The organism is Gordonibacter sp. RACS_AR68 (assembly GCF_030418485.1).
Classification (GTDB): domain Bacteria; phylum Actinomycetota; class Coriobacteriia; order Coriobacteriales; family Eggerthellaceae; genus Gordonibacter; species Gordonibacter urolithinfaciens.
Genome location: NZ_JAIPUP010000001.1, coordinates 519,045 through 634,387 on the forward strand (window position 1 = coordinate 519,045; position 115,343 = coordinate 634,387).

Consider the following 115,343-nt stretch of genomic DNA (forward strand, 5'->3'; position numbering starts at 1 on the left):
CCGGCATCCTCGTGTCGACGTACGCTGCCGACGGGCTCATCGACGGGCGCTTCGCAGAGAGCGCCGTCCTGTTCGCCGTGGCCGCGGTTATCGCGGTGCTGGGCATCGTGTTCCAGAAGCGCATCATGAAATTCCTGGAGAAGCGGTCGCACCGCGACAAGTAGGCGCAGCGCGCACCAGCCACGTCGTACGGCGCGACGGGTGCGCGCTTTCGGAACTTTCGGCAACGGAAACCTTAACGATGGTATACAGAGGGCAACGACACGGTGACGGTTTACCGTCAGAGCCGTACGGCCGGATACCATGGCGCTATCACCTTGGAACCTCACGATAAGAGAGGCATGTTATGAACCTCAACGAACAGAACGGCAGCGCATCGGACGAGGTCGCCGCTGCTGAAGCCGAGCTTCGCGCTGCACAGGAAACGCTCGAGGCGGCACGCGCGCGCCTTGCCGAGCTCAAGGGCGAGCACCCCGCCGTCAAGCCGGGTGCCGCTCCGTCCGATGCCGCCGGCGACGGGGAGCCCGCCGAGGCCTTCGGCGTGGCCGCTGTCGTCGTGGACGAGGATACCGCCGAGATCGAGGCCGTCATCTTCGAGGCAGAGGCGGTGGCCGCGGCTGACGATGACGTGCAGGGCGATTCCGTGGCGGACGGAGATACGCCTGCCGAGGCTGCTTCGGATGATGCTGGCGATGCGCCTGCGTGCGCGGTGGACGAGGCGGATACGCCTGCGGCTGGCGACGCTCCGGATTATTCCGGCTTCGATGAGCCTGCAAGCGGCGAGCCTTCCTCGAACGATGCGCCCGAGCCGGCGCCGGCCTCCCCGGCCGACACGGCCGCCATTCCGGTGCAAGGCGAGCCGACGCCCGAATGGGTTCCCTACACGACGGCTCCCGCAGCGGATCCGTCGCTCGGTTCGCAGCCGACGCCCCCGTCGGGTGCATCCTATGATGCGCCGTACGTTCCGCCCACCGGCTCGACGGTGCCCGGTCCCGTGCCTCCTGCACCTGGCCAAGGCTCCTACCAGAATCCCCAGCAACCGCCGCAGCCCCAGCAACCCTACGGCGGTTATGCCGCACCCTACGGCCAGACGCCCCATGCGGGTCCTGGAGCCGTGCCTCCGCAGCAGCCGTATTACGGCTACCAGCAACCCTATTACCAGCAGCCGTACCAGCAGCCTGTCATCGCGACGAAGGATCATGTGGCCGCCGGCCTGCTCGCCATCTTCCTGGGCGCGTTGGGCATCCACAAGTTCTACCTGGGCTACAATACGGCCGGCTTCATCATGCTTGCCGTCACCATTCTGGGCAGCTTGTTCACGTTCGGCCTGGCGGGCGGCGTCATGTGGGTCATCGGCATCATCGAGGGCATACTCTACCTGACGAAGTCCCAGTCCGAGTTCGAGCAGATGTACGTGGTAAACAAGCGCGAGTGGTTCTAAGGTTCCGACGGCCTCCCGACAGCCGAAAGGCCTCGGAGCGCCCCTGCACGAAGCGCTTTGCCGGGCGTCTGCCATCGTCCAACTGCCAAACGCCCGCTCGCCTGATAGTTCCCCGGTTTTTCGGTGGAGCAACGCGGGCGGTTCCGTCCATTGGCTAGAATAACTTCATCGATTAAGGCAGCGTTGCCTTGCGACTGAGATCCTATAAGGAGGAAATCATGCCCCAAATTACTCGTGACCAGGTGAGGGTGCCGGCCGACGTCATGCCGGAGTCCCGCGACGAGTACATCGCGAACTACCTGAAGGCCACCCGCGGAACGGGCCGCCTCATGCTGTTCGCCTGCGATCAGAAGATCGAGCACCTCAACAAGGACTTCTACGGCGAGGGCATCGACATTGCCGACGCCGAGCCGCAGCACCTCTTTGAGATCGGCCGCCAGGGCGTGTGCGGCGTGCTCGCCGGCCAGCGCGGTCTCATCGCGCAGTACGCGGCCGACTATCCCGAGATCAACTACCTCGTTAAGATGAACTCGAAGACGAACCTCGTGGGCACGAAGCAGGACGACCCCTACTCGCCGCAGCTCTACGACCTGGACGCTGTGCTTGCCATGCGCGAGGCCGGCGTGAACGTGGTGGGCATCGGCTACACCATCTACCTGGGCAGCGAGTACGAGTGCACCATGATGGCCGAAGCCGGCGAGCTCATCGCCCAGGCCCATGCCAACGGCCTGCTGGTCGTGCTGTGGATCTACCCGCGCGGCAAGGCCGTCACGGCCGAGAAGGACCCGGCGCTCATCGCCGGTGCGGCGGGCGTGGCCCTGTGCCTCGGCGCCGACTTCGTGAAGGTGAACCCGCCGAAGCCCGAGGACGGCACGGCTCCGGCCGAGGCCCTCAAGGTGGCCACGATGGCGTCCGGCCGCACGGGCCTCGTGTGCGCCGGCGGATCGACGGTAGACGCCGAGACGTTCCTCACCCAGCTCTACGACCAGATTCACACGGGCGGCGCCGTGGGCAACGCCACCGGTCGCAACATCCACCAGCGCTCGCTGGACGAGGCTGTCCGCCTGACGAAGGCCATCAGCGCCATCACCTTGGCCGACTACTCCGTCGCCGACGCCCTTGCCGTGTTCAACGGCGAGAAGGATTTCGCTCTGTAGGGTTTCGGGCTCCCATCGCGAACAGGGAAACGGGCGCTTCGGCGTCCGTTTCCTTTTTATACGCCTACCGCGGTCCGAGAGAAGGGGAGCGCCCTTGGCCCCACCTTCGAGACCCACCTGCAGCGAATCATGGACGATCTCAGGGAAACGTACTCTGATATCCCTGCTCATCACGCTGTTTCACATGAAACACCCCATCCCGACTAGCCTCCCCCTAGCTCGTCTCGTCCCGGCTCGCCCCTTCCTTCCACGGCTCATTCCCCGCCTTTTCGCTCCTCTCCTTGTCTCTCCACCTCTAACATTTGCGATTTATTTCGAAATTCAAAAATCAATTCGCTTGATGAAACTGTGATCTAATTGAGAATTATTATCAATAATATGGTGAAGTGAGCTCCTCGGGTGCTATGATCGCGGCAACCGATAGATGTGAACGATGCCCATCGGGGCATCCGCCAGGAAGGGGTCATACCATGGCCAGCGAATCCGACACCACGCGCCTCACGAACGAGGTAGGCAATCCCGTCGCCGACAACAACCACACGCTCACGGCGGGCGAGCGCGGCCCCATGATGCTCCAGGACAACTGGATGATCGAGAAGCTCGCGCACTTCGACCGCGAGGTCATCCCCGAGCGCCGCATGCACGCGAAGGGCTCGGGCGCGTACGGCACCTTCAAGGTGACGGGCGATATCAGCCAGTACACGAAGGCCAAGGTGTTCCAGCCGGGCGCCGAGACCGAGGTGTTCGTCCGCTTCTCCACGGTTGCCGGCGAGCGCGGCGCGGCCGACGCCGAGCGCGACATCCGCGGCTTCGCCATGAAGTTCTACACGCCCGAGGGCAACTGGGACCTCGTGGGCAACAACACGCCGGTGTTCTTCCTGCGCGATCCGAAGAAGTTCATCGACCTCAACCACGTGGTGAAGCGCGACCCGAAAACCAACATGCACTCGGCCCAGAGCAACTGGGACTTCTGGTCGAGCCTGCCCGAGGCGCTGCACCAGGTGACCATCGTCATGTCCGACCGCGGCATCCCGGCCAGCTACCGCCACATGCACGGCTTCGGCAGCCACACCTACAGCCTGATCAACGAGCAGAACGAACGCGTGTGGGTGAAGTTCCACCTCAAGACCAACCAGGGCATCAAGAACCTCACCGACGACGAGGCCGCCCAGATCATCGCGGGCGACCGCGAGAGCCATCAGCGCGACTTGTTCGGTGCCATCGAGCGCGGCGAGTTCCCCAGCTGGCGCTTCTGCATCCAGGTGATGGACGAGGCCACCGCGAAGAACCACAAGGAGAACCCGTTCGACATCACGAAGACGTGGAGCCAGAAGGAGTTCCCCCTCATCGAGGTGGGCACGCTGGAGCTGAACCGCAATCCCGAGAACTACTTCGCCGAGGTGGAGCAGGCCGCGTTCGCTCCGACGCACCTCGTGCCGGGCATCGGCCTGTCGCCCGACAAGCTGCTGCAGGGCCGCCTGTTCGCATACGGCGACGCGCAGCGCTACCGCCTGGGCGTCAACCACAACCACATCCCGGTGAACCGTCCGCGCTGCCCCTACGCCGAGTTCCATCGCGACGGGGCCATGCGCACCGACGGCAACTTCGGCGGAACCATCGGCTACGAGCCCAACAGCTACGGGCAGTGGCAGCAGCAGGCCGACGCGGCCGAGCCGCCGCTGGACCTGTTCGGTCCGATGGACGCGTGGGACCCGGCGGACGACCCGACCGATGACACGTTCTATCAGCCGGGCGACCTGTATCGCCTGATGGAGGAGCCGCAGCGCGCTGCGCTCATCGGCAACACCGCGCGCAACATGGAGGGCGTGACCGAGAACATCCGCCTGCGCCACGCCGCCCACTGCTACAAGGCCGACCCCGAATACGGCGACCGCCTGGCCGAGGCGCTGGGCGTGGACGAGAACCGCGTGCACGAGCTGGCGCAGATGACCCACGAGGAGCGCATGGCCGCCACCGGCCAGCAGGTCCCCGCCCGGAAGATCGGCGGCGAGGTGCGCGCGTAAATCATCCGAAGAGGGCAGCCTTTCATCAAGCCATCGAAAATGGGCTCGTCGAATTCGACGAGCCCATTTCGCATGTCGTCACTGAAAATATCAGTGACGACATGCAGTGACAAGTGAGAAATTGTAGTGAGAATTGATAGAGACGTATCCTTCAAGCGGTAGTCGGGTTGAGATCGGGTTCGACACGGTTGGGGGATGCGCGTGGCACGGTGGACGGCTTGGCGTATGCTGGCTCTTTCATCAAGCGAAAGGAGCCGCCATGCGCGAGATATCGGGTTTGGCCAAGTTCGGGTACTTCTGCGTGGGATTGTTCGGCGGGTTGTTCGGCGTGCTGGCCGCGTGGTTCATGGGCAAGGACGGCTGGGGCTGGAGCGAAGGCGGCAAGCTGTTCGCTTGGTTCGGTTGCCTGTTTTGGCTCATCGTGTGGGTGATCATGGTGGTGACCGGCGGCATCGCGACGTTCCTCGCCTTCCTGTTCTAGCTTTTCCCGACAATCGGGCGCGTTGGATCGTGTTACCCTGCGAAGGAACGAACGCGACCGGCGCGCTGCGCTTTGGGGAGGCGGGGAGCATGCGGAGGAAAAGAGACACGCAGATAAAGCCGAGCGTGCGTGCGGTGCGCGCGCAGTCGGAGGCAAGCCTGCATGAGGCAAGATCGCACGCGCAGGCGAAGGCGAGGCCCCTGCGGAAGGCCGTGCTTGCGGCGGTGCTCGCGCTGGCGGCCGCCTTCGCGCTGGCCGCCTGCGCCCAGGCAGGCGATGTACCGCAGCCTTCGGGATCGGTCTCCTACGAGGGCGTGACCACCGTTGCGCTCGCAGAGCTCCCCGCGAAGCCGGCGGCCGACGACTACGAAGCGCAAGACGAGCTCTTGGGCGCGAATGCGCTGGACGGGTCGTTCGTAGACGGCCTCTCGGCGTTCTCCTACCGCAGCGCATCCGCGGTGCTCGGCGATGAGCCGCAGGCCAACGGTAACTTCTCGCCGGCCAGCCTGTACCTGGCGCTCGCTATGACGCAGATGGGCGCCGCCGGCGAGACACGCGACGAGATCGCGGCGGCGCTGAGCTCCTCCGACGCTGCGGCCACGGCGGAGCAGTGCGGCAACCTGATGCGCCTGCTGGCCACCGACCACCTTTCTGACGTCAGGCTGGCGAACTCCGTGTGGATGCGTCCCGACGCGCAGTTCAAGCAGCCGTTCGTCGACGCCATGCGCGACCAGTTCTACGCCTCGTTGTTCCTGGCCGATTTCGGCACCGGTGCAGCCGACAAGGCCATGGCGCAGTGGATTGCCGACAACACCGAGGGCACGCTGAACCCCGCGTTCAAAAGCCAGGAGGGCCAGCTGCTCTCGTTGATCGATACCGTGTACTTCAAGGGCGAGTGGGCTAAGGCCTTCGACGCGGAGGCCACTGTGCCCGGCGCGTTCGCGGCCGAGCGCGGCGACGTGCAGGCGGCCTTCATGGTGCAGCGGCTCGACCGTCCGCAGGAGATCCGCCAGACCGAAGCCTACACGCGCGCGAGCCTCGGGTTCGTGGACGGCAGCGAGATGACGTTCGTGCTGCCCGCCGAGGGCAGGGGCGTGCAGGACCTGCTGGCCGACGGGGCCCTGCTCGAAGAGGCGTTCGCGGGCGAGTCCACCGGCGAGGCATTCGTCACCTACCGTGTGCCGAAGTTCGCCTTCGACAGCTCCTATGGCTTGATCCCCGCTCTTGAGCGGCTGGGCGTCGTCGCAGCGTTCGGCGACCAGGCCGACTTCTCCAATCTTTCCGACACTCCCGCCTACGTGTCGAGCGTGTCGCAGGAAAGCCGCATCGGCCTTGACGAGAACGGCGTGGAGGCGAGCGCCTACACGAAGGTGGACATCATGGAGATGTCGGCATTGCCCGACCCGTCGGTGATCGAGGAGCTGGAGTTCAATTTGGATCGGCCGTTCCTGTACGAGATCCGCACGCGTCAGGGCATCCCGCTGTTCGCCGGCCTCTGCGCCCAGCCCGACGCGGTGGCGTGAGGGCGTCATGGCGCAAGGCGCGCCGCTGCTCGTTGTCATCCTGGGTTGCATGCTTCCGCTCAAGATGCAGGTGACGAGACGAATACCCCGCCCGTCTCTCCGCGTTTTCGCTCCCCAATGCAAAAACGATCCCTTGACGGGATCGTTCTCGGATATGCGAAGTGGTGCCCGAGGCGGGATTTGAACCCGCACGTCTAGGACAACGGTTTTTGAGACCGCCGCGTCTGCCATTCCGCCACTCGGGCGCACCGTGAAAGTATACCGGATGCCCCGTAGGCCGTCGAGGGCAAACTGGTGCGAATTGTGCGCGCGAATCGCAAGAAGGCTCTTCGCGCTGCGCACTCGCCGCTACCTTGTGGCGCCCGCTCGGCAAACGGTCAACATATACATGACGGTCTGGCGCGCCGTTGCCGCTTGGCGCATAATGGTGGCAACGTCGCCGGACGGCGCTAGCGCCGCTGCGGCCTGCAAACGCATCTTCGGAACGAGAGGCGGACACGCAATGAACCAAACCGAACTGACGAATAAGATCGACGCATACCTCGAGAAGAACTGGGACGCCATGGTGGACGACATCGCCACGCTCGTGCGCATTCCCAGCTTCCAGGAAGACGACAAGAAGGCCGACGGCGCCCCGTTCGGCCCCGGCCCCAAGAAGGCGCTCGAAGCGGCGCTCGAGCTGGCGGGCGGCATGGGTTTCAAGACCCATGATGCCGAGGGCTATATCGGCTTCGCCGACTTCCCCGGCGCCTCCGACACGCAGCTGGGCATCATCGGCCACATGGACGTGGTGCCGGCCGGCCCCGGCTGGACCTTCGAGCCCTACGAGGTCACGCGCAAGGACGGCTACCTTGTGGGCCGCGGCACGCTGGACGACAAGGGCCCCAGCGTCATGGCCCTGCACGCTATGAAGTTCTGGAAGGACCTGCAGGACGAGGGCGAGGCGCCGCAGTTCCCCTATACCGTGCGCTTCCTGTTCGGCGCGAACGAGGAATCCGGCATGGCCGACGTGGCCTACTACCACCTGCACTACGACGACCCGGCCTTCCTGTTCACGCCCGATGCGGAGTTCCCCGTGTGCTACGGCGAGAAGGGCGGCTACGACGGCATGCTCATGAGCAAGCCCATCGAGCCGTGCGCGCGCGTCGTCGTGGAGTTCGAGGGCGGCGCGGCCACGAACGCGGTGCCGGGCCTGGCCCACGCCATTGTGAACGCCGATGCCCACGAGCTGAAGAACACCGACCGCATCGTCGTGACCGAGGCCGGCCCCGGCCGGGCGCGGCTCGAGGCCACCGGCAAGGGCGCGCACGCCTCAATGCCCGACGATGGCGTCAACGCCATCGGCCTCATCGTGGACTACCTGCTGGAGAACGGTCTGTGCGGCGCCGACGAGCGCGCGTTCCTGGAGTTGGACCAGAAGCTGCTCAACCACACGGATGGAAGCGGCGTGGGCATCAAGAGCTCCGATGAGTACTTCGGCCCCCTCACCGTTATCGGCGGCACCATCGCCCTCAAGGACGACCGCTTCGTGCAGACGGTGGACAGCCGCTTCCCCACGTCCATCACGGCGGACGAGATTACCGAGCGCCTGCGCCAGCTGGCCGAGGAGATCGGCGGTTCGTTCGAGAACACCCTGCTCATGGAGCCGTTCCTGGTGAAGCCGGACAGCCCCGTGATCCAGGCGCTGCTGAACGCCTACAACGAGGCCACGGGAGAGGACGCCAAGCCGTTCACCATGGGCGGCGGCACCTACGCGCGCGAGTTCAAGAGCGGGGCGAGCTTCGGTCCCGAGAAGCCGTGGGAGAAGAATCCGGACTGGGTCGGCACGATGCACGGTCCCGACGAGGGCGTGAGCGAGGAACTGCTCAAGCAGTCCTTCAAGATCTACGCGCTCACGTTGGACAAGCTCATGCAGCTCGACCTGAAGTAGAAGCCTGCGCGAGCGCCCCGCCGCCGGATAAGCGCGCGGGGCGCTTCCGTCTTTGGAAGGAGCACTGCCATGGTCGACACCGTGCCCGACGATTTCTCCCCCTCGCTCGGCATAGCCGATGCCGAAGGGCTCGAGAAGGTATCCGACGGCCATATCGAGCTGGAGGGGCTGCCGAACACGCGCGATATCGGCGGCATCCCCGCGGCCGACGGTCGCTACGTCAAACACGCGCGCCTGCTGCGCTCGGGCGCGCTCGCCGGTGCGACAGAGCGCGACCTGGAGGTGCTGCTCGACGACTTCGGCGTGCGCACGGTCATCGACCTGCGCACCGAGGAGGAGCGCCGCGAGAAACCCGACCCCGAGGACGGCATGGAAGGCGTGCGCTTCGAGGACGCTCCGGTGCTGAATACGGCCACCCTCGGCGTGACGCGCGAGGGCGGCATCAAGGGTGCGCTGAAGATGCTGCGCGCCGTGCAGGACGACCCAGCCCAGATCATGAGGGATATCTACGAGCGCATGGTGCTGGACGAGGCCAGCCAGCGCGGCTTCGCCTCCTTCTTCGACGACGTGCTGGACACCCAGGAGGGCGCCGTGCTGTGGCACTGCACCATCGGCAAAGACCGCGCAGGGCTGGCCGCCATGCTGCTGCTGCACGTGCTGGGCGCCTCGCACGACGACATCATGCGGGACTACGAGGCCACGAACCGCTACGTGGCGTCGCGCACCGAGGACATCATGGACGCGCTGGCAACCTACCATCTGGCCGGAAAGCTGGACAAGAGCATCCAGGTCATCAATTCGGCCGACCCGCGTTTCCTGCAGGCGGCGCTCGACGCCATCGACCGGGAGTTCGGCGGGTTGGACGCCTACGTGGAGAAAGCCGTGGGCATCACCGACGAGAAGCGCGACACCTTGCGCGCCCGCTACCTGACGGACGACCCGAGAGGCTAGGCGAAGGCAGGAGGGGGCGCCTTGGGGCCCGCGGGAGCCGACGCGCGCGCTGCCGCCGTGTTTTCGCTGCGGCCCCGCGCCGCCTCGCGTCGAGCCGCCTCCCGTTCTGCATGACGTTCGCCGCTTGAAACCGTCGAGTTAATTCGTATATTCGGGCTTCTCCGCAGTTTCCGCCTGCCTTGATTTATAATGATGCCGAAAGAGGCGAAAAGTATGTCGGGGTTCGGAAGCTAGGAGGTTCACGTGTTGAAGGCCATGATCGTCGATGATGAGGCTCCTGCGCGCTCTGAACTGAAGTTCCTGCTGGACGAGTTGGGGCAGACCGAGGTGGTCGCTGAGGCTGCCAGTGTGCGCGAGGCTATCGAGAAGCTCAAGGAATACCCGGTCGACGTCATGTTCCTGGACGTGAACATGCCCGAGGCCACGGGCCTGCAGCTGGCCGAGGCCCTGCAGCACCTGAAGTTCCCGCCCGCCGTGGTGTTCGTGACGGCGTACAGCGAGTTCGCGCTCGAGGCGTTCAAGGTCAGCGCCATCGACTACCTGGTGAAGCCGGTGGAGACGGAGCGCCTGTCGCAGGCCATCTCCCGCGTGCGCGAGCACGTGTCGCTGCACGTGGCCGCCCAGAAGTCCGAGCGCATCCCCGTCGAGAAGGGCGGGAAGAAGATACTCATCGGCATCGACAAGATCCGCTTCGTCATGGCGCGCGACGACTATGCCTACCTGCAGACCGACACGGACCGCTACTTCTCCACGGTGAGCCTGGCCCAGCTGGAGAAGCGCCTGGACGGCCACGGGTTCTTCCGCGTGCACCGCGGCTACCTGGTGAACCTGTCGATGGTGGAGGAGATAGAGTCGGTGTCCGGCGGCACCCTTCTGCTCACGCTGAACGCCGTGGACGAGAAGATCCCCGTGTCCCGCCGCCGCGTGTCCGCGCTTAAGAAGGCCTTGGGGCTGTAGGGCGGGAAACGGAATCGGCTGGGACAGGCCGGGTTGCTCGCCGGGACGGGCTGGGCTGCCGTCCACGTTCCATGCTCATCCTTCTCCAAAGAAACTAAAAAACGATCAGCCTGGTTTGACCGGGCTGATCGTTTTTTAGTTTCTTTGGAGTGCGTCTTTTCCGACCCTTTCCGCTCTTTATCCGAATGTTTCACGTGAAATATTCGTTCGCGTAAGGGAAGGCCCGGGCACGCCAAGGGTGCATCCGGGCCTTTGAGGGAGAGACCCCGTTAAGGGCAGGTCGAAAGCCTAGTATTCCTTGAAAGAAGCCTTGGGTGCCAGGCAGATGGGGCAGGCGGTGAAGTTCTCGCCCTTGTGGATGTAGCCGCAGATGGGGCAGAGGTAGTATTTGTCATCCGTGGGCGTGTCGATGGTGTTGTACGCGTCCAGGTAGCGCTCGGCGTGGTACGCCTCGGCCAGCTTGGCGCGGGTGAACACCTGCACGGCCTCGTTGTTCTGCTCCTCCTGCGCCACTTTGATGAACGCGGGGTACATGTCCGACGTCTCGTAGATCTCGCCGTTCGTGCCGGCAATGAGGTTGAGGTCCACGGTGTGCTCGGGAACCTCGGGCGGCTCGGGCTTCTCATAGCCCGGCTCCAGTTTCTGTGCCAGTTTGTACTCCAGCTCGATGTGGATCTTCTCGGCATCCGACGTGCAGTTGAACAGGCGTGCGATGTGGTCGTAGCCCGCCTTCTCGGCGACCTTTGCCCATGCGGCGTACTTCGTGGTGGCGCCCGTCTCGCCCTCGATGGCCGTTTTCAGGTTGTCGAGCGTCGTGCCCACGGTGGTGGCGCTTTCCTCAACCACGTTGAAGTTGCTGGCCGTGGCCGCGTCGGGCATGGTTTGCGGGTCGAGCACGTTCGCCGTAGCGCCGTCGGCGGGAGCGTCGGCGTTCGCCTGAGGCGCGGGCTCTTCCTGCTTGGGCGCGCAGCCGGCCAGCAGGCCGAGCGTACCGACGGTTGCGGCTCCAATAGCCGCGTTCCTCATGAAGCTTCGCCGGGAGATATCGGACATGGAAACCCCTCCTGTTCCAGCGGCGGTGCTTTCTGCGCCGCCCGATCCGCGTGAGCGCTGCTCTCGTCTGCGCTCATCTAATGATTGATACTTTATATCAATAAGTAATAAAAATCAATAAGAAATATAATCGAATTAGTGGACTTTCAGGAAGGAGCCGCTGGGCGGTCTCACGTACACAACTCCGTCACAAGCCGAGGTGGGCACGGGCACTTCTCGCCGCCGTTTGCTAGAATGGGCGAAACTCCGCTGAAAGAAGGTTTCATGATTTCGGGTGATATGGAAAAGCTGTATCCCTCCGCGAAGACGCTCGTGAAGGAATGCGTTGCCAGCCGCGTCCACGCGAAGGACGCGACCCTCTATGATTTCTCCGAACAGGCCCAGGCCTGCGCCGAACGGTACATGGGATGGACGGACCTCGCCAGCAACCCGCCGTACCCGCTCGCCGACATCCAGGCGTTCGCCGATTCCGTCATCGAGCAGGGACTCAAGACGGTCGTGCTCATCGGTCAGGGCGGCTCCACGCAGGCGCCCATGACCATCACGAAATACAACAAGCCTGACTCGTCGCGCATCGTGTTCAAGACGCTCGACTCCGACTCGCCCGTGCGCGTGCGCGCTATCCTGGCCGAGGCGCGGCCCGAGACAACGCTGTTCGTTATCTCCTCGAAGAGCGGCGGCACCATCGAGCCGCGCCTCGCCCTGCGCGCCGTGCGCGACGCGGTGGGCGATGCCCTGGCCGAGGAGGAGCTGGTGCAGCACCTGGTGGCCATCACCGACCCCGGCTCTGACTTGGAGCGTCAAGCGCGCGAGGAAGGCTGGGCTGCCGTGCTGCCCGGCGAGCCGTCCGTGGGCGGCCGCTTCTCGGCGCTGTCCGTGTTCGGCCTGCTGCCCGCCGCACTCGTGGGCATCGACCTGGAGGAGCTGCTGGAGCACGCCGTGGAGGCCGAGAAGCGCTGCAGCGAGGACGCCATCGACAACCCGGCCATCGGGCTGGCGGCGTTTCTGTACGACAACTACCTGCAGGGGCGCAACAAGTTCTCGTTCCTCACGCCGAAGCGCGGTCGCGTGCTGGGCCTGTGGATAGAGCAGCTGGTGGCCGAGAGCCTGGGCAAGGACGGCCAGGGCATCCTGCCGAACATCGAGATAGACTCGCTGCTGCTCACGAACGACCCCGGCGACCGCAGCGTCATCATGTACCAGACGAAGACCGACCTGTGGGACGAGCGCAAGAACTTCGAGATGAGCCTGTCCTACATCGATCCCACCATCCCGCGCGCGAACTTCAAGATCGACTCGGTGGAGGAGCTGGCCGAGCACTTCGTCATGTGGGAGTACGCCGTGGCCATGTGCGGCTACCTCATGCGCGTGTGCCCGTTCGACCAGCCCGACGTGGCCTCCGCGAAGGCCGTGGTGCTGGACATCCTGAAGGAGGGCCAGCCGGCGCCCGACTTCGTGCAGGACTACATCGGCGACGTGCACATGGGCGAGGTGGAGGTCCGCCTGGCGCCGTGCTTCAAGGACTGCACCGACGTGCAGGGCGCCCTCCGCGCGCTTCTGACCAGCATCCAACCGGGAGATTACTTCGCGCTCAACGCGTTTTTGCCGTTCACGGGCGAGGGACGGCGCGAGGCGCTCGAGCTCATACGCCACGGCGTGGCGGCCAGCCGCCATACGGTGTCGTGCCTGGAAGTGGGGCCGCGCTACCTGCACTCCACGGGCCAGCTGCAGAAGGGCGGCCAGAACAACGGCGTGTTCCTCATCCTGTCGGCCGACGAGCTGAAGGACATCCCGCTGTCGGAAGAGGCCGAGAGCTTGGGAACGCTGGCGAAGGCGCAGGCTTCCGGAGACCTGCTGACGCTCGCTGACCGGGGTCGCCGCTGCGTGCATCTGCACCTCCCCGACAACTCCGGCGTGACGCTGCGCGCCCTGTCCGAGGTTATCACGGGGATACTCGCAACGTTGAACTAGGTAGGTTCCGCTCGCAAACCTATCGGGAAGGCGCACCATGATCGAAGCGCTCGACATACAGGTGAAGGGTATCGTGCAAGGGGTGGGATTCCGCCCCTTCGTCTATCGAATGGCGAAGAAGTACCTGATAAACGGTTGGGTGCTCAACGCTACCGACGGCGTGTTCATCCATGCCGAGGGCGAGGCGAAGCTGCTCGACGAGTTCGTCATCGAGCTGTCCGAGAACCCGCCGGCCGCCTCGCGCGTCGAAGAAGTGACGCTCAAGGAGGTTCCGTTGGAGGACTTCGACTCCTTCGAGATCCGCTTCTCGGACGCCGGCGCGGTGGAGAAGACCACGCTCGTGTCGCCCGACCTGGCCACGTGCGACGACTGCGTGCGCGAGCTGTTCAACCCCAACGACCGGCGCTACCGCTACCCGTTCATCAACTGCACGAGCTGCGGGCCGCGCTTCACCATCATCGAGAAGCTGCCCTACGACCGCAAGAGCACGTCTATGAAGGACTTCCCCATGTGCGAGCGTTGCGCCCGCGAGTACGGCGACCCGCTCGACCGCCGCTTCCACGCGCAGCCCGACGCGTGCTTCGAGTGCGGGCCGCACCTGAGCTGGCGCGAGCACGAGGGCCTGCCCTGCGCGCTGGCCAGCGTAGACGCCTCCGTGCCGGCCGTAGGCCTCGAAGAGCGCACGAATGCTGCAGGTGAAGCATGTGACGCCCCCGACGCCATCGCTTCGCCACTTGGCCCGGTGATCTGGGGGAAAACGCGTGCAGAGAGCGATGCCATCCTCGCGCGCGCCGTGGAGCTGCTGCGTGCGGGGAAGATTTTGGCCGTGAAGGGCCTCGGCGGTTTCCACCTGGTGTGCGACGCGAACAACGCCGACGCCGTGGCGCTCCTGCGCGCCCGCAAGCGCCGCGAGGGCAAGGCGTTCGCGGTGATGGCTGCCTCGACGGCCGACGTTCGCCGCGTCTGCGAGGTGAACGACTCCGAGGCTGCCGCGCTCGAGGGCTCGCAGCGCCCCATCGTGCTGCTGAAGAAGCGCGCGGGCGCCGCCTTCGCCCCCGGTCTGGCCGACCGCCTGCCCGAGCTGGGCGTCATGCTGCCCTACACCCCCCTCCAGCACCTCCTGCTCCACGACTTCGCCGATGAGACAAAGGGACGGGGATATTGTCTCATTCCCCTGCTCGTCATGACGTCCGGCAACATCCACGACGAGCCCATCGTCATCGACGACGAGGATGCTTACGCGAAGCTGTTCTCCGTGGCTGACGCGTTCATCGGCCACGACCGCGCCATCCGCGCCCGCTACGACGACTCGGTGGTGCGCGTCATCGATGCCGGCAGCGCGGGCGAGGCCCTCCAGTTCCTCCGCCGCGCCCGTGGCTTCGCGCCCCTTCCGATCCCGTTGGCCAGCCAGCCAGCGGAACGAGCCGACGCTGCGGCCTCCCGTGGCACCCGATCTGCGCCCGCTGACGAGAGCTTGCGTACCGAAGCACGCGGCGCCTCCGCCAGCGAACGCATCCCGGGCACCGGGGAAGTCCTTGCTGACCCCGATGGGCCCGAGGGTTCTCACGATGCTTCACGTGAGGCATCCGTTCGTTCGCAGGCGATACTCGCCGTGGGCCCCGAGCAGAAGAACACGTTCACGCTCACGCGCGATGCCGAGGCGTTCGTGTCGCAGCATATCGGCGACATGGAGAACGCCGAGACCTACGACGCGTGGCTCCAGGCGAAGGACCGCTACGAGACGCTGTTCGAGATCACGCCGACGCGCCTGGCTTGCGACCTGCACCCCGAGTACCTCACGTCGAAGTGGGCGCACGACGAGAGCCGCGCGCGCAATCTGCCCCTCACCGAGGTGCAGCACCACCACGCGCACATCGTGTCGGTTATGGGCGAGCACGGGCTGCCCGGCCCCGTGTGCGGCATCGCGTTCGACGGCACGGGCTACGGTGTGGACGGCGCCATCTGGGGCGGCGAGGTGCTCCTGTGCAACCAGCGCGCGTTCGAGCGGTTCGCGAACTTCGCCTACGTGCCCATGCCGGGCGGCGCGGCGGCGGTGAGGCATCCGTTGCGCATGGCCTACGGTGCCCTGTGGGTGTTCGACCTGCTGGAGCATCCGGGCGCGGCCGACGCGCTCGCCGCCCTGGGCGATCAGGCGGCCCTGTGCGAGCAGATGATCGACCGCGGCCTGAACACGCCTATGACCTCGTCTGTCGGCCGCCTGTTCGACGCCGCCAGCGCGCTTCTGGGCATCTGCACGGAACCGAAGTACGAGGGCGAGCCGGCCATCTTGCTAGAAGCGGCGATGGACGAAAACCAGACAAATGTTTCACATGAAACATCGGAAGCCGTCCAGCGGGAGGCCGCGCATGCCGCGGCCGATGCTGCAGCTGCCCTTCCGACCGTCCTCCCGAACGCCGAGGATGATGCCGCTGCGGCCGACCGCTACGCCATCGAGGTCGTCAAGAACACCGCCACCGCGGAGAGCACGGCGCAGGACACCTCGGTCGTGCTGTTCGACGCGGCCCCTGCGTTCCGTGCGCTTCTGGACGATAAGGCTGCCGACGTGCCCGTGGCCGTCATCGCGCGACGCTTCCACGACGCGTTCGTGCAGGCTGTTGCCACGGCGGCCGAGCTGGCGCGCAGCGTGTACGGCATCGAGACGGTGGCGCTGTCGGGCGGCGTGTTCATGAACCGCTACCTGGTGGAGCATGCGCTGGCGGCGCTCGAGCGCGTCGGGTTCACGGTGGCCGTCAACCGCGATCTGCCGCCCAACGACGGCTGCATCTCGTTCGGCCAAGCTGTGGTAGCATGGGCCTCGAACGAAGAGGGCGCCGCCGAGCGCGGTGCGTAAGGCGCGATCCGCCGCGGAGCCGCGCCGCAACCTGAAAGAAGGCATGAACTTATGTGCTTGGCCATACCTGCTAAGATCACCGAGCTCAAAGACGGCAACCTGGCGACGGTCGATATCCTGGGCGTCACCCGCGACATTGCCGTCGACCTCACGCCGCAGGCCGGCGTGGGCGACTTCGTGCTCGTGCACGCCGGCTTCGCCATCGAGGTGGTGGACCCCGACTACGCCCAGGAGACCATCGACCTCATCAAGCAGTTCCCTGAGCTGGCCGGCGAGGACATTCCCGACGTCGAAGAGGCGTCCCGATGAGCGGCCCGACGAGCGCCGCTCCAGCGAACCAAAAAATTGGAACGGATATTTCACGTGAAACATCCGCCGCGCCGGTCGAAACGCCCGCGCACGAAAAGCCTGCAGTCGATGGCGCCGCCATGGAGGCCGAGCTCGCGGCGTTCAAGGATCCCGAGCTCGCGCGCGGTCTCATAGACTCCATCCAGAAGCTCGCGCCCGCGGGCGGCGCCACGCTCATGGAGGTGTGCGGCACGCACACGGTGGCCATCGCGCGCAACGGCATCCGCAACCTCATGCCCGAGGGCATCCGCCTGGCGTCCGGCCCCGGTTGCCCGGTGTGCGTGACGTCGAATCACGACATCGACACCGTCATCGCGCTCGCGCGCACCGACAACGTCACCATCGCCACGTTCGGCGACATGACGCGCGTGCCCGGCTCCACGTCGAGCCTCCTGAAAGAGCAGGCGGCGGGCCGCAGCGTGCAGATCGTGTACTCGCCGCTCGACGCGCTGGCGCTCGCCCAGCAGAACCCCGATCGCGAGATCGTGTTCGTGGGCGTGGGCTTCGAGACCACCACGCCGCTCGTGGCCATGGCCATCAAGCGCGCGGCTGCGGCCGGCCTCGAGAACTTCACCGTGTTCGGCGCCCACAAGAACATGCCCGGTGCGCTGGAGGCCATCATCAACGACCCGAAGCTCAAGCTGGATGCGCTCATCCTGCCGGGCCACGTGAGCACCATCATCGGCGCGGAGCCGTACCGGTTCCTGGCCGAGAAGTACGGCATTCCCGGCGTCATCACGGGCTTCGAGCCGGTTGACGTGCTGCAGGGCATCGCCATGATCATGCGCCAGCTGCACGAGGGCCGCGCCGAGATCGAGATCGCCTACGCGCGCGGCGTCATGCCCCAGGGCAACCCCGTGGCGATGGCCGCCATCGACGAGGTGTTCGAGACGTGCACCGCGCTCTGGCGCGGCCTGGGCGAGATCCCCGGCTCGGGCTACCGCATCCGCGAGGAGTTCGCGCAGTTCGACGCCGTGCGCCGCTTCCAGCCGAACATCGAGCCCACGCAGGACCCGAAGGGCTGCCGCTGCGGCGACGTGCTGCGCGGCATCATGGCCCCCAACGAGTGCCCCCTGTTCCGCCGCGTGTGCACGCCCGAGAACCCGGTAGGCCCCTGCATGGTGTCCAGCGAGGGCAGCTGCGCCGCGTACTACCGGTACTATTGAGGTTGGGGGCGGTGCGCGTCGATCGGGCAAAAGGCTGATGCGGCAACGTGGGCGCGTGTCCTTGCGGTGCGACGCGCGTTACCGCTACTAGTAAGGTCGGCAAGGGGTCGGCAGGGCTAAGCGCAGAAAGGCCGTGGAGGTGTGAAAAGGGGAAAGCGGATCGGGGACCTCATACCGTTGCCCGTGGTCGCGTTCATCCTCGGCGCGCTGGTGGTGGGTGCCGTGACGGCGTACGTCGCAGGGGACGACGTGCGCGCCGAGCGGAACGAGGCGCTGCGCACCGACCAGGTATACAGCTCGCGAATCACCTCGCTTTTGGACGGCCTGTTCCACAAGACCGACATCATGGAGGCCATGATCATCGCAGGCAACGGCGAGCTGTCGGAGAAGACCTTCGTCGACCTGGCACGCTCGCTCTCCGATGGGGCCGGCATACGCGCCATCCAGTACCTCCCCGATGGCGTCGTTCGCTATGTGTACCCCCTCGAAGGCAACGAGCCCACCGTTGGAAGCGACATTTTCGAGAACCCGGAGCGTCGAGAGGACGCCCTGCTTGCGCTCGAGACGAGGCAGATCACCCTCTCGGGTCCCTACGTGCTGAACCAGGGAGGTTTCGGCCTGGTTGCGCGCAACCCCATCTTCCTCACCGACGGAGACGGCCGGGAAACCTTCTGGGGCTTCACGGTGATCGTGCTCGACCTTCCGGCCGCCCTCGATCCGGTCATGTTCTCCGACCTCGAGGACAAGGGCTACCGCTTCGAGCTGTACACGGAGGGGGAGGGCGGCGAGCACCTGACGATAGCGTCTTCCGATACGCTTCCGGAGGACGACCCCGTCAGCTACACGGTGTCGGTTCCCAACCATGATTGGACGCTCGGCATCGCGCCGGAATCCGGATGGGTGAATGGGGGGAAGGTGCTCGCCACGGTTGCGGCGGGACTGGTCATCAGCGCCCTGCTGGCCGTGGTAATAGGGCAGATGCAGGTGAAGCGACGTTTTCTGCACGACCTTGCCAACACCGACGAGCTGACCGGCCTGCACAACCGGCGCTGGTTTGCCGAGGAGATCGGGCGCTGGTGTGACGGGCCGCGCGAGGTTCCCTTCAGCCTGTTCTACCTTGATCTGGATGGGTTCAAGGCCGTCAACGACACCCTGGGCCACAAGCTGGGCGACGAGCTGCTGGTGCAGGTGGCCGACCGCTTCCGCACCGTGTGCGGCGATGCGGGCGTCTTGGCGCGCGTCGGCGGCGACGAATTCGTTGTGGCGGTGAGCGGGATTTCCGGCGATTCCGCCCAGGAGTTCGCCGACCGGTTGCAGCAGGCCCTCGAAGAACCTGTCGTCCTCGAGGGACGGGCTTGGACGATCGGCGTCAGCGTGGGCGTTGCCGCGTACCCTGATGACGGATGCGACTACGATTCCCTCATCCGCGCCGCCGACGACAGCATGTACGCCGAAAAACGCGCCGCGAAGGGGAGTTCCCAAGCGGAGTAGCCGCTGCCCGGCCCCTCCCGCTTCGCACCCCGCATGGCCCTGCACTATAATGAGCCTTATAGTCAACGATTTTATGTCGAAACGCATGCGGCCGCCGTGCGCGGCCCTACAATCGGCAGGAGGGGGCACGCAACTGCTGGGAGCCGAAAAATGATCGGAGCCGGCATAGTATTTTCGTGTAAATGGTGCTAATATAGTATCAATTAGAAGCGCGTCGCTCCTTGCGGGCGGCGCACAAGGCAAGGCGAGACATAAAGGGGGTGTGCCATGGATATCTTTTCCGATCCCGTGTTGCTGGCGCGTGTGCAGTTCGCCCTGACGGCGGCCTACCACTTCTTCTTCGTGCCGTTGACCATAGGTTTGGGATTGATCCTAGCCATCAACGAAACCAGGTACTACCGCTCGCGCAACGAGAAAGACGCGGCGGCCTCGAGGTTCTGGGTGAAGATCTTCACCGCGACGTTCGTGATAGGCGTGGCCACGGGCATCACGATGGAGTTCTCCTTCGGAACTAACTGGGCGGACTACTCCCGCTTCGTCGGGGACATCTTCGGGGCGCCGCTCGCGGCCGAGGCCCTGCTGGCCTTCTTCCTGGAGTCGGTGTTCCTGGGCATCCTGCTGTTCGGACGCAAGACCGTGTCGCCGAAGTTCTACCTGGTGAGCGCCTGGCTCGTGTGGTTCGGCTCGTGCCTCTCCGCCCTGTGGATCCTCATTGCGAACTCGTGGATGCAGACGCCGGCCGGCGCGGAGCTTGCGGCCGACGGGTCGAAGGCCGTCATCACGGACTTCCTGGGCGCCGCGCTCAACCCGTCGCTCATGGCCCGCTATAGCCACGTGGTGGTTGCGCTGCTCATCATGGGCGCGTTCGCCGCCATGGCCGTGAGCGCGTGGTACCTGATCAAGGGCAGGCACGCCGACTTCGCCATGAAGACCATGCGCATCGGCGCCGTGGTGGGCATCGTCACCAGCTGCGTCATGATCTTCACGGCGCACGCGTCGGCCGTGGTCGTGGCCGAGGAGCAGCCCACGAAGCTGGCCATGATGGAGGGCATGTACGACGACGAGGTCCCGCCGCTGTACCTGTTCGGCTGGGTGGACGAGGAGAGTCAGCAGGTCATCACCCCGTTCGCCATCCCCGGCGGCACCAGCTTCCTGGCTACGGGCACCTGGGACACCGAGTACCAGGGTCTGAACTCGCTGGCCGAGACGGAGCAGTACGGCGCTCTCGATCCCGAGACGGCGCCCGTGAACTTCGTGTTCCAGACGTACCATATCATGGTTGCCATGTACGGCCTGATCATGATCACGGCCATCCTGGCCATCGTGTTCTCGTACCGCAAGGGTGGCCGCATCAAGAACATGAGGTGGCTGCAGCGCCTCGTGCTGATCTCGCCCGTGTTCCCGGTCATCGCCATCCAAACCGGCTGGTTCACCGCCGAGCTCGGCCGCCAGCCGTGGGTCGTGTACCCTTCGGCCACCGGCCCCGAGGGCGTGGCGCTTGCCACCGGCGATGCGGCTTCGGCCTCGGTGTCGGCTCCCGAGCTGCTGGTCACCATGGTGCTGTTCTTCCTGGTGTACGTGTTCCTTATCTTCGCGTGGGCGCGCGTCATGGGCCGCTTCATCAAGGAGGGCCCGGTGGCGAAGCCGGCCGAAGCCGACAATGCCGCATCCGACGACGCCAAGCGCAAGGACGTCGTGCCCGGCTTCGCGCCGGTGGGCGATCCGGTGGTCGCTGCGAAAGGCGGTGAGTAGCCATGGAGATGACCTTCTTCAACGTGCTGTGGTTCTTCCTGATCTTTGTGCTCATCGGCGGGTACTTCGTGCTCGACGGGTTCGACTTGGGCGCAGGCGTGCTGTACCCGTTCGTGGCGAAGGACGATCACGACAAGGCCGTCGTGCGCCGCAGCATCGGGCCGGTATGGGACGGCAACGAGGTGTGGCTGCTCACGGCCGGCGGCGCGCTGTTCGCGGCGTTCGCCCCCGCGTACGCCACCACGTTCAGCGGGTTCTACCTGGCGGTCATGCTGGTGCTGTTCGGGCTTATCGTGCGTGCGGTGTCGCTTGAGTACCGCGGGCACGACAAGAAGTACGGCAAGGTCTGGGACGGCTGCTTCTTCGTGGGATCGCTCTTGCCGGCGCTGCTTCTGGGCGTGGCCGTGGGCAACATCTATGCGGGCATTCCCATGGATATGAACGGCGATTACGTGGGCGTTCCGTTGCTGGGCCTCATCACGCCGTTCACGCTGCTGTGCGGCCTGCTTGGCCTGGCCATGTTCTTGGCGGCGGGCGCTGCGTGGATCGCGCTCAAGGCCCCGAAGCCGTCCGCCCTTCAGGCGCGTGCGGCCGGCCTGCGGCTGCCGCTGCAGATCGCGGCGCTCGTGCTGTTCCTGGCGGTGTCGGTGTACGGGCACTTCGTCATCCAGCCGGCCATGGACCCGGCGCTCGGCATCGTGCGTTGGCTCTTTGCCATCCTGGCGGCGGGCGGCATCGTGGCGTCCATCGTGCTGGCGCGCAGCAAGGGAAGCGACAAGGGCGCCTTCCTCGCGCAGTCGGTTTCGGCATTTTGCCTGGTGGGACTTCTGGCGGCCTCGATGTTCCCGAACCTCGTGGTGGCGTCGGCCGGCAGCGCGGGCCCGTCCATCACGCTCATGAGCGCTGCGTCGTCCGAGCTCTCGCTCATGTGGATGACCATCATCACGTGCGTGGGCCTGCCGCTGGTATTGGTGTACCACGTGATCATCTACCGCACGTTCCGCGGGCGCATCGAGGACGACGACCTGGCGCACTACTAACGCGAAAGCTGCGGAACCCTCAACGAAAAGCGGAATCGAAGGCCGGCCCGATTTGCGGGCCGGCCTTACTTTACTCTAGTATTGTGATAGAGTATTGTGCAATAACGAGCCTGATCAGAAAGGAACGACTATGGCAGACGATCAAGATCGGACGGTTCCCTTGCCCGAGAACTCCGAGCCGCAGCAGCCGGGGGGCGAGGTGACGCCCGCTGCCGAGCCTGCTCCCGGATCCGCTCCCGAGCCGACGCCCACCGCGCCGTCCGCTGCATCGCCCACCCCGCCTCCCCCGCCCGCTCCGGGGCAGGACCAGCCTGCGCAGCCGTACCAGCCAGCCGCGCCTTACGGCCAGCCGCAGCAGCCTGTAGCTCCCGGCCAGCCCTTTAACCCGTACGGCCAGCCCGCTCCCGGCTACTACCAGCAGCCCGCCAAGAGCGGCAAGGCCACGGGCGCGCTCGTGTGCGGCATCTTTGCCATCCTGCTGGCGTGGGCGCCGCTTTTCGGCATTATCCTGGGCATCGTCGCCATCGTGCTTGCGGTGAAGGCCGTGAAGGAGGCCGGCAAGGACGGCAAGGCAACCGGCGGCAAGGTATGCGGCATCATCGGCATCGTGCTCTCCGTGCTGTCGTTCATTCTGTATCTGGTCATCGGCTTCGGCGCCATGGCCTACATCGCGGCGAATCCCGGTTCGGTGACGGTGGTGGACAACGCGCCCTATTCGGATTCGAACTCCGGGCTCGCTGCCACCGAGGGCGAGAAGCAGGCCGAGGCCGTGGCCCAAGCGGAGCTCGACAAGCTGAAGAACCAGGACCCGGCATTCGTGCAACAGCTTGCGGCCCAGCTCGATGCCGAGTTTGCCGACAGCGCCGGCTACAGCCTTGCCGAGCTGGGCGTAGATCCGGTTGCGTTCGTCCAGTGGCTGCTGGCCGACTTTGACTACCAGCTTGACGGCACCTACACGAGCAGCGATGGCACCGGTACCACGTATGCCGACGTGACCATGCGCGACGTGTACGCGTTCGCCGGCGCCTTCATGACGGACGCCACGGCGTTCTCGCGCTCCACGGAGGCGGGCTCGATGGACGAGGCGGCCGTTAAGGCCAAGCTCGGCGAGCTGTTCAATGCCGCCATGGAGAAGACCACGGACACGACCGAGACCTACATCGGTGTTGACCTGGTGAAGCAAGGGGATGCTTGGGTCGTAGACGAAGAGTCCTGGTCCGATGAGACGGAACTGCTGTTCGGCAACCTGTAAAACTCTCCGCGCGGCCGTCCTTTGCGGACCGCGAACGCCGACCATGCGGGAAGGCGGGCCCAGCGGCCCGCCTTCCCGCGTTTCAGGGATAACACGACCAGGGGAATCATTAATAATTGGGAAACATCTTCTTAAGAAACACTCAAGGTGGCGGCCATTGCTATTAACGCCGCCGGTTTGTAGTCTCATCGCAAGGCGCCGATAAGGTGCTGCTCCAAGGGGAAAGCACGAAAAAGGAGGGAAGAGATGACGAGCTACATGGAGAAGGTTCGGCAGTCTTCGGAGCTGAGCAGAAGAGGCTTCGTCAAAGCCAGCGCCGCCGCCACGGCCGCCCTGGCCGTAGGCGGCCTGGCTGGCTGCGCGCCCAACAAGGTGGAGCCGGCGAAGAAGGACGAGGCCGCCGACGCGCGCAACATCACGGACGGCACCTGGGTCACGGCGGCTTGCTGGCACAACTGCGGCGGTCGGTGCCTCAACAAGGCGCTCGTGAAGGACGGCGTGGTCATACGCCAGAAGACCGACGACACCCACGAGGACAGCCCCGACTACCCGCAGCAGCGAGCCTGCGTCCGCGGCCGTGCCCAGCGCAACCACGTGCTGTCCGCCGACCGCCTGAAGTACCCCATGAAGCGCAAGTCTTGGCAGCCCGGCGGCGGCGAGAACGCGCACGGAGACCTCCGCGGCAAGGACGAATGGGAGCGTATCTCCTGGGACGAGGCGTATACCTACATCGCAGACGAGATCAAGCGCATCAAGGATGCCCATGGCAACCGCGCGTTCTTCGCCGACGGCGGCCCCGTTTCCAAGTTCCTAAGCCTCTACGGCGGCTACATCGGCCACTGGGGCACCACGTCGCGCGGCGCGTGGACGTACACGCCCGATGTGGTGGGCATCGCCCCGCAGCCGAACGAGGGCATCAACGACCGCCTCGACATGCGCAACAGCGAGGTCGTGGTCATGTTCGGCACGAACCCGGCCTGGTCGTCCGCCGGCAACCCCGCCTACCATCTGCTGCAGATGAAGAAGGCCGGCGCGAAGTTCGTTGCGGTCGATCCGTTTTACAACGACTCCTATGCGCTCGTGGACGCGGAGTGGATTCCCTGTCGTCCCTCGACCGACATGGCGTTGTTCTTGGGCATCGCGAACGCCATGTTGGAGCTTGACGGCGAGAAGGGCCTGATAGACTGGGATTACCTGAACACCCACAACGTAGGTTTCGACGCCGACCACATGCCCGAGGGCGAGGACCCGGCCGGCAACTTCAAGGACTACGTCCTGGGAACCCACGACGGAACCCCGAAGTCGCCCGAGTGGGCCTCCAAGATCTGCGGCGTGAGCCCCGAGAACATCCGCTACCTGGCCGTGCTCATGGGCAAGGACAACAAGGCCGCCATTCTCATGGCCTGGGCCTCCGCCCGCACGCACAACGCCGACTGCCTTCCCCAGCTGGTCATGACGCTGGGCGCGATGGGCGGCCACTTCGGCAAGTCGGGCCACATGTGCGGCCTGTCGTGCCATTCGCGCTCGTTCAACGGCGGCACGTACCTGATAGGCGCCGGCTCGAGCGAGCTCCCGTCCATCAAGAACCCGCTCGCTGCCACCGAGAGCATCAACGACACGGAGATGTGGAACGCCATCGTCGACGGCAAGTACACCTATGCGGGCGGTTCCACGAAAAAGGTTCCCGGCGAGCCGCGCGAGGTGGATATCAAGCTCATCTACCACGACAGCATGAACGCTAAGCTCCAGACCACCGACGGCCAGGCCAAGGGTATCGAGGCGCACCGCAAGGTCGACCTCGTGGTCACGCACTCCCTGTTCATGACCACGAACGCCGCCTACTCCGATTTCGTGCTGCCCATCGAGTCCTACTGGGAGAAGGAGGGCGGGTTCCTCCAGGGCAACCGCGAGGCGCTCATCTACCACTCTAAGGTGATCGACCGGATGTACGAATGCCTTTCCGACGAGGAGATCGCCAGCGAGATAGGAAAGCGCTTGGGACTCAACCCCGAGGAAGTGTTCCCCTTCGGCGTGAAGCAGCAGCTGTTCAACCAGTTCGTGGGAGCGTACATCGTCGACGAGGCGGGCGAGAAGAAGCCGCTCGTCACCATCACCGAGGACGACATCAAGGAATGGGAGTGCGAGGGCGAGCCGCAAGAGGGCGTGATCGGGATGAAGGAGCTCATCGAGAAGGGTATGTACCAGATACCCCGCTCGCCCGACGACGGCTATAGCTACATCGCCTACGAGAAGTTCGTACAGGACCCCGAGGCGAATCCGTTGAAAACCGCCAGCGGCAAGCAGGAGATATACTGCGCGCCCCTGCGTGACGCCATCAACGGCATCGGCTACAGCAAGATCGAGGCCATTCCTACCTACGTCCCCCCGCAAGAAGGCGTCGAGGCCACGTTCAGCGACTTCGAGGCGGGCGTTAAGGGCGACTATCCCTACCAGGTGTACAACCCCCATTACCTGCGCCGCTCCCACACCGTGTTCGACAACGTGCAATGGCTGCGCGAGACCTGGCCGAACCCCGTGTTCATCAGCGCGCAGGACGCGCAGGAGAAGGGCATCCAGGAAGGCGACACGGTGCTGATCACAAGCCCCCACGGCAAGTGCCTCCGCACCGCGTGCCCCACGCAGCGCTTCATGCCGGGCGTTATCGGCCTGCCCCACGGTGCATGGGTCGATATGGACGAGGAAAAGGGCATCGACCGTGCCGGATCGGACAACATCCTCACGGGGCAGATACAGTCGGGCCAGGGAGTGTCCGGTTGGAACACCTGCATAGGCAACATCGAGAAGTACCAAGAAGAGCTCGCACCCGACAGCGAGCAGCCCCCGCGCATCCCCGAAGCGCAGATGCAGGAGAGGTGATCGACGATGAGGAACGGATTCTACTTCGACATGACCGCCTGCATCGGCTGCAGGACGTGCCAGGTTGCGTGCAAGGACAAGAACGACCTTGAGATGGGCGTGATCTTCAGGAGGCTGTCGGACTTCGAGGTGGGGGAGTACCCCGCCGTGCAGACCTACCACTACTCCGGCTCGTGCAACCATTGCGAGAAGCCCGAGTGCGTGGCGGCCTGCCCCAACGCAGCCATGTACATCGACGAGGAAGACGGCACGGTGCAGCACGACGATGAGAAGTGCATCGGCTGCCAATACTGCGTGAAGGCGTGCCCGTACGGCGTGCCCCAGCATATCGAGTCGATCCAGAAGACGCACAAGTGCGATGGCTGTATCGAGCTTCGCGCGAACGGCGAGCAGCCGGCCTGCGTGGCGGCGTGCCCGATGCGCGCCCTTGAGTTCGGGCCGATCGACGAGCTGCGCGCCGCGCATCCCGATGCGGTGAACGCCGTTGCGATCCTGCCCGAGCCGAAGACCGAGCCGAGCGTCGCCATCGTGGCCAAGCCGGCGGCGCTCGAGCCCGACCCCGTGTCGGCGCTCATGTAACATCCGACGACAAGCTGCAGCGGCCTTCTCCCTCCCAGTCGCTGCAGCTTGCCCGTAAGGGGGACGATATGCGCTTCGATGATGCGGCGGGCACCGTGCTCGCCAACCGGTGTTTTCTCTACCGCTACCTTTGGCGGGCCTTCGCGGCCGAGCCCGACGACGCCCTGCTCGGCATCGTGGCCGACGCGCACACGCGCGAAGAATGCGCGCTGCTCGACGGCCAGGGCGGCGAGGGCGCGCGCCTGCAGGATGCGATCGCCGAGGCGGTTGCAAGCGGTCCCGATGGACTGTGCAGTGCGTACACGAAACTTTTCATCGGCCCGGCGAAGCTCCCCGCACCGCCGTGGGAATCGGTGTATGCTACCGGGGAGCCGCTGCTTTTTCAGGAGAGCACGCTTGCCGTGAGGGATGCTTACCGCCGGGCGGGCTATGCCGCTGCGGGGTATCCCCACGAGGCCGACGACCATCTGGCGGTTGAGCTCGACTTCATGGCCACGCTTGCGGCCGATGCGAGCGCCGCGTTTGAGGCGGGCGACGAGGAGCGCTGCGCTAACCTGCTCGCCGTGCAGCGGGATTTCCTGCGCGAGCACCTGCTCACGTGGGTCGAGGCGTTCGCTGAGCGGTTGGCGGGCAGCGCAGGGGACGGGGCCCTCTATCCGCGGTTCGCGGAGCTGGCAGCCCTCGTCTGCGCGCGCGACGCCGACGTGCTGGAGGAGCTCGCGGCCTCTGCGTGAGGCCGGGCCAAGGCGCTTGAGGGGAGGGGAGCGTCATGGGGAACATAAAGCTGAAGACGAAGTTCGCGGGCCTGATCATCGCGCTGATCGCCGTGTCGCTCGTGGCCAACCTGGCCTGGACGTCCGAGAACAAGCGCGCCCAGATGGAAAACGAGCTGCGCGAAAAGGGCATGGTGCTGACCCAGCAGATGGACGCCGTCTGGGAGTTCATGGCCTCGAACCAGGACCGCCTCGAGCAGATATCCTACACCGACGACGGCGTGTACCAGGGCCTCCACTGCGCTATCGCCGGTCGCAGCATAGGGCAGCTCTTCACGTCGCAATCCAGCTACACCACGCGGTTCGTGAACTTCAACCCGCGCAACCAGGCTGACGAGCCGGACGCCTTCGAGGCCCGCGCGCTCGACGCGTTCTACGTCGACCCGACCTGCCGCGAGTTCTACGAGATCACGCAGTACCAGGGCGAGGAGGTGTTCCGCTACCTGGCGCCCATGCGCATCGAGAGGAACTGCCTCGATTGCCACGGGGAGCCCGCCGGCGAGATCGACGTGACCGGCTATGCGAAGGAGGGTTGGCGCTCGGGCGACGTGGGCGGAGCCATCAGCATCGTCATCCCGCTCGATGTGTACATGGACAACGAGAAGAGCGCCGTGGTGCAGGACGTCATCTTCTTCGGGGGCATGTTGGTGGCATGCCTGGTTATCATGTACCTGGCGCTCACCTACCTCGTCACGCGGCCGCTCAGCAAGATCCAGGCGGGCGTCGAGCGCATCCAGACGGGCGATCTGGACGTGGAGCTGGCGCACACGGAGTCGTCGCGCGAGATGAACACGCTCATGACCGAGTTCAACGAGATGGCGCACGAGCTGGCCGGCATCTACAGCAACCTGGAGGCGCAGGTGCAGGTCCGCACCGCGCAGCTGGCCGAGGCGAACGCCGTGCTCGAGCGGCAGCGCGCGCAGCTGGAGGAGGCCAACGGCCGCCTGCGCGACGAGAACCGCTACAAGTCCGAGTTCCTTGCCATGATGAGCCACGAGCTGCGCACGCCGCTCACGTCCATCATCGCGTTCACGGAGCTGCTGAACCGCAACAGCGAGCCCGCCGACGAGAAGGAGGCGGAGACGCGGCGCGAGATCGAGGCGAACAGCCGCGCGCTCCTGCTCATGATCAACGACATACTGGAGATGAGCCGGCTCGACGCCGGAAGGATCGAGATGAATAGGGAAACGGTAGACTTGGGCGACATCGCGGGCATGGTGCAGGCCGTGGTGCAGCCGCTGGCGAACCGAAAGAACATCGCGTTCGCCTGCGAGATCGACCCCGACGTGCCGCTGATCACAGCCGATTTCGAGAAGCTGCGCCACGTGTTGGAGAACCTGTGCGGCAACGCGGTGAAGTTCACGCCGGAGGGCGGCGACGTGCGCCTGTCCATCAGCTGGCATCCCGAATGCGGCCAGGTGTGGCTGCGCGTCGCGGACACGGGCATCGGCATTGCGAAGAAGGACCAGCGGCGCATCTTCGACCGTTTCGTGCAGGCCGACTCGTCGGCGTCGCGCCGCTACAATGGTACCGGGCTGGGGCTCTCGCTGGCGAAGGAGTACGCCGAGATGCACGGGGGCACCATCTCCGTGGAAAGCGAGCCGGGGCGCGGCAGCGTGTTCGCGGTGCGCATCCCGGTGGACGGGCCTACCGAGGCCCGAGCGTGAACGCGGCGCTGTTTCTGGCGGCGCGTCCTAAAGGGGGCAGCGCCTCGCGGAGCGAGGGAGAGCTGCAGGATGGGCTGCTCGGGTGCGCAGCACGAGCGGAAGGGGAGGAACCGTATGGGGAATGCGGCGAAAGTGATGCTCATCGACGACGATGAGAGCTTGCACGTGCTCATGAGGCGCATCGTGGAGGATGCGGGCTATGCGTTCTGCGCGTCGTTCGACGGCGAGGAAGGGCTGACCCTGCTGGCCGACGAGAAGCCCGACCTGCTCCTGTTGGATGTGATGATGCCCGGCATGAACGGCTTCGAGGTGTGCCGCCGCATGCGCGAGGACGGCCGGCGCATTCCCATTATCTTCCTGTCGGCGAAGGGCGATATCGTGGACAAGAGCATCGGCTTCAAGGCCGGGGGCGACGATTACGTGGTCAAGCCGTTCAGCCCCGACGAGCTCTTGCTGCGCATCGAGGCGCATCTGCGCCGCCACAAGGACGACCTCGCGTTCGCGAAGGCCGTGAACCGCGAGGGAAGCGCTACCACAGGCGACCTGGAGGTGTTCTTCAACCAGTACGAGGCGCGTCTGCACGGGCGCAAGGTCGACCTCACGGCAAAAGAGTTCGAGATCCTGGCGCTTTTGGCCGCGAACCCCGGGCAGGTGTTCACGCGCGCGCAGATATTCGAGCATATCTGGGGCGTGGACAGCGAAGTGGATGAGAGCAGCATCACCGTTTTCATGCGCAAGATCCGCGAGAAGATAGAGGAGAATCCCTCTCAGCCGAAGTACCTGATCACCGTATGGCGTGTGGGCTACAAATTCGCCGAGCGCCGGTAGGGGCCGCAACGAAAGCCCCCAAGCGCAAGCCCCGCCTGGGGATCATCCTGTAGGGCAGGGGCTCTGGCCCCTGCCGCAATCCGTTGCACCATCCTGTTGCGCGCCCAACCCGCCACAGGCGACCCCGCCGCCGGTGGATCGCAGGCGGCTACGCCAAGCGCTGTCCCAGCTCCTTGGCGGCGGCCGCTTTGTCGAAGTTGCCGGAGGTTTTCTGCGTGAGGGCGCCCATGACGCGCCCCATGTCCTTCTTCGTGGAGGCGCCCGTCTCGGCCAGCACCTCGCCGATGAGCGCGGTGAGCTCGTCGCCTGTCACCTGCTTGGGCAGGTAGCCTTCCAAGATGGCAACCTGCTCGGACAGCATGTCCGTGCGCTCCTGGTCGTTGCCGGCCTTGATGGATCCGTCGAGCGTCTCCCGCGTTTGCTTTATGAGTCGCTTGATCATGGCGTCGACGTCTGCGTCCTCGATGTCGCGCCGCTCGTTGACCTCGATGTTCTTGATCTCGCCATGCACCTGCCGCAGGATGGACAGCCGAACCTTGTCCTTCGCCTTCATGGCGGCTTTGATCTCGTCTTTCAGCTCGTCGTACTTCATCTTGCCCTCGCTTTCGTCGTGCGGTCGCTTTGAGTTCAAAGTATACTGCACGACGCGCGAAGCCAAAAAACGAGAACGAATGTTTCACGTGAAACGCTCGTTCTCGTAGCGCCTTTGTTTAGGTGGAAGCCGGCGCTGTCGAACGGGCTGCATCGGACCCTACGGCTCGGCGCCACCTGCTCCGTTGCACGGGAGCCGTGCGAAGGGGTCTGACCGCATCGGCGGGTAAAGCAAAAACCACGTTACAAGCTGGGCGATCGCATCGGTCGCAATCGGGTGCTCTGGTATGATAAGGACGCATATAGTTCGAGTGGAGGACGTTCATGAGAGACCTGCCTGCAAACCAGCTTAATCCTAAGATAAAGAACGTGTGGCGCATCAACGATGCCATATGGCTCACGGTGGTGTTCCTGTGCTGCTTCGTGCCGTTCGCCATCGCCGCGGCGGTGGAGTCGGCCGGGTGGATGTTCGTCGTGTTGGCGGCGCTGGCTGCCCTGTACGTGGTGGGCATGGTCGTATGGCTGGTCGTGCTGCCGCCCATCCGCTTCATGCGGTGGCGCTACGAGCTTTCGGACGACTACCTGGACATCGCGCGCGGCATCGTGTGGCGCAAGCGCTTCGTCATCCCGTTCATCCGCGTGCAGAACACCGACACGCGCCAGGGGCCCATCCTGCGCGCGTTCGGCCTGGCCAGCGTTACGGTGGCCACGGCTGCGGGCGAGCACGAGATACCGGGGCTCGACAGCCAGACCGCCGAGCAGCTGCGCGACAAGGCGGCCGAGCTTGCGCGCCTCGCCCAGGAGGACGTGTGATGGCCGACAACCAGCAACCTGCACGGCCCCCTTTCGGCCAGCCTCAGCCCGGTTTCAACCAGCAGCCGCCGAACCAGCCGTATCCCGGCCAGCCCTGCTGGAACGATCCCGTCACGGGGCAACCGCCTGCGCCCTCGGGGCAGCCGTATCCCCCGCAGCAGCCGGCGCCGTATCCTGGCCAACCGTACCCGCCGCAGGGGCCGCCGCGCCACCATGTGCATCACAGCTACATCTGGCTCGGCAGCATCCAGGCAGGGGCCGCCATGTTCTTCGTGGTGCTCGTCTCGGGCTTCTCCGGGTTCGTGGGGGCGTTGGCCGATGGCGAGACCATAGGCGGCGACCTTCCCCTGCTCATGCTGGTCATCGGCGCCATCGTGCTGGGCCTCGTGCTCATCATCGGCTTGGTGGCGCTTTTCCAGTGGTTGTCGTACAAGCACCTGTACTACGTCATAGGCCCCGAGGAGTTCAACCTGTACTCGGGCATCTTCAACAAGAAGCGCGTTCACGTGCCCTACCAGCGCATACAGTCGGTCGATCAGCGCGCGTCGCTGCTCCAGCGCCTGTTCGGCGTGTGCACGGTGAGCATCGACACGGCGGGCGGCTCGAACAACAAGGCCGTTCAGGTGCCCTACGTGCAGAAATCGCAGGCCGAGCAGCTGCGCACCGAGCTGTTCGCGCGCAAGCAGTACGCGATGGCCGTCCAGGAGGGCATGGCGCCCCAGGAGGCTGCCGTGGCCGTGGCGGCTGCAAGCGGCGTGGTGCTGCCCCAGGCGGGAGCGGCCGGCCAAGCGGCGGCGGCGGGAGCGGGGGCCGCCGGGCAGGCTCCCCACAACGTGCTGGACGCGCCGGCCGAGATATGGACGGACGTGCGCGGTGTGTTCGGCGGGTCGGCCGTCGACACCGGCAAGGTGACCTACGAGTACGGCTTGAGCAACAAGGAGCTTTTGTTCACCGGCCTTTCGAACAACACGGCGTTCGTGCTCGTCATCTTGGGTATCCTGGGCGGGGCGGCCCAGTTCGCCAGCCAGATGGCGCCGGTTCTCACCGGCATGGTCGATCCCATCGTCGGTCAGTTCATGCTTTTAAGCGGCCAGCTGTTCGGCGGCAACCTCGTGGCCGCCGGCGTGGCCTTGGTGCTGGTGGTCGCAGCCGTGATGTGGCTTCTGTCCATCGTGGGCAGCGCCATCTCGTTCGGCGGCTTCCGCGCCTGTCGGCGCGACAACCGCATAGAGGTGGAGCGCGGCCTGCTGCAGCACCAGTTCCAGGGCGTGAGCGTCGACCGCGTCCAGTCGGTCATCGTGAAGCAGAGCTTCATCCGCCGTTTGCTGGGATACTGCGAGCTCTCGCTCGGCAAGATCGATGCGGCGGCCGAAGGCTCCGACGAGCAGCAGAAGAGCCTGAGCCAGGGCCTGGTGGTGCATCCCTTCGTGAAGATGAGCCGCGTGCCCGAGATCCTCGCAGGGCTGGTGCCCGAGTTCGCCGGCGTGCCGGTGGAGAGCACGCCCGTGGCGCCCGTGGCCCTGCGCCGCGCGCTCATCCGTCGCGGCATCATCCAGGGAACGGGGCTGTGGCTCGCCGTCGTCATCGCCATCGGGCAGGTGTGCTCGAACGCATTCATCGTACCTGACGCCGATGGCCTCACGATCCTCTTCTATATCAACACCGGCGCCTTCATCGGCTATGCGCTGTGCCTCGTGCTGTTCGTGTTGGACTTGGTGGGTGCCGTTCTGTGGTTCCGAGGCTCCGGGTTCGCGTACAACGAGCATTTCATGCAGGTGAGCAACGGCGGCTTCGCGCGTGAGACCGTGAGCTTCCCGCGCAAGAAGATCCAGTTCGGCTACACGAAGACGAACCCGTTCCAGCGCCGCGCCCGCACGGCCACCGTGAGCGCCCGAACCGCGGCCGGCATCGGCGGCACCACGATTCGCCTGATCGACGTCTGTGAAGAAGATGCCCGCAGCTGGCTCGATTGGCTCAAGCCGCGGGGAAATGTGGTAGAGTGAGGCATTATGAGCGCACAGGTAACACCCGATGCATCGGACAGCCGAAGTAGCACTTCCCCTTTGCCGGAGCCTCCGGATGAAACCCCCGCGGGTTGCAAGCCCGCCGCGGCCACGGCGCCCGCCGCGGCCCATTCCTCGGTAAGCGCGTTGGGCGAGGGCCACGTCGTTCGCGAGTACACCGTGGGGGAGGAGATAGCCAACTCCATCTCGCATGGCATAGGCATCGTGCTCGCCCTGGCGGCGTTGCCGTTCCTGGCCGTGCGCGCAGCCGCCCATCCCGAGAGCACCTATCTTGTTGCCGCGCTCGTGTACGCCTACTCCATGCTGCTCGAGTACACCATGTCCACGCTGTACCACGCCATCGCCGTCGACAAGGCGAAAAAGGTATTCAAGGTGCTCGACCATAGCTGCATCTACCTGTTCATCGCCGGTTCCTACACGCCGTTCTGCCTCATCTCGCTCGCCGATTCGGGCGGCCTGTGGCTGTGCGCGTTCGTGTGGGCCGTGGCGCTGGCGGGCGTGGCCAGCGAGACGTTCTGGGTGTTCCGCCCGCGCTGGATATCCGCCGTGCTCTACCTGCTCATGGGGTGGTGCGTCGTCTGGTTCCTGCCGCCGCTCGTCGCAGCGCTTTGGGGGCCGGGCCTGTGGCTGCTCGTGGGCGGCGGCGTGTGCTACACGATAGGCTGCATCTTCTACGTGTTGAAGAAGGTTCCCTATATGCATTCCATCTTCCACCTGTGGGTGCTGGCCGGAACGGTCTGCCAGTTCTTGGCCATCGCCTTCTATATTATGTAAGCGGCGCGTGCACGAGCGCGCGGGCATGACAGCCCCACGGTTGCCGGGGTGGAAGCGGCTCCGTACCCCTTCCCATCCTCCGGCGAGGCGCGAAAGCGCGAACGCGGGCCGCAGAGGCGGCTTCGCATGCATCCGCATCGCTTAGAAGGAGTGAGTTTCGCTTTCATGGACATAGGGATAAGCATCGTCGTCACGTTTTTGCTCGTTCTGGTTAACGGCTACTTCTCCATGTCGGAGATGGCCCTGGTCAACGCCAAGCACGTGCTGCTGCAGAAAGAGGCCGACGAGGGCGACAAGAAGGCCCAGCGCGCGTTGGGACTGGCAAGCGACTCGGGGCAGTTCCTGGCCACCATTCAGGTGGCCATCACGCTCGTGGGCTTCTTCGCGTCCGCTGCGGCGGCCACGAACCTGTCAGATCCGCTGGCCCAGTGGCTGTCCGGCTTCGGCGTTGGCTGGCTCTCGATCATCGCACCCGGCTTGGCCCCCGTGCTCATCACGCTCATCGTGTCGTACCTGAGCATCGTGGTGGGCGAGCTCGTGCCGAAGCGCATGGCGCTGGCCGATGCCGAGCGCGTGAGCAAGACGGTGGCCGGCCCCCTGATGGTGTTCCAGAAGGTAGCGCGTCCGCTCGTGGCGCTGACCTCGGCCTCGGCCAACGGCCTGTCGCGCCTGCTGCGCATCAAGAACGCCGACGAGCGCCAGAGCGTGTCCGAAGAAGAGATCAAGTATATGGTCACGGACAATGACGAGCTGCTGCCCGCAGAGAAGCGCATGATCCACGATATCTTGGACTTAGGGGACATGACCGTGCACGAGATCATGCAGCCGCGCGTGGACATGATCCTCGTGGAGGATACGGAAACCGTGCGTCAGGCCGTCGACCGCATGCGCGGCACCGGCTACTCGCGACTGCCCGTGTTTCACGAGGACATCGACCGTATCGTCGGCATCGTGCACTACAAGGACCTGCTCGCGCCCCTCATGGACGGCAAGGAGAACGAGCCGGTGGTGGCCTACGCCTACGAGGCCCTGTTCGTGCCCGAGACGAAAGACCTCTTCCCGCTTCTTTCCGAGATGCAAACGAATAGGCAACAGATGGCCATCGTGGTTGACGAGTACGGTGGCACCGATGGTTTAATTACGGTCGAGGACATTGTGGAGGAGATCGTCGGCGAGATCATCGACGAGTCGGACATCGAGAACAAGTTCATCACGCCGCTGTCGGACGGAACGTGGCTCGTGGACGGGCGCTTCCCCGTGGAGGATGCGCTGAAGCTTGGCTGGCCCGTTACGGAGTCGGATGACTACGAGACCATGGCCGGGTGGCTCATGGGCATGATCGACTTCGTTCCCCAGGTGGGCGATGAGTTCGAGTTCGGTGGGTACCGGTTCAAGATCCAGGCCATGCGGCGCAGACGCATCTCGAACATCCGGGTGACGCGCGAGGTGGGTGCGGGCAATGCGTCGGCCGTGCAGGCTGAGGAAGACGCGGGCCGCGGTCCTGCCGAAGCCGTTGCCGAAAAAGCCGAGCATCCTGCCTCCCACTGATAGTGCGGCGCCGAAGGTTCGACCAGGAGGCAGCGTGAACACCGAGAAGCGACTCTACCGCTCGCGCAATGCGCTCGTCGGGGGCGTGTGCGCCGGCGTTGCCGAGTACTTCAGCTTCGATCCGCTGGTCGCCCGCATCCTCACGGTGGCGCTCACGCTGTCTACGGCGGGCCTGTTCGCCGTCGCCTACGCGGCGCTGTGGGCAATCCTGCCCCTGGCTCCCAACGAGGCCGGCCCCGTGGAGGTCGAGCCCCATTCCGTGCACTCGGACACGTACGGCTCCGTGGATGTCGGCGCATCGCGGAACCGCGCCGACGACGCCGCTCGCGCCGCCTCCGAGGCGGCGGCTGCGCAGCAGCACCTCCCCTACGACGCCTATGCGGGCACGGGCCACGTGCCCCCCGAGCCGCCCACGGCCGAGGCTGCCGCGTGGGCGCACCGGGCGCAAAGCCAGGCACCCGGCTGGCAGGCGCCCGGTTGGCAGCCGCCCAGTTGGCAGTCACCCAACTGGCAGGCGCCGCCGAATGCAGGACGGGAACCGGTGGAAGGGGGATCGCCCCAGGTGCCGGGCGGCTACGCAGATCCGCTGCAGGCCGGGGCGCCGAGCAGCTGGCGCGCACCGGACGGTGCGGCCGTGCCGCCGCCCGTGACGATGCAGCAGCCACGGCGGAACGGTGGGGTGAAGGCGGCCGTGTTCACCGGGTCGTTCCTGCTGTTCTTCGGCATAGCCGCGCTGTTGGCCGAGAACATCGACGGGGTGTCATGGTGGCAGTTTTGGCCGCTTGTCCTTGCCATCATCGGCATCGTGCAGATGGTGGTCCCGGGGGTGCCGGGGCGCCGCATGCTCCAATTCGTGGACGGTCTCATGCTCTTCAGTCTGGGTGCCACGCTGCTGCTCTTCAGCCTGGGCGTAGTGGGCTGGACGTCCTTGCAGCTCATGTTTCTGAACCTATGGCCGCTGCTGCTCATGATGGTGGGGTTCTTCGTCATTGGCGGCGCACTGCATGCGCCGTGGTGGACCCTGCTGGCAGGGCTGTGCTTCGTGGCGTTCTGCGTCTTGGGGGTGCTGTGGTTCTCGGTGCCGGGGCCGAACGACCTCATCGTGCTCACGTTGCCCTACGGCCGCGAGTTCGCCTTTCCCTTCGAAGTGAGCATTGCGGTTGTTCGCTAGCGTTGTCGCTTGCACTCCGCGCTCCGTCAACCGTGGCTCTGTTCGAAAGACGAGCGCCCGCCGAGGATGCATAACCACCTGCGCATCTGCGGCTTTCCTGTTTGTCAAGCGAACAAAACGTGGAGGCCGTCTCCACACTTTTTTGCCTACGCGGGGTCCCATGGGCTAAAATACACCTCGACAAAACAGCATATCGCCCCTTCGGCAGCAACCACCCCTTACAACCTACTACGCTGTCACCGCTCCGGCGGCGTGGTCGTGTGCTGTTCATTGAAAGGTAATCGAGGTTTGACTGACAGACGATACAAGCAGCGGAAGTCGAGCATTGTCGCGAAGATCGCGGCAGTCGGGTGCGCGTCCATCGTGCTCGCCGGGTGCATCGGCTTCGGCATCGCCTCCGCTGGCGGCAGCGCGCAGGAAGTCGATGCGTTCGGCATCGACGCCATGAGCGCCCCCGTGTCCGAGGCGGATACCGCGACGTTCGCCGAGAGCGCGACCGATTCTTCCGCGCACGAGGCCACGGTGCTCGCCAGCACGGCGAAGCGCGACATCTCCAAGGGCATCGAGGCCATAGAGGCCGAGGAGGAAGCCGCCCGCATCGCCGCCGAGGAGGCCGCCCGCGCCGAGGAGGCCGCCCGCGTGGCCGCCGCCGAAGCCGCCAAGGCCGAACAGCAGGCGAGGGCCGCCCAGGACAGCGCCGCCTCCGCGCTGGCCAGCTTGCCCGATGTGGACTTCTCCGTGGGCAAGGAGGCCTTCATCTCTACGTGGTCCCAGCGCATCGACGCCTATCTTTCCGGCTCGCCGCTGGCGGGGCAGGGCGTGACGTTCGCCACGGCCGCCTGGGAATACGGCGTGGACCCGCGTTGGTCGCCCGCCATCTCCAACACCGAGAGCTCGAAGGGTGCCGTGTGCTTCAAGCCTTACAACGCCTGGGGCTGGGGCCAGTCGAGTTGGGGGAGCTGGGAAGAGGCCATCAACGCCCATGTGGCCGGACTTGCGAGCGCTTACGGATACTCAATCACGTACGGTGCGGCGATGAAGTACTGCCCGCCGAACTACGACCACTGGTTCAACGCGACGCTGGGCCAGATGCAGATGATCTAAACGTTTCGCCGGCCGCCGGGCCGGCGAAACTGTTTTCAGCCTCGGAACCCATGATGCCAGCCTGCCTGTAGCTGCTCTACGGGCGGGTTTCGTCGCTTTCCTGCGCGCGGGGCTTGCAGTATGCTAGGGCACGGCAGGAAATCGGCGCGAGGGCGCTTGGTGAAAGGACCGTTATGAGCAACGTGATCGTCGTCGGCTGCGGCCGCGTGGGTTCGCAGTTGGCGAACATGCTGTCGGACAACGGCAACAACGTGTGCGTCATCGACAAGAACGCCGACGCGTTCGCGAACCTGGGGCGCAACTTCAACGGCTCCACGGTGCAGGGCCTCGGCTTCGACGAGGAGACGCTCGTGAAGGCCGGCGTGGAGGACTGCGACGTCATTGCGGCCGTCACGCAGTTCGACAACACGAACCTCATGGTGGCCGAGGTGGGCAGCCGCCTGTACGGCGTGCCCCATGTCATCGCCCGCCTGTACAACCCCGACCACGAGCGCGCCTACATGCAGCTGGGCATCGACCACGTGTGCGGCACGTCGCTCGTTGCCGAGGACGTGTTCAGCAAGATCGTGTCGGGCCACGGCGCGCACATCGACACGTTCGGCGAGTTCGAGGTGCTGCGCTTCTCGCTCGACCTGAGCTGGCGCGACACCGACCACCCTACCATCCGCGTGTCCGAGATGGAGCGCGACCATGACATACGCATCATCGCGTTCGAGCGTGCCGACGGCTCCGCTTCGTCCATTCCCACGCGCGACTCGATCCTCTACCAGGGAGATTCCGTGCTCGCCTGCGTGCGCCATGAGCTGATCGGGGCGTTCTCTCGCTACATTCAGGACTAGGAGAATTCCATGTACATCGTTATCGCCGGCGGCGGCAAGATCGGGGAGTACCTGGCCAGCGTGCTGCTGGGAAGCGGCAACGACGTGGCCGTGATCGAGGAGAACCTGCAGACGGCCGACCATCTGTCCATCGTGCTGGAAGGACGCTACCTCGTTATCCACGGCGATGGGTGCGACTCGAAGTACCAGGAGGATGCCGGCATCCGCAAGGCCGACGTGTTCGTGGCCACCACGGGCCAGGACGACGACAACCTGGTGTCGTGCGAGATCGCCCAGCGCGTGTTCAACGTGCCGCGCTGTATCGCGCGCGTTAACAATCCGAAGAACCTGCGCATCTTCCGCGAGGTGGGCATCGAGAGCGTGTCGTCCACCACGCTCATCGCGAACCTTATCGAGGAGGAGACGCTGTTGGGCAGCGTGAGCGTGGCCTCATCGCTCACGCACGGCAACGTGGTGCTCACCGAGATCACCGTGCCGCGCATGCGCTTCCATTCCAACGAAGCCGGCATTTTGGCCGAAAGCGTGCCTATGCCGGAGAACAGCCTGATAGCCGCCGTGTCGCCCAAAGACGACGACAACGTGGAAGTGGTGGGCGAGGAAACCGTGCTCTACCCCGGCGACAAGGCCATCGTCGTAGCCGACACCGAAGTGCTGGACGAGGTGCGCTCCCTGTTCAAGGGGCTCTAGGCTCCGGCGGCGCTAGGTTCCGGCGGCCTGCCGGCCGCCGGAACGCTGCCGACGCTGCGGCCGGCCCCGTTGGTTATCGGCGCAACCTGGGTGTGCTCCTCCTATCCCTCGCGCGCCGCGCGCAGCTCCTCGAGGGCCTCGGGCGGGGTGTGGGCGCAGGTGCCGTCGCCCAGCGCGACCACCTGCACGGAGTCACCGGGCTTCACCTCGCCGTCCTCCAGCGCCACGAAGAACACGCCCTCGCGGGGGAAGATACAGTCGCCGGCCAGGTGGTAGATGGCGCACTTCGTGTGGCACACCTTGCCGATCTGCGAGAGCTCCAAGAGCGCCCCGCCCACGCGCAAGCGCGTGCCCAACGGCAATGCCAGCAGGTCGATACCCTCGGTGGTGACGTTCTCTGCGAAATCGCCCTCCGCCACGTCGAGGCCCATGGCCTGCGCCTTCTCGATGGACTCCCACGCCAGTAGCGATACCTGGCGGTGCCAGTCGCCGGCGTGCGCGTCGCCCGCCACGCCGCGGTTCGCCTCGATGGCGGCACCGCCCGCACACGGCGTCTTCCGGCCGCCCTTGCGCCGTGACGTGTTCACCGACCGCACGCGGCCCTCCCTGCTTTCCTCCATCTCGCCCGCCCTTCTCTTGAATGCCTAGTATTTCTATAGGAAATATATACTACTTGATCGAGGATAAGCAAGTCAAGGGCGTCGCGCTCAAGGCTCGACACTTTCCGTGAAGTGCGTCGCCCGGGGGCTTGTTTGCGGTATGCTGGTTGCCATCAGGTACGACGTGGGAAAGGGACCGGCGTGATCAACCGTTACACGCGCCCGGCAATGGGCGCCATCTGGGAGCTGCAGAACAAGTTCGAGATCTGGAAGGAGATCGAGGTGCTGGCCTGCGAGGCGCAGGCCGAGCTGGGGAAGTCCGGCATCACGAAGGAAGAGGCCGCGTGGATCCGCGCGCATGCCGACTTCACCGTTGAGCGCATCGACGAGATCGAGAAGGTGACGAACCACGACGTCATCGCGTTCACCACGAACATGGCCGAGTACATCGACGCCGACGTGCCGGAGGGCCAAGAGCCGCCCAGCCGTTGGGTGCACTACGGCATGACCTCGTCCGACCTGGGCGACACGGCGCTGTCCTACCAGATCACGCAGGCGATCGACATCATCCTCGAAGACATCAAGCAGCTGGGCGAGACGTGCAAGCGCCGCGCCTTCGAGTTCCAGGAGACGCTGTGCGTGGGCCGCACGCACGGCATCCATGCCGAGCCCATGACGTTCGGCATGAAGTTCGGCAGCTGGGCCTGGGCCCTCAAGCGCGCGCAGACCCGCATGGAGGAGGCTCGCAAGGTGGCCGCCACGGGCGCCATCAGCGGCGCCGTGGGCACGTACTCCAGCATCGACCCGTTCGTCGAGCAGTTCGTGTGCGAGCGCCTGGGGCTTGAGGCCGACCCGCTGTCCACCCAGGTGCTGGCGCGCGACCGCCACGCCCAGGTCATGGCCGGCCTCGCGGTGACGGCATCCACGCTGGAGTCCATCGCCATGCAGGTGCGCCTGCTGCAGCAGTCCGACGTCATCGAGGCCGAGGAGCCGTTCGCGAAGGGCCAGAAGGGGAGCAGTGCCATGCCGCACAAGCGCAACCCCATCACGGCCGAGCGCGTCTGCGGCCTGGCCCGCACCGTGAAGTCCAACGCGCAGGTGGCCTTCGACAACGTGGCGCTGTGGTACGAGCGCGACATCAGCCACTCCGGCGCCGAGCGCGTAGCGCTGGCCGACAGCTTCATCGCCCTCGACTACATGTTCGGCAAGATGCAGTGGATGCTCGACGGACTGCAGACCTACCCCGCCAAGATGGAGCACAACCTGTGGCGCACGAAGGGCCTCATCTTCAGCTCGAAGGTGCTGCTGGCGCTCGTGGACATGGGCATCAGCCGCGAGGACGCCTACGTCATCGTGCAGCGCAACGCCATGAAGGTGTGGGAGGACATCCAGAACGCCGTGGACGGCCCCACCTACCGCGAGAACCTCGAGGCCGACCCCGAGGCGAACCTCTCGGCCGAGGTGCTCGACGAGATTTTCGATCCCTGGGACTTCCTCACCCGCAAAGACGTGGTGTTCGACCGCCTGAAGGAGCTGGAGTTCTAAGCGTCCCGTTTCGCCACACGAACGCGAGCAAGGAGCTTTCCATTCGGAGGGCTCCTTTATTTCAAGAAGCGCAGCGACGTTGCGTCGCCTTCCTGCCAGGCGCGCCTTTCCCTTACCCGACCGGCTTCCACACCCTTACCAGGCAGTACTTCTTCGGCTCGCCGTCGATGGGCTTGTCGTCGATGTTGGCGTAGGTGACGATGGAGCCTTGCGAGCCGGTGGTGGCCAGGTACTCGCCGTAGTCGTCGGCGCCGTTCTCGGGCTGGAGGGCGAAGTACTCGTTCGTCTCCAAGTCGATGCCGCACACGGTGCGCTTCGACTTGACGATGAAGCATCCGCCGCACCAGGCGGGGGCTGCCGTGGGCGCGAGGCTGAACGAGAACCAAGGTGCGCCGCTGTAGTTGCCGTCCGCAACGGGGGACGCGGGCGTGTACGTGCCGATCTGGGAGATGCCGTCGCCGTAGTTGTACCAGGCGTCGAACGAGAACGAGAACCCGTTGTCGCCGTAGCCCGCCTCCAGCGGGCGCATGGAGCGTGGCAGCACCATGGTGTCCAGCACGCTGCCCGATGCGGCATCCAGGCGGGTGAGCTGGTAGTACGTGCCCGGAGTGTCCGCGCGCGGCGTGATGACCACGGAGTCGGCCAGCGCGTAGGGCGGCGTGCACGGCCTACCGTGGGACGTGTAGACGGTCTCGACGTCGCCCGATCCCAGGGAAGCGCGCTTGACCAGGGAGTCCTCGGCGCTGTAGTCGCCGTCGACCTTGGGCAGGATCTGCCAGAACGCGTAGGCGCCGGATGCTGCGATCGTGGGGGTCTCCCACTGGCCGTCACCTTCGTCCGCCAGGCGCGGATCGCCGGCCACGCCGTCGGTCAGGCGCGCCGTGTACACGCGCCAAAGACCGTCGAGGATGTCGGCCTCCGTCCACACGAGGCCCGACGCCGTGGCGCGCACGTCGTAGATCTCGAAGCCCTCGTCCTGGCCCACGGCCTTTTCCAGCACCGTCGACAGGTTTCCGCTGCCAAGCGACAGCAGCCCCACCTGCGCGAGCGGCTTCGCCTCCTCCGTAGGCAGCAGGCAGGCGGCCACGTCGTCGCCACTCGCCCAGACGAGCGATCCGTAGGGCAGCTCGGCTCGCACGGACAGGCCCATGCGGGTGGCGGCATCCTCCACGAGGGCGAACGCGCTCTCGGAATCGGACGTGTTCAGCGTGGTCACGGCCGAGGCGGGCACTTCGAGCACCGTCACGTTGCCGGCAGCCTCCTCACGCTGCTTGAGGACCACGGAGGCCGCACCGCCGGCCGCCGCGAGCGCGGTCACGCCGATGGCGCCGAACAGGAAGTGACGGCGCGTGAGCAGGATCTCCCCGCCGTTCGGCGTGGGAACGTGGACGCCGCCACCGCCGGAACCGGAGCCTGCGCCGTCTGTGCCGCGCCGGTGCACGCCTCCGGAGCCGAGCGCACCGCCGGGCACGACGGAGGCCTTCTGCGCGGCGCTCCTGCGTGCTGCTTGCCGCGAGGCGCCCGATCCTCCCAGGCCGCCGCTGCCGAGGCCGCCCACGTTTCCCACGTGGCCGCCGCGGGGGTTGGGCTTGCCGCCGGCGTAGGTGCCGCCGCCTGGCGTCGCATTGCGGCGCTGTGCGTTGCGCGCGCCGACACGGCTGGGTTTCGCGTGGTGGGCATGTGTTGATCTGCGGGTTACCATGGTGGATATTGTGTCATTTCCCGCACAGGTTCCAGCTGCTTCAGGGGTAATTGCTACAATAAACGCAAACACGACCTGAACGCTCGGAGCGGAGCGCGTATGGGATACGCGGCCAGGTGGGATCCGAGCCGGTGACGACTTGAGGTGGTATCCATGAGCAACGAGACGCGACGTATACTGCTTGTTGAAGACGAGAAGGCCATCCGCGATGCGGTGACGGCCTACCTCGAGCGCGAGAACTACTGGGTGACGGCGGTCGGCGACGGCCAGGAGGCCCTTGAGGAGTTCTCGAAGCACCACTTCGACCTGGTCATCCTCGACCTCATGCTGCCCCGTGTGCCGGGCGAGCGCGTCTGCCGCGCCATCCGCGACAACTCCGACGTGCCCATCATCATGCTCACCGCGAAGGGCGAGGTGGAGGACCGCATCATCGGCCTGGAGCTGGGCGCCGACGACTATCTGGTGAAGCCGTTCAGCCCGCGCGAGCTCGTGGCCCGCGCCCGCGCCCTGCTGCGCCGCGTGCACGCCGACAGCGAGCCGCAGCGCGAGGTGCTGGAGTTCGGCGAGCTCACCATCGATGTGTCGGGCCACAAGGTGCTGGTGAACGGCGAGGAGATCGACCTCACGGCCAGCGAGTTCAAGCTGCTAACCACGCTGTCGCGGTACCCGGGCCGCGTGTACTCGCGCATGGAGCTGGTGGAGAAGGTGCTCGGCTACGACTTCGAGGGCTACGAGCGCACCATCGACTCGCATGTGAAGAACCTGCGCGCGAAGATCGGCGACAACCCGCGCAGCCCGAAATGGCTGCATACCGTTCACGGCGTGGGCTACCGCTTCGAAGACCCGACCAAAGTCCAGCAGTAAGCACCGCGTGAGCGCCTCGAGCGTGAGCGCATAACCGTGCAGGAGGAGCGAAGCGTGCAAGACTCGGCGACGACCGGACCCATCGGCAAGGCGGGCGCGGACGACGCCGGTGCGGGCAAGCGCAAGCGCCCGGGTTGGGACAACCTGTCGTATACGACGCGCGTGACGGCGGCGTTCGCCTTCATCGCGGCCATGACCGCCCTGGTGGCCATCGGCGTGGTGTCGTTCGTGTGGGAGCAGCATTTCCAAACGTACACGCGCGAGAACATGGTGTCGACCGCCGAGTCCGTGGCCAAGGACATTGCGGCGAACTACGAGAAGTCGGGTACGTTCGACGCGCAGACGCTCGCGCCCGCGCGCTACATGGTCAACGTCACGCCGAGCATCGGCATGCGTGTCGTGGACAACACGGTGCCCGCGAACAGCGAGCAGTCGGTTGTGTTCGACTCCACGCTCGTCGAGAATGGCGAGGACGCCGCCGGCGGGGTGTCGCTCGTGCCCAAGCATGCCAAGCCCGAGCAGATGGTCACGGTGCCCATCGAGGTGAAGAGCCCCGACAACGAGATGACCCAGGCCGTGGGCTCGGTGAGCGTGTGGGTGCTCGGCTCCGATACGCTGCTGCGCTCCACCGACGAGGAGTTCCGCAACAAGTCCTACCAGGCCATGTTCTTCGCGGCCGCCATGGCCATCCTGCTGGCCTCGTGCATCGGCTTCCTGTTCGCCCGCAACCTGGTGGGCCCCATCAACCGCATGACCAAGACGGCGAAGGCCATCAAGGAAGGTGACCTGTCCGCCCGCACCGATCTGCACGGCGAGGACGAGATCGCACGCCTGGGAGAGACGTTCGACGAGATGGCCGACTCGGTGGAGAAGGACCGCGAGCTGGAGCGGCGCCTGACCACCGACGTGGCGCACGAGCTGCGCACGCCGCTCATGGCCATTCAATCCACGGTGGAGGCCATGGTGGACGGCGTTTTCGAGGCCGACCCCGAGCACCTGGAGACGGTGAACTCGGAGGTGCAGCGCCTAAGCCGCCTGGTGGACTCATTGCTGAAGCTCTCGCGCCTGGAGAACCGCGCGAACCCCATGAAGGAGGAGGTCGTGGACGTGGGCCAGCTCATCAGCGGCATCATCGCCACGCACGACGCCTTCGTCACCGACTCGGGCCTCACATTGGAGTACCAGGCCGACGAGGGCGTGCGCGTGCTGGGCGACGCCGATATGATACGCCAGGCCACGGCCAACCTCATCTCGAACGCCGTTCGCTACACGCCCGAGGGCGGCCACATCACCGTGCAGGTGAAGCGGGGCGACCTCATGGCCTCCATCGCGGTGCGCGACACGGGTATCGGCCTCTCGCCCGAGGAGTGCAAGATGGTGTTCTCGCGCTTCTGGCGCGCCGATGCCGGACGCAACCGCGAGAGCGGCGGCCTGGGCATCGGCCTGGCCGTGGTGAAGGAGATCGTCGACCGACACGGCGGCTGGGTGCAGGTGGAGGGCCGCAAGGACGAGGGCGCCTGCTTCACCATCCACATCCCGCTGTACGACGAGGGCCGCACGCCCAAGGCGCGCCAGCAGAAGCCCAAGCAGGCAAAGGTGCCGAAGGTTGCGAAGGGCAAAGAAAAACAGCGCCCGAAGGGGCATAGATAGCCAAACTGCGCGATAATGAGGCGCGCATGAAAAACGCTGCGGCCCGAGGAGAGCGCGCGGCGTGTCGATGAAAGGACAGAGCAGCATGACCGGAATGGACATCAAGCCCGACGCGCAAGGCAAAGTGCGCGACCTCTACGACTTGGGGGACAAGCTCTTGTTGGTGGCGTCGGACCGCATTTCCGCGTTCGACTACATTCTGGAAGACGAGATCCCGCACAAGGGCGCGGTGCTCACGCAACTGTCGTGCTTCTGGTTCGAGCTCCTGGACGGCGTGGTGGAGAACCACCTGATATCCGCCGACGTGGCCGACCTGCCCGAGCAGTTCAAGCCGTACTCCGACTACCTGCGCGGGCGCTTCATGCTGGTGAAGAAGGCCGACATGTTCCCCGCCGAGTGCATCGTGCGCGGCTACCTGGCCGGCAGCGGCCTCAAAGAGTACGAGAAGCAGGGAACCGTGTGCGGCATCGAGCTGCCCGAGGGCCTCGTGAACTCGTCGAAGCTGCCCGAGCCCATCTTCACGCCGTCGACGAAGGCCGAAATCGGCGACCACGACGAGAACATCAGCTTCGAGCGCCTCGTGGAGATCATCGGCGAGGACGACGCCTCCCAGTTGCGCGACCTGGCCCTCAAGGTGTACACGACGGCACGCGACCACGCGGCCGAGCGCGGCGTGGTCATCGCCGACACGAAGTTCGAGTTCGGACGTCTGAACGGCCAGATCATCCTTGCCGACGAGGTGCTGACCCCCGACTCGTCCCGCTTCTGGCCGGGCGACGAATATGCCGAGGGCAAGGACCAGCCCAGCTTCGACAAGCAGTTCGTGCGCGACTGGCTGAACGCCAACTGGGACCGCCAAGGCAACCCGCCCCGCCTGCCCCAGGACATCATCGATCGCACGAGCGAGAAGTACATCCAGGCCTACGAGAAGATCACCGGTCGGTCCTTCGTTCCGTTTGCCTAGCGGCAAACGGAAGTCCTCGACGCTGCGAGGCGCCGAGGCACCCGATCTTGGCGCTCCAAGCTTTGCTCACGTGCGCAAGCACGCTTCGCGAAGCTTTCACGCCAATCTCGGGCACCTCAGCGCCTCTCGCTGACTTTGCCAGACCTGCGAAGTTCAAAAGCATTCAACAAGGAGCAACATACCATGTCCCAACGCAACCCCATGAACGACCGTTACCAGACCGACGAGCATCGCGGTCAGACGCGCAAGAGCGCAGCGGCCATGAAGCCGAAGTCGAAGGCGGCCGCCTCGGTGCGCGTGCAGCCTAAAGAGAAGACGAAGCAGCAGAAGAAGGCCGAGAAGAAGGTGGCCCGCCAGAAGCAGAGCGATCTCGACCGCAAGTACTACAACCCGCCCACGCCGCAGTACAAGCGCCTGCGCAAGATCTGGTGGGCTCTGCTCATCGGCGCTATCGCGGCCACGGCGCTGTCGTGGGTGGGCCGCTCGTGGTTCCCGGACGCGGTGAGCTACGTCATGCTGGGCGCGGCCTACGTCTGCATCATCGGCGCCCTGTACGTGGACTTCTCGAAGATCCGCAAGGTGCGCCGTGCCTATCAAGAGCAGATGGAGGCTTCGAAGTCCAAGGAGCAGCGCGCTTTGGAGAAGCAGCAGAAGGCCGCCCAGAAGGCCCAGAAGGCCGAAGCCGCCGAGGCTCCCGCCGAAGAGGAGAAGCCGAAGAAGCGCGGCCTGTTCGGCAGCGGCTTCCGCCTTTCGAAGGCCGAGCAGGCCAAGGCCGAGAAGCAGGAGGCCGACGCTGCCGATGGCGGCGAGGGCAACGCAGCGTTCGAGCGCGGCAAGGCGAACGCCAAGGCCGCGGCCGATGCCGCAAAGAGCCAGTCCCCTAAGGGTTCGAAAAAGTAAGGGAGATTCTTCATGGTTTCTCGCGTGTATGTTGAGAAGAAGCCCGGCTTCGACGTGGAGGCGCAGCAGCTCGCGCACGAGCTGCGCGACATCTTAGGGATCGAGCGACTCGAAGGCCTGCGCCTGGTGAACCGCTACGACGTGGAGGGCATCTCGGACGAGCTGTTCGAGCAGTGCGTGCCCACGGTGTTCAGCGAGCCGCAGTCCGACGTGGCCACTTTGGAGATGCCGGCGGTGGAGGGCGCGGCCGTGTTCGCGGTGGAGTACCTGCCCGGGCAGTTCGACCAGCGCGCCGACTCGGCCAGCGAGTGCATACAGCTGATCAGCCAGGGCGAGCGTCCCGAGGTGCGCAGCGCGAAGGTGTACCTGCTGGAGGGCCCGCTCGCCGACGAGGACGTGGCCGCCATCAAGCATTACGTGATCAACCCCATCGAGGCGCGCGAGGCCTCGCTCGAGCCGCGCGAGACGCTGCGCATGGAGCAGCCCGTACCGCCCATGGTGGAGACGGTGGAGGGCTTCCTCGACCTGGACGAGAAGGGGCTCGCGGCGTTCATCGCCGACCGCGGCCTGGCCATGGATCTGGCCGACCTCGCGTTCTGCCAGCGGTACTTCGCGGAGGAGGGGCGCAACCCCACCATAACCGAGATCAAGATGATCGACACCTACTGGTCCGACCACTGCCGCCACACCACGTTCGGCACGGTGCTCGACGACGTGCGGATCGACGACGAGGCCGTGCGGGCGGCGTTCGAGAAGTACCTGGCCATGCGCCACGAGCTGGGCCGCGACGAGAAGCCGGTGTGCCTCATGGACATGGGCACCATCGGCGCGCGCTGGCTGAAGGCGAAGGGCATCCTCACCGGGCTCGACGAGTCCGAGGAGATCAACGCCTGCACCGTGAAGGTGAAAGTGGACGTTGACGGCGAGGAGCAGGACTGGCTGTACCTGTTCAAGAACGAGACGCACAACCACCCCACCGAGATAGAGCCGTTCGGCGGCGCGGCCACCTGTGTGGGCGGTGCCATCCGCGACCCGCTTTCCGGGCGCAGCTACGTGTACCAGGCCATGCGCCTGACCGGCGCGGCCGACCCGCTGGTGCCCGTGAGCGAGACGCTGCCCGGCAAGCTGCCGCAGCGCAAGCTGGTGACCACGGCCGCGGCGGGCTATTCGTCGTACGGCAACCAGATAGGCCTGGCAACCGGCCAGGTGAACGAGCTGTACCATCCCGGCTACGCGGCCAAGCGCATGGAGATCGGCGCGGTGGTGGGCGCGACGCCGGCCGACCACGTGCGGCGCGAGACGCCGGCCCCGGGCGATGTGATCGTGCTCCTGGGCGGGCGCACGGGCCGCGACGGCATCGGCGGCGCCACGGGATCGTCGAAGGCGCACAAGCTGGAATCGCTCGAGACGTGCGGCGCGGAGGTGCAGAAGGGCAACGCGCCGGTCGAGCGCAAGATCCAGCGCCTGTTCCGTCGCGGCGACGCATGCCGCATGATCAAGCGCTGCAACGACTTCGGCGCGGGCGGCGTGTCCGTGGCCGTGGGCGAGCTGGCCGACGGCCTGTTCATCGACCTGAACAAGGTGCCGAAGAAGTACGAGGGCCTGGACGGCACGGAGCTCGCCATCGCCGAGAGCCAGGAGCGCATGGCCGTGGCGCTCGCGCCCGAGGACGTGGACGCGTTCATCGCGCTCGCGCACGAGGAGAACCTCGAGGCCACGCCCATCGCCGAGGTCACCGAAGAGGCACGCGTGCGCATGGTGTGGAACGATACCGTCATCGTGGACGTGAGCCGCGACTTCCTCAACAGCAACGGCGCGGCCAAGCACCAGGACGTGCATGTGGTGCCCGGCGGGAGCTACGAGCTCACGTGGGAGGGCGAGACGCTGGCCGAGCGCCTGGGCGCGCTCGTGCGCGACCTGAACGTGTGCTCGAACAAGGGCCTGTCGGAGCGCTTCGACTCCACCATCGGCGCGGCCACGGCGCTCATGCCGTTCGGCGGCGCGCGCCAGCTCACGCCGGCAATGGCCATGGTGGCGAAGCTGCCCGTGTTCGGCGAGACCTCCACGGTGAGCGGCATGGCCTGGGGCTTCAACCCGTACCTCACGGCGGCGAACCCGTTCGTGGGCTCGTACATCGCCGTGGTGGAGAGCGTGGCGAAGCTGACGGCCGCCGGTTTCGCGCGCGAGGACATGTACCTCACGTTCCAGGAGTACTTCGAGAAGCTGCGCGACGAGCCCGAGCGCTGGGGCAAGCCCGCCGCAGCCGTGCTGGGCGCGCTGATGGCGCAGGTGGACCTGGGCGTGGGGGCCATCGGCGGCAAGGACTCCATGTCCGGCAGCTTCGAGCAGCTTGACGTGCCGCCGACTCTGGTGTCGTTCGCGACGGCCGTGGGATCGATCGACCGCGTGACGTCTCCCGAGTTCAAGGGAGCCGGCCATCGGGTGGCGCGCATCGCTCCCGCGGCTTACGACGGCGTGGTACCCGAGGCGGCGGGGCTGCTGGAGGCCATCGCGGTTGTGGAGCGCCTCATCGGCGAGGGCGCGGCGCTCGCCGTGTCGACGCCCGGCTACGGCGGGGCGGCCGAGGCCCTGTTCAAGATGTGCGTGGGCAACGGCATCGGGCTGACGCTGGACGAAGCCGTGACGGCCGACGAGCTGTTCGTTCCCGCCTACGGCAGCTTCCTCGTGGAGCTGGCCGACGACGCCGCAGTGCCCGCCGCCGGCGACGCCGTGCGCGTTGACGTGCTGGGCGAGACGACGGAGGCCTACGAGTTCGCCGCCTGCGGCGAGACGATCTCCCTCGCCGACCTGCAAGAGGCCTGGGAATCGCAGCTGGAGCCCGTGTTCCCGTACCGTGCCGAGGGCGAGCGCGTGGAACCGGTGTCCTTCGGCAGCGCCACGCCCCTCACCTACAACGGAACCATCGCGCGTCCGCGCGTGGTGATCCCCGTGTTCCCGGGCAACAACTGCGAGTACGACTCCGCGCGCGCCTTCGAGCAGGCGGGGGCCGTGGTGGACACGTTCGTCATCAACAACCTCACGCCCGACAAGGTGGCCGAGAGCACGGCCGAGCTGGTGCGGCTCATCAAGAACAGCCAGATCATCATGCTGCCGGGCGGCTTCTCCGGCGGCGACGAGCCCGACGGCTCCGCCAAGTTCATCACGGCGTTCTTCCGCGCCCCCGCGGTGACGGAGGCGGTGCGCGACCTGCTGCAGAACCGCGACGGCCTGATGCTCGGCATCTGCAACGGCTTCCAGGCGCTCGTGAAGCTGGGCCTCGTGCCGTTCGGCGACATCCGCCCGATGGACGAGAGCTGCCCCACGCTCACGTTCAACGACATCGGCCGCCACCAGAGCCGCCTCGTGCGCACGCGCGTGGCGTCCAGCCTGTCGCCGTGGCTTTCGCGCTGCGAGGTGGGCGACGTGCACACGGTGCCGGTGAGCCATGGCGAGGGCCGCTTCGTGGCGAGCGACGAGCTGCTCGCCCAGCTGCGCGACGCCGGCCAGATAGCCACGCAGTACGTGGGGGCGGACGGCCAGCCGTCCATGGACCTGGACGTGAACCCCAACGGCTCCGCCTGGGCCATCGAGGGTATCACGAGTCCCGACGGCCGCGTCCTCGGAAAGATGGGCCACAGCGAGCGCCGCGGCGCGGGCCTGTACCGGAACGTCCCCGGCGACCTGTTCCAGCCCTTGTTCGAAGGCGGCGTGGGCTACTTCACCGACTAAACGTCCCCATTGGGGACGTTCGAGCGGCGCGTCCTTCGGGGCGCGCCGCTTTCTCGATTGAAAAGGACGGGATGCCCATGGAGCCCGAATTCGTCAACCTCACGCCGGAGAACCTCGCCGACGAGCACCTCTCCTGCCTCATCCGCGTCAAAAAGCCCCATCCGGGCGTCGAGGCGAAGCGCCGATGGCTGGCCGACCGGCTGCGCGAGGGCCACGTGTTCCGCAAGCTGCAGGTGAAGGACCCGGTGTTCATCGAGTACGCCCCGCTTGAGACGGCGTGGGTCCCCATCGTGGGCGACAACTACCTGTACGTGTACTGCCTCTGGGTGTTGGGCGCGTCCAAGGGGAAAGGGTCCGGGCGCGCGCTCATGGAGCACTGCCTTGCCGATGCGCGCGAGCAGGGCAAGTCGGGCGTGTGCATGCTGGGCTCGAAGAAGCAGAAGTCGTGGCTGTCCGACCAATCGTTCGCGAAGAAGTTCGGCTTCGAGGCAGTGGACGCCACGGACGACGGGTACGAGCTGCTTGCCCTGTCGTTCGACGGCACCGTGCCGGCGTTCGCGCCGCGCGCCAAGGCGCAGAGGATCGAGCGCGACGAGCTGACGATCTACTACGATTTCCAGTGCCCTTACGTGCCCGGGCATATCGCCGCGGTGCAGCGGTACTGCGAGGAGAACGATGTCCCGCTGACGTTGATCCAGGTCGATTCGCTGCAAACGGCGAAGGACCTGCCCTGCGTGTTCAACAACTGGGCCGTGTTCTACAAGGGCACGTTCGAGACCGTGAACCTGCTGGACACCGCGTATTTGAAGCGGATACTCAAGAAGTAGGCGAGACTCCGGCGAAGGGGGTGCGGAATGGGTTTTCTCGAAAGCTTCAACCGCGGGCTGAGCGGGGATGACGGCTACGAGTTCGCGGGCAGGCAGGTGGCGTGCTCGCACTGCGGCGGCACCGCGTTCGACGAGCGGTCGGCGCAGCTCAACACGATGGGCCTCACGTTCCTCGACCTCGATTGGGCGAACAGGAGCGCCACGGTCCTCGTCTGCAAAGTCTGCGGCCACCTCGAATGGTTCTTGTGAAGCGATAGACTTGCACCCTTAAGTGCACTGTTGGAAAATTCCCTCGACCCATAATTGTCGAGCCCTGCACGGTGGGGAGGGACATTTCATGGGCTAGGCTTACTGTCTCCCGACTATCGCTTGAAGGCGGCGCACCGGTTACGGTGCGCCGCCTTTTTCGTCTTGGGCGCAAAGTCAAGACACTTCGCCCGATGTGGCTCGCGCGGCGCGACGAACGGCGTCGTCTGCAAATTGAAGCGGTCACGGCGCCTTCGTACCATGGGAACCAAGCGCGGAGCCGGTTTTCCGGCAGCTGCGACGAAAATTACCGAGAGAAGGAGGAACGAGCCCATGTGCTTCAGACCGTCATCGGCAAGTTTCGAGAGGAAGTGCCCGCAGTGCGGCGCGCCGCAGGAGGGAAGCGCCCAGACGTGCCCGCATTGCGGGGCCGAGCTGCCCGCGCCCGCCATGGCGGGAGCTCCCAGCGCTCCGGGCAGGCCTGCAGCTCCCGGAGCACCCGCGGCCCCCGGTGCGCCAAGTGCGCCGAAGGCCCCGGGTACGCCCGCCCGGTAGACGCGCGAACGCGGGGTGCGCAGGGGAGCGCCACAGGAACGAGCAAGGCCGCATTGCGGCCGGAAAGAAGGAAGGGTATGAGCGAAGAGGCTAAGAAAGCCGAGATCAACCAGACGGGGCGCGCATGGGCGGTGGCCACCATCGCCATCATTGCCTCTATTCTGATCTCGGCCAACAGCAATAAGCTGCCCGCCACCATGTCGCTGGTCATCCCGGCGCTGGGCATCGATACGGGCACCGCGGGCAACATCATGTCGTTGAACGGCTACGTCGGGTTTGTCTTGGCATTCGTGGCCGCCAGCATCATCATGAAGTTCGGCACGAAGAAGTCGACCCTCATGGTGTTGGGGTGCGCCGTGATAGGCGCCGTCATCAGCGCGTTCGCCACCGATTATATCGTCTTAGTGGTCGGACGCCTCATCGAGGGCGTGGGCTACGCCTGCATCGGCACGGTCGTCCCGGTGCTGTTCTCCGAATGGTTCCCGCCGTCGAAACGCGGCGTCCCCATGGGCATCTTTTCCGTGTGGGTGCCTTTGGGCTCCATGTTCGTCATGGGCACGTCGGGCTTCTTCTTCACCGAGGCGGACCCCACGAGCTACCACGCCGTGTTCTGGTTCGTGGCGGCGCTGCTTGCTGTGATCACGGTGGTGTGGGCGGTGGCCGTGCGCAACCCGGAGGTGTCCTACCTCGATCAGGAGTCGGGCCCGAATGCCGAGAAGCCGAAGGTGTCCGAGGGCTTCAAGAGCCTGTCGTGCTGGGTTGCCATGGTGGCCTTCGCCGCGTTCGCCCTGGGCACGGCCTGCGTCATGAACTTCGAGACGCTGTACATGGTGCAGACCATGGGCATGGACCAGGCGTCTGCCAACGGCATGTTGAACGTGGCGAACATCGCTGTGGTGGTGGGGGGCATCGGCATCGGCTTCGTCATGAACGCCGTCAAGAGCAACAAGGGGCGTCTGGGCATCTTGGTGGCCTGCTCGGCCGTGCTGGGCGCCTGCTTCGCCGTGGCCTACACCGTGAGCGACGCGCTGCTCGTGCCGTGGCTCATTGTGTTCGGCCTGTCCAACGGCGTGGTGCCTGCCATCTTCTTCACCATGGTGGCCGAGATCGCCCCGCGGCCGGCGCTGGCCAGCGTGTCCTCCACGCTCATGAGCTGCGGCCAATGCGTGGGCGGCATCCTATTCGGCATCGTGGGCGCCGTGGTGACGGCTGCCGGCTGGGCTGCGTGCACCGGGCTTCTGGTGGGCGTGGGCGTGGTGCTGTTCCTGGGCTCGCTGGCGCTTTTCCTGGTGCTGCGCGCCCGTGACGGCAAGCGGATCGCGGCTGCGGCGACGACTGTGGATGGGGACGGGGGGCCAGCGGCTGCGTGACGAAGCGATGGCCGGTAGAGGAAAACAGAGGCAACAAGAAGGAGAGAAGGCTATGGAATTCGAAAACGACCTAGGTAAGCCTTGGAAGTACCAGGACGGCGACTTCACCGTCGTGCGCTCCTCGGTGTGGTCGCCCCCGGGCTGCCATCCCGTGGGGTGCGGCATCAAGATCTACGTGGACAAGGACGGGCGTCTGGACCATGTGGAGGGCGACGAGAACGACCCCATCACGCACGGCCGCCTGTGCCCGCGGTGCCTGGCGCTGAAGGACTATGTGTACAACCCGTCGCGCGTCGTGTACCCCATGAGGCGCGCGAAGGAGGAGCGCGGCAACGGCGAGGCGTGGGAGCGCTGCACGTGGGACGAGGCGCTCGACCTCATCATGGACAACTGGAAGCGCCTCACCGAGCAGTACGGCCGCGAGACCATGGCCATCTTCGTGGGGACCGGCCGCGACGGCATGCTGTCGCAGGACTTCCAGTTGAGCATCTTCCGCACGCCGAACCTCGCGTACACGCAGTCGGGCTATGCCTGCTACCAGCCGCGCATGATGTCGTCGCAGATGGTGCTGGGCGCGCTGTATCCCGAGCTGGATTACGCCGGCGGCCTTGAGGGTGGCTACGACGATCCGCAGTACCAGGTGCCCGAGCTCATGGTGCTGTGGGGCAAGATGCCGCTCGCATCGAACCCCGACGGTTTCTTCGGCCACGCCGTCATCGACCTCATGAAGCGCGGCGCGAAGCTCGTGACCATCGATCCGCGCGTGAACTGGCTGGCCACACGCTCGGTGGTGCAGCTGCGCCTGCGCAACGGCACCGACGCGGCCCTGGCGATGGCGCTCTGCAACATCATCATCAGCGAGGATCTGTACGACCACGACTTCGTGGAGCGCTGGTGTTACGGCTTCGACGAGTTCGCCGAGCGCGTGGCGTACATGAAGCCCGAGGACGCCGCCGAGATCTGCGAGATCCCGGTGGAGGACATCTACCGCGTGGCACGTCTGTACGCCGCCGCCAAGCCGGCCGCCATCGCGTGGGGCCTGGCGTTCGACCAGAACACGAATGGCATGCAGGCAGGGCATTGCGTGCTGGGCATGATCTGCATGACGGGCAACCTGGACGTTCCCGGCGGCAACATCGTGGCCGACCTGTCCATGCCCGAGGACATCACAGGCTCGGCTGCCGAGGGACAGAGCGCCTACAACACCGACACCCGCGCGTTCATCACCGAGGGCTGGTACCAGATGACCGACGAGGAGCGGGCGAAGTGCGTGGGCATGGACAAGTACCCGCTGTACTGCAACCAGATCACCGGTGCGCAGGCCGACTGCGTGCTCGACACGCTGGAGACGGACGAGCCCTATCCCATCCGTATGGCGTGGATCGCGAACACGAACCTGCTCGCGCCCACGAACTCTGCCGAGCCCACCCGCTGGCACAAGGCGTTCCAGCGTTCCATCGACTTCGCGTTCGGCACCGACTGCTTCATCACGCCTACCATCCAGGCGGTGTGTGACGTGTTCCTGCCGCTGTCTACCGTGGTGGAGCATGACGGCGTGAACCGCACGCACTACGGTGCGGCCTCCATCACCACCGGCTGCGGCAACAAGGCCGTCACGGTGGGCGAGGCGAAGTGCGACCTGGAGATCTACTGCCTGCTGGCCGAGCGCATGGCAGCCATGTTCCCCGATGACCCTAAGGCGTGCTTCGCGCACAAGAAGTACGGCGATTACCACGATTACCTGAACAAGAACCGCTTGGAGGGTCGCCACGACTTCGACGAGGTCAAGCAGTTGGTGAAGTTCAAGCGCAAGGTGTACTACCGCAAGTACGAGACGGGCAAGCTGCGCCCCGACGGCCAGCCCGGCTTCCTCACGCCCACAGGGCGCGTGGAGTTGTGGTCGTCGCAGTACAACGACAACGGCATGGATCCGTTGCCGTACTACTACGAGCCCGACCTGAGCCCGCGCATTCCCAAGAAGAGCGCCGAGGAGCTCGACATCATGAAAAATCCGCGCGTGCCCGAAGAACTGGATGCGAAGTGGCACGAGCGCGACCTGTCGCACGAGGAGATTTGCGAAAGGTACCCCTTCATCCTGTCCACGGGGCATCGCCGCTACTCGTCGTTCCACAGCGAGCATCGGCAGATCGCCGTGCTGCGCGAGATCGACCCGAACCCCATGCTGGAGATCAACCCCGCCGACGCCGAGCGGCTGGGGCTGGCCGACGGCCAGTGGTGCGAGATATCGAACATGTTCGGTGCCGCGAAGTACAAGGCGCGCATCATGCCCACCATCAAGCAGGGCCATGTGGAAGCCGACCACGGCTGGTGGTTCCCCGAGCAGGACGGCAGCGAGCCAAGCCTGTTTGGCGTGTGGCAGTCGAACTGCAACGATCTGATTCCCGAGCACCACAACAACGCGCTTGGCCTCGGGGCCCCGTACAAGAGCGCCTGCTGCAACGTCGTGCCTCTCAAGGAGAGCTACGACGTGGACATGAAGGCGTTCGCCGAGAAATTTGGAAAGCTGGTGTGATCATGCCTCAATACGCGCTTCTGATAGATTACGAGTTCTGCACGGGCTGCCAGTCTTGCGAGGTGGCCTGCAAGGAAGAGCACGGCTTCCCCGTGGGGAAGTGGGGCATCCGCGTGCTTGACGAGGGCCCGTGGCAGAAGAACGACGAGAAAGACGAGGGCAGCTGCTTCAACTGGAACAAGATTCCCGTGCCCACCGACCTGTGCGACCTGTGCGCGAACCGCGTGGCAGCGCACCGCGAGCCGGTATGCGTGCACAACTGCCTGGGCGATTGCATGCGCTTCGGCACCGTGGAGGAAATGGCGGTAGAACTGGCGAAGAAGCCGAAGCAAGTTCTGTGGGCGCCCGCTGACTAGGGGTTGTTTTCGGATATCCTAAACGGGCGCCCGAGCCCTTCCCCGGTCTTTTCCGAGGCCGGGGAAGGGAAGGCGTTGGGGAGACTTGGCTCGTTCGGGCCTCCTAACGCCCTTGGGGTATGCCAACGTAAGGAGGGGTTATGGGGGCATCGGGTTATTCGCGCGGGAAGCTGACTACGATGAACGTTGTGGGCATCCTTGCGCTGTTCTGCACGATGAGTGAGTTCGCAATTCTGACGCCTTCGATAGCGGCGTTTTCGCACCACTTCGCGGACACGAGCATCACCACTATCATGTTCGCGAATAGTATCACGGGTATCATCTCGGTTCCGGTAAGCATCGTGTCCGGTGCGGTGCTGCTGCGGATAGGGTTCAAGCCCGCCGCGGTGGTGGGCATCTTGATCATGTCGGTGGGCGGCGCGTTTCCGTTCCTCATGCCAAGTATTACGGACTATGCACCCGTCATCGTCTCGCGGGTGATCGTGGGGCTGGGCTTGGGTATCATGTTTCCCGTGGGGAACGCCACTATCATCGCGTTCTTCGACGGCGAGCGGCGTTCGCGGCTGCTGGGGCTGGGCATTACTATCCAGTTCGTGTTCAACATCGTGTACACGACGGTTGCTGGCTACCTGACGGAAATCGGGTGGAACTACTCGTTTCTGGCGTACCTCATCGGCATCGCGCCGCTGGCGGTGGCGCTGGTGTGGATGCCGGAGGCGAAGCCGCTCGTGGAGGCGCAGCGGGCATACGGCCGCCAAACGGATGGCGTGCAGACAGGCCCCAAGGAGCGCGTGCCACGTGCGATCTGGGGGTATGCGCTGTTCGCGCTGGCTGCTTGGACGTGCGTGGTTACGGTGCAGGTGGTCACGTCCACCATTTTGGATGGGCGTGGGCTGGCGGGGCCGGGCGAGGCGGCGCTCGTCATCAACTGCTGCGGCGTCGGCACTATCCTGTGCGGGCCGCTGTTCCCCTACCTGGTGAGGGCATTCAAGGGACGGCTGTTCGGCGTTGCGGCGCTGCTGGTGGTGGCAGGTATCGTGCCGTGCTTCGTTGCGGGCAGCCCGCTCGTGTACGCGTTCGGCGTGTTCGTGCTCGGGTTCGGCGGGTCGGCGTTTTTCACGGCTGCGCAGAACGCCACGGGCAACATCACGCCCAAGAGTCGCGTGCCGTTTGTGAGCGGCATCATGACCTCCATGATGAACCTGGGACCGTTCATCGCTCCGTACCTGTTCGCCGCCTCGGTTGCGGGCATCCCGTCGCTGGGCAACGACGCCGTGTTCCCCGTGCTCATAGCCGTGGGGGCTGCGGTGGCGGTGGTGGGTTTGGCGCATCCTATGCGAGCGCTGACCTGCCGGGAAGCAGGGGAGGAGGCCGCGAGGGCGGCGGTTGGCTCCATTGAGGCAGACGGCTCGGAGAGCACACGGTGAGCGTGGCATGACCCGCTGCGCGTTCGGCTGCATCCACTGCGGCAAGTGCGGCCCGGCGTCTGCCGAGGGCATGGTGCGGACGAACCCGCCCGGCTACTGTGCGTTCTGCCGTGTGCAGAACGCCGCTGACGCCGCGATATGCGTTTCGTGCGGCAAGCCCCTGCCGCGTGCGCCGGGTATCGCACAGGTGACGTGCGCGGACCCGGGCGGCGCACTGCCTGCTTCGGGTGCGACGGCGGCATTGGGTGCGGCTGCGTCGGGTGCGGCGGGCGGGCTCCGCGAGCGTGAGGCCGGGGCGGCCGGCTAGACGGATGCGGCCTCGGGCTTTACCGGCGTGTCGAGCAGCTTGTACAGCTCGCGCGGGATGGCGTTGGCCAGCCAGGTGCAGAGCTCTTCGAGCGTGGCGTCGTAGGCTCCGTAGTGCCACTTGGGCAGCAGGTGCACCTCCAGCTCCACTGTTGCGTCCACCTGGAACTTCAGGTGCTCGGTGAGCGAGTGGTGATGGTAGTCGGTAATGGTGGCGGTGAGCGTTTTCTTGCGCAGGCGCGGCGCATAGTTGTCGATGGCGTTGTAGTCGTCGGACTTCGCCACGTTGCGGTAGAAGTCGCGCCGCTCGGCGATGATGGCCTCCGATATATAGTAGCCCTCGCGCCATGGCAGCGTCCGGCCTATCTCGCTAGCGCCTCGCGCATAGGCGAAGTTCAGGTGCCACTGTGGGATGGCGAACTTGTCCTTGAAGTGCCGGTAGAACGTTGCGCGGGAGATATGGGCCTCCGCGCATATCTGCGTGACGGTTATCTTGTCGAACGGCACGCGGCGCATAAGCGCGTCGAGAGCGTTGAAGATGCACATCTTTGTTCTGAAGTCTTCCATCGTCGAAGACGGCTCGTCCATATCAGCGCTTCCCCCTTCAACCGATATGATCTTTCGGCCATGATAGCACGGTTCGCACGTTGCTCCGCGAGCCGGAGAAAGAGACAGACGGGACGATCTGTCTCGTGTTCGGTCCTTTCCCGCAAGGACTGCGGCCACCTCGAATGGTTCTTGTGACACGGGTGCGGAAAGGTATCAAATAGAAGACGATTTCTCGTTCCTATTTGATCAAAATCGCGATTTTGATCAAATAGGATTTGGGAAGCGCAGTGCTTGGCGGCTGCGGCGCACGGGGTTCGCTTCGGACGTCAAAAAAGCGGAGGATTCATTAATTCTCTGCTTTCATCTGGGGAAATAATACCACAAAACGGGCGAAAAGTCGAGTCGTGCATGTGCACGGGGTTCGCGGTATAACCCTGTGCGAGGTGATGCGCATGGGTTTCGATCTGACAATACCGCCACAGCTGCAACGGGCCGCTGCGCGGGAGGATCTGGCCGTCTGCAACGAGGCGACGGCGAAGCACGGGCTGCGGCTGACCGAGCCGCAGATGATGGAGCTGGTCGAGCGTCGCGGGGACGCGCTGCGCGCGACGGGGCGCGTGGAGTTCGGGCGCGGGGTGGTGCGCGAGCTGGTGCGCGGGTTCTGCGATTCGCCGTACCTCTCGCAGGAGAACTACGCCGAGGCCATCGCGGACGTGCAGGACGTGTTCTACCGCCGCAAGGAGGACGCCGAGGCGGCGGGTGAACCGATAGCCGATGACGATCTGGTTGAAGCGCTGCGCCACGCGTTCGATGGCGAGGCGGCAGGGTCGGCGGAGCTTCTGGCCGATGTTCCGGTCGCAACGCTGCGCACGTATGCAGCGCGCGGCCGGACGGGCGAATACGACGAGAAGACGCAGGCCGAGACATTCGAGGAGGAGGCTGCCCATGACGGAGCCGGGGAACGCGTGCGGGATGAGCTCAGCCGCGTGCTGGACGACGAGCGGTGGGAGCGCCCCGGCAACGAGTACGCCGACGGCTTCTACGACGGGTACCACGAGCTCTACCGCATCGGGTTCGACTCCAACAGCCGCATCGGGGGCTCGTCCCTCGGCTGACGAGGCTGCGGACGACGAGGCGTGCCAGGTTGCCGGCGCGCGCGGTGCAGGTACCCCGCCCGAGGCCGGAGAGCGCACGCACGGCCTGGGTCCCACGGCATCGGCAGGCGACGAACCGGCCCGTGCCGCGTCTTCTGTCGAATACGTGCAGTTTGCGCTCTGGCAGGTGCTCGCGAAGCAGGTCGCGCTCTACACGATGGGGGAGAGCAGCTCGCTGCCCGAATACGACCCTCATCGGCTGCTCGCCTCCGCATGCTTTGTGATGGGCATAGACCCCGACGACCCTCAGCCCGACGCAGCCCTCGTGCGGCAAATCGCGGATGAGGGCCCGGAAGCCGTTTTCGAGCGAGCCGTGGCGCGCGTCGAGCGCGAGGCTGCGCGCACCGAGGTACTGTGGAGGGACGTGTGTCTGGGCACGCCGCTGCTCGAGAGCATCGCACTCAAGGATACGCTGGAGAGCCTGCGCGGGTTTCCCTCGCGCTACGTGCCGCGGTTCTTCGCACATGAGGTGCCGGCCGACATCGACTACCCGTTGGCTCAGCCGGTGCCGGAGTCGCTGCAAGGCGTGGACTACGTGAACGCCTACTTGGAGCGGCTGCTGATAGAGAACCGTTTCCTGCAGCAGTTTGACGTCGCGCGGTGCCGGCGCTTGCTGCGCGCCGTGCACCCGCAGTACGGCGAGCTGATACTCAACCTGTTCGAGCCGGTTGCCGCGAACGCCGTCGGCTGCGTGCTGGCAGGCTGCGATGTGCGCAGCCTGCAGCTGGACGAGGCGGGCTACGCGCGTATCGCCGAAGGGTTTGCAGGGAGCGCCCCGCATGCCTTGGCACGGAAGTTGGAGGACGCCGCGAACGCCGTCTGCGCCGAGCTCGCCGTTGACGACGGCGCTGCCCGTGCCTATGTACGCCGGCTGGCGGGGCAGCTGGCGCCCCGTGTGGCCACGGCCCTGCGCTGCCGCAGCCTGGAGGGCGTGTTCGTCCGCTGGAGCTAGGCGTCCTCGCCGCGTTCCGCAGCCCGCGGCCGAGACGGTGCTCGCGAGCCGGGCCAGAGCACGGAGACGCCCTGCGCGAGGTGCCGCGCGACGATCTCGGTGAGGGGCTTCAGCGCGGCGAGCAGCGTGGAGCGGGCGCCGGGGTCCATGTTCTTGGCGGCCTCCGAGACAAGAGCGAGCGCCTTCGAGCCGCCGCAGAGCAGGTCGGACGCGTCACGGGCGCCTGACGACTCCACCGCTTGGAAGAACGCGTCCACCACCACGGCCGCCTCCTCGTCGTTGAACCGTGCCAGCCATTCCGTGAGCACGGCATCGGCGAGCTGGGCACCGTCGGTGAGCCCATCGAGGTATGCGAAGTCATCGCCCGCGACCTCCCACGAGAACACGCTGTGCTGGTCTATCCCCTTGGCGGTGCTCCTCACCACATGCGGCAGTACGGGCGACTCCATGAGCAGGCCTACGACCGAGTCCTGCGGCACGGTGCGGTGGATGCGGCCCTCGAGCGGCGCCCAATCGGCGGGCGCGAACGTGCCCGCCTTGAATCCGGGACCGTCGTGGCTGTACACGCGCTCGATGCGCCGCTGCACGGCGGGTGGCGCCTTGAGCGCCGCGTACACGGCCAGGTTGCCGCCCTTCGAATGGCCGCCCACGTACACGCGCTTCGGCGCGCGCTGCGCGACGGCTTGCAGGTAGCGCACGGCCTGTTCCTGGGCGGGGACGGGGGCGGTGTAGGCCATGTTGAAATTCTCGCGCCAGCCGGTGAACGACGTGTCCGTGCCGCGGAAGCCCACGTAGGCGAAGTCCTTCCGATACACGAACGTCATGGCGGCGAACTGCGTCTGGCGGTCGGTGTCGAACAGGCTCAGGTAGTCGCGCACGCGCATGTCGCGGAAGCGCGGGCTGGCGGCCAGTGCCAGCAGGTTCTCCTTCACCATCTGCGGGTCAAGGCCGGTGAACATGGTCGGGTAGAGCTCGGCGCGCAGCGCGTCGGCGAAGCGCACGGCCGTGCGCGTGGGCGATAGCAGGTTCTCCACGATGGTGCCCAGGTCGAGGAACGACGAGCGTTCGCGGAGCGCCGGCACCACTCCCTCGGCACGCACCATGCAGAACTGCGACAGCACGGCCGAGTCCACCGGGTTGAACGGCTTCTCTTCGAACGGGGCGAACTCCGTCGCCAAGTAGTCGAGCAGGTTCATGGGCCTCTCCCTCCGAGCGCGGGCTGTCCACCCATTGTAGCGCTTCGGTTCGCGGCGGGGACGGGTAGGAGGTGCGGAGTGGGCAGGCCGCCGAGCAGCACAAGGCCCGCCTTCCCAAGGGAGAGGCGGGCCTTCGCCGCACGCGGACGGGACGCGTGCGGCAACACGACGCGCGGGAGTCTCTACTGGTCGTTCGAGGAGCCGCTCTGCCCGTCGTCGGTGTTGTTGCCGTTCTTCTGGTCGTACTCGTCCTGGGTCATGACGTCGACCACATTCACGGTCATCTCGATGACGTTCAGCCCCGTCATGTCCTTGATATCTTGGCCGACAACCTTCTTGATCTGGTCGAACACGTCGGTTGCGGACTTGCCGTACTCCAGCACGATGTCCAGGTCGAGCTTCGTGTTCTTGTCATCGACGACATCGGCGTCAACGCCCTTCGTCTTGTCGTTGCCGCCCAGGCCCTCTTGCACGCGGGATAGCAGGTTGCCCTTCATGTCGATGATCCCGTCGATCTTCTGGGCGGCCTTCGAGGAGATCTTCTCAACGACGTTCTCGTCGATGACGAGCTTGTACTGCGGCTCGGCCGGAACGCTGTCGGCCTGGTAGGAGCTGGCGCTTGCGTCCTGGCCGTCCATCGATGCGTACGGGTCGTACGTGCTCTTGGCGGAGGTGGAGGGCTTGGTCATGGTTGCTTGGGACATGGTGGTTCCTTTCTATCGTCAGGTGGGTGAAACCGGTTGGGGCGGCGTGCCGGGCATGCGGCCCGACACGCCGGGGGCTGCTAGCTGCTGATGCGTTCCAGGATGCCCTTCATGCGCTCGCGGGTTTTCTGGTCGCCGTCGCGGTAGCGGCCGATGACCACGCCCACGGCGGCAAACACTGCGAGCAGCGCCGTGGGCCAGAAGCCCACGATGAGGATGAGCGCCGCGGCGACGAAGCCCACGATGCCGTAGAGCACCGTGTGGCTGTGCTTCTCCAGGTAGGGCGCCGTGGCAGCGCGCATGCTCGCGAACATGCCGGTCTTCCCTTCCTGGGCCTTCGCGGCCGCGTTCGTGATGACGTCGGAGGGCGTCTGCGCCTCGGGTCCCGGCGTCTTGTCCGCGCTCATGGTGGTGCCGGCGCCGGGGACGCCCATCTTGCGAGCGTCGGGGTTCGGCTTGGATGGGTCGCCCTGCGCCGCCTTGGCCTGCTGCTGGGGCTGGTAGACCTTGGCCGCGCCCGAAGCGGTGGAGCCCTGCTGCGCCGCGCTCTGCTTAGGCCGGCTCTGCTTGGCGTTCGCCTTGCCCGCGCCCGTTTTGGACGGGGCCTTCGTCATCGGGGCCGGATGCATGCGTATGGCCGATTGCGTCATAGTCGCACCTCCTTACTTGCCCACGGCATGGGCCGGCACCGGCTGCGTCTGGTGCTGGCGGTGCGTGTCTTCCGAGTACTTCGTGGCCTGCTGCGTGAACGCGGGCGTCACCACGTCGGCGTCGCCGGCGAACGTGATGCGCACGGAGTCCACTGGGTAGCCGGTGAACGCCTCGAGGGTCGAGGAGATCTCGTTCTGCAGCTTCGCGCCCAGCTCGCCCAGCTCGGCGTTGCGGCCGGGATCGATCTTGGCGTGGATGGCCATGCGCGGATCGTGCTTGTTGGTGATATCGACCTTCACGTTGTCGGTCGACAGGCCGTGGTGCGCCTCCACCACGTGCTTCACCGTGGACTGGATGGCGTTCTGCGTGATGGCGATGCTGCCGTTGTCGCGCTCGATCTCAAGCTGCGAGTTCTTGCCCGGCGCGGTGAGCGCGCGGATGAGCACCACCAGCAGGCCCACTGCCGTGATGCCCAGGAGCACGGCTTCCACGACGTAGAACCAGGGCATGGCCATGAGCCACGCGATGGCGGGGAACAGCGGTTCCCACGCGAACCACAGGGCCGCGAGCACACCGATGCCGAGTACGGCAGCGACGACGAACACGATCATGCAGAAGCGCTTGAACTTTCCCATATATGCCGCCTTTCTTTCTCGTGCGCGCATCGCGGTGAGCGGCGCGCGGTCGGATGGAGTGCGACTACTCTAGGGGAAAGGATGGGCGGCGGTAACCGCTTGTACGGAAGTGCGGCCGGACGATTGCCGGGCCGTTAAGGCGGGAATCCGGGGTTCGCTGGGCGCTTGCCCTGTAGGGCAGGCACCGTGTGCTCGCCGCCGCCCGAGGGACGGCCCCGTGCAGGCGCGAGGGGGCGAGGGGGTACAAGGGGGGAGTGACGCGCCCCGCCCTCGGCCCCTTAGCGCTGACGTGGCCGTTTGCTAGTCGATGAGCTCCTCGCCGCGCAGCAGCTCCACGTCCACGAGGGCGCCGGCCTCGAAGCCGTGCTCGCCGAGGGGGGAGATGCGCTGGGCGTTGCTGGCCATGCAGGCGGCCAAATCGCCGGCCTTGAAGTTGAGGAACTCCGCGGTGTAGCCCGAGGGGTTCGCCGGGTTGTCGTCGCGGACCAGGTTCACGCGGGCGATGTTCGCCATCTGGGGTGGGCCGCTCACCGCGGCAGCTGCTTGGGCTTGCACGGTGGGGATCTTGCGCACGGGCACGTCCAGGAAGCGTGCGACGACAGCCTGCAGGCACCACTGCGTGCCGTAGTAGGCGGCCATCGTCGGGCCGGGCAGGTCGACGACGGGCTTGCCGTCGGCCACGGCCATCATGAGCGGGCGGCCCGGCACAGCGGCTATGTAATGGTGCACCACGCGTCCGCGAGCCTCGATCATGCGCACGTTGAAGTCCTCCTCGCCTACGGCCGATCCGCCGTTGACCACCACGGCGTCGGCCACGGCCAGCGCTTCGGCGAATGCCCGCTCGAGGGCGGCCTCGTCGTCGTGCACGATGGGGAAGATGAGGGGCTCGGCGCCATATTCGATGAGCATGTGCTTCACCATCAGGCTGTTCGTGTCCACGTTCTGGCCGCGGCGCGGGGCGATGCCGGCCGGCACGAGCTCGCTGCCGGTGGGGATGAACGCGATGCGCGGCTTGCGGCGCACGGGCACGAGCGTGATGCCGCCCATGGCGAGCGCCGCCAGGTCGGTCGGGCGGATGGGCAGGCCGGCCTTCATGAGCGGCGCGCCGGCCCTTATGGTGTCGCCCGCCTGGCGCACGTTCGTGCCGGACTCGACCTGCACGTCGTCGTCGAGAACGACCGAGCCGTCCGGCTGTATGGCGGCCTTCTCTATCATGATGACGGCGTCGTAGGCGTCGGGGAAGTCGTCGCCGGTGTCGGCGCGCACGTAGTCGCGGCCGAGCTCCCAGGAGCTCGTGTCCGGCCGGCCGTCCGCGAAGGCCGCCGACCTCACCGCAATGCCGTCGCACGCCGATGCGCGCACCACCGGCAGCGTGTTCGCCGACACCAGGTCGCGCGCCGTCACGCGCCCTACGGCTTCGTCCAGGCTCACCAGCTCGGTGGCTTCCGCCGGCGGCTCCCAGGCGGCGAAGAAGTCCGCGAGCGCTTCCTCCCGCGAAGGGAACCCGTGCATGATCTTCTCTCCCATGTTGCCTCTCCCTGCTCGTGTGGATGTGCTGGCCATATTATAGTACGGAAGAAATATTTTGATATCAGGATATTTGAGCGAAAGACGGTCGAGGGAAGGGCGGCGCGGTCGCCTTGCATCCCCCGCGCCAACCGAGATGAAAAAACGACGCGTGCTAATGCGACACGGTCTCGATTGCCCGCATGAGCAAATGATCCGCGCCAGTGTCATCGGGTCTCGATGGCGCGCAAGAAAACGGCTCGCGGTGCCACGGGAAGATGCTCAAAGCACCTACGAAAAAACGCGCTTTCGCGCGTTCCTTCGCGAATGTTTCACGTGAAACATTCGTTCGTTATTTGGTTGGCGGAACCGTCGTGCGAGCGCCCTACGCGTAGATCTCCTTCTCCACCACGAGGTCGTTCTTTATCTTGCCGACGAGCTTCTGCAGCGCATCGATGCAGTTCGGGCGGATGTCGGCGCCGATCAGCACGTACATGATGGAATCGCCCACGTCGAGCACGCCCTCGTTCAGCCAGGTGCGCACGTAGTACACGCCGGGCCACGTGAGCGCCTCCTTCTCGGCCGCCGCGACGCCCTCGGCATCGTACGAGAACTCCACCTGCGCCACGTCGCCCAGGCCCTCCACGCCCTCGCGCACGAGCTTCTTCGGCGTGATGCGCACGATGCCGTTATGGGCGAGGAACATGCCGCACTGCGCAGCCTGCGGATCCTGCTTGGCCTCTTTGAGCCACTGGTCGATGGACGGTTCTTGCTGAGCCATGATTCCCCTTTCTCGGTTTCGATAGTGCCATTATACGCTATCGAGGGCAATAAAAACACAGCAATCGAGTAGGAATATGAAAAGCGGAGCTAGGGGCCAATATACGAACGCATGTTTCACGTGAAACATCCGGGAAGGCTGTCGCCGACCTGCGCGACGTAAGGGGGCCGTTGGAAGTGGGGGCTCGGCCGCTCATGAGGGCGCGTCTCGTTACAAGAGGTCGAAGCGACGCCTGCGGCTCGCAGCGGGTCGGGCGCAGCACTGGCGCGGGTGCTGTAGGGCGGCGAGGCGCGGGGCGCTACAGGGCGGCGAGGCCGCTGTCGGTCATCTTCTCTATGAAGCGGGCGATGTCCTGGGGGCTGTCGGCCATGTCGTTGCGCACCCACGAGCGGATGACCGAGAGGCACCCGTTCGCCATGAACGTGTACAGGCGGTCGAGCTCTGCCTCGGGCAGGTCGGGGCGCTGCCGGCGCCACAGGGCGATGCTGCTCTCGCGCAGCGTCTCCACCACGCGCAGGGGGAACTCGGGGTCGCCGTGCTCTCCGAAGATGGCCTGGCACGAGCGCTCGTTGTCAACGATTATGCGGCAGATCTCGTTGCTGAACACGCTGAGCGACTGGCTGGGCAGCGTGGTGCTCAGGGAGCGCATGATGGTGTGCGCCAGGTCGCGCTCGATCTCCTCGTGTAGGTCGAAGAGGTCGCGGTAGTGCGCGTAGAACGTGGCGCGGTTGACGTTGGCCTGCTCGCACAGCTCCTTCACGGTGATCTTCGCCACTGGCTTCTCCACGAGCAGGTCGAGGAACGCCTCGCGCAGCAGCAGCTTCGTGAGCCGTATCCGATGGTCCTGCTTCATGGTTTTCCCCGCCTTCCGGTCGCCGCCCCGGCCACTCATCGCCCGCCGTCCATCTGCCGCTCTCGAGTCGGGCTCGCCCGCTTATCGTGCGCCGTTCGCCATCGTCCGTCTGCCGCTTGATTGCTTGCCAGCCCCCCCTGACATTACATCGTCCTTATGCGATATTTTCGATAACGTTCGACATCGGGGACAAAAATGTCGGTTTGCCGACACATCCGAGAAAATCATCGGTTGAAGATTCGGCATAATGCAATATAACAATATGAGCGAAAGATAATCAACACGGTGTTGCCAAGCCGGAGCGGTCGTGCACCGACTGTTCCGGTCGCAGGGCCGTGTCGGCGGCAGAAAGGGCGCCTCAGTGGAGCGGTTCAGCGCGTTCGTCACGAATCATCGCGGCCCTATTGTGGGGGTGGCGCTGGTACTTGCCCTTCTGTCGGGAATTGCGGCGCTGTTCGTGCCCATCAACTACGACCTGACGTCCTATCTGCCCGAGTCGGCGGAGTCCACGCGGGCGCTCGAGGAGATGGACGCCGAATTCGACGCTGCCGTGCCCAACGCGCGCGTTATGGTGAGCGGCGTGGATGTGGAGCAGGCCCTCGCGTACAAGCAACAGCTGGCGGACGCGCCCGGCATCGAGGGCGTTTTGTGGCTGGACGATGTGGTTGACCTGGGCACGCCGCTTGAGATGCTGGATCCTGACGCCGTGGGGCAGTACTACCGCGACGGCCATGCGCTGTTCGACGTGACGGTGGCCGCTGGCCAGGAGACCGAGGCGCTCCAGGCCATCTACGACATCGTGGGCGAAGACGGCAGCGCAACCGGCCAGGCCGTGAACACGGCCGAGTCCAAGGCCATGGCCGGCGGCGAGGTGGCCAACGCGTTCGCCATCCTGGTGCCGCTCATCCTTCTGATACTCGTGCTCTCCACCACCTCGTGGATCGAGCCGGTGTTCTTCCTGCTGGCTATCGGTGTGTCGGTGCTGCTCAACATGGGTACGAACATCTTTTTGGGCGAGGTGTCCTACATCGCGTTCACCATCGCGCCCATCTTGCAGCTGGCGGTGTCGCTGGACTACGCCATCTTCCTGCTGCACGCGTTCCAGCGGGCGCGCGAGGAAGAGCCCGACGCGGTGCGGGCCATGCGCACGGCCATGAGGCAAAGCTTCTCCGCCATTGCCGCCTCGGCCGCCACCACGCTGTTCGGCTTCGCGGCGCTCGGCTTCATGCAGTTCCGGATCGGTGCCGATCTGGGGCTCACGCTGTGCAAGGGCATCGCGTTCTCGTTTTTGTGCGTGGTGGTGTTCCTGCCGGCGTTCACGCTGGTGGCCTACAAGCTCATCGACAAGACGAAGCACCGCCGCTTCCTGCCTGCGTTCAAGGGCGTGGGGAAGGTGCTGGCGCCGTTGCGCATTCCCGTGTTCGCGCTCGTGCTGCTGCTGGTGGTGCCGTGCTTCCTGGCGCAGGCGAACACGTCGTTCACCTACGGCATGGGATCGACCGAGGGCAGCCAGACGCGCGTGGCGCGCGACACCGAGGCCATCAACGAGGCATTCGGCCAGTCCACGCCGGCCGTGGTGCTGGTGCCGAGGGGCGATATCGGCCGCGAGCTGGAGCTGGCGGAGCGGCTTGAGCAGATTCCGCGCGTCACGAGCGTGTTGTCGTATCCCACCGCCGTGGGCGCGGCCATCCCCACCGGGTTCCTGGACCCCGCCGTCACCGAGCAGTTCTACTCGGAGCACGATGCGCGCATCGTGGTGTACGCCGACACGGAGTCGGAGGGAACGGCGGCCTTCGCCGTGGTGGAGCAGGTGCGCGCGGCCGTGCACGACCTGTACGGGGATGCGGGCCTCGTCACCGGCATGGCGGCCAGCCTCTACGACATGAAGGGCGTCGTTACCGAGGACAACCAGGTGACGAACCTCATCGCCATCGCGGCCATCCTGCTGGTGCTCGTGCTGACGTTCAAGTCCGCCACGCTGCCCGTCATCCTCATCGCCACCATCGAGTCGGCTATCTTCCTGAACCTGGCCGTGCCGTACTTCACGGGCGATTCGCTGAACTACCTGGGATTTTTGGTTATCAACACCGTGCAGCTGGGTGCCACGGTGGACTACGCCATCCTGTTCACCGACACGTACCGCAAGCATCGCCGCAGCATGCCGCCGCGTCAGGCGCTGGCGCGCACGCTGGGCACGTCGTTTCAGAGCATCCTGGTGTCGGCGAGCATCCTCACCTCGGCGGGACTCGTCCTGTGGCTCACGTCCACGAACAACATCGTGTCGCTTTTGGGCTTGCTGCTGGCGCGCGGCACGCTGCTCTCGTTCTTCCTCGTGGTCACGTTCCTGCCGGCTGCGCTGCTCATATTCGACAAGCTCATTGCGAAGACCACGTGGCATGCGGGCTTCTTCCGCGGCGGCGGACAACTGGAAACGGAAAAGGAGGCTGGTGCATGAGGCTTCTGAAGAAAACGCTATCGGAGCTGCGGATGCGGTCGGGCACGCCTGACGAAGCGGCGAGGAAATACGACGGCACGGCGGCTTCTCGTAAGGCGACGTGCATGGTTGAAGAAGCGAAGGCGGAGCGACCGGCTCGCTGCGCGCGGAAGGCGCGGGCGCGTTTGTGCGCGGCGTTCTCGCTCGTGCTGGCGGGCACGTTGGCTATCGGGCTATGCGGCGGCTCGCCTGCGACGCTTGCGGCCTTGGCGGCGGAGGGCGGCGCTGCGGCGAGTGTAGGCGAAGCGGGCTCCGCGGGTTCGGCGAGCGCTGCGGCGACCGGAGCAGCCGTCAACGATACGCCCAAGGAAGAAGTGGTGTACGCGCGGTTGTCTGCGGCGGGGGCTGTGGACAACGTGTACGTGGTGAACGTGCTCAACCCGGACGCGCCGGGGAAGGTCGTCGATTACGGCCCGTACACCGCTGTGCAGAACCTTACCGACGCGAGCGGCGTCGAGCAGCAGGGCGATGCCGTGTCGGTGGACGTTGCCGGCGACTCGCTAAGCTATCAGGGCGACCTGGGCGCGGCGGCGCTGCCGTGGGACGTGTCGGTGGAGTACGAGCTTGACGGCAAGCGCGTGGACGCGGCCGATCTGGGCGGTGCGAGCGGCAAGCTGGCCATCATCGTGAGCACGAAGAAGAACGCGTCGGTCGACCCGGCGTTCTTCGACAACTACCTGCTGCAGATCACCGTCCCGTTCGTGTCGGACCAGGTGAAGGATGTGGCCACCGCGGACGGGCAGATCGCCCTTGCCGGCTCGAACACGCAGGTCACGTTTACGGGCATGCCGGGCAAGGACGGCTCGTTCAGGGTCGAGGCCCAGGTGAGCGGCTTCACGATGAGCGGCATCACGTTTGCCGCCGTGCCGTTCTCCATGGGCATCGAGACGCCGGACACAACGGAGCTCGTATCCGGGTTCCGCCAGCTGGGCGACGGCGTGGGCGAGCTGAAGGCCGGCGCCGACGGCCTGGCCTCGGGCGCCGGCGAGGTCGCCTCGGGCGTCGGCGAGGTGGCAGGCGGCATGGACGGCCTCGCCGCAGGCGCCGGCCAGCTGGTCGGCGGCGCGAACGAACTCACGGGAGGCGCGCAGGACGTGGCGGGAGGCGCTTCGTCGTTGCTGGGGGGAATGCAGACGTACCGACAGGCTCTGTTGGACCAGGCGTTTGGCGCGGGTAACATGGTTGATGAGGCGGCGGCGCAGACTGCGCAGGGCGCATACGCAAACGCTCAGGCGACGTTCACCCAAGCGTATCTGACTGCCTACAACGCCCAACTTGCTATCGACAACCAAACAAATCTCGCAAAAGGCATGGATTCCGTTTCGGCGCTGACGGCCGCTATGCAAACGGCAGCTGCTGCCGCCCGGTCAGACACCGGCGTGTTGGCAGCGCAGTCCTCCCTTGGAACGGCCACCCAGAACCTCGTGGCCATCAATGCGGCCAACGCTGGTTACGGCGCGTCTGCGCAGGCGCTTTCAGGTGCCGCTGGAGGTCTTGGCGATATTGCGGATTCGCAAAGCTTGCTGGGCGGCGTCGCGGCCCTTTCGTCGGGTGCAGAATTTCTAGCCTCGGGCACGTCCGCCCTCGCTTTGGGCACGTCCGAGCTCGCCTCCGGCGCGAACCAGGCGGCTTCGGGTGCGGGGCAGTTGTCCGCCGGCGCAGGCCAGCTGTCCTCGGGCGCCCAGCAGTTGGCCGACGGCGCCGGCACGCTGTACGAGGAAGTGCAGGGCATTCCCGCCAAGGTGCAGGAAGAAATCGACGCCATGATGGCCGACTACGACAAGAGCGATTTCAAGCCGGTGAGCTATGCCAGCGCGAAGAACGCCAACGTCTCGCTCGTGCAGTTCGTCATGTCCACCGAGCCCATCGAAGCACCGACGCAGGAAGAGCCGGCCGCCGAAGAACCCGAGCAGGGCATCTGGGATCGTCTGCTGGCGCTCTTCGGGCTTGCGTAGGCCTTTCGGCGCCGACGTCGCGTTGGAAAACCTCAACGGGCGTTCGGGCGGCTTTGTGGAAAAGAACGGGTCGCCGCGTCTATTCGCGCGGCGACCCGGCTTTTTCGGGCCTATTGCGTCGAACCTTACCCGTTTGTCGAGAGCCCACCGCCAGAACCTTGCACGCGAACCGTTCGAACCTTGCCGATTCGCCGTCAAAACCTTGCACGGATCTCGCCAAAACGCCGTCGGAACCTTGCACGATCACCGCGCGGATCTTGCGGGAACCTTGCCGAAAACCTGCACGTATCAAACGCAAAAAATAACTTCTGAACTGGAGTTTTAATATCTTCACACCAACGCATCGACGGCGTACAATGCACGGTGCCGGCGGTGTCCGTGTTCGGGTGGCACTTCCATGAAGGGAGTGGTGCCTATGAACATCGTTCTTGAAATCCTTTACGCCATAGCGGGGTGGCCACGATCGGGAGCTTCCTCCACGGTCTGTGGACGGACTATAGGAAACACGGCCGAAGTGGGAAGGGATCCAAGGGAGCTGAAAGCAAAGGCCGGGAATAATCCCGGCCTCCCGTAAAACCTGCGCCGCCCGAGCTGGATGGTGAACCCGTTAACTCGCCGTCCTGGGCACCGTCGATAATCCGCATTATACGAAGCAGCAAGCGATTCTGCAACGGGTTTGACCTCGTAGTTCGGACACGTTGGCCGGCAATCGTCGACAAGCGCATTCGCGCGCTGCGAAACACGCTGCTCGCCGTGTAATATTCCTCTTTTTAGCCCATCTGAAAACCGCCTCTCCCGCGGCAATGCTAGACTGGGTGAATTCCCTCAGCAACACGACGGACGCGAAAGGAACGCGTATGTCCCTACCTGCGGCAGACACGAGCAAGCAGCCCGACAACCGCACCACCATGGAGCTGGGCGCGGTGCTCCCCCTCACGGCCGAAGTGCGCGACGACCACCTGTTCGTCGGCGGCGTCGATCTGGTGGAGCTGGCGCGCGAGCAGGGCACGGCGCTCTACGTCATGGACGAGCGCGACATGCGCACGCGCATGGAAACCTACCTCGAGGCGTTCCGCAGCCGCTACGCCAACGCCGACGTCGTCTACGCCAGCAAGGCGTTCCTCAACAAGGAAGCCGCGCGCATCGTGAACGAAGAGGGCCTGTGCCTGGACGTGTCGGGCGGCGGCGAGCTGGCGTGCGCGCTGGCCACGGGCTTTCCGGCAGAGCGCATCTTCATGCACGGCAACAACAAGACGCCGCAGGAGCTGCGCGAGGCCATCCAGGCCGGCGTGGGCCGCATCGTCATCGACAGCCGCATAGAGCTGCACCGCATCTCCGACATTGCCGGTGAGCTGGGCGTGGAGCAGCCCATCTACCTGCGCATCACGCCGGGCGTGGAGGCCGACACGCACCAGTACATCCGCACGGGATGCGAGGACTCGAAGTTCGGCTTCACCATGCGCGAGGACTTCGCCTTCAAGTGCGTGAAGGACGTGCTCGCCGCGCCCAACGTGCGCCTGGCGGGCCTGCACTGCCATATCGGCTCGCAGATCTTCGCGCTGCACTCGTACCCGGAGGCCGTCGAGGTCATGGTGGACCTCATGGCGCGCATCCGCGCGGAGTACGGCATCGAGCTTGCCGAGCTGGACATGGGCGGCGGCCTGGGCGTGGCCTACACGGCCGACGACAAGCCGGCCTCCATCGACGAGTTCGCCGAAACCATCACCGCGGCCGTGCGCGCCGCATGCGAGAAGCACGGCATGCCCGAGCCGCGCCTGCTGGTGGAGCCGGGCCGCAGCCTGGTTGCCACGGCGGGCGTGACGCTGTACACGGTGGGCATCATCAAGACGCTGCCGAACATCCGCAAGTACGTGGCCGTGGACGGCGGCATGTCCGACAACATCCGCACGGCGCTCTATCACGCCGACTACGAGCCGGTCATCGCCAACAAGGCGGGGCAGCCGCGCACCGAGATCGTCACCATCGCCGGCAAGCACTGCGAAAGCGGCGACGCCGTGGTCATCGACATGCCCATGCAGCGCCCCGACCTGGGCGACATCGTGGCCGTGTTCGGCACGGGCGCGTACAACCACACCATGTCGAGCAACTACAACGGCCAGCCGCGCCCGGCAGTCGTGTTCGTGAAAGACGGCGAGGCGCGCGTCACCACGCGGCGCGAAACGTACGAGGACCTTTACAGTCGAGACATTTAGGAGCAGCAACATGACGGTTAAACTTGGGCTCGTGGGAACCGGTACCGTGGGCGGCGGGTGCATCGACATCCTGAAGAGCCACCGCGAGGAATTCAAGCGCCACTACGGCATCGACGTGGAGCTGGTGCGCGTGTGCTCGCGCAACCCCGAGCAGGCCATCGAGCACGGCGTAGAGGACATCTTCACGCAGGACTTCCACGATATCCTGAACGACCCGGACATCGACATCGTCATCGAGCTCATCGGCGGCACCACCGTGGCACGCGACGTGGTGCTGGGCGCCCTGCGTGCCGGCAAGAACGTGGTCACGGCGAACAAGGCGCTCATGGCCACGCACGGCGAAGAGGTCATGCGCACGGCCGAGGAGGCCGGCAAGGAGATCGCGTTCGAGGCCAGCGTGGGCGGCGGCATCCCCATCATCGACCCGATGAAGCACTCGCTCATCGCGAACCGTATCGACTCCGTCATGGGCATCGTGAACGGAACGACGAACTACATGCTCACCCGCATGGCCGAGGACGACATGCCCTATGCCGACGTGCTGGCCGAGGCGCAGGCGAAGGGCTTCGCCGAGGCTGACCCCACCGCCGATGTCGACGGCCTGGATGCTGCGGCGAAGATCGCCATCCTGGCCTCCATCGCCTTCAACTCGCGCGTCACCATCGACGACGTGCACGCCGAGGGCATCCGCCACATCACGCCGCTCGACCTGGAGATAGCGAAGGACATGGGCTACTGCGTGAAGCTGCTGGCCCACGCGCACCGCACCGACGAGGGCATCGACGTGCGCGTGCATCCCACCATGCTGCCGCTGTCGCACCAGCTGGCCACGGTGAACGGCGTGTACAACGCCATCTACGTGGTGGGCGATGCCGTGGGCGAGACGATGTTCTTCGGCGAGGGCGCGGGTTCCGGCCCAGCCGCGAGCGCCGTCATGGGCGACGTGCTGGAGGTGGCGCGCCACCTGCAGGCGGGCATACCGCCGTTCGTAGGCTGCACCTGCACCGACAAGCTGCCGCTCGTGCCCATGGAGGAGCTCAAGACCAAATATTACATCCGCTTCGCCGTGGCCGACCGCTCCGGCGTGCTGGCCGCCATGGCCGGCGTGTTCGCCAGCCACGACGTGAGCGTGCACTCGGTTATCCAGCGCGGCAAGAAGGATGGCAACAGCGTGGACATCACCTACGTCACGCATACCGCCCGCGAGAAGAGCGTGCGCGCCGTGCTCGCCGACATAGCGAAGCTCGACGACGTGCTGCGCGAGGAGCCGAGCGTCATCCGCGTGGAGGATTAAGTAGGTTCTGGCGTTTTGCCGAGTTGCGTCTGTCCGAGGCCCCGTGCTCAGCACGGGGCCTCATTGCTTCCTCCGGCTCCCGACGTTGCAGACCTGTGGCCGTCTTGTGGCCGTAACGTTTCGATTAGGTGACGGCGTGCCGAATCAGCACGAATAGTCTTATTTTATAACTAAATGATTTCGCTGCCCAAGGGCGCCCGAAAGGCGGGCGGGGGCGGCGAAGGGAAAGGTTCATCGTGAGAGGTTTCTTCGAGCGTCTGCAATGGAAGATGGCCGCTTGGATGCAGGGCCGCAACGGCGTCGACGGGTTGTCGAACTTCCTCATGGGCGTAGGCCTCATCCTGCTCATCCTCTCGGTTATCCCGGGGCTCGATCTGCTGTCGTGGGTGGTTCTGGCGGTTCTCGCGGTGGCGCTGTTCCGCAGCTTCTCGAAGAACATCGCGGCGCGCTCGAAGGAGAACGCGGCGTTCGAGCAGGCCGTCCAGAAGCCCAAGCGCTGGCTCGCGTTGAAGCGCAAGGCGTGGGCGAACCGCAAGACCACGCGCTACTTCAAGTGCCAAGGCTGCGGCACCGTGTTGTCCGTGCCGCGCGGGAAGGGCACGCTGCGCGTGGTGTGCCCGAAGTGCAAGACCGAGACGACGAAGAAGTCGTAGGGGACGGCGGTGGACCTCAACGAGTTCAAGCACGCGTTCTTCGGCGTGGCCTGCGACATGCAGAAGCTGCTGCACGACACGGTGGCCCCCGTGTGCCAGCAAAACGGGCTGACGCTGCAGCAGATGCATGTGCTGCTGGAGCTGGTGGGCACGCCGGGCCAGACGTCAACCCAGCTCAGCGAGCGTGCGGGCATCTTGCGCACGAACTTCTCCAGCGTGTGCCACAAGCTGGAGGAGCGGGGGCTGGTGGAGCGCCGCCGCAGCGACCGCGACCGTCGCGCCTTCGAGCTGCGCGCCACCGACGAGGGCCGGGAGCTGCTGGCGCGCATCGATGCCGACATCAAGCGCCGCTACGGCGCGGCGTTCGAGAACGAGCCGCCGGAGACGTTCGAGACCATCCTCGCCGGGTTCCGGGCACTCAACGCCTTCGCCGCGAAGCTGGGGCGCTAGCATGTTCGGCTACGTGATGCCCCGCATGGAGGATCTGTCGCAGGAGGAGCGCGAGCGCTACCATGCGGCGTACTGCGGCGTGTGCCGCGCGCTGGGAGAGCGGTGCGGCCAGCGCTGCCGGGTGGCGCTCATCTACGACATGACGTTCTTGGCGCTGCTGCTGGGCTCGCTCTACGAGCTGGACGAGCGGCAGGGCAGCAGGCGCTGTGCGCCTCACCCGGTGCGCCCGCACGCGTACCTGGGCTCGGACTGCATCGACTACGCGGCCGACATGACCGTGGCGCTGGTGTACCACAAGTGCCTGGACGACTGGCGCGACGACCGCAGCGGCTGGGCGCGCGCCTACGCCTCCCTGCTGGGGAAGGCGTACCGCGCGGTGGGCGAACGCCATCCGCGGGCGTGCGCGGCCATCGAGGAGGGCCTGGCCGACATCGGGCGCTTGGAGGAGGCCGCAGCGGCGGCGGCCTCGGCCGGCGACGCGGCCGCGGCGCCTCCGCCCGACGCGGCGGCCAACCGGTTCGGCACGCTGCTGGGCGAGGTGTTCGCCTGGCGCGACGACTTCTGGGCCGCGGGCCTGCGCAGCCTGGGAGCCAAGCTGGGGAAGCTCGTGTATGTCATGGACGCGGCGCTGGACATGGAGGACGACCGGGCCTCGGGCAGCTACAACCCGCTCGTGGCGCTGGATGCGCAGCCGCAGGAGGTGCGCGAGGACTTGGAGCTGCTGGCGGCCGATGCCGCTGCGGCGTTCGAGAGGCTGCCGCTCGAACGCGATGCGCGCGTGCTGCGCAGCGTGCTGTACGCGGGCGTATGGCAGAAGTACTGCGCGAAGGAAGCGAAACGGACGAAGCAAGCGAAGGAAACGAAGCACGTGCAAGAAGAACACCAGGAGGCGCATCGTGGTTGAGAACCCCTACGACGTGTTGGGAGTGAGCCGCGACGCCTCGCTCGACGAGGTGAAGAAGGCGTACCGCAAGAAGGCGCGCGAGAACCATCCCGACCTGAACCCGAACGATGCGGCCGCCGCCGAGCGCATGAACAAGATCAACGAGGCGTACGACCGCATCGTGAACCCGGAGAAGTACGCGGCGCGCGACCGGCGCGCGGCGGCGAGCAACCCGAGCGCCGGCTACGGCGCGGGCGGCGCGGCGGGTTCGGGCGGTGCCGGCGGCTCCGGCCAGAACCCCTACGGCTCCGAGGGCCCTTACGGATGGACGGGCGGCTTCGGCTTCGACTTCGACGACCTGTTCGGTTTCGGCGGCCCGGGCGGCGCCGCCCGCGGGCCCATCCATCCCGAGGCGTCGGCCGCCGACGGGCCCGTTATCCGCAGCGTGATCGACGCCATCAACGCCGGCCGGTTCCAGCAGGCCATCGACCAGCTGAACGCCGTGACGAGCGACGGTCGCAACGCGCGCTGGTACTACCTGAGCGCCCTGGCCAACGACGGCGCCGGCAACTCGCTCATGGCGCTGGAGCAGATACGACGCGCCGTGCGCCTGGACCCGAACAATCCGGACTACCAACGTGCCCAGCGCCAGTTCCAGCAGGCCGGGCAAACGTATCAGCAGGAGGGGCAGGCGCAGGGATTCAGCATGGGCATCGACCCCATGACCCTCTGCTGCGGCATCTGGTGCTGCGGGCCGGCCCTCTGCCGCATGTGCGTGCCGTTTGGGTTCTAGGGTGAGACAAGGGGACGGGGATGATGTCTCGTTCCCCCGACACGCTCGGCGGCGGCGAGGCTCCCGGGAACGAGACATCATCCCCGTCCCCTTGTCTCACCTTTGTCACACTGGTTGAAAGGAAGCGAAGCATGACAGCGACGATAGGCATCGATCTGGGAACCACGAACAGCTGCGCGGCAACGGTGGAGGGCGGGCGGCCCGCCATCGTGCCGAACGCGGAGGGCGAGCGCACCACGCCGAGCGTGGTGGCGTTCTCGAAGGACGGCGAGCGCCTGGTGGGCGCCATCGCCAGCCGGCAGGCGGCCGTGAACCCCGACCGCACCATCTCGTCCGTGAAGCGCCGCATGGGGAGCGACTGGAGGGCGAGCATCGACGGCAAGGCGTTCACGCCGCAGGAGCTTTCGGCTATGATCCTGCGGAAGCTCCGCCGCGACGCCGAGGCGTTCCTCGGCCAGGACGTCACGCAGGCCGTCATTACCGTGCCCGCGTACTTCGACGACGCGCAGCGCCAGGCCACGAAGGACGCCGGCAAGATCGCCGGTCTCGACGTGCTCCGCATCATCAACGAGCCCACGGCCGCGGCGCTGGCCTACGGACTGGACAACGGCACGCCGCAGAAGGTGATGGTGTACGACCTGGGCGGCGGCACGTTCGACGTGTCCATCATCGAGATAGGCGACGGCGTCATCGAGGTGCTGGCCACCTCCGGCGACAACCACCTGGGCGGCGACGACTTCGACGAGCGCGTGGCGAACTACCTGCTGGACACCTTCCAGCGCGAGCACGGCGAGGACCTGCGCCGCAACCCGATGGCCGTGCAGCGCGTGCGCGAGGCGGCCGAGCAGGCGAAGAAGGAGCTGTCGTCACTCGACTCCGCACACGTGAACCTGCCCTTCCTCGCGCAGAACGCGGGCGGCCCCTTGCACCTCGACGCCACCGTCACGCGCGCCGCGTTCGACGACATGACGCGCGACCTGGTGGAGCGCACGACCGCGCCCGTGCAGACGGCGCTCAACGATGCGGGCATCGCGGCCTCGGAACTGGGCTGCGTGCTGCTGGTGGGCGGCTCCACGCGTGTGCCGGCCGTGCAGGCGCACGTGCGCAAGCTCACGGGCCAGGAGCCGTCGGCCTCCATCAACCCCGACGAGTGCGTGGCCACCGGGGCTGCCATCCAAGCTGCCACGCTCGCCGGTGCGTCGACGGGGCTCGTGCGGGCGAACAGCCTGCTGCTGCTGGACGTGACCCCCTTGAGCCTGTCCATCGAGACGGTGGGCGGCGTGGCCACCCGCCTCGTGGAACGCAACACCACGCTGCCGGTGCACTACTCGCAGGTGTTCTCCACGGCCGCGGCGTTCCAGACGAGCGTGGAGGTGAAGGTGCTGCAGGGCGAGCGCCCCATGGCCGCCGACAACAAGGCCATCGGCACGTTCCGCCTCAAGGGCATCAAGCGGGCGCCTGCCGGCGTGCCGCAGATCGAGGTGACGTTCGACATCGACGCGAACGGCATCCTCACCGTGTCGGCGAAGGACCTGGACACCGGCAAGCAGCAGTCCATCACCATCGACGACTCGGGCCGTATGTCCGACGACGAGGTGGACCGCGCCATCCGCGATGCCGAGCAGTACGCCGAGCAGGACGAGGCGCGCCGCGACGCCATGCTGGCCCGCGAGGAGGCGCAGCGGTTGGCGAACGAGGCCGACCAAGCGCTCGCACAGAAGGGCAAGCAGCTGGAGAAGGACGAGAAGAAGCAGATCAAGGCCGACGTGGCCGCCGTCCGCAAGCTCCTGTCCAAGAAGGTGGACAAGGTGGACGAGGCCGACGTGGCCGTGCTGCGCACCGCCTCCGAGCAGCTGGAGCGCTCGAGCGCCCGCGCCCGCAACCTGGTGCAGCAAGGGTAGGCACCGATAGGCGCAGCGGGCTTCGGAAACGTCGGCGGTTTGGTCATGCCCGTGGTTCGGGCACGCCGAAGGGCTCGCTGCGCCGCGCTGGGCTTCGTCTTTTCACCACCCCTCTGGCAACGGTAAACGCCTGCTTCTATAATGGCAGGCAGCGCGTTCTCTCTTCCCGTTGCGCCGCGCGCGGGCAGGCAACACGCCCGACCCGATGCTAGCGAGGGAGATGGATTTGCGGCAAGACGTCCTCCATACCATGCTCGATGGGCTCTCCGAGCTCATCTATGTCTGCGACATGGAAACCCACCGGCTGCTCTACCTCAACGAGGAGGGCCGCCGCCTCTACGGCGTCGATGCGGTGGGCGGCGAGCGCCTGTGCTACCAGGTGCTGCAGGGACGCGACGAGCCGTGCCCGTTCTGCACAAACGATAGGCTGTCCGGCGAGTCCTTCTTCGAATGGGAGTTCACGAACCCGGTGAGCAGGCGCCATTACCTGCTGCGCGATCGCCTCGTGGACTGGGATGGGCGGCCGGCGCGCCTGGAGATAGCCTTCGACATGACGGAGCGGCAGCGCGAGAGCGAGTCGTTCAAATTCCTGGCGAACGCCGGCTCCATGGTCGTCGACTGCATCCGGGTGCTCGAGGGAGGGAGCACGCTCGAGATCGCCCTCAACGATGCGCTGTGCATCTTGGGAACGTTCCTCGAGGCCGATCGCGCCTACGTCTTCAAGCGCGAGGGCGACCGCATGTCGAACACGCACGAGTGGTGCGGCCTGGGCGTCGCGCCGCAGCGGCGGTTCCTGCAGGATCTGCCCGTAAGCCTCATTGACGAATGGGTCAAGCGCTTCGACGCGGGCGAGGCCGTGATCATCGAGGATGTCGACCAGCTTCCGTCCTTGGGGCGCGCCGCCGAGTACGAGGTGCTGAAAAGCCAGGACATCGCCTCCCTCGTGGCGGCCCCGATCGAGATAGACGGTACGTTCGCGGGCTATTTGGGCGTCGACAATCCCCGCCGCGTCGGCGAGCTCGGGGTGGTGAAGTCGCCGCTCGTTGCGTTCGCGAGCTTCGTGTCTGCCCGCATGAAGCGTGAGATCGCCCAGCGCCAGGTGGCCGAGTTGACTTGGAACGACTCTTTGACCTGCGCCCATTCGCGTGCGGCATTTTACCGCGATTTCGATAGGGGCACGTTCGGGCGCATCGGCTTCGTGCTGGTGGACGCCGATCGACTGGCCGTCGTCAACCGCGAGCAGGGGCATTCTGCTGGCGACGAGATGCTGTGCCGTATAGCGTCCTGCCTCCGGGAGGTGTTCGGCGACGCCGTGTACCGCATCGGCGACGACGAGTTCTGCGCCGTGTCGACGTCCGTCGACTACAACCGCTTTGCCGAACTGGCCGAACGCGCTGCGCAGCAGTTCCACGACGAGGGCATTCCCGCATCGCTCGGCCCGGCGTGGCACGAGACGTGCACAAGCACCACCAGCTTGCTGGACGTGGCCGGCGACCGTATGCGCAGCGCGAAGCGCGGCCGTCACCGCGCCGTCGATCTGGGCGTCGACCTGGCATCGGACGCGGCCGTGAGCAGCCTGCTTAGGCCGGGCGGCGCGCAGGAGGCCGCAGAGGCGGGCCTGCTGACCATCCACCTGATGCCGCAGGCCTCCGGCAGAACGGGCGAGATCGTGGGAGCCGAGGCGCTCATCCGCTACTGCGACCGCGAACGCGGCATGCAGGCGCTGCCTGCGTCGTTCATCCCCGCGCTGGAGGATATGGGCGAGATAGCGGCCATCGACTTCTTCGCGCTGTCGAAGGCGTGCGAGACGGTGGCGCGCTGGCAGCGGGAGGGACGGCCGACGGTGCCGCTGGCGGTGAACTTCTCGCGTCGCACCATCGGCGAGGAGGGCTTCGTCGAGCGCGTGGCGGCCGCGGTGGCGTCGCACGGCATCGACCGGTCGCTCATCGAGCTGGAGATCACCGAGTCCGCACGCGAGGAGAACGAGGCGCTGCTGCGCTCGGTGGCGGACGAGCTGCGCGACCGGGGGTTCCGCGTGTCCATCGACGACTTCGGCGTGGACAACGCCAACTTCCAGCTGTTCATTCAGCTGGAGTTCGACGTGTTGAAGATAGACAAATCGCTCGTGTGGGGCCTGGGCACCGAGAAGCGCACCATGCAGGTTATCTGCAGCCTCGTGAGCCTGTGCGACGAGCTGGGCATAGCTACGGTGGCCGAGGGCATTGAGACCGATCAGCAGTACCGCGCCCTGCGGGAAGCCGGCTGCACCCGCGCGCAGGGCTACCGCATCGGCCGTCCGCAGCCCATCGAGCAGTTCGAGGAGCGGTTTCTCTAGCGCGTCGCGCCCGCTACGGCGAGCCGTGCAGGTTGCGAGAGCCATGCGCGAACCGCGAGCCCTGCGTGCGTTGCGGGCGGGGCGTGGCGCAGGTTCCCAGGTCGCGCGAGCCGTAAAGGTTCTGCAAATTCACCCGATGCCTTTGCCGCGCGGACGGGGCCATCTGCTAAGCTGGCACGCGACGAAAAACGCGACGGGGCCCGGCCCCGCATCTCGGGAGGCATCATGGAACCTGGACGTATCGGCGTCATCTTCGACTGCGACGGCACGCTGCTCGATTCGATGGACGTGTGGCGCGAAGTGGAGGACGAGCTGGCGCGCCGTGCAGGCGCGACACTGACGGATGCGGACAAGGACGAGCTCACCACGCTCAACATTCCCGAGGCGGGTGCATTCTTCCATGACCGGTTCGGTTTGGGCGCCGCTGCAGACGATGTCGTGCGCATGATGGACGAGCTCATGCTGGACTACTACCGCAACCGCGCGCACGAGCGTTCCGGCGCCTTGGCCTTCGTGAGCGCCCTTGTGGAGCGCGGCGTGCGGGTGAGCGTGGCCTCGTCCAGCCCGCAGAAGTACCTGCAAGCGGGCCTCGAGCGGGCGGGCTTCTCGCCGTATGTGAGCCTGATCGTCTCGGTGGATGACGTGGCGTCCTCGAAGCGCGAGCCGAAGGTGTACGACCATGCGAGACGCCTCATGGACACGCCTTTGGATACGACCTGGGGTTTCGAGGATTCTGCCTACGCCCTGCGCACCCTGCGCGACGCCGGCTACCGCACTGTCGGCATCTACGACCGCGACGATGCCGGCACCCACGAGGAACTGCGGGCAAACGCCGACGTCGTCATCGACAGCTTCGAGGAACTGGACGCGGAAACGTTCATCGGCTGGAACGGTTGCTAAGCGCTCACGACGCTTTCTGGGGAAAGCGTCGGGTCGTCGACTAAAGCTGTTCCTCGATCCAGGAAACCAGCTCTTCGTAGCCGACGGTACCGTCGGCTACTCCATAAACCGTTCTCAAAAGCTCGTCGTGGCGCGGTTTGAACTTGATATCGTTTAGCCTGAGAAACATGCCTACGCAAGCACCACCTGTGCGTTTGTTGCCGTCGGCAAGAGGATGGTTGTTAACGATGCCATAAGCATAACGGGCAGCTTTTTCGGCTGCCGATGGATAGAGGTCAGCACCGTCGAAGGTTTGCCGAGGTTGCTCTATAGCGGCATCGAAAAGTCCTTCGTCTCGAAGTCCGTCGAGACCTCCGAACATTGCGATCAGATACGAGTGGATCGCTCTCACGTCTTCGTGTGTGAGATATTCCCAATGCGCGTTCATTTTGCAAGCTCGGCGAACACGTCGGCATATTCGTCGATGAACTCTTTTCCTAGTTGCACGGCTTTGCTTTCCATAGCTTCCTCCTTCACCTCGTCGATCGGTATGATCTGGGCGATGGGGTGGCTGTTCTTGATGACGGTTACGCTTCCTGCCGCCCGGGCCTTCTCCATCACGCCGTTGAAGTTGCGGGCGACTTCCGTCGCGGTGACGCTGATAGGCATGGCGTCCTCCTCGGTCCGGCTTTCATTGTGGTCAGTATAACATGAATGCGTATAATTTTACAAATATAGATGCAAAATATATTACGTAAAATTATGCGTAGTTACCGCCACGGATCTTCCTGGTACGTTGGCTCCGGGTCCGCCGGGCGGTCGGAGTAGGGGTCGTAGCCGTCATCGTCCTCGGCTTCGGGGCGCAGGAAAGGGTCGCTGGCGAGTTCCGGCGTCGCGGGTGCCGCAGGCGCGACCGGCGTCGTCACCGGTCGCACGCGGTAGCGGGGTTGCGGCTCGCGTTCGTCAGCCACGGTTGCCGTCCTCCTCGGTGCCTACTTTCGCCAAATCGTAGGGCGTGGTCTGGTACACGTAGTAGTTCAGCCAGTTCGTGTAGAGCAGCTGCGCGTGGGCGCGCCAGGTGGCGCGGGGAGCCTGTGCGGGATCGTCGTTCGGGAAGTAGTGGCACGGCAGGGGCATGTCCAGGCCCTTTGCGATGTCGCGCTCGTACTCCACCATAAGCGTGCCGGCATCGTACTCGGGGTGGCCGAACACGAAGAAGTGGCGGCTGTCCGTGCTCTTGGCAATATAGACGCCAGCCTCGTCGGACACGGCGATGAGCTCCAGGTCGGGATGCGCCTCGATGTCGGACGCATGAACCTCGGTGTAGCGCGAGTGGGGCGCCCTGAAGAAGTCGTTGAAGCCGCGCACGAGCGGCGACGATGGCTTCACCACCTCGTGCTCGAACACGCCGAACAGCTTCTCTGGCAGCTCGTACTTGGGAATGCCGTAATGGTAGTAGATGCCCGCCTGCGCGCCCCAGCAGATGTGCAGCGTGGAGTGCACGTTCGTGGCGGACCATGCCATGATCTCCGCAAGCTCGTCCCAGTAGTCCACGTCCTCGAAGTCCAACAGCTCGACGGGTGCGCCGGTGATGATCATGCCGTCGAAATGCTGGTCCTTGATCTCGTCGAACGTGGTGTAGAACGTTTCCAGATGCTGCTCGGACACGTTTTTGGACTCGTGGCTGGCCGTTTGCAGCAGGCTCACCTCTATCTGGAGCGGCGTGTTGGACAGCTTGCGCATGATCTGCGTCTCGGTGACGATCTTCGTGGGCATGAGGTTGAGCAGCAGCACCTTCAGGGGGCGGATGTCCTGGTGCATGGCGCGGAACTCGGTCATCACGAAGATGTTCTCGCCTTCGAGGACGTCGGTTGCGGGCAATGCGTCGGGTATTTTGATAGGCATGGCAGGCCTCGCCTTCCGTGTCGGGGCACCTGGAATGTTCGTACCATGATACCTTTTGTGCAGATGACCCGCCTATCTGAATTATCGGTAGCGCGTTATCGCCGCCACGCGCGACGAGGCGCAGGGAACGGGGCGTGCAAAGGGCAGGAGGGCAATGGGAATCTCGTCGTGCCTGATCGCGCGCTCGCGCGGTCGGGTATCTTGTACTAGAATCTTCAGGGCAAAAAGCAAAAGGGGTTCAGGCAAGGAGAGGAAGGTTTTTATGGCGTCAGAGCAGAAGGCGCCGGCGGTGCGTCCGGTCACGGTCGTCAAGTTCGCCGGCGCGGTCATCGCCACGTTGATCGGATCGGGATTCGCCTCGGGGCAGGAGGCCATGCAGTTCTTCGCCGCGTACGGAACGAACGGCATCATCGGGTGCGTCATCGCCATCCTGCTGTTCGCGGGCATGAGCGGCGTGCTTCTGGGCTACGGTTTCAAGCACAAGGGGGCAAGCGACTTCTCGGCGTTCCGCTACTTCTGCGGCAAGTACCTGGGCACGTTCCTGGAGTGGTTCACCATCCTGTTCTGCTTCCTCGTGGGCATCATCATGGTGTCGGGCGCGGGCGCGACGCTCAACCAGTACTTCGGCGTGCCGCAGATCGTGGGCAGCGGCCTCATGGCGGCCATCGTGCTGCTGAGCGCGCTCTTCGGCCTCAAGCGCATCGTGGACATCCTCGGCTCCATTGGGCCCGTGACCATCGCGTTCCTCATCATCTTGGCCGTCTACACGCTCGTCGTGCATGGCGGCGGGCTGGCCGATTCCAACGCGGCCGTGGAGGCCGCAGGCGACAGCGTGGTGTACGGCGTGGGCTCCGGCAGCGCGTGGTTCGCACTCGGCGCGTTCATGTACGTGGCATACAACATCCTGGCCGGCGTGCCGTTCATGTCCGAGATGGGCACCGGCGCGCGCTCGCGCAAGGAGGCCGTTCTCGGCGGCGCCCTCGGCGGCGCGGCGCTCGGCGTGTGCGCGCTCCTTTTGAACCTGGCGCTGCTGTCGGTGTTCGGCGAGGCTGTGCAGTACGAGGTGCCTGTGCTGTTCCTGGCGCAGCAGATCTCGCCGGTCGTGGGCCTGTTGTTCGCCGTCATCCTGCTGGCCGAGATCTACAACACGGCCGTGCCCATGGTGTGGACGGTGGCCAACCAGTTCGTCGACGAGAAGCAGGACAAGCGCAAGTACCAGTTCCTCATCGCGCTTCTGTGCGCCGTCATCTTCATGGGCGGGCAGCTGCCGTTCGGCATGCTGGTGAACCTGATCTACCCGTTCGTGGGCTACTTCGGCGCGCTGTTCATCGTGGTGGTCATCGTGCAGATGATCCGCTGGCGCATCGACCGCGCCCGCGGGATCACGCGCTAAGGCGAGGGAGGCGAAGATGGCAGAGGCAAGCGAAAACCCCGCCCGCACGCAGGAGTACGTGGAGCGCGACCGCGCCTGCATGGGTCCCACGGCGCGCATTCCCTACTACGACCTGGTGGTGGATCACGCACGCGGCGCGCTGCTCTACGACGTGGAGGGCAACGAGTACATCGACCTGCTGGCGGCGGCCACGTCGGCCAACGTGGGCCACTCGCACCCGGCGGTGGTGGAGGCCATCTGCGGGCAGGCGCAGAAGGTCATCCAGTGCTCGCCGGCCTACTTCTACCACGCGCCCGAGGTGGAGCTGGTGGAGAAGCTGGCCGCCATCGCGCCGGGCGACACGCCGAAGAAGGTGGTGTTCGGCACGTCGGGCTCCGACGCCAACGACGCCATCATCAAGTTCGCGCGCGCCTACACGGGACGGCCCTACGTGGTGTCGTTCCTGGGCGCCTACCACGGCTCCACCTACGGCTCGATGACGCTCTCGGCCCTCAGCCTGGGGATGCGCCGCAAGATGGGGCCCATGCTGCCGGGCATCTACCACATCCCGTACCCGGACGTGCAGAGCGCGGGCGTGGGGCACTTGAGCGAGCCGGAGCAGGCGGAGCACTTCATGCGCCCGCTGCGTGAGATGTGCGAGACGTACCTGCCGGCCGACGAGATAGCCTGCGTCGTGATGGAGCCCATCGCGGGCGACGCCGGCATCATCGTGCCACCGCAGGCCTACGTGGACGCGCTCACCGCGTTCTGCCGCGAGAACGGCATCCTGTTCGCCGTGGACGAGATCAACCAGGGCATGGGACGCACGGGGAAGTGGTGGGGCATCGAGCAGTTCGGCGTGGAACCCGACCTCATGTCGGTGGGGAAGTCGCTGGCCAGCGGCCTGCCGCTGTCGGCCATCGTGGGCAAGGCCGACATCATGGACAGCCTGAGCTTCCCGGCGCACATCTTCACCACCAGCGGCAACCCCGTGTGCTGCGCAGCGGCGCTCGCCACCATCGACGTCATCGAGCGCGAGGGGCTGCTCGAGCGCGGCGCCGAGCTGGGCGCCTACGCAAAGGAGCGCTTCGAGGACATGGCCGCCCGCCACGCTATCGTGGGCGGCGTGCACGGCATCGGGCTCAATCTGGGCATCGACATCGTGCGCCCGGAGACGGGCGAGAAGTGCGCGCTCGACGCGCTCAAGGTGGTGTACCGCGCGTTCGAGGAGGGCGTGGTCATCATCTGCATGGCGGAATCGGTGCTGCGCTTCCAGCCGCCGCTCGTCATCGAGCGCGAGCAGCTGGACCGCGCGCTCGACGTGCTCGACCGCGTGATCGGCGAGGTGGGGGCCGGGCTCGTGCCCGACAGCATCGTGCCCGAGGGCAAGGGCTGGTAGAGCGAGAGCCGGCAACCCCGCTGTTGCTAAGAACGCCTGGATGTCTCACGTGAAACATCCAGGCGTTTGAGTACCCGCGTACCCTTCGCGGCGTTCTTTATGCGACGGTACGCTAAGTTCGATATCGATAGCTGAATTATCTCTTTAACAGATGACGAAGTATCGGAAACTGGGCACTACCGGAAAAATCGCTGACGCCTCTATAATGATCCGGACACAAACCACCCCCTGATCCTCCAAGGAGCCCCCATGAGCGAGAGCATCGGAACCACCTGCGTGCAGGGCGGCTACCGTCCCGGCGACGGCGAGCCGCGCCAGATTCCCATCTACCAGTCCACCACCTGGAAATTCGACACGAGCGAGCACATGGGCCGCCTGTTCGACCTCGAGGAGTCCGGCTACTTCTACACGCGCCTCGCCAACCCCACGAACGACGCCGTGGCGGCGAAGATCGCCGAGCTCGAGGGCGGCACGGCGGCCATGCTCACGTCGTCGGGCCAGGCGGCTAACTTCTTCGCCGTGTTCAACATCGCGGGCTGCGGCGACCACGTGGTGGCGAGCTCCGCCCTCTACGGCGGCACGTACAACCTGCTGGCCAACACCATGCGCCGCATGGGCCTCGAGTGCACGTTCGTCGCGCCCGATTGCACGGACGAGGAGCTGGAGGCCGCGTTCCGCCCCAACACGAAGGCCGTGTTCGGCGAGACCGTCGCGAACCCGGCGCTCGCCGTGCTCGACATCGAGCGCTTCGCGCAGGCGGCCCACACGAACGGCGTGCCGCTCATCGTGGACAACACGTTCCCCACGCCGGTGAACTGCCGCCCCATCGAATGGGGTGCCGATATCGTCACGCACTCCACCACCAAGTACATGGACGGTCACGGCGCGAGCGTGGGCGGGGCCATCGTGGATGGCGGCCGCTTCGACTGGCTTGCGCATGCCGAGAAGTTCCCGGGCCTCACGCAACCCGACGAGAGCTACCACGGCGTGACCTACGCCGAGCGCTTCGGGCTGGAAGGTGCGTTCATCACGAAGGCCACGGCCCAGCTCATGCGCGACTTCGGCTGCTCGCAGTCGCCGCAGAGCGCCTACCTCATCAACCTGGGGCTCGAGAGCCTGCACCTGCGCATGGCGCAGCACAACAAGAACGGCCTGGCGCTGGCCGAGCACCTGGCCGCGCACCCGAAGGTGGCCTGGGTGCGCTACCCCGGCCTGCCGGGCGACTCCCAGCACGAGCTGGCGCAGAAGTACCTGCCCGGCGGCGCGAGCGGCGTGGTGAGCTTCGGCGTGGCCGGCGGGCGCGCGGCGGCCGAGGCGTTCATGGCCAACCTCAAGCTGGCGCAGATCGCCACGCACGTGGCCGACGCGCGCACCTGCGTGCTGCACCCGGCCAACGCCACGCATCGCCAGATGAACGACGCCGAGCTGGCCGCCGCCGGCATCACGCCCGACCTCATCCGCCTCTCGTGCGGCATCGAGGCCACCGAGGACCTGATCGCGGACGTCGACCAGGCGCTCGCGGCGGTGTGACGCGACCGTGGTACGATAGCGGCTCAAGGAACTCTCGCGAGCAGAGTCGTAGCGCAAACTCGATCACGGAGGTACCGCGGCGGCGGCAGGGTGATTTGCGTGCCCGCAGGCGCCTAGTAGTAGATGATGAGCAGTCCCAGCAGGATGCCCACGATGACGAAGAACGTGGGCAGCTTGCTGCGGTACATGAGCACTGACTGCGGGATGATCTCGCCGAACACCACGTACAGCATGGCGCCGCTCGCGAAGCCGAGCGACAGCGACAGCCCCAGGGGCCCGATGTCGCCCAGCCAGTAACCAAGCCACGCGCCCAGCACGGTGGGGAGGCCGCATGCAGCCGTGGCTGCGACGGCGCGCACGCGCGACATGCCGCCGTTGATGAGCGGAACCGACACGGCCATGCCCTCGGGGATGTTGTGCAGGCCAATGAGCACGGCCATGATCATGCCGGTGCCCAGCAGCAGGTTGTCCGATGCCACGAAGCTCGCGCCGATGGTCATGCCCTCGGGCACGTTGTGCAGCGCGATGGCGCAGGCCATGACGATGCCGGCCACGAACAGGGCCATCTTCGAGTCATCGCGCTTGCGGTGCTCGGCCAAGTGGTCGGCATGGATGAGCTCGTCGAGGTCGTCGTGCGTTTTGGGGTGCGACTTCCTCGCCACATGGGGCACCTCGTGCCGCGTGCGCCGGTCGATGGCCAGGTTCAGCCCGTACACCACGGCCACGCCCGCGATGACGGCCCCCGCCGCAACGAGCACGGCCTGGCTGGTGAACGTCTCCGCCGCTTCGACGGATTCGGTGAGCAGGTCGAAGCATACGATGGAGAGCATGATGCCGCCTGCGAACGACAGCAGCAGGCTCACGGTGCGGTTCGATTCGCTTCTGAACAGCGCGCCCACGATGCCGCCCAACCCCGTGCCGCCCGCTCCGGCAACGAGCGTGACGACGGTGATGAACACGAACGGGTCCATGATTCCCCTCTACCCCTGAAGGCGCCCGCATCAGCAGGGCGTCGTTGGCTCTCTCGTCGGGAACCATGATAGCAAAGTCGGCTCACAGAGTTAACGGCGTCCAACTATTTCCTATCGCCAGGAGAACCCGCATCCGTAGATCCTCCTGGCGATGCTTGCGGGCGTGCCGGCAGTTATGCTGCCTCCGATAGGCCTTCCCAAGCGTCATCCTCGCCTTCGCCCGGTTCCTGCGCGCCGGAGCCGCCGACGCTCCCGTTGTCGCCGCCCACCTTGACGACGTTCGCCAGCGCCGCTGCGACGGCCGCGGGGTCGGCCTTCGACAGGACGTCGGTGCCGTCCTCGACCGTGCATCCCGAACAGCCGCGCGTGCGCTTCGCGTCCAGCGCGTCCTGCACGGTGCCGGAGTAGATGGTCCCCGAGTTCTTGAGGTGCTGGCAATCGGGATTGAAGTGGTACACCTCGCCGAACGGCGTCCAGTAGGCCAGCCCGTCGTCGGAGAGCACCGCCGCGCCCGCCTCGGCCTGGTCGAGATCCTCCTGCGTGGCCGGATGGTAGTCGATGCCGCTCGCCACGGCGGCCACGAGCGCGATGGCCGCCACGATGGCGCCCGCCTTCTTCGTGCCCTTGTCCAGGTCCTTGTTCGTCAGCAACAGCAGGATGACGGGGGCGAACGCGATGGCGGCGACGATGACGCCCAGGTCGGTCTGCACCCAGTAGGACAGCTTGTTCTCCTTGGAGGCCGGCGCGAGGTGGTTCGCGCGCTTCCACAGCTGCGAGCCTATGACCACCATCACGAGGTCGACCACGAGGAAGATGATGAGCCACGTCGAAGCACCCGGGCCGGGCAGGAACAGCGTGCCGTTCATCACGAGCACGGCCATTATCTCGCATACGATGCCCAGCACCCAAAGCACCGCGGCCCCGATGCGGAAGGGAAGCGCCGACCCGTTGCGGGCAGAGTGCATCTCCTCGCGCGCGGCCTGGTTGGCCTCGGCGCCCGAGCCGCCTTGGTGCGGGTGCGCGATGGCCTTGCCGGTCTTGGCGTCGACGAACGTGCGCTCCTTCGGCTCCTTCTTGGCGGGATGCTCCGCCGCAGGCTCGGCTGTCGCGGCCCCATTCTCGGCTACCTCCTCCTTACCGGATGCGGGCTCCGGCGCGGGCTTCTTCGCCTTCGGCTTCGCAGCTGCCTTCGTTTCCTCGGCGGCCTCTTCGTCGTGCTTCTTCGTAGTCATGCGATCCCTGTCTCCTTGCGGTTCAATCTATGGTTGAACTGGGCCTTTGCCGTATCCCCTCGCGCATCCCATTATAATTCCCACAGTGGAAAAGCAGGTTTTCCCTGTGGGGGTGCAAGCATTAGTTGAAAGAGGAAGCCATGGGCGTGGACGTGCAGGAGATCGTGGGACAACTGGTGAAATCGGCCGCGGAAGACCCGGACAGCCTCAAGCAGTTCGGCGTGGACCCGGCCGCCGCCATCAAGGGTGCCACGGGCCTCGATCTGAGCGAGGAGCAGGTAGCCGACGTGGTGAAGGCCGTCGAGCCGCTGCTGGAGGGCAAGGAGCTGAACCTGGACGCCGTCATGAAGGCTGCCGGCGACTTCCTCGGCAACGACCCGAGCGCCCTTCTCGGCAAGTTGGGTGGTTTGTTCGACGGGAAGTAGAGGTCGCAGTGGCCTGCTGCGTAGCGGCGCGAGCGACGATGCCGCAGCGAAGCAGGGCGGTTCAATTACCGAAGTGGATGCGGTTGAAGTCGGCTTTCGTGTGAGCGAAGCGTTCTATGAGCACGCGGCCGATCTTCCTCGATCCAATAAAAGACCGCATATTTTCCGACCTCGCGCTTTCGCCGAAGCGCATCGGTGAATCCGCGGGCTTTCTCCGCATGCCGATCGGGGAACTCCGATAGGTCTTCGCAGCCGTCATAACAAGGTTGGACAACTGCTCCTTCGCTCGGGAAACAGAATGTGTGAACGCGGTTTTGTAAAGGAGCAGGTCGCTTAGGTCTTCAGTCGCCATGTCCTCGATGACCACCTCGTACTTCATATGCCATCAACCTTTCGGCTCTCGCCGTCATGGTTGGCATCTTGATCATCGACGGGTAGGCCTTTCGCGACGGCGTGACGATACGCCTCCTCAAGGGCCTCCTCCGGCGTATACGTGAGGGGGTGGCGCTTGTTGTGATCGATGGCCTCGTCGATCATGAGGCTTACGTACTGGTCGTAGTCGAATGTGGCTGCGTCGATAACCACGAGCGACGCGCGGCTGTTCTTCGTGAGAGAGATGGGCTGGCCGGTCTCTTTTGCCAGCGCCTCGATGCCGTTGTAGTCGCGGCGGATGTCGGTGGAAGAGCGGATGATCGGTGCTGCCATGCTGGTCTCAGATTCTCGAATAAGCATTTTATAGTATGATTCAAAGCAAAGAAAAAGTAACGCTACACGAATCGTCCGACTGTTCGCCTTCGTCTCCTTCACCCCGCCCCCGGTATGCTATCGTGGCGGGGCAAGGGGAGGGGGACGCATGTCTCACGGGAAGCTCAAGTACAAGCTGGCGGTGCCCACCGTCGTGATCATCGCGCTGCTCATGGCGCTGAACGTGGCGTGGTCGTACACGTCGCAGCGCGAGCAGGCTCAAGCGGCCATGCGCGAGCAAGCCAGCATGCTTACGCGCCAGCTCAACGCCATGTGGGACTTCATGGCCATCAACCAGGATCGCATCAACTACGATAGCGACGGCAACTACGACTTCAAGGGGCTGCACTGCTCCATCGTCGGCCTGAGCGTGAGCAACCACTTCTCGCAGGATACCGACTACAAGATCCGCTACGTGAGCGACCGCCCGCGCAACGCCGCACATGCCACCGACGAGTTCGAGACCCAGGTCATGGAGCGCTTCCGGCAAGATGCCTCCCTCGCGTCCTACGACGAGATGGCCGCGTTCGACGGCCAGAGCTCGCTGCGTTACGTCACGCCGCTGCGCATCGATTCCAGCTGCATGCCGTGCCACGGTGGACCGGCGGGCGAGCGGGATGTCACAGGCCGTGCGAAGGAGGGCCTTGAACTGGGCGACCTGTACGGGGTGATCAGCGTCGTGGTGCCTTCGGCGACCTATGACGAGAGCATCGCGCAGAACGTCGCGCGCGAGGGATTCTTGTTCTTCGCGCTCATCGTGGCGTGCGTCGTGTCGGTGTACTTTTTCGTGAACCGCTTTGTCACGGCGCCGCTCGAGCGGCTGAAGAACGCCGTGCGCGTGACCGACGGCGGCCGCTTCGCCGTGGACGTGAAGGACGTGCGCGGCGACGGCGAGGTGCATGAATTGGCCGCGTACTTCCAGACCATGAGCGCGGAGCTGAACGCGCTCTACGACAACCTGGAGAGCCAGGTGGAGCTGCGTGCCGGTCAGCTGATGGTGGCGAACGAGGAGCTGCTGCGCCAGCGCGGGCAGCTCGAGGCAATGAACGAGCGCCTGTCAGAGGAGAGCCGCTACAAGTCCGACTTCCTGGCTATGATGAGCCACGAGCTGCGCACGCCTCTCACCTCGGTCATCGCGTTCACCGAGATCCTGCAGGAACAAGAAGACGACGCTACGGGCGAGCGCGCCCACATCCTGGGCGAGATCCGGCAGAACGCAGCCATCCTGCTCAGCCGCATCAACAACATTCTCGACGTCGCGCGGCTTGAAGCGGGCAAGAGCGAGCTCGCCCTGCAGGTGGTGGATATGGCCGATGTAGTGAACAGCGTGGAAGCCGCGCTCGAACCGCTGGCGCGTACGAAGGGCGTTGTCCTCTCGGTGGAGGTGGCGCGCAACGTGCCGCTCATCACGGCCGATCCCGACAAGGCGCGCCGCGTGGTGGAGAACCTGGCGGGCAACGCGGTGAAGTTCACGCCGGCGGGCGGCCGCATCGACATCGAGGCCACTTTCGACGAGACCGCGGGCACCGTGCGCGTGGCCGTGCGGGACGACGGCATCGGCATCGAGCCGGCGGACATGGCCGTCATCTTCGACAAGTTCGTGCAGGGCGACGCCTCGGCCTCGCGTCGCTACAATGGAAGTGGCCTGGGTCTGTCGCTGGCCCGCGAGCTCATGGAGCTGCGCGGCGGCACGGTGGAGGCGCGCAGCGACCCAGGCGCAGGCAGCGAGTTCACGGCGGCGTTTCCCGTGGACGCCGGGCGAGCTGTCGCAGAGGGGGATCAAGAGGGAGAGGGGCGGGCCGATGGCACGCATACTGCTGGCTGACGACGAGACGAGCATGCGTAACGTGGTGGAGCACATCGTGGTGCAGGGAGGCCACGAGTTCCTGTATGCGAAGAACGGCTCGGAAGCACTCGTGCTCTTCGATGAGCAGGCGCCCGACCTGGTCATTCTCGACGTTATGATGCCCGACATGAACGGGTTCGACGCCTGCGACGCTATCCGTCACCGCGACCAGGACGTACCGGTGATGTTTCTTTCGGCCAAGGGCGACATCGTGGACAAGTCCATGGGCTTCAAGATGGGCTGCGACGACTACCTGGTGAAACCGTTCAGCGCCGCGGAGCTGGCCCTGCGCATCGAGGCTCTGCTGCGCCGCCGCGACCATGCGCGGGCCACCGCCACGAAGCGCACGGTGGTGGAGGCGGGCGATCTCGTGCTCGACCTGGGCAGCTACGAGGCCGCAAAGCGCGGTGCCAGGATCGATCTCACGGCAAAGGAGTTCGAGATACTGGCATTCATGGCCCAGCACCCTGGGCAGGTGTTCACGCGCGACCAGCTGTTCGAAAGCGTGTGGGGGGAGGACGCCGTGGGTGATGCCAACACGGTCACGGTGTTCGTGCGCAAGATCCGCGAGAAGGTCGAGGACAATCCCTCGAAGCCCCGCTACGTGCTCACCGTATGGGGCGTGGGCTACAAGTTCGCTGCCTTGCGATAGCCAAATTTAATCATTATCAAAAAGATAATTAATATTTAGGTAATATCTGGTAAGGAAAAGATAAGCAACCTTCATCCGGTCCGTAATATTTCGCGCGTATGATCGACGGAAGGACGAGGGAGGCGCGCGGCTCGGGGAAAGCCGCTCGCTGCGCGTCGCATCCCTCGAGGGAGAGAACGAAGGGGGAGGATACGTATGCAGAAAACCGGATTGTCACGTCGGTCGTTCTTGGCGCTTACCGGCGCCGTGGGCGCGAGCGCGCTCATGTTCGGCGGCTGTGCGCCCAAGAGCGAGGAACAGGCCAAGAAAGACGGTGCCGCCAAGGCCGCCGACGACGGCACGCAGGTGGTGAACACGTGCTCGACGTTCGACTGCGGCGGCAAGTGCCTCATCAAGGCGCACGTCAAGGACGGCACCATCACGAAGGTCGACACGCGCGACCCGTTCCAGTCCGACGAGGAGACCCCGTGCGGCAAGGCCTGCGTGCGCGGCCGCTCGTACCGCAAATGGCAGTACCATCCCGACCGTCTGCAGCACCCCATGAAGCGCACCGGCAAACGTGGCGAGGGCAAGTTCGAGCAGATCAGCTGGGACGAGGCCATCGACTACATCGTCAGCGAGAACAAGCGCATCTTGGGCGAGTACGGCCCGCTTTCGCGCTACGTGCAGATCGGCACGGGCGACACGGGCGGCAACATCGTGCGTGCCGATCTGGCCGCGCGCTTCTGCGATGTGACCGGCGGCCACATCGGCTGCTACAACTCGGTGTCCATGGGCAACACGGGCACCGCCACGCCGTCCATGTTCGGCATCGCGAACACCGGCAGCAGTCTGGCCAGCCTCAAGGGCACGAAGCTCGTGATCCTCTGGGGCCACAACCCGGCCGAGACCATCTTCGGCTTGTCGAACTACTACTACCGCCAGATGAAGGAGAACGGCTGCAAGTTCATCGTCATCGACCCGCGCAACTCCAACACCGCCGTCGAGCTGGCCGACGAGTGGATTCCCCTCCTGCCCACCACCGACAACGCGCTCATGGACGCCATGGCCTACGTCATCGTGGAGGAGGGCCTGCACGACCAGGAGTTCCTCGATACGTTCGTCATCGGCTTCGACGAGGCGCACATGCCAGAGGGCGTGGAGCCGAACCAGTCCTACCGCGCGTACCTGGAAGGCGCGACCGACGGCACGCCGAAGACGCCTGAATGGGCCGAGGTCATCTGCAAGGTTCCGGCTGACACCATCCGCCGCATCGCCCGCGAGTACGCCACCACGAAGCCCGCGGCGCTCATCGAGGGCTGGGGCCCACAGCGCCATGCATGCGGCGAGCGCACGGCGCTCGGCGGCGGCATGCTGGCGTGCCTCACCGGCAACGTGGGCGTGGAAGGCGGCTGGGCCGGCGCTTACAACGGCTTCACCCGCAAGTTCCCGCTCGGCATGGCCGACCTGCCCGAGGACCTGAAGTTCGAGAGCGCGAGCGTGCCCATGTCGTCCGGCTGGATCGACGCCATCGACGATCACACCTCTCTGACGAAGGAGACGGGCCTCAAGGGCGTCGACAAGCTGGAGTACCCCGTTAAGATGATCTGGAACATCGCGAGCGACTTCATGATGACCTCCGGCCCCGACCTCAATCGCGTGCGCGCCATCCTGGAGGACGAGGGCAAGGTGGAGTGCATCATCTGCTCCGACGTGTTCATGACGCCCACTGCCCAGTGGTCCGACATCGTGCTGCCCGCCTGCACGTGCTTCGAGCGTTGGAACATCGGAGGCACGTGGAACAACGGCGACTACTTCATCCTGTCGCAGAAGATCGCCGAGCCCTTGGGCGAGGCCCGCTCCGAGTACGACTGGCTGGCCGAATGCGCTGACCGCATGGGCGTGAAGGACGCGTTCACCGGGGGCAAGACGGAGGAGGAATGGGTGCGCTTCATGGTCGAGGAAACCCAGAAGGAGTTCCCCGACGACGACCTGCCCGATTTCGATACCATGGTCAAGGAGGGCGTGGCCTACTTCAAGAAGGAGGAGCCGCGCGTGGCCTTCAAGGAGCAGATCGAGGATCCGAAGAACAACCCGTTCGAGACGGACTCCGGCAAGATCGAGCTGTTCTCCAAGACGCTCTACAACATGAAGAACCCCGACATCCCCGCCACGCCGCACTACGTGCCCGTGGCCGAGGGGCCGGGCACCGAGCTGGCCGCCGCCTATCCGCTACAGCTCATCGGCTGGAAGACGAAGGCCCGCGACAACTCCAGCTACTTCACGCACCCGTGGCTTGCGCAGACGCAGGAAACCGTGTTGTGGATCAACCCGCTGGACGCCGAGGCGCGCGGCATTGCCGACGGCGATATCGTTAAGGTGGCAAACGACCGCGGTGCTCTGAAGATCGCGGCGAAGGTGACCAGCCGCATCGTGCCCGGCTGCGTGGCCGCGCCCACCGGAACCTGGTACAACCCCGACGCTGACGGCGTCGACCAGAACGGCTGCCTGAACGTGCTCACGTCGTCGGCGCGCACGTCGTGGACGCAGGGCAACACGCAGCACACCAACCTCGTCGAAGTCGCGAAGCTCTAGGAGGGGATGAGCCATGACCCAATACGGATTCCATATGCGCCAAGACCTGTGCACCGGCTGCCATGCCTGCCAGATGGCCTGTAAGGACGAGAAGAACCTCGATGATGCGCGCCTGTTCCGCCATGTGTTCGAGACGGAGGGAGGCTCGTTCGCGGCCGCTGGCAGCGGTTGGGCGCACGACGCGTTCGCGTTCTACACGTCCATGTCGTGCAACCACTGCGAGCGCCCCGCGTGCCTGGGCGTATGCCCGGCCGGAGCCATCGCCAAGGACGACAAGACCGGCATCGTCACCTACGACGGCGAGCTGTGCATCGGCTGCAAGTACTGCGAGGAGGCGTGTCCCTATGGCGCGCCCCAGTACGACGAGGCGGCCGGCAAGATGACGAAGTGCGACCTGTGCGCCGACCGCGTGGCGGCGGGCGAGCAGCCGGTGTGCGTGGCGGCCTGCCCGTTCAACGCGCTCGAGTTCGGCGAGCTGGAAGAGTTGCGTGCGCAGTACGGCGAAGCCGTGACCACGTTCGGCTTGCCTGAGGACACTACCGGCCCCAGCATCGCCATCACCCCGCACGCCGCAGGCGCACCCGCGGTAGCGTAGGCCGCCCCTGTCGAACCCACCCCGGGGAGCCGCGCGAGGCCCCGGCGCTCGTCGGGGCCTCGGCGGACAAGACCTCCCAGCAATACCTTCCCTCCCTTCCGGCCCCGCGCCCTCCGCGCGGGGCCGGCCTGCTTAGGGAAGACAAGAGAGCCGCCCCCATTCTTCCCCCTTACCTGGTCGCTTTTAATCGTCTGGTCTGCTTCGTTTTGCAACGAAGAAATCACCTGGCGGGCAGCCTATGGCCTCGCAGATTCTGACGAGTGTCGACAAGCGGACGGCCGTGACCTGGCCCTTGTCGATAAGCTTGGCTTCCCTTTCGGTAATCACCTGATCGTCGACTAACCTTTGCGTCGTTATGCCCCAGAGCCTCGAAACCTTTTGGAAGGTAAATTCGTACGATTCACCCATCGATGCCTTCTTTCATCAGAGTGAAAGCCATTTGCGGCGACAGCGTGTTTTCACGTTGCCCCTCTTTCTCAACTGTATGTTTGCAAACATACAACCTATGTAGTGTATCGCATACGCTTTGGTCATGCTCGAGCGGGATGACAATATCAGGAACTTTCAGGCGAAACGCCGGCTCGGGCTGCGGATCAGCATGCTGCGCGAGAGTAAGGATGTGTCGAGGCGCGAGTTCGCCAAATCGCTTGGCATGGATCACGTCAACCTTTGGAGGATCGAAGAGGGCAAGGCGAACGTGAAGTTCGATACGCTCTGCAATATTGCGGAGGGGCTCGGCGTCGAAGTCGAGAACCTCTTTCAAGGCTAGCCCTGCCATCCTGCTCCTCGTCAAGCACGCCATCTGTCCTTCCGCCTTGGCTCCGCCATCCGAAAAAACTTTTGAATATTTCTGCAGATCGCGACGAATGCGGAGGTTTTCCGTTGACTTCGCGAACGGCTCCGACATACAATGCAAAGGTTCGCTTTCAAAAGCCCCGTGCATGCAGCGAAAACGGAGACGCAGACAAAGGAGTCCAGGCCCGAGTCGCGTGTCGGCGTAGGAACCCGACGGTCCGTCCCACCTGCACTTTTGAAAACCGACGTGTCGCTTCCGCACCAAGGACGACTGCCGGAGAGGCCCTGCCTCGAAGGGAATCGCCCGGACGCGTGGAGAGCGGTGATCCCGGCGGGCGCTTTTGCGCGCACGGCGGAATGAAGGATTATTTGGAGGAAGCTAAGTGAAGACGTATTACGCGAAGCCCCAAGAAGTTGAGCGCGAATGGGTCTTGATCGACGCTGCGGACCAGGTTCTGGGCCGCGTCGCCGTGAAGGCCGCGCACATCCTGAAGGGCAAGCACAAGCCGCAGTACACCCCGCATGTCGACACCGGCGACTTCGTTGTCATCATCAACGCGGACAAGATCCGCGTGACGGGCAACAAGGCCGAGGACAAGCGCTACTACCGCCACAGCGGTTTCCCGGGCGGCTTGAAGTCCGAGACCTTCAACGAGGCCATGGCCAAGCATCCCGAGCGCGTGATCGAGCATGCCGTGAAGGGCATGCTGCCGAAGAACACGCTGGGCCGCGCCATGGGCAAGAAGCTCAAGGTCTACACCGGTGCGGAGCATCCGCACATGGCTCAGCAGCCCCGCGAGATCAAGATGGAGGGTTAAACAATGGCAGGTGAAGCTTTGTACTACGGCACCGGCCGTCGTAAGAACGCCGTCGCTCGCGTGCGTCTCGTTCCCGGCACCGGCAAGGTTACCATCAACGGCCGCGAGGCCCTGCAGTACTTCGGCCGCGAGGCGCTGGTGAACTACGCGCTCACGCCGTTCAAGGTGACCGACACGATGGACCACTTCGACGTCATCGCCCGCATCGACGGCGGCGGCATCTCGGGCCAGTCCGGCGCGCTGCGCCACGGCATCGCCCGCGCCCTGCTTGCGGCCGGCGACTACCGCGCCGAGCTCAAGAAGGCCGGCTACCTCACGCGCGACGCCCGTATGGTGGAGCGCAAGAAGTACGGCCTGAAGAAGGCCCGCAAGCGCCCGCAGTTCAGCAAGCGCTAGGATCGCGCTGCCGAGCAGCACGTTTTCTGCAAGCCCGCTTCCCCTTGCCGGGAGGCGGGCTTTTTCACATCACGGGGACGCCAGGGGAAGGAGCCGCGCATGGCAACGGTTCGGAAAGCGAGGGCCGATGAGGCCGACCAAGTGCTGGATTTCTACACGCGCATGATCGACGGGATGCGCGGCACAGAGTTCGACGTGTGCTGGGAGCACGACGTGCACCCGACGCGGGCGTTCCTGCGCGCTTCGACCGAGGCGGGCGAGGTGCTGGTGGTCGAGGCGCCCGGAACCGGGGCCGACGGGCCGCGCTTCGCCGCTGCCCTGGTGCTGAACGCGGAGTGCGACCCCGGCTACGACCAGGTGCGCTGGCAGGTGGATGCCGCACCCGACGAGGTGCTGGTGGTTCACGTGCTGGCCACGCTGCCGCAGTTCCACGGCCGCGGTTACGCGCGCCAGCTCCTGGAGGGCGCCATCGCGGCCGCGCGCGAGGCGGGCGCGAAGGCGCTGCGGTTGGACACCTTCACCACCAACGGGCGGGCCCAGGGGCTCTACGAGTCGTGCGGCTTCGCGAACTGCGGCGTCTACGAGGACTTCTATCCCCACCTCGGCCGCGGCGGAGTGCTGTACGAGTTCGCGCTGTAGCGGAGGGCGCCTGCCGGCCTAACGTATTCGCCGAGCGCCGAAGCGCTTGAGCGCTCAAGTTCGCGGATTCGAATCTCCGAACTCCGCGATTCCGGGCAGGCCCTTCTCTCGGCTACCCAATCCACACGATGCGGCCCATGTCCGAGGTGTCGTAGCCGCCGAGGCCGGCGAACTCCTCGCGGAGCAGGCCCGACTCCAGCACGCCCATCATGGCCTGTACCGGTCGTGAGTCGAAGTTCTCCCGTTTCACCACTAGGTCGTAACGCTCTTTTTGCAAAGGGACGAAGTCGATGCCCTCCACCTGCCGCGCTATCTTCTCGCTGCCCACGGCCACGTCGCCCCGGCCGCGCGCCACGCTGCTGGCCACCGCGATATGGGACTGCGTCTCGGTGCCGTACCCCTCGATGAACGACGGCTCCGCGCCGAGGAGGCGGACGTGCTCGTCCAAAAGCACGCGCGAGCCTGCGCCCTTCTCGCGGTTGACCAGGCGCACGCCCGGCCGCAGCAGGTCCTCCCATGTCCGCAGGTTCTTCGGATTTCCCTTCGCCACATAAAAGCCCTGCATGCGGTAGGTGAGGTTCACCACCACCACGGCAACGCCGGGGAGCAGCTTCCTCACGTAGGGGACGTTGTACTCGCCGGTCTCGCCGTCCCAGAGATGCGACGAAGCCACCTGCACGCGATCTTTGTACAGGTCTGCGAGCGCATCGTAGCTGCCAATGTAGGCGCGCAGCGACTCGATGCCCGTCTGGGCCACGTAGTTCGACAGCACGTCGAGGATGATGTCTTGGCCGCATATCACGAATCGTTCGCGGCTTGCGGGCGCGGTTGCGGGCCCCGCCGTGGGCGCCGCCTTCGAGCGTGCGATGTAGGCCTGCACGTCGGCGTAGGTGAACCGCAGCTTCCGGCCCACTTTGTAGGAGCCCAGCTCGCCTTTGTCCTTCAGAGCGTAGACGGTGTTGCGTCCCACCTGGAGTATCTCTGCCACATCGTCGACGGTGAGCGCCTCGTCGTTCCTCATGCTGCCTCGTTTCTGCGAGATGGGGCGAGGCGGGATGAAAGGGGACGAATGCGAGCCCGCAGATACCACCTCGTTTGCCTGCGTCCGATACGGCGATTATACTCCTACGAGAATTGAAGGGAAGGGGAAGGGATGGAGGTACCGGTTGCGCGGCTGCTCGCCACGCTGGCCGTGGGCGTGTGCTGCGGGCTGCTGTTCAAAAAGCTTAAGGTTCCGGCTGGGTACCTGATAGGTGCCTTCGCGGGCGTGGCCGTGATGAGCGTGGCGACGGGTCTCGCTTGGCTGCCCTCCGGTACGCGGACGGCCGTGCAGATCGTTGCCGGAGCGTTCGTGGGCTGCTCCCTCGAGCGGAGCGACCTCGCCCGCATGCGGGGCTTCGTGAAGCCGGTTCTGCTCATGCTGGCGTCGTTCCTCGTGCTGAACCTGGCGCTGGGTTTCGCCATCTGGGCGGCATCGCCGCTCGACCTTGTGACGTCGCTCATGTGCGCGGTGCCGGGCGGCATCAACGACACGCCCATCGTGGCAGCCGACATGGGAGCGGACGCGCCCGCCGTCACCATCATGCAGCTCATACGCCAGGTGCTGGGCATTGGTGCGTTCCCCCTCATGATCGCGGCGTTCGACCGGCTGCGCACCGCGCAGGGCCATCCCGATCCCGGCAACCGCACCTCCGCTTCCCACACCAAGCGCGCCAAGTCGAAGCAGAGGTCGGCGGCGTCTACGGTGGCAGCGCTCGGTGTTGCGGTGGTGGCGGGCCTGCTGAGCAAGGCGACGGGTATCCCCGGCCTCACCTTCACCGCGTCCATCCTGGCCGTGCTCGTGCTGAAGCTGGCCTTCGACTTCGCCTACCTTCCCAAGAGGGTGAAGAAGTGCTGCCAGCTGGTGGCGGGGTGCTATCTGGGCACGCTGCTCACGGCGCAGGGGCTTGCAGGGCTGGTCGACCTCGCGGTGCCGGCGCTCATCCTGGTTGCCGGGTACACGGCAAACTGCTTCGGGGCGGGTTGGCTGGAAAGCAGGCTGTTCGGCTACGGGCGCAAGGAGGGCATGCTCATCGCGTCGCCGGCCGGGGCGTCGGACATGGCGCTTATCATCGACGACCTCAACGTGAAGAACACCGACGTGGTGATCATGCAGGTGGTGCGGGCCGCTGTTGTCATGGCGCTCTTCCCGCAGGTCGTTAATCTGATAGGCCATTTCATAGGAGGATAGCATGGAGAAGAAACGCATCGCAGTAAACGGGCTGGGCCGCATCGGGAGGCTGGCGCTGCGCAAGCTGGCGTGCGACGAGCGGTTCGAGGTGGTGGCCGTGAACGACGTGGCCCCTATGGAAACCGTTGCCTACCTGCTGCGCCACAGCTCGGAGCACGGCGCGTTCGATGCGGCTGGGCGGGTGGGGTACGCCGATGGAGCGCTCGTGCTGGGCGTTGCGCAGATTACGGCCTTCCGCGAGGCGGACGCGGCGCGGCTGCCTTGGCATGACCTTGGCGTGGACCTCGTTCTGGAGTGCTCGGGTGCCTACACCTCCCGCGCGAAGGCGGAGGCGCACCTGAGCGCGGGGGCGGGCCGGGTGCTCGTGTCGGCAGCCGTCGGCAGCGACGTTCCCACCGTCGTGTTCGGCATCAACGAGGATACCGTGGACCCGCAGGATTCCATCGTATCGGGGGCGTCCTGCTCAACGGTGGGCCTCGCACCGCTCGCTCGCGCACTCAACGAGATCGCGCCCATCGAGCATGGCGTGTCCACCACCATTCATGCGCTCACGCCAACTCAGATGGCGCTTGACGACCCGCAGGCGAAGGGCAACCTGCGCCGGTCGCGCACCGCCTCCACGAACATCATCCCTACGAGTGCGGCCGCCGCCCAGGCGGTGGGCCTTGTGGTGCCCGAGCTGGCAGGCAGGCTGTCCGGTTCGGCCATCAGGGTTCCCGTCACTCGCGGCAGCCTTATCACGCTCTACGCCTGCGTGCGGGCCGCCTCGCTCACAGCTGAGGGGCTGAACGCGGCCATGCGCGAGCGTGCGAACAACCTGTTCGCGTACACCGACGAGGAGCTGGTGTCCTCGGACATCGCCGGGACGGAGTACGAGTCGATCTTCGACGCGACCCAGACCAAGGTGGCGAAGGCGTCAGAGGGCCGCTATCTGGTGGAAGTGGCGGCCTGGTTCGACAACGAGACCTCGTATGTGGCGCACTTCGCCAAGCTGGCAGCGCATTTGTGCGGCGTATGAAGCCATGCGCAAGGGATATTGCTCGCTGTCCGACGCGAACCGCGTGAAAATCGTGACGATGATCTCCCAGCGGGGCGAGTTGTGCGCTTGCAAGATATTGGATGAGCTGGGCATCGCGCAGCCGACGCTCTCCCATCATATGAAAGTGCTCTGCTCGTGCGGCCTGGTGAAGTGCCGCAAGGAGGGCAAGTGGATGCACTATTCGCTCGCAACCGAGGTCGTCGCAGAACTGAGGCGCTTCGTCGATTCCCTCTAACGCGCTCGCCATACGGTGTCGGGGAAACTCTGACAGAGAATCAGAGTTTCGATGATACCCAGCTTCCCTTGAATTTCGCATGATGGAACCAGCGTTTCCTGACGATGCGAAAGGGGAAGGATATGGATTATTCCAGTCTATGGGACGTGCGTATTTTCTTGGATCTGTTCTTAGGGGGTATCGGCGTCGGCATCTTCCTGTTCATGGCGTTCGGCTACGGGGAAAGGGATGCGAGGCGCCTCTCCACGCTCAGAATCGGCGCAATCGCCTCTCTGGCCTTGGTCGGGGCAGGTGCCCTCTGCCTGGTGAGCGAGCTCGGCCGGCCGTTCGGCATCCTGTCGACGGTGACGGGGTTCAATGCGACCTCGGTGACTTCATGGGGCGGCGTGCTGCAGGTGGCGTTCCTGCTTGTGGACGCTGCGCTCTGCGCGATGCTCTTCGTCCGCAAGGGCGCGCTGCTCGACGGCGTTGCGTTCAAGGTCGTCGGCGCGGCGGGCGTCGGGTTCGCCGCGCTCGTGCTCGCATACCACGGTCTCGTGCTCAACTCGGTCGGCCGGGGGCTCTGGGCCGACGCGCTCATCATTCCGCTGTTCATGACGTCGTCGGTGCTCGCCGGTGGCGCGGCGGCGGCCGCTATCGGGCGACTGGCGGGCGCGGATGCATCCGCCGGTGAGGCGAAGTTCGTGTCGGCTTCATCGCTGGCCGTTGCGGTGCTGATGCTCGCCTTCGGCTTCACGGTGGCCCCGGCCGGGGCCGATGCGGCCTTCTGCTACGACGTCATGATGGCCCAATCCGGCATGGTCTGGTGGCTGGTCGCCTTCGGCGTGGGGGCCGTCGTGCCGTTGGTGCTATCGGTCGTGGCGCTCGCGAAACCCCGTGCGCAGGGTACGGCCCTGTTCCTTGCCATAGCTGTTTGCGCCCTTGCGGGCAGCTTCGCCTGCAAGTTCCTGCTGGCTTCGACCGCACAGATACTCATCGGCTAAACGCACCTCGGAAAGGAGCTGCATAGTATGAAAACCAACATCACGCGCCGCGGATTCGTCCAGGCTACGGCTGCGACCGCAGCGGCGGCCGCATTGGCGGGGCCGACGCTGCGCGCCTTCGCCGAGGCGCCGTCCGAAAACGCCGCGAAGGCCGAGGAAGGAGGCAGGTGGGTGTCGTCCGCCTGCCAGGGCTGCACGTCGTGGTGCGCCGTGCAGGTGTACGTGGAGGACGGGCGTGCCGTCAAGGTGAAGGGCAACCCGAACTCGAAGGCGAACCGCGGCTTCATCTGCCCGCGTCCGCACCTGGCCATCCAGCAGCTGTACGACCCCGATAGGCTCAAGGGCCCCATGAAGCGCACGAACCCGAGCAAGGGCCGCGACGAAGACCCGGGCTTCGTTCCCATCAGCTGGGACGAGGCGGCCGAGACGATAGCCGAGAAGCTCATGGAGCTGCGGCAGACGGGCGAGACGCACAAGTTCATGTTCCTCAAGGGCCGCTCCACCAACAACACCGACGTGCTCTTCAAGGCGCTGCCCCAGATCTACGGGACACGCAACTGCTTCGCCCACTCGACGATATGCGCCGAGGCGGAGAAGCTCGGGGCCGGTGTGACCGAGGGCTATTGGGATTACCGCGACTACGACGTGGCGAACACGCGGTATTTCATCATGTGGGGAACCGACCCCATCGCCTCGAACCGCCAGATCGCGAACATCAGCAACCATTTCGGGGACATGACCGACAACGCGACGGTGGCAGTCGTCGACCCGCGCCTCTCCGCTACGGCGGCGAAAGGCGACGAATGGCTTCCCGTCATACCGGGCCAAGACGGGGCGCTCGCCTCTGCCATCGCGCACGTCATATTGGTCGAAGGACTCTGGAACAGGGAATTTGTTGGCGATTTCACCGATGGCGAGAACCGTTTTACCGCGCGTGAGCAGGTTGAGGAGGCAACGTTCGCCGAAAACCGCACGAACGGGCTGGTGAAGTGGTGGAATCTCGAGCTTTTGGATAAGACGCCAGAATGGGCCGAGCCGGTTTGCGGCATTCCGGCCGACCAGATATACCGCGTGGCCCGCGCCTTCGCGGCGGCCGCCCCGCACGCGACGTCCTGGATGTCGCCGGGCGTGGCCATGCAGGTGCGCGGCGCCTACATGGCCATGGCCACCAACGTGCTCAACGGGCTCGTGGGCTCGGTGGAGAACGTAGGCGGCCCGAACCGCGCGCCCTCCGTGCCGGCGGGCAAGCTCCCGGACATCAAGCCTTACCAGGATGAAGTTGCCCAAGCGGGTGTCAAGCAGCCGTTTTTCGATCGGCGCGGCACATTCGATTTTCCGGCGGTTGCAAAGGGAAAGCTGCACGATCAGGTTATCACGAACCGCATCGCAGACTGCCTGAACGAAGGCGAGCCGTACGATATCAAGATGGTCATCTCGTACTGGAACAACTGGGTGTACTCGTGCACCGGTGCGCAGCGCTGGGAGGAAGCGCTCGCGAAGATCCCCTTCTTCGTGCACATAACGCTCAACCCTGCCGAGATGTCCCAGTTCGCCGACATCGTGCTGCCGGCGCGCCATCAGATGTTCGAGCGGTGGGGCTCGGTGACGAACAAGCAGGACCTCCACTCCTACACGGCGCTCGAGCAGCCGGTTGTCGAGCCCTTGTGGGACACGCTGACCGACGAGACCGAGATCGCGTGGCTCATTGCCGAGAAGCTTGCCGACAAGGGTTTTCCGAACGTGCTCAATTACTACCGGGAATGCTTCCATGACCCCGAGACCGATGCGGAGCCGCAAAGCGGCGAGGACCTGTCGCTTTTCGCCACGAAGCTGCTGACGAAACCGCTTTGGGATCCTTCGGCAGACAAGAAGGGCGGCGACGAGCTCTCCGGTTGGGACGAGTTCGTGGAGAAGGGCATATGGAACAGCAAGAGGCAGGGCTACCGAGAGCATTGGGACGACTTCGGCACCAAGACGGGCAAGTACGAGTTCTACAGCGAAACGCTTAAAAGCATTCTGGAGGAGCACGCCTCAGGGTTTGGGAAAACGGTAGACGAGCTGATGGATGAGCTGAACTACCAAGCGCGCGGCGAAATCGCCTTCGTGCCCCATTACGAGGAGGCGTTCCGTGAGGGTGACGAAGGGGAGTATCCCTTCATATTCAGCGAGCATCGCTCGCGCCTGAATCGCGAAGGGCGGACAGCGAACACCTCGTGGTACCAAGAGTTCAAGGACGTCGATCCGGGCGACGAGCCTTGGGACGATGTGCTCAAGATCAATCCGGCCGACTGCGAAGCCCTTGGGATAACGTCGGGAGATCCGATTCGCGTGACGTCGGTGCAGGGGTCGGTGGTCGTGCATGCCAAGGCGTGGGAGGGCACGCGCCCCGGCGTCGTGGTCAAGTGCTACGGGCAAGGCCACTGGGCGTACGGCCGCATCGCCACCAAGGATTATGCGGCGAAGGTGCCGCGCGGCGGCAACAACAACGAGCTCATCCCGTCGAACTTCGAGCGCATCAGCTCGTCGACGACGCGCCACGGGGGCCTCGCCCGCGTGAAGATCGAGAAAGTTGAGGAAGCGTAATGACTCGCTATGGAATGGTGATCGATCTGCATAAGTGCGTCGGATGCGGCGCTTGCCAGATCGCCTGCAAGAAAGAGAACAACGTGGATACCGGCATGTTCTGGTCCCATCATATCATCGAGGAATCCGGCGTGTTTCCCCATGTGCGCCACGAGTACACCCCCACGATGTGCAATCATTGCGCCGATGCCGAGTGCGTGCGCGTCTGCCCGACGAGCGCCATGCACAAGGATGAAAACGGCCTCACGCTGCACGAAGCAAGCCGCTGCATCGGGTGCAAGAGCTGCATGATGGCGTGCCCCTACAACGCGGTCAGTTTCAATCGCAAGGACGTGCCGCGCTCGTGGGACGATGACGAGCCTGCCATTCCCGGCTGCACGTCAACCGCAAAGGAGCAACAGGAGAAGACGGGAGTGCCGGTTCCGTACTACAACAAGGATCGCGAGGCGACCTATCCCGGGGTGCGCGAAGTCGGCACCGTTGAGAAGTGCACGATGTGCGACCATCGGGTGAAGGATGGCCTCGTGCCCTACTGTGCCGAGGTCTGCCCGGCCCAGGCACGCGTGTTCGGCGATCTCGATGATCCTGAAAGCGATGCATCTCGCCTGCTTGTACGCCATGGAGGCCAGGTGCTCAAGCCCGAGGCGGGCACTCATCCGGCTGTGTACTATATTCGGAGTTTCTAAGGAGGTCGAGACGATGGTGTTCTCTCGAGAGTGCGAGGAGCTGGCCGCGCAGGCGGAAGCGCTCAGGCTCCTTTCCCTCCTTTTCGATGGCCCCAGCCCCTCCCTGCTGCCGGTTGTCGAGAGTTTGGAAGGACTCTATCGTGGCGACCGCGAAGCTGTTGAGCTGCTCGAGGGCATGGCCGAGTCGTTGGAGCGCGACGATCTTGTCGCGCTCCAAGTGGACCATGCGAGGCTTTTCATCGGCCCCTTCCAGATGATCGCACCGCCCTATGCCTCGCTGTACCTTGAGGCGGGCGATCGGGTCGACGGCGAGGTGACGAGGCGTATTGCGCGGCGATACGCAGAAGGTGGCTTGAGTCTCCTGCCGGATGAGAAGCGCCCCGCCGATTACGTCGGCTACCTGTTCGAGTTCCTCTCCTATCTTGCCTTCGAGGTCGTACGCAAGGGCGGCAAAGGTCGTTTCAGTGAGATGGACCAATTTGCGGAAGAGTATGTGCTCGGCTGGGTGCCTCGCTTGTTCGGTCTTATGCAAGAAGGTGCGGACACACGCTATTTCAAGAGCTTTGGGAAGCTTGGTTTGGAGCACCTGCCCGTCGGTTTGTAGCGGCATCGTGGATTCTCGGGGCCGGCTCGTTCCTCAGGGAGGGCCATCGGCCGGTTGCTATAATCGGCCGATGGAGGGGTGGGCAACGTTAAGAGGGGGCTCGCATGATCGATAGAAGGTGCTTTCTTGGAATGCTGCTCCTGTCGGGCGGGGCGGTCCTTTCGTCCTGCTCGAACGCGGCCGGGAAAGACTCCGAAGCTATTCCCCTGTTCGCAGAGCGAAAGGATGGCGATGAGGCTGCGTCTGATGGCGCTGCCGAAAAGGTGAAGGTGGCGTTCGCTGCCCTCGTCTCTCCCCAAGAGTCGTTCTACAAATACCAGAACTTGGTTAATTACCTGGAAGAGAAGATAGGCCGCAGTATCGAGGTGGTGAGAAGGCAGACCTATCAAGAAGTGAACGACTTGCTTGGGGCGGGCGAGGTAGACTTCGGGTTCATCTGCTCGCTTTCGTATGTGATGGGGCGCGACGAAGGCACGCTTGCGGGCATTGCTGCTCCCGTGATAGGCGGCAGCAGTTTTTACCGATCCTACCTGATCTGTCGCACGGACAGCGGGTGCAATATGCTCGAGGACCTTCAGGGTAAGACGTTCGCCTTTACCGATCCGCTTTCCTACACGGGTCGGCTCTCGATGCTCAAGCTTCTTCACGATCAGATAGGCGCCGACGAGGGATTCTTTCGCGAGGTGTTCTACACCTACAGCCACGACTCCTCCGTGCATGCGGTCCACCTCGGCATCGTCGATGCCGCTTCCGTCGACGGGCTCGTGTACGATGAGCTGGCGGCCTCTCAATCCGACTTGGTGGGCAACGTCCATGTTATCTACAAGGGGCCGGCTGCGGGCATGCCCCCGGTCGTGGCCTCTGCGCTCGCCGATGACGGCCTGAAAAGCTCTTTCCAGAATTGCCTGCTCGGCATGGTCGATGACGAGCGCGGGAGGATCGTTCTCGAAGAGCTCGGCTACGATCGGTTCGAGGTGCCCGACGACACGAACTATGAGGTTATCCGCGAGGCTGTTGCGGCCGTTGGGGAAAGCGCGGTGGACGAGTCGGGTGCGGTCCGGCAGATGCGGAGGTGAAAGCCGTGATCAAAACGATAACCGGCGCCGTTCGCAACGCTTCGCTCCAGATGAAGATGTTCAGCCTCACCGCGGCGGTCGTTGTTGCCGTGGCCGCCTGTTCGTTCGCCTGGATGCAGTCGGCACTCTCGGGATCGCTCTCGCTTCAGGTTGAAAGCAGGGCGCGGGCTTTGGCTACCTACGTGGCCTCTCGAAGCATCGATCCGCTGCTCACGAACAACATATACACGCTCAACGCGCTCGTGGACGACACGGTCAAGAACAACGAGGATGTGAAATACCTGTTCATTGTCGGCGAAAACGGCGAGGTGATCGTGAGCTCCGAAAAGGCTTTGGCGGTAAGCGACGAGCTTTTGGCGGCGAACGCATCCGTTGCAGAAGACGGGTTGTATCGCGAGAGCTCGAAGGCTTTGGAGACCGACGCAGGACGCATCATGGACAATGCCGCCCCCGTGTTCAAGGAGGGGGGAGCCGAGGTGCGTGTGGGTATGGGATACGAGTCGGTCGGATCGTTCATGACCGATGTAAGCTCGCAGCTCCTCGTTATCGTCGGACTCGTTTTGGCCGTGGCTATGGCCGTTTCCTATGCCATCGTGAAGGTGACGTTGAGGCCCGTCAAGGACCTCGTAGGGCTGACCGAGCGCGTATCCGAAGGGGAGTTGGGGGAACGCGCAAATGAGTACAACCACGATGAGATAGGCAGGCTCGCCGAATCGTTCAACCGCATGCTCGATGATCTGCAGATGGCCGAGGCCGAGCGCAACGATTATGTGGGGGAATTGGCAGACAAGGAGCGGATTCTCGGCCTGTTGCTCCAGAAGGTCATCAACGCGCAGGAGGATGAGAGGAAGCGTATAGCGCGTGAGCTGCACGACGAAACGAGCCATTCTCTCACGGCCATGCTGATAGAGTTGCAGGAACTTAGGCGCGGCTCGCTCACCGCCGACCAAGAGGGCCATGCGGTGGCGCTCAAGTCGCTCATCGACCAGGCGCTCAAGGACATCAACCAACTCGCCTGGAACCTCCGACCGAGCGTGTTGGACAAATTCGGCCTTCAGGTGTCCCTCGAGCGCTATGTAGAGGAGATCGAGGCGCATCATAGCTTCTCCGTCGATCTGGTGGTTCAGGGAGATGCCGCCTCGCTGCCCCCCGATGTCGAGATCACCATATACCGGTTGGTTCAGGAGGCGGTCACTAACGTGGTGAAGTATGCCCATGCCCGCGAGTTGGGCATCATGCTGGTGGTGAACGCCGCCTTCGTGTCCGTTGTGGTGGAAGACGACGGGGTTGGGTTCGATGTTGGCGCGGTAACAAGGTTGAGGCCGGGCGAGCATCTCGGGCTGCTGGGTATGGACGAGCGCGTTTCGATACTCGGCGGCACGCTTGATATCGAATCGTCCGTCGGCGGGGGCACCACCATCATAGCGAAGGTGCCATTGAGGGATAAGGGGGCATCGGATGAGACGTAGGCTCGTTTTGGCCGACGACCATGCGCTTTTCCGGTCGGGCCTCAAGATGATCTTGGAAAAGGACCGGGATATCGAGATCGTCGGGGAGGCATCGTGCGGCAAGGAGGCGGTGGAGCTTGTACGCGATGCCTGCGGCGCCGTCGATCTGGTGATCCTCGATATCAACATGCCCGACATGGACGGCATCGAAGTTGCCGAAGCCATCCGCGCCTTCAATGGGAAAGTGGGTATTCTCATGGTTACGATGTACGAAGACGAGGCCTATTTGAAGGCAGCCCTCAAAGCCGGCGCCAACGGCTACGTGACCAAACAGGCTGTTGACGAGGAGCTTATCACCGCCGTGAATGCCATTCTCGATGGCCGCACGTACATCTATCCGACGCTGGCCGCCCTGCTGTTCGATGATTCACCTGAAAGCGAAGAAGGGGCCGGCGCAAACCCCGACGTGCTGAGTTCACGTGAAAAGGAGGTTCTCCGCTATCTTGCGCTTGGGTACACGCAACGCGAGATCGGAGAAGCCTTGTTCATAAGCGAGAAAACGGTGGAAACGTACAAGAGCCGGTTGCTGGCGAAACTCGGACTGGAGAAGCGCTCCGAGCTCGTCCGCTACGCCTTCGAGAAGGGGATCGTCGACTTGTAGCGGTTGCAAAGCGCGGCATCGACGGCTGGACTTGGGGATCCTCTCGATGAAAAACAAGCCTTCGCAGTGGTCGGAGGTTGAAGAGTGCCGTGAACCTGTTATCGTGGTACTCGTTTGCCCGCCTAAGGCCTTTGTGTGCTCGGTGACGGGCCGAAGTCGTGCGTCGGGTTCAAGGGGACGGTGCCGGTGAAGAATTTCGACCGCGGGGTGTACCGCGCGGTTCTCAAGGTGAGGGAGGCCTACGCGTTCGACGCGGGCGGCATCCTCATGCGCGTGTATGCCTACATGGCCACCATCGGGTCCATCTCCATGTTGACGCTGGCGGGGTACTCGTTCTTCCTCGCGGGCACGGTGTCGTCCACCATCGCGCTGGCCACGTTCCTCATCTCGCCGCGCGTCTCCAAGCTGGTGGACGAGCGCGGCCAGCACGCGGTGGTGCCGAAGGCGGCGGTGGTCACGCTCGTGGGGCTCGCCCTCATGCTGGCAACCGTGAGCCTGGGCGGGCCCATCGCGCTGTGCTACGTGGCCGCCGTGCTCATGGGGTTCATCCCCAACGCCCAGGCGCTCACGCGCGCCCGCTGGACGTACCTGGTGCGCACGGGACGGCTGGGCGAGGACGCCCCCACGCTGAAGACCGTGTTCTCCTACGAGGGCATCATCGACGACGTTGCCTTCATGGTGGGGCCGGCGGCCTCCATCGCCCTGGCCGCGGCCCTCTTTCCGGCGGCCGGCATGCTGGCGGGCGGCGTGTGCTTCGCCGTGGGCGTCGTGGTGCTCACGCTCTCCCGATCGACCGAGCCCACGGTGGGAAGCGTTGGCGCCGGGGAGCCCCCGAAGCACCGTCGCAGCATCATCGCCACCTCGTCGGTCGTGCGCGTGCTGTTTGCGCTTATGTTCTTCCTCGGCGCGTTCTACGGGGTGTTCGACACGGCCACCGTGTCGCTCGCCGAGGACGTGGGGAACCCGTCGGCCGCCAGCGTCATCCTCATCGTGGCCGCGTGCGTGTCCATTGCGTCCGGGTTCCTGTTCGGCATGATCCGCCTGACCATACCGCAGTACGTCCAGCTCGCGGCCGTGAGCCTTCTGGTGGGGTGCGCCTACGGCACCATGGTGTTCATCGGGTCCATCGAGTCGCTGTTCGTGGTGTCCACCGTGGCGGCGATGTTCTACGCGCCGTTCTTCATCACGGCGAACGCCACCTGCGAGCGCATGGTGCCGGGCGACCGCCTGACCGAGGCCATCACCTGGATGAACTCCGGGAGCATCTGCGGCCTGGCGTTCGGGCCCACCCTGGGCGGCGCGCTCATCGACCAGCTGGGAACCACGGCCAGCTTCGGCTTCGGCGCCGTGCTGGCCGTGATGGTGCCCGTCATCGCGTTCGCGTGCCTGCCCCTGCTGAAGCGGCACGAGCGGTAGCCTCGCTAGCCGCTACAGCTTCATCTTCGGCAGCTCGGCGCCCTTTGGGTCCGCCTTGGCTGCCTGCACGATGCCCACGACGAGGGCGATGCCGGCGGCAACCCACAGCACGAGCGCCGTCTGGTGGCAGGACATGTCGGGGTTGGCGCACAGGCCGATGCCCGCGGGGGTGGTCACCAGCACGGTCGCCGCGGCCACGGCGACCGTGGCAATACCGGCGAAGCGGCGCCCCTCCTTCGTGCGGCCTGCCAGCGCCAGCAGCGCCGTGACCACTCCCACCGCGCCCACGAGCGTCGTGGCGACGAACGTCCAGTGGCACTTCATGGGGACGGTCCCTCCGGTCGCCGTCTCCACCGGTTTCGCGCAGCCGCCCATGAGCACCGACACCGCGACGACGGCCGCCATGGCCGCCACCCCTGCCA

The 115,343-nt window shown here is 65.3% G+C and carries 103 protein-coding genes and 1 tRNA gene (2 of these 104 cut by a window edge); 80 read left to right on the forward strand and 24 right to left on the reverse strand.

Going from position 1 to position 115,343, the window contains the following annotated elements:
• From K9U15_RS02195 to K9U15_RS02220, 6 genes are all read left to right on the forward strand, one after another.
• Window positions 1-164 carry the final stretch of a TVP38/TMEM64 family protein gene (locus K9U15_RS02195; protein ID WP_227115371.1) on the forward strand. It extends 649 nt beyond the left edge of the window, so the window shows 164 of its 813 coding nt (coding positions 650-813); its start codon lies off the left edge, out of view; it ends in the stop codon at window positions 162-164.
• 182 nt (window positions 165-346) lie between these two features.
• Complete coding sequence (locus tag K9U15_RS02200) at window positions 347-1,441, forward strand: TM2 domain-containing protein (RefSeq protein ID WP_123672875.1); 1,095 nt, start codon at window positions 347-349, stop codon at window positions 1,439-1,441.
• A gap of 218 nt (window positions 1,442-1,659) precedes the next feature.
• On the forward strand, window positions 1,660-2,598 hold the full coding sequence (locus K9U15_RS02205; RefSeq protein ID WP_301155536.1) for an aldolase: 939 nt from the start codon (window positions 1,660-1,662) through the stop codon (window positions 2,596-2,598).
• Window positions 2,599-3,068: 470 nt separating this feature from the next.
• The gene (locus K9U15_RS02210; protein ID WP_096227469.1) at window positions 3,069-4,622 is read left to right on the forward strand and encodes a catalase; all 1,554 of its coding nucleotides are present in this window, start codon (window positions 3,069-3,071) and stop codon (window positions 4,620-4,622) included.
• Between the two features lie 259 nt (window positions 4,623-4,881).
• Entirely contained in the window at window positions 4,882-5,103 is a 222-nt protein-coding gene (locus K9U15_RS02215) for a hypothetical protein (RefSeq protein WP_015539205.1), read from the forward strand.
• Between the two features lie 89 nt (window positions 5,104-5,192).
• Complete coding sequence (locus K9U15_RS02220) at window positions 5,193-6,626, forward strand: serpin family protein (RefSeq protein ID WP_096227468.1); 1,434 nt, start codon at window positions 5,193-5,195, stop codon at window positions 6,624-6,626.
• Between the two features lie 162 nt (window positions 6,627-6,788).
• Here the strand turns inward: K9U15_RS02220 and K9U15_RS02225 are convergent.
• Window positions 6,789-6,871 (reverse strand) — tRNA-Leu (locus K9U15_RS02225).
• Between the two features lie 257 nt (window positions 6,872-7,128).
• Between K9U15_RS02225 and K9U15_RS02230 the strand changes: the two genes are divergently transcribed.
• From K9U15_RS02230 to K9U15_RS02240, 3 genes are all read left to right on the forward strand, one after another.
• Complete coding sequence (locus tag K9U15_RS02230; RefSeq protein WP_096227467.1) at window positions 7,129-8,556, forward strand: Sapep family Mn(2+)-dependent dipeptidase; 1,428 nt, start codon at window positions 7,129-7,131, stop codon at window positions 8,554-8,556.
• Between the two features lie 69 nt (window positions 8,557-8,625).
• A complete protein-coding gene (locus K9U15_RS02235) occupies window positions 8,626-9,507 on the forward strand; it encodes a tyrosine-protein phosphatase (RefSeq protein WP_123672874.1) in 882 nt (293 codons plus the stop codon).
• A gap of 243 nt (window positions 9,508-9,750) precedes the next feature.
• A complete protein-coding gene (locus K9U15_RS02240; RefSeq protein WP_080144027.1) occupies window positions 9,751-10,464 on the forward strand; it encodes a LytTR family DNA-binding domain-containing protein in 714 nt (237 codons plus the stop codon).
• Window positions 10,465-10,752: 288 nt separating this feature from the next.
• Here K9U15_RS02240 and ngr read toward each other — a convergent pair whose 3' ends face one another.
• Entirely contained in the window at window positions 10,753-11,517 is a 765-nt protein-coding gene (gene ngr, locus K9U15_RS02245) for a nigerythrin (protein ID WP_123672872.1), read from the reverse strand.
• 264 nt (window positions 11,518-11,781) lie between these two features.
• Here ngr and K9U15_RS02250 point away from each other — a divergent pair, with 264 nt between their 5' ends.
• The 13 genes from K9U15_RS02250 (at window position 11,782) to K9U15_RS02310 (ending at window position 30,112) form a co-directional block, all read left to right on the forward strand.
• Complete coding sequence (locus tag K9U15_RS02250) at window positions 11,782-13,488, forward strand: glucose-6-phosphate isomerase (RefSeq protein WP_123672869.1); 1,707 nt, start codon at window positions 11,782-11,784, stop codon at window positions 13,486-13,488.
• 37 nt (window positions 13,489-13,525) lie between these two features.
• Window positions 13,526-16,339, forward strand: a complete 2,814-nt coding sequence (locus K9U15_RS02255) for a carbamoyltransferase HypF (RefSeq protein ID WP_301155537.1) — start codon at window positions 13,526-13,528, stop codon at window positions 16,337-16,339.
• Between the two features lie 51 nt (window positions 16,340-16,390).
• Window positions 16,391-16,648, forward strand: a complete 258-nt coding sequence (locus K9U15_RS02260) for a HypC/HybG/HupF family hydrogenase formation chaperone (protein WP_087191519.1) — start codon at window positions 16,391-16,393, stop codon at window positions 16,646-16,648.
• Window positions 16,649-16,767: 119 nt separating this feature from the next.
• Window positions 16,768-17,853: a hydrogenase formation protein HypD gene (gene hypD / locus K9U15_RS02265; RefSeq protein WP_194073871.1), complete on the forward strand. Its 1,086-nt coding sequence runs from the start codon at window positions 16,768-16,770 to the stop codon at window positions 17,851-17,853.
• A 141-nt stretch (window positions 17,854-17,994) separates the two neighbouring features.
• Window positions 17,995-19,344: a diguanylate cyclase gene (locus K9U15_RS02270; protein WP_123672865.1), complete on the forward strand. Its 1,350-nt coding sequence runs from the start codon at window positions 17,995-17,997 to the stop codon at window positions 19,342-19,344.
• A 267-nt stretch (window positions 19,345-19,611) separates the two neighbouring features.
• Window positions 19,612-21,096 carry a cytochrome ubiquinol oxidase subunit I gene (locus K9U15_RS02275; protein ID WP_123672864.1) on the forward strand — a complete coding sequence of 495 codons (1,485 nt, stop codon included), beginning with the start codon at window positions 19,612-19,614 and terminating at the stop codon, window positions 21,094-21,096.
• Between the two features lie 2 nt (window positions 21,097-21,098).
• Window positions 21,099-22,136: a cytochrome d ubiquinol oxidase subunit II gene (cydB, locus tag K9U15_RS02280; protein WP_087191523.1), complete on the forward strand. Its 1,038-nt coding sequence runs from the start codon at window positions 21,099-21,101 to the stop codon at window positions 22,134-22,136.
• 130 nt (window positions 22,137-22,266) lie between these two features.
• A complete protein-coding gene (locus K9U15_RS02285) occupies window positions 22,267-23,388 on the forward strand; it encodes a DUF4190 domain-containing protein (protein ID WP_278806239.1) in 1,122 nt (373 codons plus the stop codon).
• 246 nt (window positions 23,389-23,634) lie between these two features.
• Window positions 23,635-26,265 carry a molybdopterin-dependent oxidoreductase gene (locus K9U15_RS02290; RefSeq protein ID WP_301155538.1) on the forward strand — a complete coding sequence of 877 codons (2,631 nt, stop codon included), beginning with the start codon at window positions 23,635-23,637 and terminating at the stop codon, window positions 26,263-26,265.
• Window positions 26,266-26,271: 6 nt separating this feature from the next.
• Entirely contained in the window at window positions 26,272-26,844 is a 573-nt protein-coding gene (locus K9U15_RS02295) for a 4Fe-4S dicluster domain-containing protein (protein ID WP_123672862.1), read from the forward strand.
• A gap of 68 nt (window positions 26,845-26,912) precedes the next feature.
• Window positions 26,913-27,578, forward strand: a complete 666-nt coding sequence (locus K9U15_RS02300; protein ID WP_123672859.1) for a molecular chaperone TorD family protein — start codon at window positions 26,913-26,915, stop codon at window positions 27,576-27,578.
• 35 nt (window positions 27,579-27,613) lie between these two features.
• On the forward strand, window positions 27,614-29,284 hold the full coding sequence (locus K9U15_RS02305; protein WP_123672857.1) for a DUF3365 domain-containing protein: 1,671 nt from the start codon (window positions 27,614-27,616) through the stop codon (window positions 29,282-29,284).
• A 114-nt stretch (window positions 29,285-29,398) separates the two neighbouring features.
• Window positions 29,399-30,112 carry a response regulator transcription factor gene (locus tag K9U15_RS02310; RefSeq protein ID WP_167380490.1) on the forward strand — a complete coding sequence of 238 codons (714 nt, stop codon included), beginning with the start codon at window positions 29,399-29,401 and terminating at the stop codon, window positions 30,110-30,112.
• 148 nt (window positions 30,113-30,260) lie between these two features.
• Here K9U15_RS02310 and K9U15_RS02315 read toward each other — a convergent pair whose 3' ends face one another.
• Window positions 30,261-30,704: a GatB/YqeY domain-containing protein gene (locus K9U15_RS02315; RefSeq protein WP_123672855.1), complete on the reverse strand. Its 444-nt coding sequence runs from the start codon at window positions 30,702-30,704 to the stop codon at window positions 30,261-30,263.
• Between the two features lie 323 nt (window positions 30,705-31,027).
• Between K9U15_RS02315 and K9U15_RS02320 the strand changes: the two genes are divergently transcribed.
• From K9U15_RS02320 to K9U15_RS02355, 8 genes are all read left to right on the forward strand, one after another.
• Window positions 31,028-31,516, forward strand: coding sequence for a PH domain-containing protein (locus K9U15_RS02320; RefSeq protein ID WP_087190275.1), 489 nt, complete (start codon window positions 31,028-31,030; stop codon window positions 31,514-31,516).
• Window positions 31,516-33,519, forward strand: coding sequence for a PH domain-containing protein (locus tag K9U15_RS02325; protein WP_241557590.1), 2,004 nt, complete (start codon window positions 31,516-31,518; stop codon window positions 33,517-33,519). The genes K9U15_RS02320 and K9U15_RS02325 overlap by 1 nt, the downstream gene beginning before the upstream one ends.
• 147 nt (window positions 33,520-33,666) lie before the next feature.
• A complete protein-coding gene (locus tag K9U15_RS02330) occupies window positions 33,667-34,314 on the forward strand; it encodes a hemolysin III family protein (protein WP_241557643.1) in 648 nt (215 codons plus the stop codon).
• A 165-nt stretch (window positions 34,315-34,479) separates the two neighbouring features.
• Window positions 34,480-35,862: a hemolysin family protein gene (locus K9U15_RS02335; RefSeq protein ID WP_123672851.1), complete on the forward strand. Its 1,383-nt coding sequence runs from the start codon at window positions 34,480-34,482 to the stop codon at window positions 35,860-35,862.
• 34 nt (window positions 35,863-35,896) lie between these two features.
• Window positions 35,897-37,033, forward strand: coding sequence for a PspC domain-containing protein (locus tag K9U15_RS02340; RefSeq protein ID WP_161959707.1), 1,137 nt, complete (start codon window positions 35,897-35,899; stop codon window positions 37,031-37,033).
• Between the two features lie 288 nt (window positions 37,034-37,321).
• Window positions 37,322-38,137, forward strand: coding sequence for a CMP-2-keto-3-deoxyoctulosonic acid synthetase (locus K9U15_RS02345; RefSeq protein ID WP_087190270.1), 816 nt, complete (start codon window positions 37,322-37,324; stop codon window positions 38,135-38,137).
• Between the two features lie 173 nt (window positions 38,138-38,310).
• Window positions 38,311-38,976 (forward strand): TrkA family potassium uptake protein, encoded by a 666-nt coding sequence (locus tag K9U15_RS02350; protein WP_015539183.1) that lies wholly within the window; start codon window positions 38,311-38,313, stop codon window positions 38,974-38,976.
• A gap of 9 nt (window positions 38,977-38,985) precedes the next feature.
• Window positions 38,986-39,663, forward strand: coding sequence for a TrkA family potassium uptake protein (locus K9U15_RS02355; RefSeq protein ID WP_123672847.1), 678 nt, complete (start codon window positions 38,986-38,988; stop codon window positions 39,661-39,663).
• Between the two features lie 101 nt (window positions 39,664-39,764).
• Here the strand turns inward: K9U15_RS02355 and K9U15_RS02360 are convergent, their stop codons facing one another.
• The gene (locus K9U15_RS02360) at window positions 39,765-40,283 is read right to left on the reverse strand and encodes an MOSC domain-containing protein (RefSeq protein ID WP_123672845.1); all 519 of its coding nucleotides are present in this window, start codon (window positions 40,281-40,283) and stop codon (window positions 39,765-39,767) included.
• A 180-nt stretch (window positions 40,284-40,463) separates the two neighbouring features.
• Between K9U15_RS02360 and purB the strand changes: the two genes are divergently transcribed.
• The gene (gene purB, locus K9U15_RS02365) at window positions 40,464-41,807 is read left to right on the forward strand and encodes an adenylosuccinate lyase (protein ID WP_123672843.1); all 1,344 of its coding nucleotides are present in this window, start codon (window positions 40,464-40,466) and stop codon (window positions 41,805-41,807) included.
• A 112-nt stretch (window positions 41,808-41,919) separates the two neighbouring features.
• Here purB and K9U15_RS02370 read toward each other — a convergent pair whose 3' ends face one another.
• Window positions 41,920-43,509, reverse strand: a complete 1,590-nt coding sequence (locus tag K9U15_RS02370; RefSeq protein ID WP_301155539.1) for a Tat pathway signal protein — start codon at window positions 43,507-43,509, stop codon at window positions 41,920-41,922.
• Window positions 43,510-43,662: 153 nt separating this feature from the next.
• On the opposite strand from K9U15_RS02370, the gene K9U15_RS02375 reads away from it, so the two are divergent.
• From K9U15_RS02375 to K9U15_RS02430, 13 genes are all read left to right on the forward strand, one after another.
• On the forward strand, window positions 43,663-44,373 hold the full coding sequence (locus K9U15_RS02375; RefSeq protein WP_015539178.1) for a response regulator transcription factor: 711 nt from the start codon (window positions 43,663-43,665) through the stop codon (window positions 44,371-44,373).
• Between the two features lie 54 nt (window positions 44,374-44,427).
• Complete coding sequence (locus K9U15_RS02380) at window positions 44,428-46,023, forward strand: HAMP domain-containing sensor histidine kinase (protein WP_224767959.1); 1,596 nt, start codon at window positions 44,428-44,430, stop codon at window positions 46,021-46,023.
• An 85-nt stretch (window positions 46,024-46,108) separates the two neighbouring features.
• Entirely contained in the window at window positions 46,109-46,987 is an 879-nt protein-coding gene (locus K9U15_RS02385) for a phosphoribosylaminoimidazolesuccinocarboxamide synthase (protein WP_096227437.1), read from the forward strand.
• A gap of 183 nt (window positions 46,988-47,170) precedes the next feature.
• The gene (locus K9U15_RS02390; protein WP_227114993.1) at window positions 47,171-47,887 is read left to right on the forward strand and encodes a hypothetical protein; all 717 of its coding nucleotides are present in this window, start codon (window positions 47,171-47,173) and stop codon (window positions 47,885-47,887) included.
• Between the two features lie 12 nt (window positions 47,888-47,899).
• A complete protein-coding gene (locus K9U15_RS02395) occupies window positions 47,900-51,616 on the forward strand; it encodes a phosphoribosylformylglycinamidine synthase (RefSeq protein ID WP_301155540.1) in 3,717 nt (1,238 codons plus the stop codon).
• Between the two features lie 77 nt (window positions 51,617-51,693).
• Window positions 51,694-52,443, forward strand: coding sequence for a GNAT family N-acetyltransferase (locus tag K9U15_RS02400; protein WP_123672839.1), 750 nt, complete (start codon window positions 51,694-51,696; stop codon window positions 52,441-52,443).
• 27 nt (window positions 52,444-52,470) lie between these two features.
• Window positions 52,471-52,692: a DNA-binding protein gene (locus K9U15_RS02405; RefSeq protein ID WP_123672837.1), complete on the forward strand. Its 222-nt coding sequence runs from the start codon at window positions 52,471-52,473 to the stop codon at window positions 52,690-52,692.
• A gap of 330 nt (window positions 52,693-53,022) precedes the next feature.
• Complete coding sequence (locus K9U15_RS14490) at window positions 53,023-53,244, forward strand: zinc ribbon domain-containing protein (protein WP_161959706.1); 222 nt, start codon at window positions 53,023-53,025, stop codon at window positions 53,242-53,244.
• A 77-nt stretch (window positions 53,245-53,321) separates the two neighbouring features.
• On the forward strand, window positions 53,322-54,614 hold the full coding sequence (locus K9U15_RS02410) for an MFS transporter (protein ID WP_123672835.1): 1,293 nt from the start codon (window positions 53,322-53,324) through the stop codon (window positions 54,612-54,614).
• A gap of 52 nt (window positions 54,615-54,666) precedes the next feature.
• Window positions 54,667-57,147 (forward strand): molybdopterin-dependent oxidoreductase, encoded by a 2,481-nt coding sequence (locus tag K9U15_RS02415; protein WP_123672834.1) that lies wholly within the window; start codon window positions 54,667-54,669, stop codon window positions 57,145-57,147.
• Between the two features lie 2 nt (window positions 57,148-57,149).
• Window positions 57,150-57,503 (forward strand): oxidoreductase, encoded by a 354-nt coding sequence (locus tag K9U15_RS02420; RefSeq protein WP_123673224.1) that lies wholly within the window; start codon window positions 57,150-57,152, stop codon window positions 57,501-57,503.
• Between the two features lie 140 nt (window positions 57,504-57,643).
• Complete coding sequence (locus K9U15_RS02425; protein WP_123672832.1) at window positions 57,644-58,930, forward strand: MFS transporter; 1,287 nt, start codon at window positions 57,644-57,646, stop codon at window positions 58,928-58,930.
• Window positions 58,931-58,937: 7 nt separating this feature from the next.
• Complete coding sequence (locus K9U15_RS02430; RefSeq protein WP_123672830.1) at window positions 58,938-59,237, forward strand: hypothetical protein; 300 nt, start codon at window positions 58,938-58,940, stop codon at window positions 59,235-59,237.
• Here the strand turns inward: K9U15_RS02430 and K9U15_RS02435 are convergent.
• Window positions 59,234-59,824 carry a TetR/AcrR family transcriptional regulator gene (locus K9U15_RS02435; protein ID WP_123672828.1) on the reverse strand — a complete coding sequence of 197 codons (591 nt, stop codon included), beginning with the start codon at window positions 59,822-59,824 and terminating at the stop codon, window positions 59,234-59,236. The genes K9U15_RS02430 and K9U15_RS02435 overlap by 4 nt on opposite strands.
• Before the next feature lie 413 nt (window positions 59,825-60,237).
• On the opposite strand from K9U15_RS02435, the gene K9U15_RS02440 reads away from it, so the two are divergent.
• Window positions 60,238-60,900: a DUF6323 family protein gene (locus K9U15_RS02440; protein ID WP_123672826.1), complete on the forward strand. Its 663-nt coding sequence runs from the start codon at window positions 60,238-60,240 to the stop codon at window positions 60,898-60,900.
• Window positions 60,901-61,045: 145 nt separating this feature from the next.
• A complete protein-coding gene (locus K9U15_RS02445; RefSeq protein ID WP_301155541.1) occupies window positions 61,046-61,891 on the forward strand; it encodes a DUF6179 domain-containing protein in 846 nt (281 codons plus the stop codon).
• Here the strand turns inward: K9U15_RS02445 and K9U15_RS02450 are convergent.
• The 7 genes from K9U15_RS02450 to K9U15_RS02480 all read right to left on the reverse strand — a co-directional run bounded on the left by K9U15_RS02450 (window position 61,888) and on the right by K9U15_RS02480 (window position 68,217).
• Window positions 61,888-63,087, reverse strand: a complete 1,200-nt coding sequence (locus K9U15_RS02450; protein ID WP_123672822.1) for an Mbeg1-like protein — start codon at window positions 63,085-63,087, stop codon at window positions 61,888-61,890. The two genes, K9U15_RS02445 and K9U15_RS02450, sit on opposite strands and share 4 nt — an antisense overlap.
• A gap of 182 nt (window positions 63,088-63,269) precedes the next feature.
• Complete coding sequence (locus tag K9U15_RS02455) at window positions 63,270-63,791, reverse strand: Asp23/Gls24 family envelope stress response protein (protein ID WP_087190257.1); 522 nt, start codon at window positions 63,789-63,791, stop codon at window positions 63,270-63,272.
• Window positions 63,792-63,871: 80 nt separating this feature from the next.
• Window positions 63,872-64,441, reverse strand: coding sequence for a DUF2273 domain-containing protein (locus K9U15_RS02460; RefSeq protein ID WP_241557585.1), 570 nt, complete (start codon window positions 64,439-64,441; stop codon window positions 63,872-63,874).
• A 12-nt stretch (window positions 64,442-64,453) separates the two neighbouring features.
• Window positions 64,454-65,077, reverse strand: coding sequence for an alkaline shock response membrane anchor protein AmaP (gene amaP, locus K9U15_RS02465; protein WP_015539170.1), 624 nt, complete (start codon window positions 65,075-65,077; stop codon window positions 64,454-64,456).
• Between the two features lie 300 nt (window positions 65,078-65,377).
• Window positions 65,378-66,604 (reverse strand): molybdopterin molybdotransferase MoeA, encoded by a 1,227-nt coding sequence (locus tag K9U15_RS02470; protein ID WP_194073870.1) that lies wholly within the window; start codon window positions 66,602-66,604, stop codon window positions 65,378-65,380.
• A gap of 364 nt (window positions 66,605-66,968) precedes the next feature.
• The gene (locus K9U15_RS02475; protein ID WP_087190254.1) at window positions 66,969-67,364 is read right to left on the reverse strand and encodes a molybdenum cofactor biosynthesis protein MoaE; all 396 of its coding nucleotides are present in this window, start codon (window positions 67,362-67,364) and stop codon (window positions 66,969-66,971) included.
• 298 nt (window positions 67,365-67,662) lie between these two features.
• A complete protein-coding gene (locus K9U15_RS02480) occupies window positions 67,663-68,217 on the reverse strand; it encodes a TetR/AcrR family transcriptional regulator (RefSeq protein WP_161959705.1) in 555 nt (184 codons plus the stop codon).
• A gap of 361 nt (window positions 68,218-68,578) precedes the next feature.
• Here K9U15_RS02480 and K9U15_RS02485 point away from each other — a divergent pair, with 361 nt between their 5' ends.
• The 11 genes from K9U15_RS02485 to K9U15_RS02535 all read left to right on the forward strand — a co-directional run bounded on the left by K9U15_RS02485 (window position 68,579) and on the right by K9U15_RS02535 (window position 84,088).
• On the forward strand, window positions 68,579-70,672 hold the full coding sequence (locus K9U15_RS02485) for an RND family transporter (protein WP_123672816.1): 2,094 nt from the start codon (window positions 68,579-68,581) through the stop codon (window positions 70,670-70,672).
• Window positions 70,673-70,776: 104 nt separating this feature from the next.
• On the forward strand, window positions 70,777-72,666 hold the full coding sequence (locus tag K9U15_RS02490) for a hypothetical protein (RefSeq protein WP_123672814.1): 1,890 nt from the start codon (window positions 70,777-70,779) through the stop codon (window positions 72,664-72,666).
• Between the two features lie 857 nt (window positions 72,667-73,523).
• On the forward strand, window positions 73,524-74,879 hold the full coding sequence (gene lysA / locus K9U15_RS02495) for a diaminopimelate decarboxylase (protein WP_123672812.1): 1,356 nt from the start codon (window positions 73,524-73,526) through the stop codon (window positions 74,877-74,879).
• A 10-nt stretch (window positions 74,880-74,889) separates the two neighbouring features.
• Window positions 74,890-76,173 (forward strand): homoserine dehydrogenase, encoded by a 1,284-nt coding sequence (locus K9U15_RS02500; protein ID WP_087190249.1) that lies wholly within the window; start codon window positions 74,890-74,892, stop codon window positions 76,171-76,173.
• A gap of 236 nt (window positions 76,174-76,409) precedes the next feature.
• Window positions 76,410-76,826, forward strand: a complete 417-nt coding sequence (locus tag K9U15_RS02505) for a zinc ribbon domain-containing protein (RefSeq protein WP_123672811.1) — start codon at window positions 76,410-76,412, stop codon at window positions 76,824-76,826.
• A gap of 9 nt (window positions 76,827-76,835) precedes the next feature.
• A complete protein-coding gene (locus tag K9U15_RS02510; protein ID WP_224767917.1) occupies window positions 76,836-77,276 on the forward strand; it encodes a MarR family winged helix-turn-helix transcriptional regulator in 441 nt (146 codons plus the stop codon).
• 1 nt (window position 77,277) lies between these two features.
• On the forward strand, window positions 77,278-78,180 hold the full coding sequence (locus tag K9U15_RS02515) for a DUF5685 family protein (RefSeq protein ID WP_123672808.1): 903 nt from the start codon (window positions 77,278-77,280) through the stop codon (window positions 78,178-78,180).
• A complete protein-coding gene (locus tag K9U15_RS02520) occupies window positions 78,173-78,952 on the forward strand; it encodes a DnaJ domain-containing protein (RefSeq protein ID WP_278805973.1) in 780 nt (259 codons plus the stop codon). Before K9U15_RS02515 ends, K9U15_RS02520 begins: the two co-directional genes overlap by 8 nt.
• Before the next feature lie 131 nt (window positions 78,953-79,083).
• Window positions 79,084-80,853 (forward strand): molecular chaperone DnaK, encoded by a 1,770-nt coding sequence (gene dnaK / locus K9U15_RS02525; RefSeq protein WP_123672805.1) that lies wholly within the window; start codon window positions 79,084-79,086, stop codon window positions 80,851-80,853.
• A 226-nt stretch (window positions 80,854-81,079) separates the two neighbouring features.
• Complete coding sequence (locus K9U15_RS02530) at window positions 81,080-83,188, forward strand: sensor domain-containing phosphodiesterase (protein ID WP_301155542.1); 2,109 nt, start codon at window positions 81,080-81,082, stop codon at window positions 83,186-83,188.
• 225 nt (window positions 83,189-83,413) lie between these two features.
• On the forward strand, window positions 83,414-84,088 hold the full coding sequence (locus tag K9U15_RS02535) for an HAD family phosphatase (protein ID WP_154269986.1): 675 nt from the start codon (window positions 83,414-83,416) through the stop codon (window positions 84,086-84,088).
• A 40-nt stretch (window positions 84,089-84,128) separates the two neighbouring features.
• Here the strand turns inward: K9U15_RS02535 and K9U15_RS02540 are convergent, their stop codons facing one another.
• The 4 genes from K9U15_RS02540 to metA all read right to left on the reverse strand — a co-directional run bounded on the left by K9U15_RS02540 (window position 84,129) and on the right by metA (window position 85,972).
• On the reverse strand, window positions 84,129-84,515 hold the full coding sequence (locus tag K9U15_RS02540; protein WP_123672801.1) for a type II toxin-antitoxin system death-on-curing family toxin: 387 nt from the start codon (window positions 84,513-84,515) through the stop codon (window positions 84,129-84,131).
• Entirely contained in the window at window positions 84,512-84,736 is a 225-nt protein-coding gene (locus tag K9U15_RS02545; protein WP_123672799.1) for a type II toxin-antitoxin system prevent-host-death family antitoxin, read from the reverse strand. Before K9U15_RS02545 ends, K9U15_RS02540 begins: the two co-directional genes overlap by 4 nt.
• A gap of 101 nt (window positions 84,737-84,837) precedes the next feature.
• Window positions 84,838-85,038 (reverse strand): hypothetical protein, encoded by a 201-nt coding sequence (locus tag K9U15_RS02550; RefSeq protein ID WP_096227418.1) that lies wholly within the window; start codon window positions 85,036-85,038, stop codon window positions 84,838-84,840.
• A complete protein-coding gene (gene metA / locus K9U15_RS02555; RefSeq protein WP_123672797.1) occupies window positions 85,031-85,972 on the reverse strand; it encodes a homoserine O-succinyltransferase in 942 nt (313 codons plus the stop codon). The genes K9U15_RS02550 and metA overlap by 8 nt, the downstream gene beginning before the upstream one ends.
• Before the next feature lie 262 nt (window positions 85,973-86,234).
• Between metA and K9U15_RS02560 the strand changes: the two genes are divergently transcribed.
• The 3 genes from K9U15_RS02560 to K9U15_RS02570 all read left to right on the forward strand — a co-directional run bounded on the left by K9U15_RS02560 (window position 86,235) and on the right by K9U15_RS02570 (window position 90,273).
• Entirely contained in the window at window positions 86,235-87,365 is a 1,131-nt protein-coding gene (locus K9U15_RS02560; protein ID WP_123672795.1) for a hypothetical protein, read from the forward strand.
• A 16-nt stretch (window positions 87,366-87,381) separates the two neighbouring features.
• Complete coding sequence (locus tag K9U15_RS02565; RefSeq protein ID WP_123672793.1) at window positions 87,382-88,743, forward strand: aspartate aminotransferase family protein; 1,362 nt, start codon at window positions 87,382-87,384, stop codon at window positions 88,741-88,743.
• A 249-nt stretch (window positions 88,744-88,992) separates the two neighbouring features.
• Window positions 88,993-90,273: an O-acetylhomoserine aminocarboxypropyltransferase/cysteine synthase family protein gene (locus K9U15_RS02570; RefSeq protein WP_301155543.1), complete on the forward strand. Its 1,281-nt coding sequence runs from the start codon at window positions 88,993-88,995 to the stop codon at window positions 90,271-90,273.
• A gap of 113 nt (window positions 90,274-90,386) precedes the next feature.
• On the opposite strand, the gene K9U15_RS02575 is transcribed toward K9U15_RS02570, so the two are convergent.
• Both K9U15_RS02575 and K9U15_RS02580 read right to left on the reverse strand, forming a co-directional pair.
• Window positions 90,387-91,244, reverse strand: coding sequence for a ZIP family metal transporter (locus K9U15_RS02575; RefSeq protein ID WP_096227412.1), 858 nt, complete (start codon window positions 91,242-91,244; stop codon window positions 90,387-90,389).
• Between the two features lie 173 nt (window positions 91,245-91,417).
• The gene (locus tag K9U15_RS02580) at window positions 91,418-92,476 is read right to left on the reverse strand and encodes a hypothetical protein (RefSeq protein ID WP_301155544.1); all 1,059 of its coding nucleotides are present in this window, start codon (window positions 92,474-92,476) and stop codon (window positions 91,418-91,420) included.
• Window positions 92,477-92,616: 140 nt separating this feature from the next.
• On the opposite strand from K9U15_RS02580, the gene K9U15_RS02585 reads away from it, so the two are divergent.
• Entirely contained in the window at window positions 92,617-92,901 is a 285-nt protein-coding gene (locus K9U15_RS02585; RefSeq protein ID WP_087190233.1) for a homocitrate synthase, read from the forward strand.
• A gap of 61 nt (window positions 92,902-92,962) precedes the next feature.
• On the opposite strand, the gene K9U15_RS02590 is transcribed toward K9U15_RS02585, so the two are convergent.
• Both K9U15_RS02590 and K9U15_RS02595 read right to left on the reverse strand, forming a co-directional pair.
• Entirely contained in the window at window positions 92,963-93,280 is a 318-nt protein-coding gene (locus tag K9U15_RS02590) for a hypothetical protein (RefSeq protein WP_123672789.1), read from the reverse strand.
• Entirely contained in the window at window positions 93,277-93,606 is a 330-nt protein-coding gene (locus K9U15_RS02595; RefSeq protein WP_123672787.1) for a prevent-host-death family protein, read from the reverse strand. Before K9U15_RS02595 ends, K9U15_RS02590 begins: the two co-directional genes overlap by 4 nt.
• Window positions 93,607-93,754: 148 nt before the next feature.
• Between K9U15_RS02595 and K9U15_RS02600 the strand changes: the two genes are divergently transcribed.
• The 4 genes from K9U15_RS02600 to K9U15_RS02615 all read left to right on the forward strand — a co-directional run bounded on the left by K9U15_RS02600 (window position 93,755) and on the right by K9U15_RS02615 (window position 99,312).
• Window positions 93,755-95,470, forward strand: coding sequence for a DUF3365 domain-containing protein (locus K9U15_RS02600; protein ID WP_227153682.1), 1,716 nt, complete (start codon window positions 93,755-93,757; stop codon window positions 95,468-95,470).
• Entirely contained in the window at window positions 95,448-96,143 is a 696-nt protein-coding gene (locus K9U15_RS02605) for a response regulator transcription factor (protein WP_123672784.1), read from the forward strand. Before K9U15_RS02600 ends, K9U15_RS02605 begins: the two co-directional genes overlap by 23 nt.
• 195 nt (window positions 96,144-96,338) lie before the next feature.
• Window positions 96,339-98,717 carry a DMSO/selenate family reductase complex A subunit gene (locus K9U15_RS02610; RefSeq protein ID WP_301155545.1) on the forward strand — a complete coding sequence of 793 codons (2,379 nt, stop codon included), beginning with the start codon at window positions 96,339-96,341 and terminating at the stop codon, window positions 98,715-98,717.
• A 13-nt stretch (window positions 98,718-98,730) separates the two neighbouring features.
• Entirely contained in the window at window positions 98,731-99,312 is a 582-nt protein-coding gene (locus K9U15_RS02615; RefSeq protein WP_227153684.1) for a DMSO/selenate family reductase complex B subunit, read from the forward strand.
• Between the two features lie 183 nt (window positions 99,313-99,495).
• On the opposite strand, the gene K9U15_RS14495 is transcribed toward K9U15_RS02615, so the two are convergent.
• A complete protein-coding gene (locus K9U15_RS14495) occupies window positions 99,496-99,720 on the reverse strand; it encodes a helix-turn-helix transcriptional regulator (RefSeq protein ID WP_123672781.1) in 225 nt (74 codons plus the stop codon).
• Between the two features lie 190 nt (window positions 99,721-99,910).
• On the opposite strand from K9U15_RS14495, the gene K9U15_RS14500 reads away from it, so the two are divergent.
• The 4 genes from K9U15_RS14500 to K9U15_RS02635 all read left to right on the forward strand — a co-directional run bounded on the left by K9U15_RS14500 (window position 99,911) and on the right by K9U15_RS02635 (window position 101,960).
• Window positions 99,911-100,081, forward strand: a complete 171-nt coding sequence (locus K9U15_RS14500; protein WP_367316870.1) for a helix-turn-helix domain-containing protein — start codon at window positions 99,911-99,913, stop codon at window positions 100,079-100,081.
• 409 nt (window positions 100,082-100,490) lie between these two features.
• Window positions 100,491-100,925, forward strand: coding sequence for a 50S ribosomal protein L13 (gene rplM, locus K9U15_RS02625; RefSeq protein ID WP_087190232.1), 435 nt, complete (start codon window positions 100,491-100,493; stop codon window positions 100,923-100,925).
• 3 nt (window positions 100,926-100,928) lie between these two features.
• Window positions 100,929-101,321 (forward strand): 30S ribosomal protein S9, encoded by a 393-nt coding sequence (gene rpsI, locus K9U15_RS02630; protein ID WP_041239129.1) that lies wholly within the window; start codon window positions 100,929-100,931, stop codon window positions 101,319-101,321.
• Window positions 101,322-101,420: 99 nt separating this feature from the next.
• Entirely contained in the window at window positions 101,421-101,960 is a 540-nt protein-coding gene (locus K9U15_RS02635) for a GNAT family N-acetyltransferase (RefSeq protein ID WP_301155546.1), read from the forward strand.
• Between the two features lie 112 nt (window positions 101,961-102,072).
• Here K9U15_RS02635 and K9U15_RS02640 read toward each other — a convergent pair whose 3' ends face one another.
• Entirely contained in the window at window positions 102,073-102,981 is a 909-nt protein-coding gene (locus tag K9U15_RS02640) for a helix-turn-helix transcriptional regulator (protein ID WP_301155547.1), read from the reverse strand.
• Between the two features lie 132 nt (window positions 102,982-103,113).
• Here K9U15_RS02640 and K9U15_RS02645 point away from each other — a divergent pair, with 132 nt between their 5' ends.
• The 11 genes from K9U15_RS02645 (at window position 103,114) to K9U15_RS02695 (ending at window position 114,921) form a co-directional block, all read left to right on the forward strand.
• On the forward strand, window positions 103,114-104,190 hold the full coding sequence (locus K9U15_RS02645; protein WP_301155548.1) for an AbrB family transcriptional regulator: 1,077 nt from the start codon (window positions 103,114-103,116) through the stop codon (window positions 104,188-104,190).
• Window position 104,191: 1 nt separating this feature from the next.
• Window positions 104,192-105,208, forward strand: coding sequence for a type I glyceraldehyde-3-phosphate dehydrogenase (locus K9U15_RS02650; protein ID WP_301155549.1), 1,017 nt, complete (start codon window positions 104,192-104,194; stop codon window positions 105,206-105,208).
• Between the two features lie 4 nt (window positions 105,209-105,212).
• Window positions 105,213-105,464 (forward strand): metalloregulator ArsR/SmtB family transcription factor, encoded by a 252-nt coding sequence (locus K9U15_RS02655; RefSeq protein ID WP_301155550.1) that lies wholly within the window; start codon window positions 105,213-105,215, stop codon window positions 105,462-105,464.
• Between the two features lie 122 nt (window positions 105,465-105,586).
• Complete coding sequence (nrfD, locus tag K9U15_RS02660) at window positions 105,587-106,447, forward strand: NrfD/PsrC family molybdoenzyme membrane anchor subunit (protein WP_301155551.1); 861 nt, start codon at window positions 105,587-105,589, stop codon at window positions 106,445-106,447.
• Window positions 106,448-106,474: 27 nt separating this feature from the next.
• Entirely contained in the window at window positions 106,475-109,030 is a 2,556-nt protein-coding gene (locus tag K9U15_RS02665; protein ID WP_301155552.1) for a molybdopterin-dependent oxidoreductase, read from the forward strand.
• Window positions 109,030-109,716 (forward strand): 4Fe-4S dicluster domain-containing protein, encoded by a 687-nt coding sequence (locus K9U15_RS02670; protein ID WP_301155553.1) that lies wholly within the window; start codon window positions 109,030-109,032, stop codon window positions 109,714-109,716. Before K9U15_RS02665 ends, K9U15_RS02670 begins: the two co-directional genes overlap by 1 nt.
• Window positions 109,717-109,729: 13 nt before the next feature.
• Window positions 109,730-110,320 carry a molecular chaperone gene (locus tag K9U15_RS02675; protein WP_301155554.1) on the forward strand — a complete coding sequence of 197 codons (591 nt, stop codon included), beginning with the start codon at window positions 109,730-109,732 and terminating at the stop codon, window positions 110,318-110,320.
• Window positions 110,321-110,424: 104 nt separating this feature from the next.
• Window positions 110,425-111,396 carry a PhnD/SsuA/transferrin family substrate-binding protein gene (locus tag K9U15_RS02680; protein WP_301155555.1) on the forward strand — a complete coding sequence of 324 codons (972 nt, stop codon included), beginning with the start codon at window positions 110,425-110,427 and terminating at the stop codon, window positions 111,394-111,396.
• 5 nt (window positions 111,397-111,401) lie between these two features.
• Complete coding sequence (locus K9U15_RS02685; RefSeq protein ID WP_301155556.1) at window positions 111,402-112,865, forward strand: ATP-binding protein; 1,464 nt, start codon at window positions 111,402-111,404, stop codon at window positions 112,863-112,865.
• A complete protein-coding gene (locus K9U15_RS02690; RefSeq protein WP_301155557.1) occupies window positions 112,855-113,505 on the forward strand; it encodes a response regulator transcription factor in 651 nt (216 codons plus the stop codon). The genes K9U15_RS02685 and K9U15_RS02690 overlap by 11 nt, the downstream gene beginning before the upstream one ends.
• 186 nt (window positions 113,506-113,691) lie before the next feature.
• Window positions 113,692-114,921, forward strand: a complete 1,230-nt coding sequence (locus K9U15_RS02695) for an MFS transporter (RefSeq protein ID WP_123672771.1) — start codon at window positions 113,692-113,694, stop codon at window positions 114,919-114,921.
• Between the two features lie 12 nt (window positions 114,922-114,933).
• Here K9U15_RS02695 and K9U15_RS02700 read toward each other — a convergent pair whose 3' ends face one another.
• Window positions 114,934-115,343, reverse strand: partial view of a DUF4418 family protein gene (locus K9U15_RS02700; protein ID WP_301155558.1) — the 3' portion only. 31 nt of this gene lie beyond the right edge of the window; 410 of the gene's 441 nt are visible here — the last part of the coding sequence; its start codon lies off the right edge, out of view; its stop codon occupies window positions 114,934-114,936.

Bases quoted from the DNA above. Each gene is read 5' to 3' on its own strand.
- K9U15_RS02535 (WP_154269986.1), top strand. From the start codon at position 83,414: ATGGAACCTGGACGTATCGGCGTCATCTTCGACTGCGACGGCACGCTG.
- K9U15_RS02405 (WP_123672837.1), top strand. From the start codon at position 52,471: ATGGGTTTTCTCGAAAGCTTCAACCGCGGGCTGAGCGGGGATGACGGC.
- K9U15_RS02235 (WP_123672874.1), top strand. From the start codon at position 8,626: ATGGTCGACACCGTGCCCGACGATTTCTCCCCCTCGCTCGGCATAGCC.
- nrfD (WP_301155551.1), top strand. From the start codon at position 105,587: ATGGATTATTCCAGTCTATGGGACGTGCGTATTTTCTTGGATCTGTTC.
- K9U15_RS02420 (WP_123673224.1), top strand. From the start codon at position 57,150: ATGCCTCAATACGCGCTTCTGATAGATTACGAGTTCTGCACGGGCTGC.
- K9U15_RS02355 (WP_123672847.1), top strand. From the start codon at position 38,986: ATGTACATCGTTATCGCCGGCGGCGGCAAGATCGGGGAGTACCTGGCC.
- K9U15_RS02470 (WP_194073870.1), bottom strand. From the start codon at position 66,604: ATGGGAGAGAAGATCATGCACGGGTTCCCTTCGCGGGAGGAAGCGCTC.
- K9U15_RS02390 (WP_227114993.1), top strand. From the start codon at position 47,171: ATGTCCCAACGCAACCCCATGAACGACCGTTACCAGACCGACGAGCAT.
- K9U15_RS02385 (WP_096227437.1), top strand. From the start codon at position 46,109: ATGACCGGAATGGACATCAAGCCCGACGCGCAAGGCAAAGTGCGCGAC.
- K9U15_RS02670 (WP_301155553.1), top strand. From the start codon at position 109,030: ATGACTCGCTATGGAATGGTGATCGATCTGCATAAGTGCGTCGGATGC.
- hypD (WP_194073871.1), top strand. From the start codon at position 16,768: ATGGAGGCCGAGCTCGCGGCGTTCAAGGATCCCGAGCTCGCGCGCGGT.
- K9U15_RS02315 (WP_123672855.1), bottom strand. From the start codon at position 30,704: ATGAAGTACGACGAGCTGAAAGACGAGATCAAAGCCGCCATGAAGGCG.
- K9U15_RS02300 (WP_123672859.1), top strand. From the start codon at position 26,913: ATGCGCTTCGATGATGCGGCGGGCACCGTGCTCGCCAACCGGTGTTTT.
- K9U15_RS02450 (WP_123672822.1), bottom strand. From the start codon at position 63,087: ATGAACCTGCTCGACTACTTGGCGACGGAGTTCGCCCCGTTCGAAGAG.
- K9U15_RS14495 (WP_123672781.1), bottom strand. From the start codon at position 99,720: ATGGGTGAATCGTACGAATTTACCTTCCAAAAGGTTTCGAGGCTCTGG.
- K9U15_RS02585 (WP_087190233.1), top strand. From the start codon at position 92,617: ATGGGCGTGGACGTGCAGGAGATCGTGGGACAACTGGTGAAATCGGCC.
- K9U15_RS02255 (WP_301155537.1), top strand. From the start codon at position 13,526: ATGATCGAAGCGCTCGACATACAGGTGAAGGGTATCGTGCAAGGGGTG.
- K9U15_RS02205 (WP_301155536.1), top strand. From the start codon at position 1,660: ATGCCCCAAATTACTCGTGACCAGGTGAGGGTGCCGGCCGACGTCATG.
- K9U15_RS02475 (WP_087190254.1), bottom strand. From the start codon at position 67,364: ATGGCTCAGCAAGAACCGTCCATCGACCAGTGGCTCAAAGAGGCCAAG.
- K9U15_RS02605 (WP_123672784.1), top strand. From the start codon at position 95,448: ATGGCACGCATACTGCTGGCTGACGACGAGACGAGCATGCGTAACGTG.
- rpsI (WP_041239129.1), top strand. From the start codon at position 100,929: ATGGCAGGTGAAGCTTTGTACTACGGCACCGGCCGTCGTAAGAACGCC.
- K9U15_RS02415 (WP_123672834.1), top strand. From the start codon at position 54,667: ATGGAATTCGAAAACGACCTAGGTAAGCCTTGGAAGTACCAGGACGGC.
- ngr (WP_123672872.1), bottom strand. From the start codon at position 11,517: ATGTCCGATATCTCCCGGCGAAGCTTCATGAGGAACGCGGCTATTGGA.
- K9U15_RS02600 (WP_227153682.1), top strand. From the start codon at position 93,755: ATGTCTCACGGGAAGCTCAAGTACAAGCTGGCGGTGCCCACCGTCGTG.
- K9U15_RS02220 (WP_096227468.1), top strand. From the start codon at position 5,193: ATGCGGAGGAAAAGAGACACGCAGATAAAGCCGAGCGTGCGTGCGGTG.
- K9U15_RS02570 (WP_301155543.1), top strand. From the start codon at position 88,993: ATGAGCGAGAGCATCGGAACCACCTGCGTGCAGGGCGGCTACCGTCCC.
- K9U15_RS02275 (WP_123672864.1), top strand. From the start codon at position 19,612: ATGGATATCTTTTCCGATCCCGTGTTGCTGGCGCGTGTGCAGTTCGCC.
- K9U15_RS02655 (WP_301155550.1), top strand. From the start codon at position 105,213: ATGCGCAAGGGATATTGCTCGCTGTCCGACGCGAACCGCGTGAAAATC.
- K9U15_RS02680 (WP_301155555.1), top strand. From the start codon at position 110,425: ATGATCGATAGAAGGTGCTTTCTTGGAATGCTGCTCCTGTCGGGCGGG.
- K9U15_RS02565 (WP_123672793.1), top strand. From the start codon at position 87,382: ATGGCAGAGGCAAGCGAAAACCCCGCCCGCACGCAGGAGTACGTGGAG.
- cydB (WP_087191523.1), top strand. From the start codon at position 21,099: ATGGAGATGACCTTCTTCAACGTGCTGTGGTTCTTCCTGATCTTTGTG.
- lysA (WP_123672812.1), top strand. From the start codon at position 73,524: ATGTCCCTACCTGCGGCAGACACGAGCAAGCAGCCCGACAACCGCACC.
- K9U15_RS02560 (WP_123672795.1), top strand. From the start codon at position 86,235: ATGGCGTCAGAGCAGAAGGCGCCGGCGGTGCGTCCGGTCACGGTCGTC.
- K9U15_RS02455 (WP_087190257.1), bottom strand. From the start codon at position 63,791: ATGTCCCAAGCAACCATGACCAAGCCCTCCACCTCCGCCAAGAGCACG.
- K9U15_RS02295 (WP_123672862.1), top strand. From the start codon at position 26,272: ATGAGGAACGGATTCTACTTCGACATGACCGCCTGCATCGGCTGCAGG.
- amaP (WP_015539170.1), bottom strand. From the start codon at position 65,077: ATGGGAAAGTTCAAGCGCTTCTGCATGATCGTGTTCGTCGTCGCTGCC.
- K9U15_RS02480 (WP_161959705.1), bottom strand. From the start codon at position 68,217: ATGAAGCAGGACCATCGGATACGGCTCACGAAGCTGCTGCTGCGCGAG.
- K9U15_RS02515 (WP_123672808.1), top strand. From the start codon at position 77,278: ATGTTCGGCTACGTGATGCCCCGCATGGAGGATCTGTCGCAGGAGGAG.
- K9U15_RS02230 (WP_096227467.1), top strand. From the start codon at position 7,129: ATGAACCAAACCGAACTGACGAATAAGATCGACGCATACCTCGAGAAG.
- K9U15_RS02335 (WP_123672851.1), top strand. From the start codon at position 34,480: ATGGACATAGGGATAAGCATCGTCGTCACGTTTTTGCTCGTTCTGGTT.
- K9U15_RS02545 (WP_123672799.1), bottom strand. From the start codon at position 84,736: ATGCCTATCAGCGTCACCGCGACGGAAGTCGCCCGCAACTTCAACGGC.
- K9U15_RS02675 (WP_301155554.1), top strand. From the start codon at position 109,730: ATGGTGTTCTCTCGAGAGTGCGAGGAGCTGGCCGCGCAGGCGGAAGCG.
- K9U15_RS02400 (WP_123672839.1), top strand. From the start codon at position 51,694: ATGGAGCCCGAATTCGTCAACCTCACGCCGGAGAACCTCGCCGACGAG.
- K9U15_RS02440 (WP_123672826.1), top strand. From the start codon at position 60,238: ATGGGTTTCGATCTGACAATACCGCCACAGCTGCAACGGGCCGCTGCG.
- K9U15_RS02665 (WP_301155552.1), top strand. From the start codon at position 106,475: ATGAAAACCAACATCACGCGCCGCGGATTCGTCCAGGCTACGGCTGCG.
- K9U15_RS02460 (WP_241557585.1), bottom strand. From the start codon at position 64,441: ATGACGCAATCGGCCATACGCATGCATCCGGCCCCGATGACGAAGGCC.
- K9U15_RS14490 (WP_161959706.1), top strand. From the start codon at position 53,023: ATGTGCTTCAGACCGTCATCGGCAAGTTTCGAGAGGAAGTGCCCGCAG.
- K9U15_RS02310 (WP_167380490.1), top strand. From the start codon at position 29,399: ATGGGGAATGCGGCGAAAGTGATGCTCATCGACGACGATGAGAGCTTG.
- metA (WP_123672797.1), bottom strand. From the start codon at position 85,972: ATGCCTATCAAAATACCCGACGCATTGCCCGCAACCGACGTCCTCGAA.
- K9U15_RS02320 (WP_087190275.1), top strand. From the start codon at position 31,028: ATGAGAGACCTGCCTGCAAACCAGCTTAATCCTAAGATAAAGAACGTG.
- K9U15_RS02645 (WP_301155548.1), top strand. From the start codon at position 103,114: ATGGAGGTACCGGTTGCGCGGCTGCTCGCCACGCTGGCCGTGGGCGTG.
- K9U15_RS02635 (WP_301155546.1), top strand. From the start codon at position 101,421: ATGGCAACGGTTCGGAAAGCGAGGGCCGATGAGGCCGACCAAGTGCTG.
- K9U15_RS02350 (WP_015539183.1), top strand. From the start codon at position 38,311: ATGAGCAACGTGATCGTCGTCGGCTGCGGCCGCGTGGGTTCGCAGTTG.
- K9U15_RS02610 (WP_301155545.1), top strand. From the start codon at position 96,339: ATGCAGAAAACCGGATTGTCACGTCGGTCGTTCTTGGCGCTTACCGGC.
- K9U15_RS02430 (WP_123672830.1), top strand. From the start codon at position 58,938: ATGACCCGCTGCGCGTTCGGCTGCATCCACTGCGGCAAGTGCGGCCCG.
- K9U15_RS02285 (WP_278806239.1), top strand. From the start codon at position 22,267: ATGGCAGACGATCAAGATCGGACGGTTCCCTTGCCCGAGAACTCCGAG.
- K9U15_RS02210 (WP_096227469.1), top strand. From the start codon at position 3,069: ATGGCCAGCGAATCCGACACCACGCGCCTCACGAACGAGGTAGGCAAT.
- K9U15_RS02500 (WP_087190249.1), top strand. From the start codon at position 74,890: ATGACGGTTAAACTTGGGCTCGTGGGAACCGGTACCGTGGGCGGCGGG.
- K9U15_RS02305 (WP_123672857.1), top strand. From the start codon at position 27,614: ATGGGGAACATAAAGCTGAAGACGAAGTTCGCGGGCCTGATCATCGCG.
- K9U15_RS02580 (WP_301155544.1), bottom strand. From the start codon at position 92,476: ATGACTACGAAGAAGCACGACGAAGAGGCCGCCGAGGAAACGAAGGCA.
- K9U15_RS02615 (WP_227153684.1), top strand. From the start codon at position 98,731: ATGACCCAATACGGATTCCATATGCGCCAAGACCTGTGCACCGGCTGC.
- dnaK (WP_123672805.1), top strand. From the start codon at position 79,084: ATGACAGCGACGATAGGCATCGATCTGGGAACCACGAACAGCTGCGCG.
- K9U15_RS02640 (WP_301155547.1), bottom strand. From the start codon at position 102,981: ATGAGGAACGACGAGGCGCTCACCGTCGACGATGTGGCAGAGATACTC.
- K9U15_RS02540 (WP_123672801.1), bottom strand. From the start codon at position 84,515: ATGAACGCGCATTGGGAATATCTCACACACGAAGACGTGAGAGCGATC.
- K9U15_RS02395 (WP_301155540.1), top strand. From the start codon at position 47,900: ATGGTTTCTCGCGTGTATGTTGAGAAGAAGCCCGGCTTCGACGTGGAG.
- K9U15_RS02590 (WP_123672789.1), bottom strand. From the start codon at position 93,280: ATGAAGTACGAGGTGGTCATCGAGGACATGGCGACTGAAGACCTAAGC.
- K9U15_RS02595 (WP_123672787.1), bottom strand. From the start codon at position 93,606: ATGGCAGCACCGATCATCCGCTCTTCCACCGACATCCGCCGCGACTAC.
- K9U15_RS02260 (WP_087191519.1), top strand. From the start codon at position 16,391: ATGTGCTTGGCCATACCTGCTAAGATCACCGAGCTCAAAGACGGCAAC.
- K9U15_RS02425 (WP_123672832.1), top strand. From the start codon at position 57,644: ATGGGGGCATCGGGTTATTCGCGCGGGAAGCTGACTACGATGAACGTT.
- K9U15_RS02575 (WP_096227412.1), bottom strand. From the start codon at position 91,244: ATGGACCCGTTCGTGTTCATCACCGTCGTCACGCTCGTTGCCGGAGCG.
- K9U15_RS02370 (WP_301155539.1), bottom strand. From the start codon at position 43,509: ATGGTAACCCGCAGATCAACACATGCCCACCACGCGAAACCCAGCCGT.
- K9U15_RS02360 (WP_123672845.1), bottom strand. From the start codon at position 40,283: ATGGAGGAAAGCAGGGAGGGCCGCGTGCGGTCGGTGAACACGTCACGG.
- K9U15_RS14500 (WP_367316870.1), top strand. From the start codon at position 99,911: ATGCTGCGCGAGAGTAAGGATGTGTCGAGGCGCGAGTTCGCCAAATCG.
- K9U15_RS02690 (WP_301155557.1), top strand. From the start codon at position 112,855: ATGAGACGTAGGCTCGTTTTGGCCGACGACCATGCGCTTTTCCGGTCG.
- K9U15_RS02325 (WP_241557590.1), top strand. From the start codon at position 31,516: ATGGCCGACAACCAGCAACCTGCACGGCCCCCTTTCGGCCAGCCTCAG.
- K9U15_RS02490 (WP_123672814.1), top strand. From the start codon at position 70,777: ATGGTTGAAGAAGCGAAGGCGGAGCGACCGGCTCGCTGCGCGCGGAAG.
- K9U15_RS02290 (WP_301155538.1), top strand. From the start codon at position 23,635: ATGACGAGCTACATGGAGAAGGTTCGGCAGTCTTCGGAGCTGAGCAGA.
- K9U15_RS02435 (WP_123672828.1), bottom strand. From the start codon at position 59,824: ATGGACGAGCCGTCTTCGACGATGGAAGACTTCAGAACAAAGATGTGC.
- K9U15_RS02250 (WP_123672869.1), top strand. From the start codon at position 11,782: ATGATTTCGGGTGATATGGAAAAGCTGTATCCCTCCGCGAAGACGCTC.
- K9U15_RS02410 (WP_123672835.1), top strand. From the start codon at position 53,322: ATGAGCGAAGAGGCTAAGAAAGCCGAGATCAACCAGACGGGGCGCGCA.
- K9U15_RS02200 (WP_123672875.1), top strand. From the start codon at position 347: ATGAACCTCAACGAACAGAACGGCAGCGCATCGGACGAGGTCGCCGCT.
- K9U15_RS02215 (WP_015539205.1), top strand. From the start codon at position 4,882: ATGCGCGAGATATCGGGTTTGGCCAAGTTCGGGTACTTCTGCGTGGGA.
- K9U15_RS02375 (WP_015539178.1), top strand. From the start codon at position 43,663: ATGAGCAACGAGACGCGACGTATACTGCTTGTTGAAGACGAGAAGGCC.
- K9U15_RS02650 (WP_301155549.1), top strand. From the start codon at position 104,192: ATGGAGAAGAAACGCATCGCAGTAAACGGGCTGGGCCGCATCGGGAGG.